This is a genomic window from Pseudomonas sp. EA_35y_Pfl2_R111 (assembly GCF_963970955.1).
GTDB lineage: Bacteria > Pseudomonadota > Gammaproteobacteria > Pseudomonadales > Pseudomonadaceae > Aquipseudomonas.
The window spans coordinates 164373-277780 of sequence record NZ_CAXAOM010000001.1; the positions used below are offsets into that span (position 1 = coordinate 164373).

Consider the following 113408-nt stretch of genomic DNA (forward strand, 5'->3'; position numbering starts at 1 on the left):
ACCACCGGACTGACTTCGATGCTGCTGGCTCCGTTCGGCAGCCACGGCATCCATATGGCGGCCATCAGCGCAGCGATCTGCGCCGGCCCGGAAGCTCATGAAGACCCGAAAAAACGCTACACCGCTGCCATCTGGTGCGGAGTGTTCTACGGCATCGCCGGCATCTTCGGCGCAACCCTGGCCGCGCTGTTTGCTGCTCTACCGAAAGCCCTGATCCTGTCCATCGCCGCGCTGGCGCTGTTCGCCTCAATCATCGGCGGCCTGACCCAAGCCATGAGCGAACCGAAAGAACGCGAAGCGGCGCTGATCACCTTTCTGGTAACCGCCTCGGGCATGACCCTGTTCTCGGTGGGCTCGGCGTTCTGGGGGATTGTTGCGGGGCTCTTGACCTTGGCGATTCTAAATTGGGGTAAGCAGGACGTTTGAGTGATGGGTATCGCTGCGCTCAACCCATCCTACGAACTGCGGGCTAGCTGGACAGCAGGCAATAAAAAATCGTCTGGAACGATTTTTAACCTCGCGAAGCGACGGCCCGAAGGGTGACCGCCATGGATGGCAGGTCATAAAAAACGGGCTTATGCATCACGCATAAGCCCGTTTTTTGTCACAGCTGGCGAAATCAGCCGCGCTGACGCTTAGGCAGCACATCCTTGAGCTTGGCGTGCATGCCGCGCAGGGTTTTCTCGGTGCTTTCCCAATCAATGCAGGCATCGGTGATCGACACGCCGTACTTGAGCTGGCTCAAGTCCTTGGGAATTGACTGCGCGCCCCAGCCCAGGTGGCTTTCCACCATCAGGCCGACGATCGACTGGTTGCCTTCCAGAATCTGGTTGGCGACGTTATCCATCACCAGCGGTTGCAGGGCCGGGTCCTTGTTGGAGTTGGCGTGGCTGCAATCGACCATGATGTTCGGGCGTATGCCAGCTTTGGTCAGTTCCTGCTCACAAACGGCAACACTCACCGAATCGTAGTTCGGCTTGCCGTTGCCACCGCGCAGCACCACGTGGCCGTAGGCATTGCCCTTGGTGGTAACGATGGACACGCCACCTTCCTGGTTGATACCGAGGAAACGGTGCGGGCTGGAGACCGACTGCAGGGCGTTGATCGCCACAGTCAGGCCGCCATCGGTGCCGTTCTTGAAGCCCACAGCCGAGGACAGGCCGGAAGCCATTTCACGGTGGGTTTGCGATTCGGTAGTGCGCGCGCCGATGGCCGACCAGCTGATCAGATCCTGCAGGTACTGCGGGGAAATCGGGTCGAGGGCTTCAGTGGCAGTCGGCAGGCCCATTTCAGCCAGGTCACGCAGCAACTGGCGACCGATATGCAGACCGTCCTGAATCTTGAACGAGTCATCCATAAACGGATCGTTGATCAGGCCTTTCCAGCCGACGGTGGTACGCGGCTTCTCGAAATACACGCGCATAACCAGATACAGACTGTCCGATACCTCGGCAGCCAGCGCCTTGAGACGCTCGGCATACTCGTGGGCGGCCTTGATATCGTGGATCGAGCACGGCCCGACCACCACGAACAGGCGATGATCCTTGCCATCGAGAATATTGCGGATCACCTCACGACCACTGGCAACCGTGCGCAAGGCAGCATCGGTCAGCGGAATTTCACGCTTGAGCTGGGCCGGGGTTATCAGGGTGTCGTTGGAAGCAACGTTCAGGTCATCAATCGGTAAATCAGCCATCGTGCTATTCATCAGTCAGAGTCATCAGGTCACGGGTGCCGGCCGCCAGCGATCCCCGTGTGGCGGAGCACAGCAATATGAGCACAGCGGGGAAGCCGAACCTTAGCGCGTATAGGCCTGGCTCGACAATGGGCTTGGCAGGTCGCCGAAAAACTACCTGCGTTGGCAATACTGCGTTAAAAACGGCCTCGGAATGCTCATTTACAACAGTAAACTCCGCTTCCTCGGCCGTTTTTGCCTTGTCTTGCCTGCCTCGCCTACGTTTTTCAACGACCTGCAGGCGGGGCAATCACTAATTCAGGCTGGCGCGGGAGAACTCGGCGGCATGCTGGCTGATCCACTCCTGTGCGACCACCTCGACCGGTAGGCTGCAGCCCAGCTCCTGCTCGCGTTGATGGCGATAATGTTCTATCTGGCAGACCTGCTCGACCATGCGCGCGCGAAACAGCGTGTCTTCATCGACAAAGGCGATACCCACCAGGTATTTGCCCTCTTGCTTGCGGCACCAAGCCACCAGACCTGGGTAACGCGCATGCTCGCCGAACAGCGGAATACGCAGTTCGATGGCGGTACCACGGCGAAAAGCGCGGTTGGAGTTGCAAGCCACACCGCCGAGGCTGATATTGTTGAGCCGCTCTTTGGGTACAAATGCCTGTTTGCGCAGCACTAATTCAACCGGCATATCACTGGGATGACGCAGAAAGTGACGCATCTATGACTACCTCGGATGCCATCAATTTGATACCACATTGGCCAGTATAGTGACTGAACTGGAACTGACCGATTTAGATGCAGATCGCCATCTACTCGACTTGCCTGGCATTTCACTGCTGATATTTACCAGCATAGGTTGTGCCAGTTGCCGTTGGGCGCGGCGTGAGCTGCCTAATTTGCCCCTGCCGATACAGCGCCTTGCCTGGGTAGATGCGGCCAACAGTGGCGGTTTAGTGACGCGTTATGAGGCATTTCATCTACCCGCGTTGTTCGTGGTTCAGGATGGCCAATTTTATGGCGCACTGCAGAGCAGCCTGCAGCCCGCCGCACTTAGTCAGGCGTTGGACACTGCCCTGTCGCGCCCCGCAGAGGAATTACCCTGATGAATGCAGCACCGCGTATCGGCATTATCGGCTCCGGCGCGATTGGCGGTTTTTATGGCCTGATGCTGGCCCGCGCCGGCTTTGATGTGCACTTTCTGCTGCGCAGCGAATTCGCCGCAGTCGCCAGCAAGGGCTTGCAGGTCAACAGTGCAGTGCACGGCAACCTGCACCTACAACCGGTGCAGGCGTACCAGTCAGTTGCCGATATGCCTCAGTGCGACTGGCTGCTGATCGGTGCCAAGACCACCAGCAACGCCGAACTGTCCCCACTGATCAGCCAGGCCGCCGCGCCCGGCGCCAAGGTGGTGTTGATGCAGAACGGCCTGGCGGTGGAAGACGAACTGCGCCCGCTACTGCCGGACTCGCTGCACCTGCTGGGTGGCCTTTGCTATATCTGCGCCCATCGCAGCGCTCCGGGAGTGGTCGAGCATCAGGCGCTGGGCAGCGTCAACCTGGGCTATCACTCAGGTCCGGCAAACGATGCCGAGAGCCGTCAGCAGATCCTCGAACAAGGCAGCGCGCTGTTCCAGGCTGCAGGGCTGGACTCCACCGCCATGGCCGAACTGAACCAGGCGCGCTGGCAGAAGCTGGTGTGGAACGTGCCCTATAACGGCCTGGCCGTGCTGCTGGACAGCGCCACCACGGCGCTGATGGGCAACGCCGATAGCCGTGCACTGATCGAAGCGATCATGCAGGAAGTGGTGGAAGCCGCCGGCGCCTGCGGCTATCAGTTGCCCGCAGGCTTTGCCGGCAAACTGCTGGCGGCCACCGATCGCATGCCGGATTACCTACCGAGCATGTACCACGACTTTGCCCTGCAGCGCCCACTGGAACTGCACGCCATCTATGCCGCACCACTGGCCGCTGCGGCCCAGGCCGGCTGTGCGATGCCGCGCACCGAGATGCTCTATCAGACCCTGCGGTTCCTCGAACAACGCGCGCAATAGGACACAGCCATGAGCAAGGGATTAGGCGACAAACTGGTGCTGGCGATCTCCTCGCGGGCGCTGTTCGACCTGCGCGACAGCCACCAGATCTATGAAAGCCAGGGCGTCGAGGCCTATCGCCAATACCAGATCGAGCATGAGGATGAGATCCTCCCCCCTGGCGATGCCTTCCCCTTGGTGGAAAAACTCCTGGCGCTGAACTCCGCCCTCAAGCAGCAGCGGGTCGAGGTTATTCTGGTCTCGCGCAACAGTGCCGACACCGGCCTGCGCGCGTTCAATTCGATTCAGCACTACGGCCTGGGCATCTCCCGCGCGGCCTTTGTCGGCGGGCGCAGTCCCGATCCTTATCTGGCCGCCTTCGGCTGCCACCTGTTTCTCTCCACCCATGCCGAAGATGTGCGCAGTGCGCTGCGGGCCGGCTTCGGTGCGGCGACCATTCTCTCCGGCGGCGCTCGGCGGGCGGCAAGCAATGAGCTGCGCATCGCCTTCGACGGTGATGCCGTGCTGTTCTCGGATGAGTCCGAGCGGGTCTATCAACAGGCCGGCCTGGAAGCCTTCCAGAGCCACGAGCGCCAGTCAGCCCGCGAGCTGCTCGGCGGCGGCCCGTTCAAGCCGTTCCTCGCCGCCCTGCACCGTCTGCAACAGGAATTTCCCGAAGAGCAGTGCCCGATTCGCACGGCGCTGGTTACCGCGCGCTCGGCCCCGGCCCATGAGCGGGTGATTCGCACGCTGCGCGAGTGGAACATCCGCCTGGATGAGTCGTTTTTCCTCGGCGGCCTGGAAAAGGCCGCGATTCTGGAGACCTTCGGCGCCGACGTATTCTTCGACGATCAGACCGGCCACTGCGAAAAAGCCAACAAGGTCGTGCCAACCGGTCATGTACCTCACGGCATCAGCAACGAGCCGCATATCTAACCCCCCCGCGCGAGGGTGTTCAAACGCCCTCGCCGCTCACATTTCGTCACCCGCGATATAGCCATTCGTCCTCAGAGTTTCGGCTTTCTTGACTTATCAATGGCGCTGCTAAGCTCAGATCAGGCCCGCCAGTCAGGCAGTCAAGGAGGCCGCATGATTCGCTCGATTCTCTATGCCACTGATCTTGGCCTGTACGCCCCCTACATCCTGCAACACGCCCTGGCGCTGACCCGTTCCTTCAATGCCAGCCTGTATGTGGTGCACGCGGTAGAGCCCATGGGCCTGTTTGCCGAGTCGGTATTGCAAACCTATCTAGATGAAGAGCGGCTCAAAGACCTGCGCACCAATGGCCTAAGTACGGTGATGGCGAGCATCGAGCAGCGGGTGCTGGAGGGCTTTCGCGATGAGATAGGCGAAGCCCTGCATGATCTGGAGCTGATCAAGGCGGTGCGCGTGGTACAGGGCGATCCGCCGCTGGTGATACTCGATGAAGCGCAGCAACTCGGCGTGGATTTGCTGGTCCTAGGTAGCCACAGCCACGGCACGGATATGGACATTCCGCTGGGGCGTACCGCGTCGCGCTTGGTGCAATTGTCCGAAGTGCCGGTGTACCTAGTGCCGATGCTGCAGCATCGCAGCCGCGGTGATCTTTAGAAGAAGCGCAGCACATTTCTATTTTTGGTCTAGATTTAATGCTTCAATCATCATTATGGTTATATAAAACGCCGGTAACCTGAACGGCTGTCTTTTTGCTTTGAGGGATTTTTATGAAGCTTCAGCAACTGCGCTACATCTGGGAAGTCGCGCATCACGACCTCAACGTTTCTGCCACGGCACAAAGCCTCTACACCTCGCAGCCCGGCATCAGCAAACAGATCCGCCTACTTGAAGACGAACTGGGGGTTGAAGTATTCGCCCGCAGCGGTAAACACCTGACCCGCATCACCCCAGCTGGCGAGCGCATCATCAACACCGCCGGGGAAATCCTGCGCAAGGTCGAAAGCATCAAGCAGATCGCCCAGGAATTCTCCAATGAGAAGAAAGGCACCCTGTCCATCGCCACCACCCACACCCAGGCGCGCTATGCCCTGCCGCCGGTTATCAGTGCGTTTATCAAGCAATACCCGGACGTGGCCCTGCATATGCACCAGGGAACACCGATGCAGATCGCCGAAATGGCTGCTGATGGCACCGTTGATTTCGCCATCGCCACCGAAGGTCTGGAGCTGTTCAACGACCTGATCATGATGCCCTGCTACCGCTGGAACCGCTGTGTAGTGGTGCCCCAGGGCCATCCGCTGACCAAGCTGCCAAAGCTAACCCTGGAAGCCCTGGCCGAATACTCCATCGTCACCTACGTGTTCGGCTTTACCGGTCGCTCCAAACTCGACGAGGCCTTCAGCCATCGCGGCCTGACGCCAAAAGTGGTGTTTACCGCCGCCGACGCTGACGTGATCAAGACTTACGTACGCCTGGGTCTGGGCGTGGGCATCGTGGCCAAGATGGCGGTTGATGCCAAACTAGATCCGGACCTGGTGGTGCTGGATGCCGGCGAGCTGTTCGAAGCCAGCGTGACCAAGATCGGCTTCCGTCGTGGCACCTTCCTGCGCGGTTTTATGTGCGACTTTATCGAGAAATTCGCCCCGCACCTGACCCGCGACATGATGGCCAAAGCCGTGCAGTGCCATAGCAAGATTGAACTGGAAGAGCTGTTCGAAGGCGTGGAACTGCCGCTGCACTGAGCCAACCAGCAGACATAAAAAAGCCCGTCCAAGTGACGGGCTTTTTTATGTCAGTCAGCTCCTACTCAGTGGCTTTCAATTCTTTGCCATGGGCAAAGTTGACCCACCAGCCAAAGGCCCCAGCGGTAAAAAACATGATGATGCTGTAGATCGCTGCCGGGATGGACATCGTAGCGTTGTTCAGCAGCATCGGGCTCAGCGCCAGGGCAATCGCCAGAGTGCCGTTATGAATGCCGATTTCCATACCGATGGCAATCGACTGACGCAGGCTCAACTTGCACAGACGCGGCACCCAATAGCCCACCGCCAGGCTGATCAGATTGAAGGCCAACGCCGCCCCGCCGACCAGGGGCGCGTAATCGACAAAGGTCTGCCAATCCTTGACCACCGCCAGAATGATGATAATCAGCAGAAACAGTGCGGAGATGATCTTCACCGGCTTTTCCATGCGTGCGGCAAAATCAGGGAAGCGGCTGCGTATCCAGATACCGATGGCCACCGGCCCAAGCACGATGACAAACACCTGCACCACCTTGGTGAACTGCAACGGCAGAGCCTGATCGCCTTCCATAAAGTAGGCCAACGACAGGTTGACGATCAGCGGCATGGTCAGCACCGCGATCACTGAATTCACCGCCGTCAGGGTGATATTCAGCGCCACGTCGCCATGGGCCAGATGGCTGTAGAGATTGGCTGTGGTGCCGCCCGGTGAAGCCGCCAATAGCATCAGGCCAACTGCCAGCGCGGGGGCCAGACCAAAGGCCTTGGCCAGAAAGAAACATACCAGCGGTAGCAGCAACAGCTGGCAAGCCAGGCCGATCAGTACCGGCTTGGGGAACTTCACTACCCGGGCAAAATCCGCCAGGGTCAGCGACAAGCCCAGGCCGAGCATGATGATGCCCAGAGCAATAGGTAGGAACAGAGTTAGTAACGGATCAGCTGTCACGGCTTTTACTCCTTGATCAAAGCGCTGAGCGATCTTGAACAGCGGCGAAGAACACTGCAGTGACTTTAGTGGCCAATCGTGTGAAAGAAATGGCGAGGTATAAAAAAAGCGCCCATCTGGGCGCTTTTTAATTGCCGAATGAAATCAGATGGCTGTAGCGCCGCCATCTACCGCCAGCGCCTGGCCGGTGGTGAAGGCCGCATTGTCGCAGCACAGGTAGAGTACGGCGGTGGCGATTTCCTCGACCTTGCCGATACGTCCGACCGGGTGCATAGCGGCGGCGAATTCGCCCTTCTTCGGATCGGCTTCATAGGCGCGGCGGAACATATCGGTGTCGATCACTGCCGGGCACACCGCGTTGACCCGTACCTTCTTCTTCGCATATTCGACCGCTGCCGATTTGGTCAGGCCGATCACCGCATGCTTGGACGCGGCATAGATGCTCATCTTCGGCGCGGCGCCAAGACCGGCAATCGAGGCTGTGTTGACGATCGCGCCGCCGCCCTGCGCCAGTAACAGCGGAATCTGGTGCTTCATGCACAGCCAAACGCCTTTGACGTTGACGCCCATGATGGCGTCGTACTCGGCCTCAGTACCTTCGGCCAGCTTGCCCTTCTCGATCTCGATGCCGGCATTATTGAAGGCGTAGTCCAGACGGCCATAGGCGCCCAGTGTGCGCTCCATCAGCACCTTGACCTCTGCATCGCGGGTTACGTCGCAGCGCACAAACAGCGCGTCACCACCGGCTTCACGTATCAGCGCGACAGTTGTTTCGCCGCCCGCCACATCAACGTCGGACACCACCACTTGCAGGCCTTCGTTGGCGAACGCCAGTGCCGTGGCACGACCAATACCCGCTGCACCACCGGTGACCAGGGCAACCCGGCCGGAAAAGCTCAAGCTCATCTGCGTGTCCTCGCAAGGATTAGAAACTGCGCTGAGTCTAATCAGCTCCCCAGTCCCAAGGCAGCACTATCAAACTGCTGGTGATGGCTTCATCCAAACGAGTGATTAACACCCCAGGTCAACGATCATCCGGATGGATTAGTCACCATTCGTCCCACGGGCAAATCTTGCTGATTACGCCACTAAGGGCTATCAACAGTCTTTCCGTTCAGTGAGTACCCGCCATGACTGCCCCACTCAATCGTCAGTTCCTGCTTGCCCAACGCCCGGTCGGCCTGCCCAGCCGTGAGACTTTCAGCTACGTAGAAACCAGCGTCGGCGAACCCGGCCCTGGGCAAATCCTGGTAAAGAACGCCTACCTGTCACTGGACCCGGCCATGCGCGGCTGGATGAACGATGCCAAATCCTATATCCCGCCGGTCGGCATTGGCGAAGTGATGCGTGCACTCGGCGTGGGTGACGTGGTGGCCTCTCAGCACCCGGACTTCGCCGTGGGTGACCATGTAAACGGCGCGCTCGGCGTGCAGGATTATTTCCTCGGCGAGCCCAAAGGCTTCTACAAGGTCGATCCCAAGCGCGCGCCGCTGCCGTTGTACCTGTCCGCCCTGGGCATGACCGGCATGACCGCCTACTTCGCCCTGCTTGATGTCGGCGCGCCGCAAGCCGGTGAAACCGTGGTGATTTCCGGTGCGGCCGGCGCAGTGGGCAGCATTGCCGGGCAGATCGCCAAGCTCAAGGGCTGCCGCGTGGTCGGCATCGCCGGCGGCGCAGACAAGTGCAAGTTCCTGATTGATGAGCTGGGCTTCGACGGTGCCATCGACTACAAGAGCGAGGACGTGATTGCCGGCCTCAAACGCGAATGCCCAAAAGGCGTAAACGTGTATTTCGACAACGTCGGTGGCGACATTCTCGATGCCGTACTGACCCGCCTGGCCTTCAAGGCACGGGTAATCATCTGCGGCGCGATCAGCCAGTACAACAACAAGCAGGCCGTCAAAGGTCCCGCCAACTACCTGAATCTGCTGGTCAACAGCGCGCGCATGGAAGGCATGGTGGTGATGACCTACGCCCCGCGCTTCGGCGAAGCCGCGGCGGAGATGGGCGGTTGGCTGGCCAGCGGCAAATTGAAATCCAAGGAAGATATCGTCAGCGGCCTGAACACCTTTCCGGAAACTCTGCTGAAACTGTTTAGCGGCGAGAACTTCGGCAAGCTAGTGCTGAAAGTCGAGTAACTGAGGCACGTAGGAGCGGGCCATGCCCGCGATTTTTTAGCCCGCGACTCAGCTATTTCGCGGGCATGGCCCGCTCCCACGAAAATCAGACTTTACGCTACCGCCATTGCCTCACTTTCCTGCTTTATCGGCCGCCAGCGGCGCAGCAGCATATACAGCGTCGGGATCACAAAGAGGGTGAAGAAGGTGCCGACCAACAGGCCGCCGACAATCACCATGCCGATCTGCTGACGGCTTTCCGCACCCGCGCCGGTGGCAATCGCCAATGGCAGTGAGCCCAGCACCATCGCCCCGGTGGTCATCAGAATCGGTCGCAGGCGCTGCACCGACGCCTCTATCACCGCACCACGCAGTTCATGGCCCTGACGCAACAGCACATTGGCGAACTCGACGATCAGGATGCCGTGCTTGGTAATCAGGCCGATCAGCGTCACCAGGCCGATTTGCGAGTAGATATTCAAGGTGCCGCCAAACAACGTCAGCGCCAGTAAGGCCCCAGCCATCGACAGCGGCACGCTGAACAGGATGATCAGCGGGTCGGTAAAGCTCTCGAACTGCGCCGCCAGCACCAGGAAGATAAACGCCAGGGCCAGGGCGAAGATCAGCGCAATGCCGGCGCTGGACTCCTTGAAGTCCCGCGAAGTGCCGGTGTAGTCGTACTGGGTCTCGGCCGGGAACACTGTGCGCGCCGTACTTTCCAGATGCGCCAGGGCTTCGCCCAGGGTGTAACCGGAGCCGACGTTGGCACTGACCGTGACCGCACGCAGCTGGTTGAAATGGTTGAGCTCGCGCGGCGCGACGGTCTCGCGCACCTCGATCAGGTTGGACAGCTGCACCATACTCTCATCGCGGCCACGCACATAGACGCGATCCAGGTCCTGCGGGTTGCTGCGGTCCACGCCCTGCAACTGCACGAGCACATCGTACTGCTCGCCGTTCTGCTTGAAGCGCGTCACCTGGCGGCTGCCAAACAGGCTCTCCAAACTACGGCCAATGGTTGCCACATCAGTACCCACCGCCACCGCCTGCTCGCGATTGACCGCGACTTTCAGCTGCGGCGCATTGAGTTTGAGGTCGCTGTCCAGGCTTTCCAGCCCCGGATAATCGCGCAACGCGTTGAGCAATTCGTCGACATAACCCTGCAGCTCGGCGTACTCCATGGACGAGCGAATCACGAAGTTCACCGGTTGGTTACGTGCGCTCTGCCCCAGCGGCGGCCGGTTGACCGGGAAGGCTCGAACTCCGGCGATATCCTGCAGTTTTGGCAGCAGTTCGTTGCGAATCTCGAACTGGCTGCGCGAACGGTCGGCCCAGTCCTCCAGCTTCATAAAGGAAATGCCCTGGGCCACCGTCGGGAAGCCAGCGATGACCATATAGCGGTTGGTCTCGGGGATGCTGGCGTAAGCGGCTTCGATCTCACGGGCATAACGCCCTGTGTAATTGATGGTGGCGCCATCCGGGCCGTTGAACACGCCGATAATGGTGCCGGTATCCTCGGTCGGTGCCAGCTCGGATTTCAATCCGGAGAACAGCAGCACACAAGCCACCACCGTGAGCAATAGCATGCCCACCACCAGCACCCAGGCACTCAGCGCCTTGGCCAGTAGGTGTTTGTAGCTGTAGGTCAGGCCGTTGAGAAAGTCCTCGATCAGGTTGTACACCCGGTTGTGCCGTTCGCCGGCCTGATGCGGCTTGAGCAGCAGCGCGCACATCATCGGCGTCAGGGTCAGGGCAACAAAACCGGACACCAGCACTGCGCCGGCCAGGGTCCAGGCGAACTCGGTAAACAGCTTGCCCGTGGTGCCCTGCATAAAACCGATGGGGGCGAATACTGCGGCCAGGGTCAGGGTCATGGCGATTACCGCAAAGGCGATCTCGCGGCTGCCCTTGAGCGCCGCTTGCAGCGGTTGCATGCCCTCCTCGATATGCCGATGGATGTTCTCCAGCATGACGATGGCGTCGTCCACCACCAGGCCGATGGCCAACACCATGGCCAGCAGCGTCAGGGTGTTGATGGTGAAGCCCATCAGCGACATGAGAGCAAATGCGCCGATCAGCGACACAGGAATGGTCACCAGCGGAATGAGGGTAGCGCGCAGCGAACGCAGGAAGATAAAGATGATCAGGATGACCAGCCCCACCGCTTCCCAGATGGTGATAAACACGTTGTCGATCGACTCGCGGATAAACAGCGAGTTGTCATTGGCCACCGCCATCTGCATGCCTTCGGGCAACAGCGCCCGCACATCGGGCAAAGCCGCCGCCAGGCCATCAGAGATGTCCAGCGGGTTGGCAGTGGCCTGTTTGATCATGCCCATCGACACGGCTGGCTGGCCCTTGTAACGGACGATACTGCGCTCATCCGCAGCGCCGATTTCGGCATAGCCAACATCGGCCAGACGCAACAGATAACCGCGTGAGTCATCGAGGATCAGCTGGTTGAACTGCTCCGGGGTGTTCATATCGGTTTCCGAGAGCACGGTAAATTCACGTTGCTGCGACTCGATACGTCCAGCCGGAATTTCCACGTTCTGCCGGCGCAGAGCATCTTCCACGTCCTGCACGGTAAGGTTATGCGCGGCGAGCTTCTCCGGGTCCAGCCAGATGCGCATGGCAAAGGTACGCGCGCCGCGAATCTGCACTTCGGAGACGCCGGGAATGGTTTGCAGGCGATCCTTGATCACCCGCTCCAGCACATCGGTGATCTCCATGGCGCTGTAGCGTTCGCTGTAGAAAGCCAGCCAGATCACCGGCTGGGCATCGGCCTCGACCTTCTGCACGATGGGTTCGCTGATTTCATCGGGCAGCAGGCCGCGCACTCGGCCCAGCCGGTCGCGCACATCGTTGGCGGCCTCATCGGAGTTGCTGCCCAGGCGGAACTGCGCGGTGATCTGGGTGTTTTCCGAACGGCTGATGGAGCTGACGAAATCCAGGCCTTCGATACCCGAGAGCACATCCTCGATCGGCTGGGCAACCTGGGACTCCATGATCTCCGGGCTGGCGCCCGGGTAGGTGACGTTGACCGTGACAATCGGCACGTCGATATTCGGATATTCGCGCACGGCCAGGCGGTCATAGGCCATCAAGCCAAGCAGCACCACAATCAGCGACAGAACAGTGGCAAACACCGGCCGACGGATGCAGATATCCGACAGGGTCATGGCGTTTGCTCCGCCACCTTGGTGCGTACCGATGCGCCGGCTCTGACCTTCTGCCAGCCGGCACTGATCAGGGTTTCATCACCTTGCAGGCCTTCAATTACCTCAACCTTGCCGGCCATGCGCTTACCCAGTTTGACCTCGCGCAACTCGACTTTGCCATCGACCACCAGATTGACCAGCAGCTGCTCGCCTACCGGCATGATGGCTTCCTCTGGAAGCACCAGGGCATTCGGCCGCTCCGCGAGAATGACCGACACCCGTACAAATTGCCCCGGGCTCAAACGGCCATCGCTGTTACTGATATGCGCGCGAATCGCCTGGCTGCGCCCTGCTTCGTCCAGGCGCGGGTTGATGGCGAAAATCTCGCCGGTGAAGCGCTCGCCGGGATAGGCATCCAGGCTGATCTCGATGACCTGCTTAAGACGGATCTGACTGACGGCTTTTTGCGGAATGCGGAAATCCACCTTGAGCGGATCCAGCACTTCCAGATTGACGATGTCTTGGCCTTCGCTGAGGTAATCGCCAGGGCTGACCTGACGCAGGCCGAGCACACCGTCGTAGGGGGCGAGAATGCGGGTCTTGTCCAAGCGCGCCTGGGACAAGGCCAGGCTGGCCCGCGAGGCCTGCTGCTGGGCACTGGCTTCATCCAGCGCCTGGGCATTGCTGGCGCCACGCTTGAACAGCATCTGCGCGCGCTGAAAGTTCTTTTCCGCCAGATTCAGGTTGGCCTGCGCCTGGGCAAATTCGGCACGAGCAATGGAATCATCCAGGCTAACCAGCAGCGCACCCGCTTCGACGCGCTGGCCTTCGCGAAAATGCAGCTGCGCCACCCGGCCGGCGATTTCTGGACGGATCATCACCGACTCGTCGGGGCGCAGCGAGCCGAAGGTCACCAGTTCGTCGCGCACCAAGCTCCGCTCAGCCTTAACCACCTCGACCAGCGGCCCTTCATTGGCGTGCGTTTGCACACTAACAAGCGAGCACAGCAGAAAGACCGTACCGACAAAAGCAGGTGCGCGGGCAAACATATACAACCCCTAATTCTTTGTAGAGGCCGAGTCTAACGGCCGAGCCGTACAAATCAGCCGTTAAAACTGTTTCCCGGTATTAGCACTGCTATTGGCGCATACCACGACCGCTTACCAGCAGGCGAATACACACGCCATACAGCACCGCGGTGGCAACCAGCATAAAACCGATGGCCACGCCGATGCGGATATCAGACACCCCGAGGATGCCGTAACGGAAGGCATTGACCATATGCAGCACCGGGTTGGCCAGCGACACCGTCTGCCAGAACTGCGGCAGCAGGCTGATCGAATAGAACACTCCGCCCAGGTAGGTCAAAGGCGTCAGCACAAAGGTCGGGATAATCGAAATATCATCGAAGTTGCGTGCGAACACCGCGTTGATAAAACCGCCCAGAGAGAAGATGGTCGCGGTCAGCAGCACCACCAGCACCGTGACACCGAGGTGGTGCACCTGCAGATGGGTGAAGAACAGCGACAGCAGGGTGACGATAAAACCCACCGCCAGCCCGCGCAGTACGCCGCCCACCACGTAGCCGGTGAGGATGATATGCGGCGACACCGGCGAGACCATCAGCTCCTCGATGGAGCGCTGGAACTTACTACCAAAGAAGCTCGACACTACGTTGCCGTAAGAGTTGGTGATCACCGACATCATGATCAATCCCGGCACGATGTACTCCATATAACTGAAGCCACCCATATCGCCGATCTGGCTGCCGATCAGGTTGCCGAAGATCACGAAGTACAAAACCATGGTGATCGCTGGCGGCAACAAGGTCTGCGGCCAGATACGGGTAAAGCGGCGGATCTCGCGGTAAACAATGGTGCGCAGCGCCACCATGTTGGCGGTGAATTCGGAGTTCAGATAAGCCGTGCTCATACCGCCACCTTCGCCAGGTTCTTCTCGACCAGGGAGACGAACAACTCCTCCAGGCGATTGGTCTTATTACGCAAGCTGAGCACCTCGATATTCTGCCGGGCTAACTGGTGGAAGAGTTCGGTGATGCCCTGGCTCTTGTCGACCTGCACCTCCAGGGTGTGATGGTCGAGCAGTTGCGCCGGGTAACCGATCAGCTGCGGCGGCACCAACAGGGACTCCTTGAGATCGAGCAGAAAGGTCTCCACATGCAGGGTCTTCAACAGCGTCTTCATACTGGTGTTTTCGACGATGCGGCCGTGGTCGATGATGCCGATATTGCGGCACAGCTGTTCGGCTTCTTCGAGGTAGTGAGTAGTCAGGATGATGGTGATGCCCTGCTGATTCAGCTCGGTGAGAAAGCTCCACATCGAGCGGCGCAGTTCGATATCAACCCCGGCAGTCGGCTCATCAAGAATCAACAAGCGCGGCTGATGCACCAGGGCGCGAGCGATCATCAGACGCCGCTTCATGCCGCCGGACAATTCGCGCGACGGCACATCATGCTTGCCCCACAGGCCGAGCTGATTGAGGTACTGCTCGGCGCGCTCCTTGGCGATTTTTGCCGGGATGCCGTAGTAACCGGCCTGGGTCACGACAATGTCGAAGGCCTTCTCGAACTGGTTAAAGTTGAATTCCTGCGGCACAACACCCAGACAGCGTTTAAGCGCCGACGGTTGTTTATCGAGGTCGTGCCCGAACACATTCACCGTGCCGCTGCTTTTGGTAACGAGAGTCGAGAGGATGCCGATGGTGGTGGACTTGCCGGCACCGTTGGGGCCGAGCAAGGCGAAGAAATCGCCTTCAGCCACATCCAGGTCGATGCCGTGCAGCGCCTGGAAGCCGTTGCCATAAGTCTTGGTCAACTGGCGAATGGACAGAGCAGTACTCATAAAAATGTGCACACCTGATCAGATAAAAAATTCGAGAGAGGCTGCGCCATGCAGCGCGATCTGGCCCAAGTCTAGCGTCTGGAACATCGCCACCACAGTCTCTTCGCGCAAAACTGCCGCCCCCACGGCTGGGCAGCAGCCTACCAGCGCCGAGCGCAGATTAAACCTGGCAGTATCCGATGGTGCTTATCAGCCCGGTCGATACATCAACCAGAGACGGCCTCAGCGGCGAAGTCGCCACTGATCGACAGCGCATCCTCGGCAAACAAATGAGGGTAACAGGCGGCCAAATGGTCGAAGAACAGCTGCTCGGGCACATCAGCAAACTGACCGTGATCGTGCAGGTACTCCATATAGCGCTCGCCCTGCTGATTGAACGGATGGAATACGCTGTCGCTCAGGCCATCAAACTCCAACGGCGCCACCTTGAATACCCGGCACAGCGCGAGGTTAAACGCCGGCGTGGCCTTGACCCAGCGACCATCAAGGAACAACTCGGTGTAGCCATGCATGGCGAATACTTCACTGCGCAGCATCTCAAGCAAGCGCGGCGTTGCCAGATGGTTACGAACATCGGCCAGGCCGATGCGTGCCGGTATACCGCAATGCCGGGCACAGGCGGCAAGCAAGGTGGCCTTGGGCACGCAGTAACTCTCGCCCGCCTGCAACGCGTGGCTGGCTTTCAGCGTTTCGGCGTCACGACTGAATACGTAGGGGTTGTAGCGAATTTCATCACGTACGGCATAGTACAGTTGGATGGCCTGTTCACGCGGGTCGCGGCTGGCCCCGCGAAACCTTTCTGCGAACTCAACCAGCGCTGGATGGTCACTATCGATGAAGCGGCCGGGCTCAAGGTATTCACGCATCAGGGTTTCTCCACGATTGAGAAACCAGTCTAACGACGGGAGTCCGGCCAATGTCACGACGATTCGGCCAAGCTCACCGCTCTTGTCGCCATCAATGGCGACTACGCTCATGATGGTGCTTACACACGCATTGTCATCATGGAGGATTCTGCATGCTCGCTCTCTGGTTACTCGCCCTGCTGTTTGGCACGGCCTTTCTTGCCCATCGGCGTACCGCTCCCCTGCCCGCCTTGGGCATAGTGGCTGGTTTTCTGATTCTGATGGGCGTGTTCAGTCACGCGCCTGACTGGCTCATGCTCGTGCTCTGGTTGTTACTGCTGGCCGTGGCCCTGCCACTGCTGCTGCCGCAACAACGCCGCAAACTGTTCACTGCGCCACTATTTACATGGTTCAAGCGGACATTGCCGCCAATGTCGGCCACCGAACGCGATGCCATCGAAGCCGGCACGGTGTGGTGGGATGGTGAGTTGTTTAGCGGCCGCCCCGACTGGGACACCCTGCTGGCCTACCCCAAGGCGCAACTGAGCGAGGAAGAACAGGCGTTTATCGACGGCCCCACCGAAGCACTCTGCGCCATGGTCAGTGACTGGCAGATCGGCCAGCAGATGGACCTGCCCGCCGAGGCCTGGGCACATATCAAGAGCCACGGTTTCTTCGCCCTGATCATCCCCAAGCAATACGGTGGCAAGGGCTTTTCCGCCTACGCCCACTCCCAGGTGGCGATGAAGCTGGCCACCCGCTCAGGCGACCTGGCCTCCACCGTGATGGTGCCCAATTCCTTGGGTCCTGCCGAACTGCTGCTGCACTACGGCACCGACGCCCAGCGCGACCACTACCTGCCGCGCCTGGCGCGCGGTGAAGACATCCCCTGCTTCGCCCTCACCGGCCCACTGGCGGGATCTGACGCCGGCGCCATGCCGGATACCGGAATCATCTGCAAGGGTCAGTGGCAAGGCGAGGAAGTCATCGGCCTGCGCCTGAACTGGGAAAAACGCTATATCACCCTTGGCCCAGTCGCTACCCTGCTCGGCCTGGCCTTCAAGGCCTACGACCCTGAACATCTTTTGGGCGAAGAGGAAGACCTTGGTATCAGCCTGGCCCTGGTGCCTACAGAAACGCCTGGCGTCGAGATCGGCCGTCGCCACCTGCCACTTGGCGCCGCCTTTATGAACGGTCCGAACTCCGGCAAGGATGTGTTTATCCCCCTGGAATATCTGATTGGCGGTCAGGAGATGCTCGGCAAGGGCTGGATGATGCTGATGAACTGCCTGTCCGTGGGCCGCTCCATCTCCCTACCAGCAGTCGGCACGGGCGCGGCCAAATTCACCAGCCTGACCACCGGCCAATACAGTCAGATCCGCGAGCAGTTTAATGTGCCGCTGTCCGCGTTCGAAGGCATTCAGGAAGCCCTGGCGCGCATCGGCGGCAACGCCTGGCTGATGGACAGCGCACGCATCCTCACTGCCAATGCGGTGGACCTGGGAGAGAAGCCCTCGGTGCTCTCGGCCATCCTTAAGTACCACCTGACCGAACGCGGCCGTGAGTGCATCAGCCACGCCATGGACGTGCACGGCGGCAAAGGCATCGTGATGGGCCCCAACAACTACCTGGCCCGCTCCTGGCAGGGCGCGCCGATCTTTATCACCGTGGAGGGGGCCAATATCCTCTCGCGCAACCTGATGATATTTGGCCAGGGCGCGATTCGCTGCCACCCCTATGTACTCAAGGAAATGGCCCTGGCGGCACGCGAAGACCACGACCAGGCGCTGCAGGAATTCGATGAACTGCTGCTGCAACATATCGGCTTTGCCGTCAGCAACGCCGCCAGCAGCCTGCTGCTCAGTCTCGGCTTTGGCGTTTTCGGTCAGGTGCCGGGCGACCGTATCAGCCGCCCCTACTTCCGCGCGCTCAACCGCCTGGCGGCGTCCTTTGCCCTGCTTGCTGATACCAGCATGATGCTGCTTGGCGGCGAATTGAAACGTCGCGAGCGTTTATCAGCGCGCCTGGGTGATGTACTCAGCCACCTTTACCTGGCCTCCGCTGCGCTCAAGCGCTACCACGACCTTGGCTACCCAGAACATTCGCAGCCCATGCTGTGCTGGGCCGTGGAAGAAAGCCTGGGCAAGGCCGAACAGGCGCTGGAAGAGCTGCTCGTTAACTTCCCCAACAAACTGCTCGGCTGCGCCCTGCGCCTGCTGGTATTGCCGCTGGGCCGCCGCCACAAAGGCCCAAGTGATGAGCTGGACGCCGAAGTGGCTGGCATTATCGGCCGCAACAGCGGCGACCCGGCGCTGGAGGAGTTGCTCGAAGGCTGCTATCGCCCGCACGCCGAACAGGACTCGGTGGGGGCACTGCAATATGCAATGAACCTGCTGCAAGACGTACAAGGCCCGCAGAAAAAACTGCACAAAGCCGTCAAAGCCGGTCAGGTACAGGAATTACCCGGGCAAAGCCTGATTGATTCCGCACTGGCCGCTGGTGTACTCAGTGCCGATGAAGCGCACAGCCTGCATCAGGCCGAAGCAGCGCGGCGCGTGGTGATCGATGTCGATGACTTTGCCAAGGAGGAGTTAACACTCAGCACCGGCAAGGTCCGCTAAGCAGGCAAACGGGACAGCGGGCGACGCGAGCCTTATACTTGCGCGCCCGTTTTACCTACAGGATTGCCCCATGGCCAACACTCACATCGAACATCACCTCGCACTGCTGCAGCACCTGCGCACCATTCTGGTCGCCCTGGGCGAAGCCGAGCAGATTCTCGATGACAGCCACGCCATGTACCTGGAGCGCTACGACGAATTGCTTAGCGACCTGCCGAGCGATCCGGAAGCCAGCCTCTACCTGGGCCAGGACCTGATCAGCCAGATATTTCAGCGCTACCCGCAAATCGCCCACCTAGTGCCGCGCGACGTGCTGTGGTTCTTCGGCGGCGACTGTCTGCACTTTATGCCCGACGAAGAAATCGAGATGTACCAGACCCTCGAAGAACGCCGCTTTTACGCTGAAGAGAACGACGAGCCCTTCGATTGGAACCAGGAAAAGCAGCTGCTGGCCATGCCTGCCCAAGGCGGCACGCATTAAGCAGCTGCCAGATGCACAAAAGCCCGCACGGCAGAACCGGCGGGCTTTTTTATGCAACTCGCTTAAGCGTTGCCGCTTAGTTTTAAGCGCGCAGCCTGGGTGAAGTCGAGCATGCGCTTGAGCGGTTTGATCGCTTTGGGGATCAATGCCGGGTCGACAAATATCTCATTACTACCCTCACGCAGGCACTCCAGAGTACGCTGCAAGGTATTCATCGCCATCCACGGGCAATGCGCACAACTACGACAAGCGGCGCCGTTGCCGGCCGTTGGCGCAGCGACAAATTCCTTGTCCGGGCACAGCTGCTGCATCTTGTAGAAGATGCCGGCGTCGGTGGCGACGATAAAGGTTTTGTTCGGCAGACGCTGCGCGGCAGCGATCAGCTGGCTGGTAGAGCCCACTGCATCGGCCAGATCGATCACGGCGGTCGGTGACTCGGGATGAACCAGCACGGCGGCATCTGGATACAGCGCCTTCATGTCTGCCAACTGCTTGGCCTTGAACTCCTCGTGGACGATGCAGGCACCGTCCCATAGCAGCATATCGGCGCCGGTTTTGTTCTGGATATAGCGCCCCAGATGCTGGTCCGGCGCCCAGATAATGCTCTCGCCGTTGTCCATCAAATGCTCGACGATCTCCACCGCACAACTGGAGGTCACCACCCAATCGGCGCGCGCCTTCACCGCTGCCGAGGTGTTGGCATATACCACCACCGTGCGCTGCGGGTGCTGATCGCAGAACGCCGCAAACTCGTCCACCGGACAACCCAGATCAAGCGAGCAGGTCGCTTCAAGTGTCGGCATCAGTACGCGCTTTTCCGGATTGAGGATTTTCGCCGTTTCGCCCATGAATTTAACGCCGGCCACCAGCACGGTCTGCGCTGGGTGCTGATTGCCGAAGCGGGCCATCTCCAGCGAGTCGGAAACGCAGCCGCCAGTTTCTTCGGCCAAGGCTTGCAGCACTGGGTCGCAGTAATAGTGCGCCACCAGTACGGCGTTCTGCTTTTTCAGCTCAGCAGCAATCTCAGCACGGTAAAAAGCCTCTTGCTCAGGCGTCAGCGGCTTGGGCTGCTTGGCATCGAGGTGAGCTTGCACCAGCAGGCGTTCGGAAATCTGGGTCATATCATCAGGCTCTGAATATGCTTTCAGTGCGGCGAGTATACCCGCCTGGAAAGCCCTGGAGCAGGCAGGTTGCACCTTGCACAGGCGGTAAAAATGACAGATACAAAAAAGCCCGAAAACTCCTTCAATGAGAATTTTCAGGCTTTTGACCTTCCGAGGAAGGAAATATGGTGGGTCGTGTGGGATTCGAACCTACGACCAATTGGTTAAAAGCCAACTGCTCTACCAACTGAGCTAACGACCCGACGCGAGGCGCATGATACTGATTTAATTCAGAAATTCAACACTTCGCGAAAACTTTTTAGAAATAACGGGTTGGATCAACCACACCCGCCGATGCAAAGCCCGCAGCACGCAGACGGCAGCTGTCACATTTTCCGCAGGCGCGGCCCTGGTCATCAGCCTGGTAGCAGGAGACGGTCAGCGCGTAGTCAACGCCCTGCTGAACCCCGGCCAGAACGATCTCGGCCTTGCTCATGGCCTGCAGTGGGGCCTGAATGCGAAAGCACTGCCCTTCTACACCGGCCTTGGTAGCAAGATTGGCCATACGCTCGAAAGCCTCAACAAACTCCGGACGGCAATCGGGGTAACCGGAATAATCCACCGCGTTTACACCGATAAAAATATCCCGAGCGCCCAACACCTCAGCCCAACCCAACGCAAGCGACAGGAACACGGTATTGCGCGCAGGCACGTAAGTTACCGGAATGCCTTCGGTCGGACTTTCCGGCACCTCGATACTGGAATCAGTCAGCGCCGAGCCACCCATGCCATTCAGGTTCAGGCCGATCACCTTGTGCTCAACTACCCCCAACTGACGCGCCACCTGCTCGGCCGCCTGCAACTCGGAGCGATGCCGCTGTCCGTAATCAAAGCTCATGGTGTAACAGCTGTAGCCATCGGCTTTGGCCAACGCCACCACGGTGGCCGAATCCAGGCCGCCAGATAGCAGGATTACCGCTTTCTTATCGCTCATATCAATGTCCCGGCTCATCATTCCAGAGAATCTTGTGCAACTGCATCTGCAGGCGTACCGGCAAGTTGTCGGCAATGATCCACTCGGCCAGCGAGCGCGCATCCAGCTCATGGTGACTCGGCGACATCAGCACTTCGCCAACGCGCTCAGCCAGGCGGTACTGGATCAGCTTGCTCACCGCCCAGTCATAGTCCTCACGGGAACAGATCACGAACTTGACCTGGTCATTGGGCGTCAACAGATCGATATTCTCGTAGCGGTTACGCGCCACTTCGGCCGAGCCCGGGGTTTTCAGGTCGAGGACCTTGCTTACCCGCGGATCGACAGCAGAGACATCCAACGCGCCACTGGTTTCCAGCGACACTTCGTAGCCGGCATCACACAGACGCTTGAGCAAAGGAATGCAATTGGGTTGCGCCAACGGCTCACCACCGGTCACGCAGATATAACGCGGCTTATAGCCGGCAACCTGTTCGATGATGGCGTCCAGCGACTGGATCTCGCCACCACTGAAGGCATAGGCGGTGTCGCAGTATTGGCAACGCAGAGGACAGCCGGTCAGGCGAACGAACACAGTCGGCAAGCCGGCGGTGCGCGTCTCGCCCTGCAGCGAGTAGAAAATCTCGGTAATGCGCAGGGTATCTTGCATATCAGCCACGGGCGTGACAGCTAAACAGGCTGTCCGCCTCCGTTGCGGGAAAAGGGGCGCGGATTGTATACGAAATAGATTCCGGGTGAAATTCCTAACATCCCGCGACGGCGACCCGATACTCACCACCAGGATTACTGGTCGTAAAAATATGGGAGAAATTTTAACGTTACGCGGCAAGGACCCAGCGGGGAAATACAGTAATGGCTGCCAATAAAAAACCCGCACAAAGTGCGGGTTTCTTGGTCAAGCATTCAGCGCTTAAGGTAAACGCTGCAAATCACGCTGTGCCAGCTGAGCAGCCGAGCTACCGGGGTACTGGGCAATGACCTGCTGCAGAATACCTTTGGCCTTGTCGCTATTACCTAGGCGCTGCTCGACATCAGCAAGCTTGAACAGCGAGTCAGGCACCTTGGCGTGACTTGGATAGGTCTGGCTAACCCGCGCAAAAGCCTGGCCAGCCCCCTGCAGATCACCCTGCGCCAAATTCACCTCACCCAGCCAATACTGTGCGTTGCCGGCGTACTGACTGTTCGGGTATTTACGCATGAAGGCGGCAAAGGCCTGACTGGCTTTGTCGAATTCCTTGGCCTTGATCAGGTCAAAGGCAGCTTCGTAAAACAGTTTTTCCTTTGCTGGATCGGCCGGTTCATTGCTGGCCGACGCTTGCGCCTGCTCCGCTGCTGGCGGAGTAGGTGTACCACTGGCATTGATCGCGCCAGCAGCTGAAGAATTATGGCCGGTCGCAGCACCTGCTGCACCACCACTCACACGCCGATCAAGATCCTGATAACGCTCCAGGCTTTCTTGTTTCAGACGCTGAATTTCATTCTGTTGCTCTTCCAGCGTACCGCGCAGTTGCGCGATTTCTTGTTGCATCTGCTGTAACTGGTTGAACAGCATGCCCTGCGCCGTGACAGGGGCCGCAGCCCCTGTCGCGACGGAGGTGCCGGACGTACCGTAACCAGCAGGCGGATAACTGCTGCCGTAACCGGCATTGTTATCTACCACGGGAACCTCAGCCCACGCCGAAAGCGGCAGGCTGAGCGCCAAAACGGTTAAAGCACGGCGGCACGTACGCATATCGAATTACTTACGCAGTTCGACGCGACGGTTTTGAGCCCACGAGGACTCGTCGTTACCAGTGGCGATTGCACGCTCTTCACCGTAGGAAACCAGTTCCAGTTGAGCCGGGGAAACGCCCTGCAGTACCAGGTAACGCTGCACAGCTTTGGCGCGACGCTCGCCCAGAGCCATGTTGTATTCACGAGTACCGCGCTCGTCAGCGTGGCCTTCCAGAACTACGCGAGCGCCATTGCCTTGCAGGTCTTTGGCGTGCACGTCCAGAGCGCGCATGGCCTCTGGCTTCAGGTCGGAGCTGTCGTATTCGAAGTAGAAGGTGGTGATAGCGCGCAGAGCAGCTTCTTCGCTCAGGCTGCCATCAACAGCGCCAGTGTTAGCACCGTAACCAGCGTTAGGATCGGTAGCGCCTTCGCCAGCAGCGTCGCCGCCTTTCGAGGAGCAACCAACTGCAACGGCCAGAGCCAGGCTCAGCGCGGCGAACTTACCAAATTTCAGCATTTCCATGATGTAACTCCTAATGAACCCCAGTGTGTTAAGCAGTGTTTCAAACAACAACGGTGTAGCGCCGCATCAGTTCAGGTAAGGGGACCATGAAGGCTCTCGAACTTCGCCTTGAGCGGTAGGAAGAGGGAGCCTCACACGTCCATTGGTGGACGCTAATACCAAGACTCCCCGACCCTGCTGGCGGGTGGCGTAGATTACCATGGTGCCGTTAGGCGCAACAGTAGGCGACTCATCCAAACTGGTGTCTGAAAGAATGCGCAAATTGCCGCGCTGCAGGTCTTGCGCCGCCACCTTGAACACGGTGTAACCATCCTGGCGGTGAATCATTACCAGGGTCTTTTCATCAGCAGAAAGTTTCGGGTTGGCGTTGTAGTTACCGATAAAGGTCACACGCTCTGCCGAGCCACCATTGATGTTGGTTTTGTATATCTGCGGTTTGCCGGAACGATCCGACGTGAAGTAAAGGGTCTGACCGTCTTTACCCCAAAATGGTTCGGTATCAATCGATGGTTGATTGGTCACCCGACGCAGCTGGCGAGTGCCCATATCCATTACATAGATTTCTGGATTGCCGTCACGCGACAGCACGAATGCCAGGCGATTGCCATCCGGCGACCAGGCTGGCGCGCCATTCAGGCCTTCAAAATTGGTGATCTGCTCGCGGCGCCCGGTGTCGATGTGCTGGACAAAGATGCGCGGACGCTTCTGCTCGAAAGAGACGTAGGCAATACGCTTGCCATCCGGGGCAAACGATGGCGACAGAATCGGCTCGCGCGATTGCAGCAGGGTCACGGCACGGGCGCCGTCATAGTCAGAGCGCTGCAGGGTGTAACGAGTGTTGTTGACTGCAAAACGCTCGGCAGTCACATACAGCATACGGGTGGAAAACGCGCCCTTCACACCAGTGAGCTTCTCAAACGACTGATCGGCGATATGGTGCGCCATGTCGCGCAGTTGATCGACGCCACCACCTACGCTGCCGGTCATGACTTGCTGCTGAGTGGCTACGTTAAACAAGGCGAACTGAACCTGCAAACGACCTGCGTTCGGCACAATGTTGCCGACCAATACGTACTGCGCACCAAGAGCCTGCCAATCGCGGTAGATCACTTCCGTCGCCTGGGTCGGCAGACTGATCATATTCTGCCGAGGGATCGGCTCGAACACCCCGGAGTTGCGCAGGTCATTGCCGATAATTTCAGCCATATCCTCGGGCAACACGTTGCCGCCTTGCCAGCCAAAAGGCACGACGGCGATGGGTGTAGCACGGTCGGTGCCACTGCTGATCACCAGCGGATCAGCGGCCTGAACGGTGCCGACCATCAGGGTCAGACCGAGCAGAACAATACGCATCAGGGTATTCACAGACCTAAATCCTCCGGTTTGAAGACAGCGCGGCGCTGCCGGTAAAGACGATCAAAAGTGGCGCGATCCAGCTGTTGCATTTCGGCGATGCGGCCAACGTTACGCACCGCTTGCACAGCAGAGTTATCAAATGGCGAGTCGCCACTGGAGCGCGTCACACTGGCATTGGTAATGGTGCCATCAGGCAGCATTTCGATCAGTACTTCTACGCTCATGCCATTACGCGCCGATGGCGGACGTCGCCACTGCTGACTCACCAGCATAACAATCAGGTCATCCAGGCTGCCGGCTACTTCATCGCCGACGGTATCGGCAATTGCCTGCTGGCGACCAACATCGTCGGATAATAATTCCGCCAATGCGGCAGCCTTCTTGTCTTCTACCGCTTTACGCTGGGCCGCTTCTGCCGCTTTCTTTTTCGCGTCATCGGCCTTTTTCTTCTTCGCAGCCTCAGCAGCGGCTTTCTTCTTCGCCTCTTCTGCCGCTTTTTTCTTGGCGTCTTCAGCGGCCTTTTTCTTGGCCGCCTCATCCGCTGCTTTCTTTTTGGCTACATCGGCGAGCTTCTTCTGCTCAGCGGCTTTCTTATCGGCGTCAGCCTTTTTGGCAGCCTCCGCTTTCTGAGCCTCTTGGGCTTTCTTTTGTTCCGCTGCCTTGGCCGCTACTTTTTCCTGCTCGGCCTTTTTCTGCTCCAGCTGTTCAGTTTCGTACACCGGAGCCGTGGTTTTCTTGGTTTCACCCGCGATTTTCTGGTTGGTCTGGGTGGTGGCTTGGCTCTGCGATTGCAGCTTATACAGCGTGGCCTGTACTACCGGCTTGGCCGGCGGCAGGTCCGGGGCAAAGGCGAAGCTGACGAACAACATGGCAAACATGATGACGTGCAGGCCCACAGCCCAGACCAGGGGCCAGAACAAACTCTCCGAAGGCGAACGTTCGCGCTGGTAGTGCATCAGGGGGCCTCGGTAATCAGCCCGACGTTACCCACGTCAGCCTGCTGCAAACCACCCATGGCCGCCATGATGGTGCCGTAGTCAACGGTCTTGTCGCCGCGCACGAACACCTGCACCTGCTTACCGGTTGCCCGGCTTTGGCTGATGATCGCAGTCACTGCGCGGGTCATTTCTTCCAGGGTCAGCGCCTGATCCTGCACGGTATCGACATCAACCTCAGTGCCCATATTCCAGAAATAGGTCTTGTCGGCCTTGATCGAGATGGTCAGCACCTGAGCGTTGTTGTCCTGCGGCAAGACCTCACTGCTGACTTGCGGCAGATCGACCTTAACCCCTTGGTTGAGCATGGGCGCGGTCACCATAAAGATCACCAGCAGCACCAACATCACGTCGATGTAGGGCACCACGTTCATCTCGGCGACGGGCTTGCGTCTGTTGCGAATTCTGGCCATGGCTTGAAAAACCTGTATTGAGAGTGCCTAAGGCTTAGTCGTCGCTGGTGTGGACTTTGCGGTGCAGAATCGCCTGGAACTCATCGGCGAAGGTGTAGTAACGACCGATCAGCATTTCGCCGCGGGCGGCAAAGCGGTTGTAGGCAATGACCGCAGGAATCGCGGCGAACAGACCGATCGCGGTGGCGATCAGTGCCTCGGCAATACCCGGAGCCACAGTGGCCAGGGTCGCTTGCTGCACCTGTGCCAGGCCGCGGAAGGAGTTCATGATGCCCCACACAGTACCGAACAGACCGATATATGGACTGGTCGAACCGACGGTGGCGAGGAACGGCAGGCTCTGCTCGAGCTTCTCTTCTTCACGTGAGATGGCCACACGCATGGCACGCGCCACGGCATCCATCACCGCATCCGGATCAACACCGGACTGTTGGCGCAAACGCGAGAATTCCTTGAAGCCAGCGCGAAAAATCTGCTCCAGACCGGAATCCGGGTCCGGATTGCTGCCCGCCTGGCGATAAAGCTTGGACAGATCGATACCCGACCAGAAGCGCTCCTCGAAATTATCCAGGGCACGCTTGGCCGCACGCAGCAGTGCGGTGCGCTGAAAAATCATGACCCACGAAGTGACCGAAGCGGCCACTAGCGTCAGCATTACCAGTTGCACTACCAGGCTGGCGTTGCTGATCAGACTCCACATCGACATGTGGTCAACGGCGTTGGCTTCCACGCTTACTCTCCTGCTCTAGATGTACCCGCGCCGCCCTGCCCGGCAAAGGCCGTGTGCAGAGTTTGGGGAATGGCCCGGGGTTTTAAATTGTCGGCGCGCACACAGGCCACCATAAACTGCCCTTCACAAAGCAGCGCATCATCCGTTGCCCGCCTGACCTGTTGACGAAAGCGCAGGCTGGCACGGTTTAATTCAATTACTTCAGCGCTTACCAGCAACTCGTCGTCGAGTTTGGCGGGCGCGTGGTAACGCGCTTCAGCCGAGTGCACAACGAACAACAGGCCCTCCTCGGCCAACGTCGACTGGAGAAAACCCAGATCACGCAGACACTCGGTGCGAGCCCGTTCCATAAATTTGAGGTAATTGACGTAGTAGACGATGCCGCCGGCATCGGTGTCTTCGAAATAAACCCGACAGCGATGGGTGAATGGCGTAACTCCGTTTTGCGCGCGCATACTCTAGTGCCAGCTCCTGTTCTTGCCAATCGTCTTCGACAAGTATTTTTTCTCAATCATCATCGCGCCCAAACAAGTCAGCGGTGGGCAATTCGCCCATGCGCTTGGGCACATTCAGGCCAAAGTGCAGATAGGCATGCCGGGTGACCACACGGCCCCGCGGGGTGCGCATGATATAGCCCTGCTGAATCAGGTAGGGTTCAAGCACATCCTCGATGGTGTGGCGCTCCTCACTGATGGCAGCAGCCAGGTTATCGATGCCCACCGGGCCACCGTCGAACTTCTCGATCATGGTCAGCAATAGACGTCGATCCTGGTGATCGAAGCCACGCTCATCGACATCCAGCAGGTTTAGCGCTAGGTCGGCAATCGGCCGGGTAATATCGCCCTGCCCGCGCACCTCGGCAAAATCGCGCACGCGGCGCAACAGACGGTTGGCTATCCGTGGTGTACCGCGCGCGCGGCGGGCAATCTCGAAGGCGCCATGGGCTTCGATGGACAGGCCGAGAATTCCCGCCGAACGCATGACGATAGTCGCCAGGTCTTCGGTGTTGTAAAACTCCAGACGCTGAACAATGCCAAAACGGTCGCGCAACGGGTTGGTCAGCATGCCCGCCCGCGTGGTCGCACCGACCAGGGTAAACGGCGGCAGATCGAGCTTGATCGAGCGCGCGGCTGGGCCTTCGCCGATCATGATGTCGAGCTGGAAGTCCTCCATTGCCGGGTACAGCACTTCCTCGACAATCGGCGAAAGGCGATGAATCTCATCGATAAACAGCACATCGCCCGGCTCAAGATTGGTCAGCAGCGCCGCCAGATCACCCGGCCGCTCCAGCACGGGGCCTGAGGTGCTCTTGATCGAAACGTTCATTTCCTGAGCGATGATATTGGCCAGAGTGGTCTTGCCCAGACCAGGCGGGCCGAAGATCAGGGTGTGATCGAGCGCCTCGCTGCGGCCACGAGCGGCCTGAATAAACAGCTCCATCTGCTCGCGCACGCTCGGCTGGCCGATGTATTCGGCCAGTTTCAGCGGGCGAATGGCGCGGTCAACCTGCTCGTCACGGTCACGCGGGGCTGCGGTAATCAGGCGATCAGCTTCTAGCACTAGACCATTCCCTTCAGGGCTCGACGAATCATATCTTCACTGCTTAAACCGTCTTCCTTAATCGCTGAGACGGCACGACTGGCTTCCTGGGGTTTGTAGCCGAGCGAAATAAGTGCACTGACCGCATCATTCTCCGCGCTTGAGACTGCACTGCCGCCGCGAGGTTCCACCACCAGGTGCGACATTCCGGGCACGGTTTCCCAGGCTTTGAAGCGGTCTTTCAGCTCAACGAGCAGGCGTTCAGCGGTTTTTTTACCGACACCCGGAATCTTCACCAGCACCGAGGTGTCTTGCGCTTGCACACAGCGCACCAACTCATCGACCTCCAACCCGGACATCAAGGCCAGGGCCAGTTTCGGGCCGACGCCATTGAGGCGAATCAACTCGCGAAACAGCTCACGCTCGCGCTTCTCGAAAAAACCATAAAGCAGATGCGCATCCTCACGCACCACCAGATGGGTGTGCAGGGTCAGCGGCTCACCCACCGAGGGCAAACGGTACAGGGTGGTCATGGGCACTTCCAGCTCATAACCCAAACCATTTATGTCCACAATCACATGGGGCGGCTGCTTTTCCGCCAGGGTGCCGCGCAAACGTCCTATCACCGCTGCTTTCCTTAAAAGTTACGTTACAAACGAAGACGACCCGCGCGCCGCTTGGCTCCGGCCAAGCCATGGGGAATCAGACTCTGCCGATGGTGGGCATGGCACAGGGCAATGGCCAGGGCGTCGGAGGCATCGATCTGCGGTTTCTGCACCAGTTTGAGCAGGTGCATGACCATCATCTGCACCTGCTCCTTATCCGCCCCGCCCGTGCCGGCTATCGCCTGCTTGACCTGGGTGGCGGTGTATTCGGCGATATCCAACCCCGCCTCTATTCCTGCGACGATGGCCACACCACGCGCCTGGCCGAGCTTGAGCGCAGAATCCGGGTTGCGCGCCATAAACACCTGCTCGATACCCATGGTCACCGGCTCATAGGTTTCAATGACCTCACGCACGCCGCGAAACACCACCTGCAGACGCTCTGGCATCGAACCGTTGCCCGTACGAATGCAGCCCGAGGCGACATATTCGCAATTGCGCCCGGTATCACGCACCACACCGTAACCAGTGATGCGCGAACCAGGGTCGATGCCGAGAATCAAGGTCATGCCCCACCGCTCACTCAAGGCGCCTGCCAACTCGGCGGGCACACTGTCTATTTATCCAGTTGGCGAGTATAGGGCCCGCCCACGTCGGCGTCACCCAGGCAACAGCTATAAAAAATCGTCGGGAACGATTTTTGGCGTCGCCCCGCGACGGGCTCGAAGGGTTGGCCGCCATGGATGCCACGACACAAAAAAGCCGGAAGTACTCAGGAATTACCTGAAGACCTCCGGCTTACTGATACAGCGCACTCAGCCAAGCTGTTCCATTATTTCGTCAGGAATCTCAGCGTTGTGATAGACCTCCTGCACATCATCAAGGTCTTCCAGCATGTCGATCAGCTTGATGACTTTTTGCGCAGTATCCAGCTCTGTAACTGGCGCACTGATCGAGGGGATCATGGCAATTTCCGCCTCGACAGCCTTGAAGCCAGCAGCACTGAGTGCCTCGTTGACGCCATGGAAGTCAGCAAAACTGGTGGACACTAGCGCCGAGCCGTCCTCAGCCATTTCCACATCGTCAGCACCGGCCTCTAGAGCGGCTTCCATCAAGGCATCTTCGCTCACACCTGTAGCGAAGCTGATCTGCCCCTTGCGGTCGAACATATAGGCGACCGAGCCATCAGTACCCAGGTTGCCACCGCACTTGCTGAAAGCATGCCGCACTTCAGCGGCCGTGCGATTGCGGTTGTCGGTCATGGCCTCGACGATAATCGCCACGCCGCCCAGCGCATAACCCTCGTAACTCAGTTCGACGACGTTGTCGGCTTCGTTGTTGCCAGCACCACGGGCAATGGCACGGTCGATCACATCACGCGACATGTTGTTGGTAAGCGCCTTGTCCACTGCCAGACGCAGACGCGGGTTATCCGCAGGAATCGGCCCGCCATGCTTGGAGGCAACCGTCAGCTCACGAATCAGTTTGGTGAAGATCTTGCCGCGTTTGGCGTCCTGACGCCCTTTGCGGTGCTTGATATTGGCCCACTTGGAATGACCAGCCATAACTCACTCCGTTTGTCTCAGTTCAATTCACTGTAGGAGCGGGCCATGCCCGCGAAAGAAAGATCGCCGCCATGGGCCGCTCCTACGGGATACCTATAAAGAAGAAGCCTGGTAAACCAGGCTTCTTTTAACGCTTTATTCCGCTTTCGGCTGCTCGCGCAGGCGAATATGCAGCTCGCGCAACGACTTGTTATCCACCTCACCCGGCGCCTGGGTCATCACACAAGCCGCGCTCTGGGTTTTCGGGAAGGCAATCACTTCACGGATCGACTGCGCGCCGGTCATCAGCATCACCAGGCGGTCCAGACCAAAGGCCAGGCCACCATGGGGCGGTGCACCGAACTTCAGGGCGTCGAGGAGGAAGCCGAACTTCTCCTGCTGCTCGTCTTCGCTGATACCGAGTACGCGGAACACGGTCTGTTGCATCGACTTGTCGTGGATACGGATCGAACCGCCGCCCAGCTCGGTGCCGTTCAGGACCATGTCGTAAGCACGGGACAGAGCGGCAGCCGGGTTAGCCTCCAGCTCAGCCGGACTGCAACTTGGCGCGGTGAACGGGTGGTGCATGGCGGTCAGGCTGCCGTCGTCATTCTCTTCGAACATCGGGAAGTCGACCACCCATAGCGGCGCCCACTCGCAGGTCAGCAAGTTGAGGTCGTGACCCAGCTTGATCCGCAGCGCGCCCAAGGCCTCGCTAACGATCTTGGATTTGTCGGCGCCGAAGAACACGATGTCGCCATCGACGGCACCAACACGATCAAGGATCACATTGATGTTATCCAGTGGGATGTTCTTGACGATCGGTGACTGCAGCCCTTCCACGCCGTTGGCGCGCTCGTTGACCTTGATGTAGGCCAGACCTTTGGCGCCATAGATGCCAACGAACTTGGTGTAATCGTCGATCTGCTTGCGCGGCATGCTCGCCCCGCCCGGAACGCGCAGCGCAGTGACGCGGCACTTCGGATCATTGGCCGGGCCAGCGAAGACTTTGAAATCGACGTCTTTGAGCTGGTCAGCTACATCCACCAGCTCCAGCGGGTTACGCAGATCGGGCTTGTCCGAACCATAGCGACGCATGGCTTCGGCCAGGGTCATGTGCGGCAGCTCACCGAACTCAACGTTCAGTACTTCCTTAAACAGCTGGCGAATCATCTTCTCGGTGATCGCCATGATGTCGGCTTCATCGAGGAAGCTGGTTTCGATGTCGATCTGGGTGAATTCCGGCTGGCGGTCGGCACGCAGGTCTTCGTCACGGAAGCACTTGGCGATCTGGTAGTAACGATCGAAGCCAGCCACCATCAGCAGTTGCTTGAACAGCTGCGGCGATTGCGGCAAAGCGAAGAAGCTGCCGGCGTGGGTGCGGCTTGGCACCAAATAATCACGCGCGCCTTCAGGGGTGGCACGGGTGAGGATCGGCGTTTCCACATCAAGGAAGCCGTTTTCATCCAGGTAACGACGGATGCTGCTGGTGATGCTCGAACGCAGCTTCAGCTTGGCCGCCATTTCCGGGCGACGCAGGTCGATAAAGCGGTAGCGCAGACGGGTTTCTTCGCCCACATCGGTGTATTCGTTGAGCGGGAACGGCGGGGTTTCCGCTTCGTTCAACACTTCCAGCTCATAGCCCAGCACTTCGATAGCACCGGAGGCCATGTTGGCGTTGCCGGCACCGGCCGGACGCAGACGCACCTTACCGGTGATCTTGACGACGTATTCGCTGCGCACCTTGTCGGCAGTGGCGAAGGTCGCCGCGCGATCCGGGTCGAATACCACTTGAGCCAGACCTTCACGGTCACGAATGTCGAGGAAAATCACCCCGCCATGGTCACGACGGCGATGTACCCAACCGCAAAGGGTGACTTCCTGGCCGTCCAGGCTCTCGTTCAGTTGGCCGCAATAATGGCTGCGCATCATGGTGGTAGTCGCTTCTCTTGAGTCTTGAATTCGTTGGGCCGCAGTAACTGCGACGCTCGTTGGCCGGATAACCGGCTGGCGCAGGCGCCATTTTCCGCAATTGTGCTGCCTTTAAGGGGCGTGAAACGATCAGCGGCGCATACGCAGCCGACGGTTCGCCCGATAAAACGCGGCAAAGGGCGGGATTATATATGGTTAAGCCACCACTTGCAGCCGCCGCCCCGCGCGCTTTTGCCAACGCTTTCTATACTCAGGCATGCAGCACTCTGATCGTCGAATAGCGGAGAGGCTTATGGTCACGCCTAACCTGGCTGAAATTCCCAGCGATTTGCTGGCAGACTTTCGCCTGGAATCCAGCGAACAATTCCAGCGTTGCGAGCAATTACTGATCGAGCTTGAACACGCCCCCGATGACCGCGAGCGCCTACGCGAGCTGTTTCGCCTGGTGCATACGCTCAAGGGCAACCTGGGTTATATCGGCCTGGATACTCTGATGAGCGTGCCGCAAGCCATGGAGGACGTACTATCCTGCTTGCGCGAGGGCCAGTTGCATTTTGACAGCCTGCTCGGCGATATCCTTCTATTAACCCTCGACCACCTCAAAGAACTGATCCAGCACGCGCTTGGCGGCCCGCCGGCGCAACTCAGCGCAGCTCAAAGCAAAGCGCTTAGCCAGGCCCTCAGCGCTCTGGCACTGGCCCCAGCAGCGCAACAAACCGGTATTCGCAGTGCACTGCTGCAACAACTCGACCCCAGCTCGCGGCCGCCAGCAGCCATAGTTGCTGATGAACCCGCAGCTGCCGACTTGCTCAGACGCTATGGCATCGAGCCTGACGCCGACCTGCTGTTTTTCGTCGATCTGATGCAGGCCAGCGAACGCCGCTCGCACTTCTGGCAAGGCCGTGGCCTGCGCCAACTCGACCTGGCCCTGGCGATCAATCAGCTGGGCGGTAACCCGGAGCCGCCCGAACAACTAGCTGCAGCCATCTGCCTGCACGATCTGGGCATGGCGTTTCTGCCACTGGAGATGCTGCACAAGGAAGCACATTTCAATCGGGAAGAGCGCCGGCAGATGCAATCCCACCCGCGCTTAGCGTATGACCTACTCAAGCGCATGCCGCGCTGGGATGCGGCCGCAGAAATAACCCTGCAACACCAAGAGCACGCCGACGGCAGCGGCTACCCCAAAGGCCTGAAAGAGCTCGAAACCAGCCCCGGGGCCCTGATTATCAATATCGTCGACACCTTCGACGCCCGCACTCACGAACGCGCCCACCAAACCTTGAATAAACGCCCTCTGCTGCGCGCTATTCTGGAAATAAACAACCTCGCCGGAAGGCAGTTCAGCGCGCACTGGGTCGAGCTGTTTAATCAGACGCTGCAGCAACATCCAGAGCTGGCGCATCGTTAAGCCCTAGGAAACGGAACCCAAACCAAGCAATAGCCTCCAACCATCACTTTCATTGATATAAACCACGATAAAGCTCGGCAAAACCCATGGTAGGCTCTGCCCATCACGCGGGCAGCCAAGCCCCGAGCCACCTGAGAGGAGAAATGGTATGGAAATCAATATCGGAATTGCCGAGCAGGATCGCGCCGCAATCGCTGAAGGCCTGTCGCGCTTGCTTGCTGACACCTACACCCTGTACCTGAAAACCCACAATTTTCACTGGAACGTCACCGGCCCGATGTTCAACACCTTGCACCTGATGTTTGAAGGTCAGTACACCGAGCTGTCACTGGCCGTCGATCAGATTGCCGAGCGCATTCGCGCCTTAGGCTTCCCGGCCCCTGGCACCTATGCCGCCTACGCCCGCCTTTCTTCTATAAAGGAAGAGGAAGGCGTGCCGAACGCTCAGGACATGATCAAACAACTTGTTCAAGGCCAGGAAGCCGTCGTACGCACCGCTCGCGGCATCTTCCCGCTGCTGGATAAAGTCAGCGACGAGCCCACTGCAGATCTGCTGACCCAGCGCATGCAAGTGCATGAGAAAACCGCCTGGATGCTGCGCAGCCTGCTGGCAGCCTAGCTAGCCGGATAAATAGGTAAATCACGTAAAAGGCCCGTCTTCACGGGCCTTTTACTAGGCGCTTGCCCAGCAGCTGTTCTATGCTTTGGTCAATTGCAACTTGGCCACAGTGACGTGCATGAACAAACCCGCCAAAGCCCCCAGCATCCTAGAGCTGTACCCCGAGGAGACCCGCGACGCTGCGGCGCTTCTAAAGAAGGCGGTACCGCTGATGATGCGCCACGATATACCGCCTAACCCGGTGCATTACGCCCTCTGGTATACCTACAGCAAAGGCCTGGAGCCCGAGCTCAATCGCCGCCTCGACAAAACCGTCACAGACTTTGACAGCTTCCCTCCGGAAACTGCGGCCAAGCTGTTTCGCGACTACATCATCCATGGCGAGCTCGAAGAGGCCCGCGCCGGTCAGCAGCAGGTGATCGAACTAGTTGATGATATCGAAGGCAACGTCTCACGCAGCCTGATTGGTAGCCGCAACTATCAGGCTAGCTTGGAGCACGGTCTAGCCGCGCTGCAGGAGCCGATCATTGATGACCTTCCGAATGTCTTGAACGAGCTGCAGCAAAGCACGCAACTGATGCAGGATCAGCAGGACAAATTCCTATACCGACTAAATGCCGCCCAGCAAGAAATCAAGAACCTGCGCAGCCAGCTAGAACGCGCGCACATCGCCGCAACGCTGGACAGCCTGACCCAGGTATTCAACCGCAATGCTTTCAGCAGACTGCTAGAGCAGACGCTGAGCAGCGAGCATGACGGCGTCGCCCTAGTGATGCTGGATATCGACCACTTCAAACAATTCAACGATCAATATGGCCACCCTCTGGGTGATCGTGTATTGCAGCACGTTGGCCAATTGCTGCGCGACCTCTTGCCTCCACGCGCCATGGCTGCACGTTATGGCGGTGAAGAGTTCTGCATCATCCTGCGCGATTGCTTTGACAACGCAACGGCCTATTCTTTTGCCGAACAGCTACGCCTAAAGATCCAGTCACTACGCATCAAAGTACGCCGCACCGACGAAGTACTCGACAGCATCACCGCCTCCTTCGGCTTCGCCCTTGCAGAACAAGGCGATACCCTGGAAACCCTGCTCACCCGCGCCGATGACGCGCTTTATCAAGCCAAGCGCGATGGTCGCAATCAAGTAAGCCCCAGCCCAAGCGAAACAGCACTCAGTGCTTGATTGAGAACCCCACCTCTTTGCTGTTAAATACGCCCCGTGCTGCTGAACCATATCCATGGTTCAGCACATAGGCTGGCATCACGCGCATCTATTCCTCCCGTGCAATGCCCAATACGCGCAACCAGCCCTTCCTGTTGACTCTTTAATTAAGCGAGCTCATCGAACATGTTGAAAATTGTCCACCTTCTGACGGGCGCTCTCGCCCTGCTACTTTCTTTTGCCCCATCCTTTGGCAGCACCCCACAGTCTTTTTTAGAGCAACCCAGCGCACTGTGCCTTGCCCTGTTCGGCCTACTGAACCTGCTACTTGCCCCCCAACTGCCCATCTGGCACGCAGGCTTGCGCCATCAAGCGCAGAACCTGGTTTCCGCCCTATTGGTACTCGGCACCCTACTACAAGCCTTGATTCTGCTCGCCCCGCTACCGGTAATCGCCAACCAACCGGCTAGCCTGTTTAGCCTGCTGATCATCGCTGCGGCCATCGCCGTACACCTGGCGGCCAACCTGCGCCTTCAGTCGCGCAACACATCAAGCTCGCAGGACCTAGGCGACCGCGAGACAGGTACCGTTAAGTGGTTCAATACTTCGAAGGGTTTCGGCTTTATTTCCCGCGACTCAGGGGACGATATTTTCGTGCACTTTCGCGCCATTCGCGGTGAAGGCCACCGCGTACTGGTCGAAGGCCAGCGGGTCGAATTCGCCGTAATGCAACGCGACAAAGGCCTGCAAGCCGAAGACGTCATCGCGGCGCTTCCCGCACGACGTTAATCGCATAAACGCAAAAGGCCCGCACGCTGCGGGCCTTTTGCGTTTTACAACCGATCAATAATGGGGCGGCGGCGCCTCATCCTCAGCTATACCGAACTGCGAACTCACTTCATCCTGACGCTTGATTAACGCTGCCACCTGCAGCTGCAAGCGCTCCAGAAGCCGCTGCTGCGCCACCAGCGCATCGTTAAGGGCCTGAATAGTGTCGTCCTGAAACGCCAGTCGGCTTTGCAAATCGTTGATGCGCTCTTCTATTTCCACCAGGTCAACTCTCAGCAAAACAAAATTCCCCGGTCAAAACCAGGCGTAAGCGGGCTTTCAGCGAGGCCAATTGCTCAGGCGTATACGCCTCCGCCGGATGCTTGCCCCAAACGGGCGCAGGCCAAGCCGCATCTTCGCGCCGCCTTACGATGACATGCATATGCAGCTGGCTGACCATATTGCCCAAGGTCGCGACATTCATCTTATCTGCTGCAAAACAGTCCTTAAGCACCTCAGCAAGGCTGCTGGTTTCCCGCCAGAGCTGTAGCTGATCGGCAGCTTCCAACTGAAACAACTCGCTGACATCGTCACGACGCGGCACCAAGATAAACCAGGGGTACTGCGCATCATTCATCAACAGCAAACTGCATAGCGGGTAATCACCCAACCAAACAGTGTCCTGCTGCAAACGCGAATCCAGAACAAACATAACCATTACCTTTATAAGACAAAACCACTAACTCAGAGCTATCGATCAGGCCAAAAAACAACACCTGAAGTCAGATCAACCAACTGGCCGCCAGTCAAACCAACACCAATAAACTCGTTGCGTAGGATACGCCGAAGCTGAAGCACGACTCTCACGAACAAACCTAATTACCATGCACCAATAGACAGCACCCGGCAAAACCATCCCAAGCTCACGCACCAAAACTGTTCCCTTCGGTAATGCCCAGCCAAGGTCAAAAACTGCGCAAGCACCAGATGACAGCAAGCGGCTGAAAATAGAGTAGAAAACGACAGCGAAAAGGCCTTTTTCCTTCAAAAAAATAGAAAAAACCTCTAAAAAATAGACCGCAAACCAATGTAAACACCGAAAAGCTTGTTTACACAGGTCAATTGACGATAAAAATTAGCTTTCCGCATTTTTGTGCACGACTATTGCTATGCAATCCATGACGAATCCGCACTGCACCGTTTGGCCGCTGAAGGCAGCCTGCGGGCAAGCGCAAAAATCCGTTAGCGGTGGCTTCCTAGCACGCAGCTGCTTCTACAAAAATGCGACATGATTCATTAGCTTTTGCGACACAGCCGTGAAGAAATCGTAAGGAATAGATTGCAACTATCGCCAACATTGGCAGCGTGCTATAAGTTACCGCCGACACAAAAAGAAAGAGCCGTCCATATAACAACCAGCCGGACGGCGCAACTTTTCTAAACCAAAGGAGCAATCACGATGCAAGTGATGAAGTGGAGCGTAATCGCCCTCGCAGTAGCAGCGGGCACCAGTCAAATGGCCGTGGCGTCCAGCCAGTCCGAATCCAAGGGTATTGTTGAAGACAGCAGCTTCAATATCTTCAACCGCGTCCTATATCAGAACCGTGATTTCCGTAATGGTCCAAACTCCGCCAGCAACTCGGCAAACCCGGCCGGCTACCGTGAAGAGACAGGCCTGGGCATTCGCCTGCTGCTTGAATCCGGCTTCACTCAAGGCACCGTCGGCGTTGGCTTTGACGCTCATTCCCTGAGTAGCATCAAGCTGGACAGTGGCCGTGGCCGCGTAGGTACTGGCCAATTCGGCAAAACCGATGACGGCCGTGGTGATGACACCCAAACTGAAGTCGGCGGCGCAATTAAGTTCCGTATCTCCGACACAGTACTGAAACATGGCAACATGTTCACAGGCAGCCCAGTATTTTCCACTGACGACAGCCGCATCCTGCCTGAAGTCGCCACTGGCACCCTGCTTACCAGCAACGAAATCGAAGGCCTTGAGCTGACCGCTGGTCGCTTCACCGCCCTGAGCAGCCAGACAGGCAGCAGCCGCGATGACATTAACGGTAAAGGTGAAGCCGGTCTCACTTCTGCAGATATTATCGGCGCTTCTTATGCCGTGAGCGACAACCTGAGCGTTGCAGCACACGCCTCTGACGTCGAAGATTACTGGAACAAGTATTACGGCAATGTTAACTACAACATGCCGCTCACTGAAGATCAGGCGCTGAACTTCGACTTCAACATCTATAAAACCGAATACGACAAGCAGTACACCAACACCTCCAGCGACCAAGACAACACCATCTGGAGCTTTGCGACCAAATACAGCATGGGCGCACACGGCGTGACCGTCGCCTACCAGCGCTCCAGCGGCGACCGCGGCTACGATTACGGTGTTGACGGTGGCGGCACCATCTGGCTGTCAAACTCGGTTCAATACTCCGACTTCAACGCCGAAGACGAGACCTCCTGGCAGGTTCGTTACGACCTCAACATGGCCGAGTACGGCGTACCAGGCCTTAGCTTCATGACTCGTTACATTGCTGGTGACAACATTGTCACTGATACCAAGTCGGACGTTGAAGAGCGCGAACTTGACATCGAAGCCAAGTACGTCATTCAAGAAGGCGCTGCCAAGGACCTGTCCTTCCGCATCCGTAATGCCTTCTACCGTGCAGACAAAGCTTATAGCGGTGACATCAACGATTTCCGCCTGATCGTTGAATACCCACTGAGCGTTCTGTAATTCAGAGCGTTTAGTTGGTAAAGAAAGCCCGACCTAGGTCGGGCTTTTTCTTATCTGCTGAAAACTTATAGTGGCAACGCATAAGTCCCAGTTACATGCGCCACCAACTCCTCTTCGTTGCCCTGCGAATACACAGACACTTCGCAAACAGCCTGCCTGCGACTCAACCTCAATATCCGCGCCTCGGCTAATAGATCAACCGGCTTGGGTTTAACTAGAAAGTTAATATTCAAATTAGACGTCACGGCCATTTCCACCCGACCGAGACTGCCTAGCACCACTGCATACATCGCCGCGTCTGCCAACGCCATAATGGTTGGCCCGGACAAGGTGCCGCCTGGTCGAATCAATTTGCTGTGAAATGGCACACGCGCCAGTGCGCCAACGGCGTCCAGCCGGTCGATATACAAGTTGATGTCCTCTGCCATAGGCAGCCCTGCCCGAATCAACGCCTGCACCTGTTCCGCCGTCAATATCGACATACTCCCCTCCTTTTATAAGCACACGCCAGCATCCTGTACGCATCTGTACAGGCACCGTACAATGCGGGCCATTCAAAATCTCTTGCAACCGACAGAACAGCCAAATATGCGTACCAGCCAGTTCCTGCTCTCGACTCTGAAAGAAACCCCATCCGACGCTGTGGTCATCAGCCATCAGCTGATGCTGCGTGCCGGCATGATCCGCAAGCTCGCTTCCGGCCTGTATACCTGGCTGCCCATGGGCCTGCGCGTGCTGCGCAAAGTGGAGAAAGTCGTCCGCGAGGAAATGAATGCCGCTGGCGCCCTGGAAGTGCTGATGCCCGGCATTCAGCCTGCAGAGCTGTGGCAGGAATCCGGTCGCTGGGAACAATACGGCCCGGAATTGCTGCGCATGAAGGATCGTCACGGCCGCGATTTCTGCGCCGGCCCGACCCATGAAGAAGTGATCACCGATCTGGCGCGCAATGAGCTGAACAGCTACAAGCAGCTGCCGATCAACCTGTATCAGATCCAGACCAAGTTCCGAGACGAAATCCGTCCGCGTTTCGGCCTGATGCGCGGCCGCGAGTTCATCATGAAGGACTCTTACTCGTTCCACGTCGACCAGGCTTCGCTGCAAGAAACCTATGACCGCATGCACCAAGCCTATTGCAACGTGTTCACCCGCCTGGGCCTGAACTTCCGCCCCGTGCAGGCTGATACCGGTTCCATCGGCGGCACTGGCTCCCACGAATTCCACGTATTGGCCGACTCGGGCGAAGACGATATTGCCTTCAGCGACAGCTCCGATTACGCCGCCAATATCGAAAAAGCAGAAGCAGTACCACGCAAAAGCAGCCGTGGCGCCGCGACTGAAAGCATGCGCATGGTTGAAACTCCAGACACCAAGACTATCGATGCACTGGTACAGGGCTTTGGCCTGGCCATCGAAAAAACCATCAAGACATTGATGGTGCACGGCGCGAAGAAAGGCACCTTGGTGGCTCTAATCGTACGTGGCGATCACGAACTCAATGAAATCAAAGCTGCCAATCTGGAGCTGGTTGCCAGCCCGTTGGTATTCGCCAATGAAGCCGAGATTCGCGCAGCCATCGGCGCAGGCCCAGGCTCTCTGGGCCCGGTCAATCTGCCGATACCGTGCATCATCGACCGCTCGGTAGCGTTGATGAGCGACTTCGCCTCCGGTGCCAATATCGACGACAAGCACTATTTCGGCGTCAACTGGGAGCGCGACCTGCCGCTGCCGGAAGTAGCGGACCTGCGCAATGTGCTGGCCGGCGACCCGAGCCCAGACGGCAAAGGTACTCTGGAAATCAAACGCGGCATCGAAGTTGGGCATATCTTCCAGCTGGGCACCAAGTACAGCGAAGCGCTGAACTGCCAGGTGCTGGGTGAGAACGGTAAACCCGTGACCCTGACCATGGGCTGCTATGGCATCGGCGTTTCCCGCGTGGTGGCGGCTGCCATCGAGCAGAACAATGATGACCGCGGCATTCTCTGGAATGACGCTCTGGCACCTTTCCATATCGCCCTGATACCGCTGCGTTACGAAACCGATGCCGTGCGCGAAGCCACCGACAAGCTGTATGCCGAGCTTACCGCTGCCGGTTTCGAAGTACTGCTCGATGACCGTGACAAAAAGACCAGCCCGGGCATCAAATTCGCGGATATGGAACTGATCGGTATCCCGCATCGCATCGTGGTCAGCGATCGTGGCCTGGCCGAAGGCAACTTGGAGTACAAGAGCCGCAAGGAAACCGACGCCCAGGCCGTGCCTGTCGCCGACATCCTGAGCTTTATCCAGGCCCGTATCAGCCACTGATCTCAGCCCCTTTAGCAAGAGTCGTCATGTTCAAGCGAAACACCCTCAGCCTCATCGCCACCCTTGTGGGTGGCAGCCTGCTACTAAACGGTTGCGCCAACCAGTTGCCGCAACGCAGCGAGCACGAGGAGCGCGTCGAGCGCAAATTGCTCGATCACAGCCTGCAGATCGATGTCGGTGAGCCACGCGTGCTGGAGTTGCCGCAACGCCGCGTGCGCGTGCATGAACAGAAGACTTTCGAGGTCACGGCGTTTGACGTGACGCGCCGCTATGACCGCTACACCCCTTACCAGCCTTGGCGCGAGCTGTACGAAGTGCCGCTGGGAGCACTGGCGGTGGTCGGCGGTATCGGCGCTAACGTGTTGAACGTGGTGTTGCTCGGCAGCCTGCCAGACAGCGCAACCAAGGACTGGATCAGCTACGGCTTTGCCGGACTCAATCCGGCGATGAATGTCGAGTCCAACGGCCGCTCGCAGCAGAATCTCGCCAGCCTTGAGGAAAGTCGTCAGGATGCCCGCATGGAATACTCCAGCCTGCCGTGGGCCGAACGCCCGGTGCGGGTTAAAGCCGGCGAGCAGAACCACGAGCTGCTGACCGACCGTAACGGCATCCTACGTCTGAATCTGCTCGACAGCCCGTTTGCCGAAGAAGACGTCACCCTTATCAGCACTCTGCTGCTGACGGTTGAAGATGATCAGGGCTCGGCGCGCGCCGATGCCTCTCTGTTGGTCAGCCGCACCTTGCGCGGCAAGCTGCAGGAAGCCCACGAGCTGATTTACAATGACCTTGAAGGTGATGACGTTGCCCAATGGGTGCATCGGGTCAAACGCCTGTCGGAGCTGGGCCTCGAAGAGGAAGCCAGCGAGCTGGAACAGGGCCTGATCGAACTGACGCGCAATGATCCGGAACTGCAGAAAATCTTCCTCCAGGCCTTGACCAAAGACGCCGGCCGCCTGGTCGCCGATCCTGGCAACGACTGACACCCCCATGCGGCAGCGCCTGACCTGCGCCCTACTCGGCCTGCTGCTCTGCGGCGCTGCTTATGCCGGAGTGCGTCAGGCGCCAGAGCCGGAACTGCGCACACTGCTGCAACAGACCGTAGCCCAGGCCGACAGCTTTCAGGATCGCTTCGAGGCCGAAGTCTGGCTGCTGGATATGTCCACGCGCATGCGCCGCTATATTCCGAACGCCGAAGAACGCCTGAGTCTGCTGCGCCTGGTGCACCGCGAAGCCAGCAAAGCCGGCTTGCGCCCTGATCTGGTAATTGCACTGATTCATGCCGAAAGCCACTTCGACCGCTTCGCCATCTCCTCAGTCGGCGCCCAAGGCATGATGCAGGTGATGCCGTTCTGGAAAGCGGAACTGGGCCGCCCGCAAGACAACCTCACAGATAACGCCACCAACCTGCGTTATGGCTGCACCATCCTCAGCTTCTATCTGCGCAAGGAAAACGGCGACCTTAACCGCGCCCTGGCGCGCTATAACGGCAGCCTGGGCAAGCACACCTACTCAGCAAAGGTGGTCGGTTTCTGGCACGACTTCTGGTATGTCAAACCATAATTGGTAGCAGAACCTATATTACGATCTCGCGAGCTAGAGACCTGCAAGGCAAAAACAAGCGAGGAAGCGGAGTGTACTGTTGTACATGAGCATTCCGACTGGGCTCGCATCCGAGCCTGTTTTTAACGCAGCAGGGCCGACGCGCAGCAGATCGTAAACAGGTTCTCAGCGCCGCACGATAAATCCGGCAACACCCTGCTGCGCCTGCTCTTGTAGCTCCAGCGCGGTCACTTCGGCAGCCTGCGGTCCGCGCTGCAACCAACTAGCCAATTCAGCCACTGCAGCTTCGTCACCTTCGAACAGCACCTCGACCCGGCCGTCGGCCAGATTGCGCACCCAACCATCGAGACCCAGACGCTCAGCTTGCTCTGCGGTCGTCTGACGAAAACGTACGCCCTGAACGCGGCCACTCACATAACCATGTTTGCAGATACGCGCCACGGCTTAGCCCTCCGCCTTGAGCGCGGCCAGGCGAGCCGTTAAACCGGCCGCCGTCTGTTCACCCAACAAGCGCTCACGCATGCGTCCCTGATCGTCGACGATATAGGTCACTGGCAGCACCTCAGCACGCGGCAACTGATAGCGCTCGGCCGGGTCCTGCGCCAACACAGTAAAACTAATGCCCATGTCGTGCGCCGCCTGACTCAACTTCTCGCCCTGCAGCGCATCGAAATTCACCCCAAGCACCTGTACGGACTGTTCCTTGAGTTGTTTTTCCAAGGCATTGAGTTCAGGAATCTCGGTGCGGCAAGGCGCACACCACTGCGCCCAGTAATTAATCACTAACCACTGGCCTTCCAGACGCTCAACCGCTACCTTTCGTCCATATTGATCGACGCCTATGTCTTCAGCGCAACCGGCCAGAATCAGACCTATGCCTACGCCCGCAACAGCACGAATGATCGCCTGGAAACGCATTCCCATGCATTCGCTCCCTGATTCCATAAGGTTGATATGACTTTAGATGCCTTGCGCCTGGAAGTGCCAGACATCCTCGAAACCGAGGTCGCGCCACTGGCTGACCTCAACGAGCAACTGGCCCAGGCCCGTCTGCAAGCGCCGGAACTGGCCTTGCAACAGGCGCTCAGCCTGCTTTTCAAGCTGAACCGCAGCGCCATGACCTTACTCGAAAGGCAGCGCGCACTGCAAAGCTTCAGCGACCAGTACCGCCACTACAGCAAGGCCTATCAAAGCGAAAGTCCGCCCACCGCCCTGTTCGTGCACCTGTGCAGTGAACTGGCTATCGGCTTCAAGCGTCTGCTGCTGCAAATCCTCCAAGGCCGCCAGCCCTCACGTCCGCACCTGGCCTGGTGCCTGTATATGGCTCAGCACTTTCTCGCCCAGAGCCTGCTGCGTCACTATCAGCTGTATCAGGAGCCGCCGCCCAGCCTGTGGCGGGACAGTCACCTGCTGTACTGGATCGGTGAACACCAAGACTGCCTGGACGAGCCAGTGGCTGCGGCGTTTACCCCACAACCGGCAAACACCATGCGCGGCATCTACCAGCAGATGCTGCTGTTGGCGCTGAGCGACCCCTTCCATCTTGCCGATGGCGAATGTTCACTGCTGTTCGGTGCACTCTCACCCCTGGCCGGGTTGGCGCGATTACTGCCCTGGGATGAGGATGAGGAGATCGAAGGGCCGACCATCGACCTGACCGAAGCACAACCCTGCCTAAGTTATGCCCAGACGCCAGAAGGCAGTGCCGACTATTTACGCCGCTTCGAGCTGGGCGCTCTGCTGGTGGCCCTGCATGAGCCCGCGCCACTGCAGAGCAAGGCGGAACGCCAGTTGCTGGAGCGCGTGCAACAACACTGGCTGGGGCGCCAACAGCGTCGCCATACCCGCGCCGACCATAGCTCGGAGTGCAATCTGGTAGTCGGTCTACCCACTATTCATGCCCAGTTACTGGAACAGCGACCGCCGCGCACCAGCGCGCAGATGCTCGACGCCAGCGCAGGCGGCGCACGCTTGCTGTGTAATGCTGATCAGGCCGTACAGCTGTCAGTTGGCCAGCTTGTGCTATTGGTCACCGGCAGCGATACGCCAACCCTGGCCCTGGTACGCTGGCGACATCTGAACAGTGAAGGCCTGCACTTGGGTCTGCGCTACCTGAAAGGCCTGCCGCGCCCGGTCTGGCTGCGCCGCGCGCCAAGCGCCCAGACTCACCCAGGCGTTCTGCAAAGCACCCCAGCGCCTGGTAACGGCTGGCACCACGGCTTATGGCTGCCTAATGGGCAGTTTGTTGAAGGGGAAAATGTCTGGCTGCAACTGGCCAGCGCGCACAACCAAGCGATCCTGCCACTGCCGACCGCCAACCTGATCACCACCTCCGTCACCCGCTACCCGATGCAGCTGGCTTAGGTGCTGTTACCGATACGCTAAAACTGCGAGAAAGGTCACGCCGAACGTCGGCCGAGTGCACAGTTTCATCGGCCGAGCCAAGCTTATAATCATCGCACTCACGCTCGATGCGATCCGTTATTAGCCTGGAATACCACCATGACCCAAGCCCTCGATAAGTTGGTCGGCCCTGTGCCATCTGCCATCGTCAATCTCGCCCGCTTACAGGTCACCCCTTACGAAGGGCGCGTCGCTGAGTTCAACGTAGCCGCCTGGTTGCATTTGCCTGGCCTGGCCAATCTGCCTGTGTCCCTGTTGATCAGCTATCGTGACGGCACCGCTCGCCGTGAAGTAATGGTCGACCACGGCAAGGTTAATCAACACAGTAAAATCCTGCTTTCCAGCATTGCCCGCCTGCCGGTAAAACAGAAGATCGAAGAAATGCAGGTACGCCTACGTTCTGCCGTACCCGCAACCAGCCTGGTGGTCGAAGAGTTGTTTGTGCAAGCGGTCGAATTGCCACAAACCGATAGCCGCCAAGCTCTCGCCTGATCAAGACCCAGCGACATACAAACCCCGCGCATCGACGCGGGGTTTTGCGTTTAACCCGAAACCATTCCTGCAGGGCCGCACTTGGCACCAGAATCAGGCGGCGCAATGGTTGCAGATGAGTCAGAAATGCCTGACTGCTCAGACGGTCTGGAATTGACCAAGGACTGTGGCCAGCTGCTGAAGCGCAGGCCAGTGATCCGATTGAGCCTCTCAAGGGCCTCTTGCGGGTCACGCTGGTACAGATGAATTACTTTGCCTTTAGTGGCTGTCATAACGCCTTCACACTCCGCCAATCCCTGCCTGCTGGCCTGATCGCTATCTGCAGGACAGATAGCCAGAAGCGTGCCAGCTTCCCTTTAACCGTGTTTGGCGACCTTCATGGTCGCGCGTGCCATCATGCGCCATCAGCACAACGCCGCAAACTGACGTTTTACGTCACTTTCCCGGTTCGGCCTCTGGCTGCAACCACTTCGCCAGGTTTTCACCAAATAGCGCCGCCTGCTCTTCCTGCAATTGCACCAAGCCATTGCGCAGCGCCGGATACCAGGCCTCATCGAGTTGCTCAGGAAGATTCTCCGCCCTAGGCAAGGGCCAGGGACTGTGGCTAAGCAGTTGCTGCAGCGAATAATGACCAAGGTCTCGACTCAACACCCAAGTGCCCGAGCCGGTCGGGGCGATCAGTTTCTGCTGCTCAAGAAACACCAGAATCTCTTCCCATTCATGCTCAGCAAGCGACCAGCCCTGGCGCTGCACATCCAGCAAGCGCACTTTCAAACCCGACTGCTGACGCTCGTAGAATACCCGCAACACACCGAGCGCCATCAGCAGTCGGGGCATCGCACGCTTACGCCATTGCTGGGAAAACCCCAGGTTGCAGACCAGCTCAGCACCAAACAGCACAATCAGCCATGACACGTAGATCCACAACAGAAACAGCGGCACCGTGGCAAATGCGCCATAAATCAGCTGATAACCGGGAAACAGGCGCACATACAGGCCGAACAGCATCTTCGCCACTTCGAACAGAATCGCTGTAAATAAACCGCCCAGAAGCGCATGCCGCACCGGTACCTGAGCATTCGGCACCGTGGCATACAGCAGAGTGAACGCCGCCACGCTAAACAACAGCGGCATAAATTTCAGCAGAACCTGGGCCCCGAGCAGCGCATCTGGCCCGGAAATCAGCGACAGCGACGTGAAGTAGGTGCTGATGGCAAAGCCACCGCCAAGCAGCAACGGCCCCAGGCTGAGAATCGCCCAGTACAGCAAAAAGCTCGACACGCCCCGGCGCGGCTGACGCACGCGCCAGATGGTGTTGAAGGTCTTCTCGATGGTCACCAGCATCCAGAACGCCGTCGCGGCCAATACCGCCACACCAATCCAGGTCAGTTGACGCGCCTGACTCGTGAAATCGCGCAGGTACTGCTGCAATGTTTCGCCAGCAGAGGGCACGAAGTTGCGGAAGATAAAGCTCTGGATCTGCTCGCCGGTATCCTGAAATGCCGGAATGGCCGAGAGCATGGAGAAGGTCACCGTCATCATCGGCACCACCGCAAACAGGGTGGTGTAGGTCAAGGCCGCAGCATTACTGGTGCCTCGGTCGGCGATAAAGCGCTGCAACAAAAACCGCCAGAACTCCAACAGATTGTTAACACGCTGCCGCATGCCCTCTCCTTAGCATTTATCTACCGCCACCCGCCTGAGAGGCAGGCGTAGCTAGTGTTAGCGGTTAGAATAGCCGCCATCGAAGGTAACCGGCGACCCGAACATGACCGCTATGACGCTCTACCATAACCCGCGCTGCTCAAAATCGCGCAGTGCATTGCAATTACTGGAAGATCGCGGGCTCAGCCCAACCATCGTGCGCTACTTGGAAACACCGCTGAACGCCGAGCAGCTGCAAGAGTTGCTTGGCAAGCTCGGCATCCCCGCGCGGCAACTGCTGCGCACCGGCGAAGATGAATACAAGTCACTGGGCTTGAATGACCCGAGAATGACTGACGCACAACTGATCGACGCCATGGCCGGCCAGCCAAAATTGATTGAGCGCCCTATTCTGGTCGTCGGTGACAAGGCCATCATTGGACGCCCACCTGAAAATGTTCTGGAGATTCTGCCGTGAGCGCCCCCTATATCCTGGTGCTGTATTACAGCCGTCATGGCGCCACTGCGGAAATGGCCCGACAGATCGCCCGTGGTGTCGAGATGGGTGGCCTGGAAGCGCGCCTGCGCACAGTGCCGGCAGTCTCCAGCGAGTGCGAAGCAGTGGCCGCGGATATTCCTGCTGAAGGCGCGCTATACGCCAGCCTGGATGATCTGAAGAACTGCGCGGGCCTGGCGCTCGGTAGCCCGACGCGCTTCGGCAATATGGCCGCGCCACTCAAGTACTTCCTCGATGGCACCAGCGGCCTGTGGCTGACCGGCGGCCTGGTTGGCAAACCGGCGGGCGTATTTACCTCCACCGCCAGCCTGCACGGCGGCCAGGAAACCACCCTGCTGTCGATGCTGCTGCCTCTGCTGCACCACGGCATGCTGATCACCGGCCTGCCCTATAGCGAAGCCGCGTTACTGGAAACCCGTGGCGGCGGTACGCCCTATGGCGCCAGCCATCACGCTGGCGCCGATGGCAAACGCACCCTCGATGAACATGAAATTGCCCTGTGCCGCGCACTCGGCCAGCGCCTGGCGCAAACCGCGGCAAAGCTGGAGAGTGCCCGTGGCTAAAACCGCTAAACCGCTGCCGTCCCTAGAATGGTTGCAACCACGCCTGAACATCAGCCGCGCGGTCAGCCTGCTGAGCTTTTTTAGCCTCGCAGCATTGTTACTGGCGTGGAACCTGTGGTTCGCCAACGTGCCCAGCAAACTGCTCTGGGTGATACTCGGCGTACAACTCGCACCCCTACTATTGCTGGCACCAGGCCTGATCCTCGGCAACGCCCGAGCCCACGCCTGGGCCTGCTTTGTGGTGAATTTGTACTTTATCCAAGGCGTACTCGCGGCCTTTGACCCAAGCAAGGCCGTGTACGGTTTGCTACTGACAGGGCTGAGCTTCAGCCTGTTCTGCGCAGCCCTGATGTTTACCCGTTGGCGTTTTCAGTATGAGCGCAAGTTGGCGGGAGAAGCCTGATGCGTTTGGTGTTGTTGCCAGGCCTCAACGGCAGCAGCACTCTGTTCGGGCCTTTACTGGCCCACCTGCATCCAGCGCTGAAAGTGCAAGCGCTAGAACTGTCTACTGAAGGCAGCCAAGTCTATAAAGATTTGGCCGATCGATTGTTAGGTAGGCTCGGCAATACACCCTACGTGCTGCTTGGCGAATCGTATTCCGGTCCACTGGCCTACCAGCTGGCCCTACACAGGCCACCCGGCTTGCGGGGCGTGATCTTCGCCGCCTCATTCTTGAGTCGGCCGCATCCACTACTGCCGCTTCTCCAGCACCTACCTCTGCCGCGTTGGCTACTTGGGCAAAATACCTTGTTAAACCTGTTCTGCCTGAATGGCCAAACCAGCGCCGAACTGACGCTGATACTGCGCAAAGAAATCCAGAGGCTACCCACGCTCTTACTGCGAGCACGCCTGCACAGCCTTAGCCAATTACAAAAACCCGCATTGCAGCTCGAGTTGCCGGCACTGCACCTACTGGCCAAGCAGGACAGGCTGGTAACCCGTAAGGCTCAGGCCAGCCTGCAGACATGCTGCACACAGCTAACCGAGATCGCACTGGATGGCCCACATTTCCTTCTGCAGAGCCAGCCACAGGCTTGTGCAGATGCTATAGAGCGCTTTATTACTGGACTGCCGGCTGACTAGACAGGCCGCTACCAGCCGAGGATTTCTTTAAGAAAGGGAATTGTCAGCTTGCGCTGAGCCTGCAGTGACGCCTGATCCAAGCGCTCAAGTAAATCGAACAAAGCGCTCATGCTGCGCTCGCCGCGAGTCAGGATAAACCGCCCTACTTCATCACTCAGGTGCAGCCCCCGACGAGACGCACGCAGCTGCAGGGCGCGCAACTTGTCCTCATCGGACAGCGACTGCAGCTGAAACACCAGCGCCAGAGTCAGGCGCGATTGCAAGTCAGCCAGCTGCACCGGCAACTCGCGCGGCGACGTGCTGGCGGCCAGCAACAGGCGCCGGCCGCTGTCGCGTAAACGGTTGAACAGGTGAAACAGCGCTTCTTCCCAGTCGCTGCGCCCGGCAACTGCATCCAGATCATCCAGACAAACCAGCTCACACTGCTCCAGATTATCGAGCAGCGCTGGGCCGTACTCGACCACCTCAGCCAACGGCAGGTATACAGCCGGCTCGCCACGCTGCTCAAAGCGCAAACAGGCCGCCTGCAACAAGTGACTTCGCCCTACGCCCTCACCGCCCCACAAATAGATCAGGCTTTCCGTCCAGCCGGCATCGGCTTCGCACAGACGCTCGACATAACCCAACGCCGCAGCGTTAGCTCCGGGGTAGTAATTGGCAAAGGTGGCATCATCGCGCAGACGCACACCTAGAGGCAGTTGTATGGGTGTCATGCTGGGTTAGGCGGCTCGTCGGAACCGCTGGCTGGCTCACCGTAAAGATCGGAAAGTTTATAGAAATCATGCAGATGACGCACTAACACCATAATCACTGCAGCCACTGGCAAGGCCAGTAGAACGCCAGTGAAGCCGAAAAGTTGGCCGCCGGCCATGATCGCGAAAATCACTGCTACTGGGTGCAGACCGATGCGGTCGCCTACCAGCAGAGGCGTCAGTAGCATGCCTTCGAGCATTTGCCCGACGATAAAGACTGCAGCGATACCCATCAGCGGGTAGAAATCCGGGCCGAACTGGAACAGGCCGGCTGTCAGGGCAGCGCCAATGCCTACAAACACGCCCAAGTACGGCACGATGCTGGCCAAGCCAGCCAGCACACCAATCAGCAACCCAAGTTCGAGGCCGATTGCCATCAGCCCGGTGGCATACATAACCCCCAGCGCCAGCATTACCAGTAGCTGGCCGCGTAGGAAGGCCCCGAGCACTTCATGGCACTCGCCGAACAACTGCACAACCAACCCTTCACGGCCACGCGGCAGCAAACTGCGCAGCTTGGCAACCATCAGGTCCCAGTCGCGCATCAGGTAGAAGCTCACCACTGGAATCAGCACCAAGTTAGCCAACCAGGCCAGCAGCGCCATACCTGAAGCAGTTGCCGTGGACAGCAGCATGCCGACGATATCGGTAGTCTTGTCGATCTGCCCACTAAAGGCGGCCTTCAGCTGGTCGAAACGCCAGAAGCCATCGCTCAATCCCAGCTTGAGCTGAATCCATGGCAGAGCCTGGTTCTGCACCCAATCGAGCATTTGCGGAGCCAGTTCGTACAGCCGCACCAGCTGCTTGCCCAGCATGGGCACCAGCACCAGCAGCAAAATGACCAACACCAAAGTGAACAGTGCAAAAACCACCACCACACCCCAGGTCCGCGACAACTTCCAGCGCTCCAGGCGATCAACCAACGGATCACCCAGATAGGCCAGCAGAATACCGATCAGAAATGGCGAGAGAATCGGCGCCAGCAAATACAACAACCCGCCCAGCAACAGCGCCCCGACTATCCAGATCCAACGATGCGAATCGATCATGCCCAGTGCTCCATACACCAACGTTTATCCAAAACTCCTTAACCCCACAGCCCGCTATATAAGAAAACCGCAGCTCTAAGCTGCGGTTTTCAAGTCAGGACACGGGGCAATCAGCGCAGTCTACCAGCGAAACCTCAGTACATTGTCACGCAACGCGGCCTGTCCCTCTGGATCAGCAGCAGTGGCAGGCGGCATCAGCGCCTGATCGGCATCAAGCACCGGTGCCCCTGCCGGTACTTCCTGCAAACGCGCCAGGCCCAGTTGCGCACGCAACTGCTCGGCATTGGCATTGATGGCAAAGGTCAGCGTGTCGCCCTGCACCTTGAGCAGTTGCGCGCCGAACGGCTCAAGAATGCGCTGCAACTCGGCATAGCGCGTCAGGTCGACGCCCTGCACTTCCACAGTCAAGCCAGTAGCGGCACCGGCAGCCACGATAAACCGTGGCGCCAGGCGCTGGTTGACTGCCAGCAGGATGGTATCGGCCAGAGCGGCCTGATCGGCGCCCTGCGCAGTGCCCTGCTCACGCTCGTCGCCCAGCCACAGGCGCCACTCAGCCTGCCACTGACCATTTGCTTCGCGCGCCACAACGGCCAGCAAGGCGTCAGCGGCGTAACGCTCGGAGGCTTCACGCAGGGCGACTGGATCATTCGCCGTGAGGTTTTCCGGCACCGCCACCAGTTGCTCGGCCAAGTCAGCCAATGGCAGACGCAGCGGCAGACCACGGTGCTGCGCTGCCTGATTGAGTGGTGCCGCAGCGGCTTGACCGTCGCCTAGCAGACGGCTGCCATCGCTGGCATCACTCAGCCACCACAGCAGAATGCTTGGACGATTCGCGCCCCACAGCGCCAACCCCGCCTGACGCAGGCTGCGCTCGGTGCTCTGTGGGTCAAAGTCGACCAGCAATTGTTCACCCTCATAGCCGTATTGAAGGACGATCTGTTGCGGATCCTTGCGCAGCGCCGCCAATGCCGGGGTCTGCGCCGCATCGACCTTACCGGTCAGGCGCAACACCAGGGTATCCAGCGCACGGCTCAGGGCGGCAGCGCGCTCTTCCGGCTGCTGGCTGCTGACCGGCTCGCGGACTTGGTACAGATCACTCACCGGCGCGGCCAGAGCAGACAGGCAGGACAGCGACAAACAGACTAGAAGCAGGCGAGCGGTTAAACGCATGGATGGATTCTCGACGGACGGAAACGGCGCACGGGCCAGGTTTAACAACAGTTGCGGCCAAGCCACGCCACATAATGCAGGCCGCGGCGGTTCAAGCGTGCGAGTTTAGGTGCTGTTAGGGCGCATTCCAAAGCCCTTTTCAGCCGCAGACTGCCAACGACAGCCAGATTTCGAGCTTAAACAGCCGTCCCAACAGCCGCAACCTTAGCGGGTGGCCGCTGCCGGGTAAGCCTGATAAAATCGCGCGCCTTCGCAGACCGCCGCCACACGCGCCGGTGCCAATCCGAATTTCCCCTAAAGGCCTGGATCTATGAGCAAGCAACCCTCCATCAGCTACAAGGACGCAGGTGTAGATATCGACGCGGGCGAAGCCCTGGTCGAGCGCATCAAAGGCGTGGCCAAGCGCACCGCGCGTCCGGAAGTCATGGGTGGGCTGGGCGGCTTCGGCGCGCTGTGCGAGATCCCTGCTGGCTACAAGCAACCGGTGTTGGTCTCCGGCACCGATGGCGTGGGCACCAAGCTGCGCCTGGCGCTGAACCTGAACAAACACGACAGCATCGGCCAGGATCTGGTCGCCATGTGCGTTAACGACCTGGTGGTCTGTGGTGCCGAGCCGCTGTTCTTCCTCGATTATTACGCCACAGGCAAGCTCAATGTCGACGTGGCTGCCACAGTGGTGACCGGCATCGGCGCCGGCTGCGAACTGGCTGGCTGCTCCCTGGTTGGCGGTGAAACCGCAGAAATGCCAGGTATGTACGAAGGCGAAGATTACGATCTGGCCGGCTTCTGCGTCGGCGTGGTGGAAAAAGCCGAAATCATCGACGGCTCGAAAGTCGCCGCGGGTGACGCGCTGATCGCCCTGCCGTCCTCCGGCCCGCACTCCAACGGCTACTCGCTGATCCGCAAGATCATCGAAGTGTCCGGTACTGAAATCGAAACCACCCAGGTCGACGGCAAGCCGCTGACCGACCTGCTGATGGCACCAACCCGTATCTACGTCAAACCGCTGCTCAAGCTGATCAAGGACACTGGCGCAGTCAAAGCCATGGCCCACATCACCGGTGGCGGCCTGCTCGACAACATCCCACGCGTGCTGCCAAAAGGCGCACAGGCCGTAGTCGACGTGGCCAGCTGGACTCGCCCAGTGGTATTCGACTGGCTGCAGGAAAAAGGCAACGTCGATGAGCACGAGATGCACCGCGTACTCAACTGCGGCGTCGGCATGGTCATCTGCGTAGCTCAGGATCAGGTCGAGATCACTCTGCAAACCCTGAGCGCCGCTGGCGAACAGCCCTGGGTGATCGGTCAGATCGGTGAAGCGGCTGAAGGTGCAGCCCAGGTCGTGCTGAACAACCTGAAACAGCACTAATGCCTGCGCAGTGCAATGTGGTGGTGCTGATCTCCGGCTCCGGCAGCAACCTGCAGGCGCTGATTGACAGCATCGCCAATGACGGCAATCCGGCACGCATCGCCGCGGTGATTTCCAACCGCGCCGATGCCTATGGTCTGGAGCGCGCGCAACAGGCTGGCATCGCTACCGCCGTGCTTAACCATAAGCAGTTCGACGGCCGCGAGGCCTTCGACGCCGCGCTGATCACAGCCATCGATGCGTTTGATCCGCAGCTTGTGGTGCTCGCTGGTTTTATGCGCATCCTCACGCCGGGCTTCGTTAGCCACTACGCCGGCCGCCTGCTGAATATCCACCCGTCCTTGCTGCCGAAATACAAAGGCCTGCACACCCACCAGCGGGCGCTGGACGCCGGTGACAGAGAGCATGGCTGCAGCGTGCACTTCGTCAGCGAGGAACTCGATGGCGGACCACTGGTCGTACAGGCAGTAGTACCGGTACAGTCGGATGACTCGCCGACCAGTCTGGCGCAGCGCGTACACGAGCAGGAACATGTGATTTACCCGCTGGCTGTGCGCTGGTTTGCCGAAGGCCGTTTGCAGCTGACAACGCACGGGGCCATGTTGGACGAGCAATTGTTACCAAGTACTGGACACCTTATTCGAACTTAGGAGACACCATGGGTCGCGCCTTACTGTTCGCACTAACGCTTCTGAGCCTGCCGGCATTGGCCGTCGAGCTGAAGCCCTTCTCTGCCAGTTACACCGCCGACTGGAAACAACTGCCCGTCAGCGGTAGCGCCGAGCGCAGCCTTGAAGCCCTGGATAACGGCCTATGGCAGCTGAATTTCGAAGCCTCCATGTTGGTTGCCAGCCTGACCGAACAAAGCACCCTGCGCGTCGATAATGAAGCATTTCTACCGCAGACCTACCTGTACGAGCGCAGCGGGCTGGGCAAAGGTAAGAAGATTGAGCACGACTTCGACTGGGATGCCAAACAGGTAATCGGCAGCGACCGCGACACTCCAGTGCGCCTACCGCTGAACCGCGGCCTGCTGGACAAGTCAACTTACCAGCTGGCGCTGCAGTACGACGTAGCCGCCGGCACTAAGACCATGAGCTACCAGGTGGTCGATGGTGATGAAGTGGAAACCTACGATTTCCGCGTACTCGGCGAGGAAGCCGTGCGCACCCAGGCCGGCCTGATTGATGCAGTTAAGGTCGAGCGCGTACGCGACCCGACGCAAAGCAGCCGCAAGACCATCCTCTGGTTCGCCAAGGATTGGGAATTCCTGCTGGTGCGCCTGCATCAGGTCGAAAAAGACGGCAAGGAATACCAGATCATGCTCAAGGAAGGCACAGTCGATGGCAAGACTGTCGCAGGCCGTCAGGACTGAGGCGATTGCCACAAAAAAAGCCGAGCTACTAGCTCGGCTTTTTTTGTGGCGCGGATTTCTCCAGGCGCGGCCTAGGCCATTACCACATCAAGTCATCCGGCACCTGATAAGCCGCGTAGGGATCATCCGCATCCGGCGCTTCAGTCGGTGTATTGAGCAGCACCACGCGCCGGGCGTCGCGCTCCTGAATCTTCAGCGCGGCCTCACGCGGAATTACTTCGTAGCCGCCGCCGTGACGGACGATGGCCAGCGAGCCACTGCTGAGCTTATTGCGAACCAGGGCGTTGACCGACAGGCGCTTAACCTTCTTGTCGTCGACAAAGTTGTAGTAATCCTCAGTGGTCAGCTTGGGCAAGCGCGACACCTCAATCAACTGCTTGATCTGCGCGGCACGGGCCTTCTGCTCGATCTTTTCCTGCTGCTGACGGTTCAGCTCTTGGTCACGGGCGGCCTTCTCGGCCATGGCCTGCTGAGCGGCGAGCTTTTGCGACTCGTCCTTCTCGATATGACCTTTCTGCTCCAGACGCTGCTGCCTCTGTTTTTCCTTACCGGCCTGCTTGGCCTGCTTTTCGTTGACCAGCCCGGCTTTAAGCAACTGATCGCGTAGTGAGAGAGCCATAACCTACCTTTCCAACCATCAATTTAAAGCGGGCGTACCCACCACCAACAGGCAGACCGCCCTGCACATTCAACAACTCGGGGTCTGCTTTTCCAGCTTCTTGGCTTCGCCCCAGAGCGCGTCCAATTCATCTAGGTGGCAATCTTCCATGTTGCGCCCCGCTTCGCGCAATGCCTGCTCGATAAAACGAAAGCGCCGCTCGAACTTGGCGTTAGCCGCACGCAGGGCGGTTTCCGGATCGACCTTGAGATGTCGCGCCAGGTTGCTGACTACAAACAGCAAGTCGCCAATTTCATCGCTGATCGCCTCGGGGTCGTTTTCACTCATGGCCTCGAGCACTTCATCCAGCTCTTCGCGCACCTTGTCGACCACCGGCAAGGCGTCGGGCCAGTCGAAACCTACCTGGGCAGCGCGCTTCTGCAGCTTGATCGCTCGGCTTAGCGACGGCAGCGCTGCGGGCACATCGTCGAGCAGCGAGAGCTGTTCAGGAGCGGCGGCCTTCTCGGCGCGCTCTTCGGCCTTGATCTCTTCCCAGCGCTGTTTGACTGCAGCCTCCTCCAGCTTGGCCACGTCCACTGCGCCGTACAGATCGCCATCGGGGAACACATGAGGATGGCGACGAATCAGCTTGGTCGTGATGTCATCGACCACCTGGGCAAACTCAAAACGCCCTTCTTCCCGGGCCAGCTGGCTGTAATACACCACCTGAAACAGCAAGTCGCCCAGCTCACCCGGCAGATGATCGAAGTCGCCGCGCTCGATGGCATCGGCCACCTCGTAGGCTTCCTCGATGGTATGCGGCACGATGCTCGCGTAGTTCTGCTTGAGGTCCCATGGGCAGCCATGTTGCGGGTCGCGCAGGCGAGCCATAAGGTGCAGTAGGTCATCGAGTTGGTACATAACAATCCCGGTAATACACATCCGTAGGATGGGGTAGCGGCGCAGAAGAAGGATTGCGCGGCGCTGACAAACTCGCGCGCCGTGTAACCCATCGAGCCAATGGTGGATACAGCATGGGTATCGCGAAGCTCAACCCACCCTATGAAACCCGATGGCGACGCGCCTCAATAATGTTGGGCAACTGGGAAATGCGCCCAAGCAGTCGGCCCAGTGCATCCAAACCGGGAATCTCCACAGTGATCGATATAGACGCCGTATTGTCATCCTTGTTCGAGCGGGTGTTCACCGCCAACATGTTGAGCTTCTCGTTGAGCAGCACCTGGGTCACATCGCGCAATAGACCAGAACGGTCATAGGCCCGAATAATGACATCCACCGGGTAGGTCTGTACCGGTACCGGCCCCCAACTGACCTGAATGATCCGTTCTGGCTCACGTCCAGCTAATTGCAGCACCGAAGCGCAGTCCTGACGGTGAATGCTGACGCCTCGGCCTTGGGTGATGTAACCCACAATCGGATCGCCCGGCAACGGCTGGCAGCAACCGGCCATCTGCGTCAACAGGTTGCCCACCCCCTGAATCTGGATATCGCCGCGCTTGCCCGGCTTGAAGCCCAGCGCTTTACGCGGGATCAGCTCCAGCTGTTCGTTGGCCCTATCCGGCTCAACCAGCTGCTGTGCCAGGTTGACCAGCTGCGCCAGGCGCAAATCGCCGGCGCCCAACGAAGCAAACATGTCCTCGCTGGTTTTCATATTGGCCTTCTCGGCCAGCTTTTCGAAGTCCACATGAGGCAGCGCCAGGCGCTGCAACTCACGTTCAAGCTGGGTTTTACCCGCGGCAACGTTTTGATCGCGGTCCTGCAATTTGAACCAGTGAACGATTTTCGCCCGCGCCCGCGAAGTGGTGACGTAGCCCAGGTTGGTATTTAACCAGTCACGGCTCGGGGTGCCGTGCTTGCTGGTGATGATCTCCACCTGCTCGCCGGTCTGCAGGCTGTAAGTGAGCGGGACAATACGCCCGTTGATCTTGGCGCCACGGCAGTTGTGGCCGATTTCGGTGTGCACACGGTAGGCAAAATCCAGCGGTGTCGATCCCTTGGGCAAATCGATGGCGTGGCCGTCCGGGGTGAACACATAAACCCGGTCCGGCTCGATGTCCACGCGCAGCTGCTCGGCCAGACCGCCAATATCGCCCAGTTCTTCGTGCCATTCGAGTACCTGGCGCAGCCAGGAAATTTTCTCTTCGTAATGATTGGAGCTGGCTTTGACGTCGGTGCCTTTGTAGCGCCAGTGCGCGCACACGCCTAGCTCGGCCTCCTCGTGCATTGACTGGGTGCGAATCTGCACCTCCAGCACCTTGCCTTCCGGGCCAAGTACCGCGGTATGCAGCGAGCGGTAGCCGTTTTCCTTAGGGTTGGCGATGTAATCGTCAAACTCCTTGGGAATGTGCCGCCACAAGGTGTGCACGATACCGAGGGCGGTGTAGCAATCACGCACCTGCGGCACCAGCACGCGCACCGCGCGCACGTCATAGATCTGGCTGAACTGCAGGCCCTTACGCTGCATTTTTCGCCAGATCGAATAGATGTGTTTGGCCCGACCGCTGATATCAGCCTTGATCCCGGTGGCCTCCAGCTCCTCGCGCAGCTGGCCCATCACTTCATTGATGTAGTGTTCGCGGTCGAGACGACGCTCATGCAGCAGCTTGGCAATTTGCTTGTATTGTTCGGGTTCCAAGTAGCGAAAGGACAGGTCTTCCAGTTCCCACTTGATATGGCCGATGCCCAAACGGTGGGCCAACGGTGCGTAGATGTCGAACACCTCGCGCGCCACGCGCTGACGCTTCTCATCGTCGGCTTCCTTCACCGCACGGATCGCGCAAGTGCGCTCGGCCAGTTTGATCAGCGCCACACGTACGTCATCGACCATGGCCACGAGCATTTTGCGCAGGTTCTCCACCTGCGCCTGGGAGCCGAGCACCAGGGAATCACGCGGATTCAAGGAGGCGCTGATCGCCGCCATACGCAGCACGCCTTCCACCAGCTTGGCCACCACCGGGCCGAAGCGCTGATGGACCAGCGCCAACGGCACCTTGCCTTCGCGCACGCAGCGGTAGATCACGGCGGCGACCAGGGAGTCCTGATCGAGCTTGAGGTCGGCGAGAATTTCGGCGATCTCAAGACCGGAGCGGAAGCTCGACGCGCCCTCGGTCCATAGATTCTTAGCGGCATTGGCTTGCTGCTCGGCCTCGCGGGCGAACTCGCAAGCCTCGCGCAGGGCTTCGCGATCCAGCGCCGGATCAACACTCAGTACATGCTCGAGCCAGGCCTCGAGGTTGATGCTGCCGTCATCGTTGATCGGCTGATGCGCTCTAACCTGAACCATCTTGCTTACCTTCCCTACGGTGCGCGGTATACACACCGAACAGTCGCCGCCTTCTATGAGCCGGTCGGTTTAACCACTTAAGGCGTACTCCCTGTGCGCCCCTGCAGCGCTGAGATAAGGGCCGCGCCGGATAAACCAAGCATTTGCCCCTTGTACCCCAACGCTTCTATCTACTGCCTGACAAACAGCGCCATCGCTTCGACGTGCGCGGTTTGCGGAAACATATCGAGGATACCGGCACGTTCTAACCGGTAGCCCTGCGCCTGTAACTCGGCGCTGTCGCGGGCCAGGGTCGTCGGGTTGCACGACACATACAGCACCCGTTTGACGCCCAGCGCCGTCATTTGCTTGATCACCTGAAACGCGCCATCACGCGGCGGGTCCAACAGCACCGCGGCGAAACCGCCCTGAGCCCAGCCCGCATCGACCAGCGGGTTGGACAGGTCGGCCTGGAAAAAGTGCGCATTGCCCAGGCCGTTGCTCGCGGCATTCTCAGCGGCGCGCTCGACCATGGTCTGCACGCCCTCCACCGCCACCAGTTCCCGCACCCGCTGGGCCAGCGGTAAGGCGAAATTGCCCAGGCCGCAGAACAGATCCAGCACCCGCTCGTCGGCCTGCGGCGCCAGCCAGTCCAGTGCCTGCGCAACCATGGCGTCATTCACCGGCTGGTTGACCTGCACAAAATCACCGGGCCGGTAAGCCAGATCGAGATCAAACGCATCCAGGCGATAACTCAGCTGCTGCGCCGGCTCAAACGGCTGCGGCTCGGCAGTGCCGTGCAACCACAGCTGCGCATTCTGCTCAGTACAGAACGCCTGCAAACGAGCCAGGTCCGCTTCACTCAATGCAGCGGTATGTCTTATCAGCACAGCACTGGAGCTGCCGCTGAACAACTCGACATGACCAATGGCCTGGGGTTTATCCAACTCGCGCAGAACCTGGGGTAACGCGCGCAAGATCGGCTGCAAGGGTTGTACCAGCACCGGGCAATCGCTGATGGCGATGATGTCCTGGCTCGCCGCCGCGCGAAAACCAACATCCAGGCGCTTGGCCTTGTTGTCCCAGCGCACGGCGATGCGCGCGCGGCGGCGATAGCCCATCTCCGGGCCGACCAGCGGTGCGGCCCATTCCTTCGGTTCAAGGTTAGCGAGGCGGCTGAGCTGCTCGGCGAGCATGCGCTGTTTCAGGGCAAGCTGATCGGCATGGGGCATATGCTGCAGGCTGCAGCCGCCACAGACTTTGGCATGTGCGCAGGCTTCGCTACGGCGTTCGGCGCTGGCGGTGAGAATGCGCTCGACCCGCGCCTCGATCACCTTGCCGTGGGCACCCAGCACTCGCGCTTCGATCTGCTCGCCGGCCAGTGCACCGCTGACGAACCAGGTACGCCCTTCGCTGAAAGCGATGCCCCGGCCATCGTTGGCCAGGCGCTCGATGGTGAGCTTCTGCTTCTTGCCCACCGGCACCTGGGTTGCACGGGAACCACCGCTGGGTTGAAAGCGCAGACCGCCGTCTTTCTTGGCCATCAGTTGCTCGGGGCGTCGTAAACGCCGCTGGACAGGTAACGGTCGCCACGGTCGCAGATGATCGCCACCATCACCGCGTTCTCGACCTCCTGGGACAGGCGCAGCATCGCCGCCACCGAACCACCGGAGGACACGCCGCAGAAGATGCCTTCTTCACGCGCCAGACGACGCATGACGTCTTCGGCTTCCTGCTGACCCATGTCGATGATGCGATCAACCCGCTCGGCCTGATAAATCTTCGGCAGGTACTCCTGCGGCCAGCGGCGAATACCAGGAATCGCCGCGCCTTCCATCGGCTGCAGACCGACGATTTGCACGTCCGGCTTCTGCTCTTTCAGGAAGCGTGACACGCCCATGATGGTCCCGGTGGTGCCCATGGAACTGATGAAATGGGTGATCTGCCCGCCCGTCTGCTGCCAGATTTCCGGGCCGGTGCTGGTGTAATGGGCAATCGGGTTGTCGCCGTTGGCGAACTGATCGAGCACCTTGCCTTTGCCATCAGCCTGCATCTGCAGGGCCAGGTCACGCGCCTCTTCCATGCCGCCGACCAGAATCAGCTGCGCGCCGTAAGCGGTCATTGCCGCCTTGCGTTCGGCGGTGGAGTTGTCCGGCATGATCAGCACCATCCGGTAACCCTTGATCGCCGCTGCCATGGCTAGGGCGATGCCGGTATTGCCGCTGGTGGCCTCGATCAACACATCACCGGGCTGGATGTCGCCGCGCTGCTCGGCGCGAGTGATCATCGACAGCGCAGGGCGGTCCTTAACCGAACCGGCCGGGTTATTGCCTTCCAGCTTCAGCAGCAAGGTGTTGCTGGTGTTACCCGGCAGGCGCTGCAGACGCACCAGCGGGGTGTTGCCGATGCAATCGGCGATGGTTGGGTAATGCGGGCTCATGGCGAACGAGATGATCCAAAAGCAAAGAAGGTCGCCATGATAACGGCAAACCGGTGGCAGCCATAACTGCCGTGCTGGCCCCGAACTACAGGACCACAGCTGGAAAAATGCGAAGGCCTCGGCAATGCCATGCAGCCATGCGAATGTTTAGCGTGGCGCCCGGTTACCATAACGGCCAAAACAACGTGCAGGGCTGCTTCGTTATGATCCGTAAATCCATTCGTCTCTGGGCCTGGCTGCTGATTCTAAGCGGCCTTTATCTGGGCTATAGCGGCTTTAGCGAAATCAGTAGCACCTTAGGCTCCTGGCTATTCGAGGAGAGCGTCGAGGGTAAGGTCGTCGGTCACTCCAGTAGCCGGGTAGGTAACAGCCTGAGGAGCAAAACCCTGATCGCGCCCGTCGTGCAGTTCACCACCGAACAGGGCCAGACCCTGACCTTCACCGATCGGGTTCAGCATACCGGCGGCGGCCACAACGTCGGCGAACGGGTCAAGGTGCACTATGATCCCGATCACCCCGAGCAGGCAGCCATTGCCACCTCAACACTGTGGACTGGTACCGCCGGGATCCTCGGCATCCTGTTTGCTGTCGTACTGAACATAGTGGGGCTGCTTATATTGCTGGCGGCAAAGCTGCCCTGGCAGCTCGATAAATCGAGCTGATACGAGCCACAGCCCGCCCCCAAAGCGCGGGCCCAGCGCTGCCGCACTGGGCGTCTGAACCACTTGACTACAGATTCTGCGTGGCCGAGTCGCTACACTGCGCCAACGTCAACACAGGAGGTAACGAGTGTTAAAGGATCTAGGCATCAAAGGCCGTGTGCTTATGCTCACCCTGTTGCCCACCAGCCTGTTGGCGCTGGTGTTGGGCGGTTATTTCACCTGGGTACAGTTGTCCGGTTTACAGGGGCAACTGCTGCAGCGCGGGCAGATGATCATCGAGCAGCTGGCACCGCTGGCCGCACCCGCCCTGCATGCCGGTGATAGTGAGGTGTTGCAGCGTATTGCCAGTCAGGCACTCGAACAGCCGGATGTGCGCGCCGTGAGTTTTCTCGCCGCCGAGCGCGACACCTTGGCGCACGCGGGTCCGAGCATGCTCAACCCTTCGCCCGTGGCAGGCGAGCCGCAGCCCGCACAGAACAGCAACCAGAACGCCACACGCTTTCTGTTGCCGGTGTATCAGCAGCACCTGAGCCTGACCGGCAAGGCTACTGACGAGCCAGACACGCGGCTGCTGGGCTGGATCGAACTGGAGCTGTCGCACCACAGCACCTTGCTCAGCGGTTACCGCAGCCTGCTGGCCAGCCTGCTGCTAATCGCCACCGGGCTGATGGTCACCGCCCTGCTCGCCGTGCGCATGAGCCGCACCATCAACGACCCGCTTCGGCAGATCAAACATGGCGTAGCGCAGCTCAAGGACGGCCATCTGGAAACCCGTCTGCCGCCACTCGGCAGCCACGAGCTGGATGAGCTGGCCTCGGGTATCAACCGCATGGCCGAATCGCTGCAGAACGCCCAGGAAGAACTGCAACACAGCGTTGATCAAGCCACCGAAGACGTACGGCAGAACCTGGAAACCATCGAAATTCAGAACATCGAGCTGGACCTGGCGCGTAAGGAGGCCCTAGAGGCCAGCCGGATCAAATCCGAATTCCTCGCCAATATGAGCCACGAGATCCGCACCCCGCTCAACGGCATTCTCGGTTTCACCAATCTGCTGCAGAAAAGCGAACTGACCCCGCGCCAGCAGGATTACCTGGGCACCATCGAAAAATCCGCCGATAGCCTGCTGGCGATCATCAACGAGATTCTCGATTTCTCGAAGATCGAAGCCGGCAAACTGGTCCTGGAAAATATTCCGTTCAACCTGCGCGATTTGCTGCAGGACACCCTGACCATCCTTGCCCCCGCCGCCCACGCCAAACAGCTGGAGTTGCTCAGCCTGGTTTACCGTGACACGCCGCTGTCGCTGATCGGCGACCCGCTGCGGCTCAAGCAGGTGCTGACTAACCTCGTGAGCAACGCGATCAAGTTCACCCGTGCCGGCTCCATCGTGATTCGCGCCATGCTCGAGGACGAAAGCGTCGACCGCGCACAGCTGCGCATCAGTGTGCAGGACACCGGCATTGGCCTGTCCGATGAAGACCTGCGCGAGTTGTTCCAGGCCTTCAGCCAGGCCGACAATTCGCTCAGCCGCCAGGCCGGCGGTACCGGCCTGGGCCTGGTGATTTCCAAGCGTCTGATTGAGCAGATGGGTGGCGAAATCGGCGTCGACAGCACGCCCGAAGAAGGCTCGGAGTTCTGGATTACCTTGAGCCTGCCCAAAGCCCGCGACGATGCCGAAGATCTGCCGCGCCCACCGCTTCTCGGCCGCCGCGCGGCCGCCCTGGAACACCACGACCTGGCCCGCCAGGCGCTGCAGCATCAGTTAGAAGACTGCGGCCTGCAGGTCAGCGGCTTTGACGATCTCGATAGCCTGCTCAGCGCCGTGGCCGAAGCGCGGCGCAGCGCACAGCCTTTTGAGCTGGCGGTGCTGGGCGTAAGCACCCAGACCCTGCCGCCGGAACGCCTCGACCAGCGCATTTGGGAACTCGAACGCCTGGACTGTAAAACCCTGCTGTTGTGCCCCACCACAGAACAGTCGCTGTACCACAGCCTGTTGCCGGATGCGTACAGCCAGTTGCAGGCCAAGCCCGCCTGCACGCGCAAGCTGCAACGGGGCCTGGCTGAGCTGGTCAACCCTCGGCAAAATCGCGTGGAGAGTCCGCAAAGCGCCCCCAGCCGCCCGCCGCTAATCCTCTGCGTCGACGACAATCCGGCCAACCTGCTGCTGGTGCAAACCCTGTTGGGCGATATGGGCGCGCTGGTGACCATCGCCAACAGCGGCTATGAGGCCGTGGAAAAAGCCGCCGAGCAGAGCTTCGATCTGATTTTTATGGACGTACAGATGCCTGGCATGGATGGCCGCCAGGCCACAGAGGCAATTCGCCAACAGGAAAATGGGCGCAACCAGGGCCCAGTGCCGATTGTTGCGCTGACCGCTCACGCCCTCGCCAACGAAAAACGCGCGCTGTTGCAAAGCGGCCTAGACGACTACCTGACCAAGCCGATCAGCGAGCGTCAGTTGGCCCAGGTGGTACTTAAATGGACCGGTCTAGCCCTACGTAACCAAAGTAGCGAACACAGCGGCATCAGCGCCACGCATAACAACCTCAGCGTGCTGGATGCCGATGAAGGCCTGCGCCTGGCTGCCGGCAAGGCCGACCTGGCAGCCGATATGCTGAGCATGCTGTTGGCCGGACTGCCCGGCGACCGCCAGGCCATCCGCCAGGCGCGGGACAGCGGCGAGCGTAACAGCCTGATCGAACGGGTGCACCGCCTGCATGGGGCCACTCGCTATTGCGGCGTACCGCAGCTGCGCGCCGCCTGCCAGCGCAGCGAAACCCTGCTGAAACAGAACGACCCCGCCGCCCAACAGGCCCTTGATGAGTTGGATGCCGCCATCGACCGATTGGCCCAGCACGCCCAGGTCAGCGCCTGAGTTAGGCGCACGAGGAGCCCCATGCGCATCATTCTGTTCAGCAGCAAGCCTTACGACCAGCAGAGTTTTCGCGCTGCTGGGTTCCCGGATAACTGGCAGCTGAACTTTCAGGAAGCCCATCTGCGCCAGGATAGCGCCGGCCTAGCCGCCGGTTGCGAGGTGGTTTGCGCCTTTATCAATGACGACCTCAGCGCCCCAGTGCTGCAGCAACTGGCCACTGGCGGTACTCGGCTGGTTGCCCTGCGCTCGGCCGGCTACAACCATGTCGACCTGCACGCCGCGCAAGCCCTCGGCCTGACGGTGGTACGAGTACCGGCTTATTCACCGCACGCCGTCGCCGAACATGCCCTGGCGCTGATCATGACCCTCAACCGGCGCACCCACCGCGCCTTCAACCGTACCCGCGAAGGCGACTTTTCGCTACACGGGCTGATTGGCTTCGACCTGCACGCCAAACAGGTCGGCATTATCGGCGCCGGACAGATCGGTCTGACCTTTGCGCGGATCATGGCCGGTTTCGGCTGCCAGCTGCTGATCCATGACCCGGCGCCCATCGCCGAGCTACCCGCCGGCGCGCAGCAGGTGACACTGGATCAGCTAATTGAAGACAGCAACATCATCAGCCTGCACTGCCCGCTCAACGCCGCCACTCATCACCTGATCAACGCCGCGCGATTGCAGCAGATGCAGCGCGGCGCAATGCTGATTAATACCGGGCGTGGCGCCTTGATTGATACCCCGGCGCTGATCGGCGCACTAAAAAGCGGGCAACTGGGCTATCTGGGTCTGGATGTTTATGAAGAAGAGGCCGAGCTGTTCTTCGAGGACTGCTCCGAACAGCCGTTGCAGGATGATGTGCTGGCGCGCCTGCTGAGCTTCCCCAATGTGCTGATTACCGCGCACCAGGGCTTTCTGACCCACGAAGCATTGGCTGCGATTGCCAGCACCACCCGCGACAACATCGCCGCCTGGCTGGCAAATGCGCCGATCAATCAGCTGCTTCCTAGCCCGTGATAGCATTCGCGCCTACTTGGAGGACTCATGGCCGAACACGACTTTCGCTACAACCTGCTCAACCCCGAGCACACCCTGATCGAATGCCGCGCACTGGCACCGGGTCGTTACCAGGTCACCGGCAATGGCGGCTCGATCCAGAGCGGCGACACCCTGTTGGTGACCCTCAAGGGCAGCCGTGAGCTGTCCATGCGCCTGCTGGCCGACAAGGTTCGCCACCTGATCAACCCGCGCGGTCAGTGGGTTGCTGTGGCTACCGGCCCGGCGTTCAAGGAACTGGCGATTTTCAATTGGCAGGCCAACTGCGACAGCTGCAATGCGCAGCTGGACTTTGAGTTCGCCGTCGACGCCGCCCTCGGCAAAAAGGCCCAGGCGCCGGCCGCAGAGGCGCGAATCAAGGAACTGGGCTGGCAGTCGAAAAACGCCAAGCACCTATGCCCGAAATGCATCAACAAGGAGGCTATATGAAACGCGCACTGACTATCAGCCTGCTGGCGGCCGGCCTCGTGGGCTGCGCCACACCCGCACCGCAGCTGGAAACCGAGCATACCTATCAGGTGGAATGGATCGGTGAACGCCCGCTGGTTGATCGCAGCCATCTGACCATCACCCTCGGTGACGACGGCCGCGCCTATGGCAATGCAGGCTGCAACCACTGGTTTGCCGGTTACACCCTGGAGGGTGACAAGCTCAGTTTCAGCGCCGCCGGCAGCACCCGCAAGATGTGCGCACCGGCGCTGATGGAGCAGGAAGCGCACTTTCTCGAGAGCCTGAGCAAGGTAGAACGCTGGGACTTCTCGGCCACCGAGCAGCTGCAGCTCTGGCCCGCCGAAGGCAAGCCATTGCGCCTATGGCCTGAAAGCAAATAAGAGCCCCTCTCGGATCTGCTGCGCGCCGGCCAAACTGCGTTGAAACGGCGTCGGCAAGCCGCGGTTGGCTAACGCGCTTTAGCGCGGCCCGGACGGCGAGTGCAACGAGTAGCGCTCACTTACAACCAGTACGCTCCGCTTCCTCAGCCGCTTGACCAGCCGAAGGCTGTTACTAACGTAGCGCCTTGTTTTGCTCTAGCTCACGAGATCCGAAACAGACTTTAAGCGCACAAACCATACGCAAATAAAAAGGGAGCCCGAAGGCTCCCTTTTTATTTGCGGCCGAAACTCAGTGGATGATCTGGCTGAGGAACAGCTTGGTGCGTTCGTTCTGCGGGTTGGTGAAGAAGGCGTTGGGCTCGTTCTGTTCAACGATCTCGCCCTTGTCCATAAAGATCACTCGGTTCGCCACGGTGCGGGCAAAGCCCATTTCGTGGGTTACACAGAGCATGGTCATACCGTCTTCAGCCAGGCCGATCATGGTATCCAGCACTTCCTTGACCATTTCCGGATCGAGGGCCGAGGTCGGCTCGTCGAACAGCATGATCTTCGGCTTCATGCACAGTGCACGGGCAATCGCCACACGCTGCTGCTGGCCACCAGAGAGCTGACCAGGAAACTTGTTGGCCTGCTCCGGAATACGCACACGTTCAAGAAAGTGCATGGCAATCTCTTCAGCCTGACGCTTGGGCATCTTGCGCACCCACATCGGCGCCAAGGTGCAGTTCTGCAGCACGGTCAGGTGCGGGAACAGGTTGAAGTGCTGGAACACCATGCCGACTTCGCGACGCACCGCTTCGATGTGCTTGAGGTCGTGGGTCAGCTCGGTGCCATCGACCACGATGCGCCCCTGCTGGTGCTCTTCCAGACGATTGAGGCAGCGGATGGTGGTCGACTTGCCCGAGCCGGACGGCCCGCACAACACGATACGCTCACCGGCCTGCACATTCAGGTTGATGTCTTTGAGCACATGAAACTGACCGTACCATTTGTGCACGCCTTGCATCTGGATCATGCCTTCAGCGTTAGCAGGTGCTGGCTGTTTAATTGCTTCACTCATGGGTTAGCTCCTAACGCTTATGGCCGGTGTCCAGCTTGCGCTCCAGATGTTGGGAGTAGCGGGACATACCAAAACAGAAAATCCAGAAAATCAGCGCGGCGAACACGTAGCCTTCAGTGGCCATGCCCAGCCAAGCCGGATCGGTGGTGGCTTGCTTGATGCTGTTGAGCAGGTCGAACAGGCCGATGATGATCACCAGGCTGGTGTCCTTGAACAGCGCAATAAAGGTGTTGACGATGCCGGGAATAACCAGCTTCAGGGCTTGCGGCAGAATCACCAGGCCCATCATCCGCCAGTAGCCCAGGCCCATGGCCGCAGCGGCTTCGTACTGACCCTTGGGAATCGCCTGCAGACCACCGCGCACCACTTCGGCGATATAGGCCGACTGGAACAGGATCACCCCGATCAGCGCACGCATCAGCTTGTCGAAGCTCAAGCCCTCGGGCAGGAACAGCGGTAGCATCACCGAGGACATAAACAGCACGGTGATCAACGGCACCCCGCGCCAGAACTCGATAAAGGTCACGCAGATCACGCGGATCGCCGGCATGTCCGAACGCCGTCCCAGCGCCAGTAGAATGCCTAGTGGCAAGGCACCGGCAATACCGACGGCAGCGATTACCAGGGTCAGCATCAGGCCGCCCCACTGGCTAGTCGAGACGGTCGAGAGCCCGAAGAAGCCACCGTGCAGCAACCAATACGCCAACAGCGGATAAACCACTAGGAAGCCCAGGCCATACATAGCCTTGCGCGGCATTTGCGGCACAAACAGCGGTGCAGCACCGATGATTGCCAGCCACAAGGTCAGGTCAACGCGCCAGCGCAGCTCACTCGGGTAGAAACCGTACATAAACTGGCCGAAACGCTGCTGCACAAACACCCAGCAGGCCCCGCCACTGGTGCAGTCAGCCCGGGTGGTGCCGGTCCAGTCCGCATCGATCAATGCCCACTGAATCAGCGGCGGCACAATCAGCCACACCAGGTACGCGGCGAACAGCGTCAGCAGGGTGTTGAACCAGCTGGAGAAAAGGTTGGCGCGCAGCCAACCAAGCACACCGACGCTGAGCGCGGGTGGCGGTAGATCAGGTTTGAAGGTATGAGTTTGCATGGCTGCTCCTTACCGCTCGATCAGCGCAATGCGCTTGTTGTACCAGTTCATCAGCATGGAAATGCTGATACTGATCGCCAGGTACACACTCATGGTGATGGCAATCACCTCGATCGCTTGCCCAGTCTGGTTGAGTACCGTACCGGCGAACAGCGAGACCATGTCTGGATAACCGATACCGGCAGCCAGCGAGGAGTTCTTCGCCAGGTTCAGGTATTGGCTGGTCAGCGGCGGAATGATTACCCGCAGCGCTTGCGGAATAATCACCAGACGCAGGGTCTTGCCAGCCGGCAGGCCCAAAGAACGCGCCGCTTCGGTCTGCCCGTGGCTGACGGCCATGATCCCGGAACGCACGTTTTCGGCGATAAAGGCCGCTGTGTAGATGGTCAGCGCCAGGGTCAGTGCCATCAGCTCGGGGATCAGCACCCAGCCGCCACGGAAGTTGAAACCAGATAGCTCCGGCACACTCCACTGCAGCGGATTACCGCCCAGCAGAATCGCCAGCCCCGGCAGGCCAATCAACAGCGGAATTGCTCCCAGGGACACAGGGAAATATTTACCAGTGGCCTCAAAACGCGCCTTGGACCAGCGCGTTAGCAGCACCACGCCGATGATCGCAACGACCACCGCACCGGCGAACAGACTGAAGTTGTCCCCTGGACTTGGCGCCGGCATATACAGGCCGCGACTGTTGAGAAAGAACGTCTCGCCCACGCCCATGCTCTGCCGCGGTCCTGGCAGGGAGAGCATCACAGCGAAGTACCAGAAGAAAATCTGCAGCAGCGGCGGGATATTACGGAACGTCTCGATGTAAACCGTGGCCAGCTTGCTGACCAACCAATTCGGCGACAGACGCGCCACCCCCAGGAGGAAACCCAACAGCGTCGCCAGGACGATACCAATCACCGACACCAACAAGGTGTTGAGCAAACCCACCACGAAAACACGCCCATAGGAGTTGCTTTCGTCGTAGTCGATCAGGTGCTGGGCAATGCCGAAACCGGCGCTGTTATTGAGGAAGGAAAACCCGGAAGTGATCCCGCGTTTTTCCAGGTTGGTCTGGGTGTTGTCAAATAGAAACCAGCCGAGCGCCACAACGGCGATAACAGCAAGAATTTGAAATAGCCAGGCACGCACCTTGGGGTCGGTCCAAACCGATCCACCAGGGCGCGGGACATTTGCAGTGGTTTGCATATAAGCCCTCTTGGAACCCTCATGCCCGCATAAGCGGGCATGAGGTTCACATCAATCAGAACAATGCCAGCCGCTCAGGACGAGCGGCTGGCAACGGACGGTCAGCGCACTGGCGGTGCGTACTGCAGACCACCCTTGTTCCATAGGGCGTTGAGGCCACGTTCGATCTTCAGCTCACTGCCGGTACCGACGTTGCGCTCGAAGCTTTCGCCGTAGTTACCCACTTGCTTGACGATCTGTACGGCCCAGTCTTTCGGCAGTTTCAGATCTTTACCGAACTCACCTTCAGCACCGAGCAGACGTGCTACGTCGGGGTTTTTGGTGGATTTGGCTTGCTCTTCAACGTTGGCCGAAGTCACACCCAGCTCTTCAGCGTTAACCATCGCATACAGCGACCAGCGCACGATGTCGAACCACTCTTCGTCACCCTGGCGTACGACCGGGCCCAGTGGCTCTTTCGAGATCACTTCCGGCAGTACCACATAGGATTCCGGGTCGGCCAGCTTGATGCGCTGTGCGTAAAGCTGCGACTGGTCGGAGGTCAGCACGTCGCAACGGCCAGCTTCAACCGATTTGGCGCTTTCGTCGGAGGTGTCGTAGGTGATCGGGGTGTACTTCAGGCTGTTGGCGCGGAAGTAGTCGGAGAGGTTCAGCTCGGTGGTGGTACCTGCCTGGATGCAGACAGTCGCGCCGTCGAGTTCTTTAGCGCTGGAAACGCCGAGTTTCTTGTTAACCAGGAAGCCTTGACCGTCGTAATAGTTAACGCCGGCAAAGTTCAGACCCAGGCCCGAATCGCGCGAGCTGGTCCAGGTGGTGTTACGCGAGAGGATGTCGACTTCGCCAGACTGCAGCGCGGTGAAGCGCTCTTTGGCGGTCAGCGGGCTGTACTTGACCTTGGTAGCGTCACCGAATACTGCAGCAGCTACTGCGCGGCATACGTCAACGTCGAGACCCAGGTAGTTACCCTTCTCATCGGCGTAGGAGAAGCCAGGCAGACCATCGCTGATACCGCACTGCACGAAACCTTTCTTCTGGATCGCGTCCAGAGTAGCGCCTGCTTGAGCAAAACTGCTGACACCGAGAACAGCGGCGGTGGTCAGTACTGCCAATGTGGATTTCACCATCTTCATTAAAACCTCCAGTTGCTTTTGTTGTGTTTGGAGTCTCGGTTCTACCACCGTACCCTTATGGGGCTCGTTGACTGTGTCGGCAGCAACACACTCAACCGGGGATCAAACCTTAGCGCGAGTTTAGTTGCCGATTGCTCCAGCGGCCATAAACTCTCACCCGCCCATTATTTGAATGGGCTAGAGACAGATAGCAAGTGACTTGTCGCACAGCATGCAGCGCCTGGCGAACCTGTGAAACGCCGGCAAAGGCATTTCAGTCTGCTCCGTGCCCGATTTGGTGGCAGTGTTACCACGACCCGGCAACGTCATCAGTCCCTAGGGTGTATAGCAAGGCCCGTACCAGCGCCGCGCTTTGAGCACCATACGGACAGGTCAAGAGCAAAACTTGCACCCTGGCGACAACTTCTTTCTAGAATCGCCACCCCCTAAATTTTCCCGCGCACTAAATCAGCGCGCACGCACCACAGCGGAGCCTCAGATGAGTGAACCCTTGATCCTTCAGCCCACACTTGCCGCCGACGCGTGCGTCATTTGGTTGCACGGCCTGGGGGCCGACCGTTACGACTTTATGCCGGTGGCTGAGATGCTCCAGCAACGCCTGCACAGCACCCGCTTCGTTCTGCCACAAGCGCCGACCCAGGCGGTGACGATCAATGGCGGCTACGCCATGCCCAGCTGGTACGACATATTGGCCATGAGCCCGGCCCGGGCGATCAACCGTGAGCAGCTGGAAGCCTCGGCGCAGCAGGTGATCGCGCTGATCGAAGCGCAACGTGCCAGCGGTATTGATCCGTCGCGCATTGTGCTCGCCGGTTTTTCCCAAGGCGGTGCAGTCGTATTGCATACAGCCTTCCTACGCTGGCAGTTCGCCCTCGGCGGAGTCATCGCTCTGTCGACCTATGCGCCGACCTTCAGCGACGAGATCCAGCTGGCAGATACAAAAAAACAACTGCCGGTCCTGTGTTTGCATGGCACATTCGACGACATCGTTCTGCCGGCCATGGGCCGCGCAGCCCATGACTACTTGAGCGCCTCCGGCGTCAGCGTGCAGTGGCGTGATTACCCAATGGGCCATGAAGTGGTGAATGAGGAAATCCGCGACATCGCCGACTGGCTGGAGCAACGGTTCACCAGTTGACTGTCTGCGAGTGAAAAACATGCCTGCCATCCCTGCGATCAAGACCCTGCGCGATATTCAGCTGATCGAGCAAACCCCACTGGCCGAGCGCGACCTGCCGGCCAGCACCTACGAGCTGATCCGCCGCAGCGCCGCGCGGCAACCCGATGCCCCGGCACTCTCCTTTATCCTCCAGGGTACGGCAGATGAGGCGGCTTACCGCCTCAGCTATGGGCAGCTGCTAGGCAAGATCACCCAGACCGCCAACGCCTTCCACCGCCTGGGCCTGCGCCCCGGCAAGGCGGTATCGTTTCTGTTGCCCAACCTGCCGCACACCCACTTCACCATCTGGGGCGGCGAAGCGGCCGGGATCGTCAATGCGATCAACCCGCTGCTCGACCCGGAACATATCGCCGAGCTGATCCAGGCATCGGACTCGGAGCTGCTGGTCACCCTGGCGCCCTTCCCCGGCACCGACCTGTGGGCCAAGGTCGAAGGCCTGCGCGAACAACTGCCAGCGCTCAAGGCGATTATCTGTGTGGACATGGCCAACCTGCTGCCGGAGCCACAGCGCGCCGCCATAAAGGCGCAGCGCGGGCCATTGCCGGACGGCGTACTGGACTTCGACGAGCTGATCGCAGCCTGCCCAGACGACCATCTGGAAAGCGGGCGCGTGATCGCGCCGGACGACATTGCCAGCTACTTCCATACCGGCGGCACCACCGGCACGCCGAAGCTCGCGCCGCACAGCCACGGCAACGAAGTAGCCATGGCCTACAGCATGAACCTGGTTACCGGCTTTGCGCCGGGCGATGTCACCCTCTGCGGCTTGCCGCTGTTTCACGTCAATGGCGTGATTGTTACCGGCCTCACCGCTTTTATCGGCGGAGCCGAAGTGCTGCTGGCCACCCCGCAGGGTTATCGCAACACCAACCTGATCGGCAACTTCTGGAAAATCATCGAACGCCACAAGGTCAGTTTCTTCAGCGGCGTACCGACCATCTACGCCGGCCTGCTGCAGGTGCCGAGCGAAGGCCATGACCTCAGCTCGCTGAAATACGCCCTGTGTGGCGCCGCGCCGATGCCGGTGGAGCTAATCCGCCAGTTCGAAAGCAAAACCGGACTGACCCTGATCGAAGGCTACGGCCTTACCGAGGGCACCTGCGGCAGCTGCGCCAACCCGCCTGCTGGTGAGCGCCGCCCCGGCTCTATCGGCTTGCCGATGCCCTATTGCGAGGTGAGCATCAAGATGCTCGACGAACAGGGCAGCTATCTCAGAGAGGCCAATCGCAATGAAATCGGCAACTTGTGCATCCGTGGCGCAACGGTGTTCAAGGGTTACCTGCAGAGCAGCAAGAATGCCGGCATCTGGGTCGACGGCGACTGGTTCAATACCGGCGACTTAGGCCGCGTAGATGCCGACGGCTATATCTGGCTGACCGGGCGCAGCAAGGACCTGATCATCCGTGGCGGCCACAATATCGACCCGCAGATGATCGAAGAAGCGTTGCACAAGCACCCCGCCGTGGCCATGGCCGCCGCTGTCGGCAAACCCGATGAAAAAGCCGGCGAGCTGCCGGTGGTGTATGTGCAACTCAAACCCGGCGCTGAAGTCAGTGAAACCGAACTGCTGGCCCATGCTGCCGAACACATCCCCGAGCGTGCGGCGATCCCCAAGGAAGCCTGGATCATCGACGCCATCCCGCTAACCGCCGTGGGTAAAACCTTCAAACCGGCACTGCGCTTCGATGCCATTGCGCGCGTCTACCAGGCCGCACTGGCAGAGCTGGATTCACGCCTGCGCGTGGAAGTGCTCAGCGATGACAAGCGCGGCCAGGTCGCCCACATCTACTTGCCCGCTGACCAGGCAGCGCTGGCTGACGCCGTGAGCGAGCGCCTGGCTGGTTTTGCCGTGGCGATAGAACTGCACCCCGCAGCGTAAGCAAGTGCCGGCGCAAGGATCGCGCCAGATTTGTGACCAATCATTCAACTTCAATACCACTGGTCGCCCATGCGTCAGACAACGGTTGTCAGGCCACAGGCAGCGGAATATGTTCAGGCATGGTATTCGCCCTTAATGCAGGGAGCGTTAGCGATGACCAACATTTCCAACTCACTGTCACACCTGCCGATCCCATGAAAAACGCCAAATGGCAGGCTGACCTGCAGCAACTTCGCCACCTGCGACTGTTCAACAACGTCGCCGCCAGCAGCATCAGCCAGCTGCTCAAGGAATTCCGTGCCTGCGATCTGGAAGCAGGCGAAGTGCTGTTATCGCCCTTCAACCGCAATCAGTACCTCTACCTGTTGCTTAAGGGCCAGCTCAAGGTCTACCTCGGCTCACTCGACAGCCAGGCCGTCAGCACCCTGAAGGTCGGCGATTGCGCCGGCGAAATCAGCTTTATCGACAATGAACACCCTTCCGCCTACGTGGTGGCGACTGAGCCCTGCTGCGTGCTGCGCCTGCACCGCGAATCGCTGTTCAATCTGTTCCAGCAATCGCCAGAACTGATGCAGAACATGCTCGAACTGCTCTGCGATCGCGTGCGCAAAGGCAACCGGATCATTCTAGACAGCGAACAGACCGCCAATATTGACGCCCTTACCGGCGCCTATAATCGCCGCTGGCTGGAACATATCTTCGAACGCGAAAGCACCCGCAGCGCCTTCAATGGCAAGCCACTGTGCATGCTGATGCTCGATGTCGACCACTTCAAAGCCTACAACGACCAGCACGGCCACCTCGCCGGCGACTATGCCCTGTGCCTGGTGGCGAATACCCTGCGCAACCAACTACGTCCCAAGGACAGCCTGACCCGCTACGGCGGCGAAGAGTTCGTCATTCTGCTGCCGGAAATCGGCGTCGATGAAGCTCGCGGTATTGGCGAACGACTGCGCCTAGCACTGCGTGATGTCAGCTCATTCCACTCACCAATTGGCGTATTGCCCGGGGTGACCGTATCCATTGGTCTGGCGCAAATGCAGCCCAAGGACAGCCTGCAAGGCGTGATCGCCCGCGCGGACAGTGCGCTGTATCAGGCTAAGCTGCAAGGCCGCGACTGTCTCTGCGGTTAATCCTCACGATCTGCTGCGCGTCGGCCCTGCTGCGTTAAAAACAGACTCGGAATGCTCATGTACAACAGTACACTCGCGTGCGAGTCCAATCCGCTTCCTCGCCGCTTTGACCAGCCGAAGGCTGTTACTAACGTAGCGCCTTGCAGAACTCTAGCTCGCGAGATCGCAAACAAACGTTAAAAGCACCCGTACTGCAGTCCACTCAATCACATTTCTTACTCACTCTTGCTAGAGTGCTGCGCATAACAACAACGCCCGGATGGCACCTTATATATGCGCAAAATTCTGATCACCCTGCTGATAATCCTGTTGATCGCTGCGGGCAGTGTGTTTGCCCTGCCCTCCTTGCTTGACCGCAAGATGAACAGCGTCGAATCCCCCGCGCCTTACCCCGCCAGTGAATCGGCCAATCAGCTGCATCAACAGCTGTTTATCGCCGACCTGCATGACGACGTGCTGCTGTGGGAGCGCGATCTGCTCAAGCGCTACGACTTTGGCCACTCCGACCTGCCGCGCATGCTCGAAGGCCGCATTGGCCTGCAGGTGTTCTCCACCGTGACCAAGACGCCGCGCGGCATCAACTATGAAAGCAATAGCGGAGAGACCGACAACATCACCCTGCTGGCCATGGCTCAACGCTGGCCCAAGGAAACCTGGGACAGCCTGCTGCAACGCGCCCTATACAAGGCGCACAAACTCAATCAGGCCAGCGCCAACAGCGACGGCCGCCTGGTCATGATCAAGAACCGCAGCGACCTGGCCAGCTTTGTCAGCGCCTGGCAGAAAGACCCGCAGCGTGTAGCGGCAATTCTCGCCACCGAGGGCCTACAACCGATCGAAAATAAGCTGGAGAATGTCGACGCACTGTATGACGCCGGCTTTCGCATCACCGGCCTCACCCACTTCTTTGATAACGAAATCGGCGGCTCGGCCCACGGCCTGGAAAAAGGCGGCCTCACGCCGCTGGGCCGGCAAGTGATCAAGCGCCTGGAAGAAAAAGCCATGCTGATTGACCTGGCCCACGCCTCGCGCCCACTGATCGATGACGTGCTGGCCATCAGCACCCGCCCGGTATTGGTCTCCCACACAGGCGTGGAAGGCACCTGCAAAGGCACGCGCAACCTCAGCGACAAACACCTGCAAGCCATCGCCGCCACCGGTGGGGTCATCGGTATCGGTTACTGGGATGCTGCCGTTTGCGCTACCTCGGTCGAGGCCATCGTCAAGGCAATCCGCTATACCGCCGGCTTGATTGGCGTGCAGCACGTGGCGCTGGGCTCGGACTTCAACGGCACCATCCATGCACCGTTTGACGTAACGGGCCTGCCGCAACTGACCGAAGGCTTGCTCAAGGCGGGTTTCAGCCACGACGAAATTGCCGCGATCATGGGCGGTAACGTGCAGCGCTTGCTGCTTGCCAGCCTTCCCGAAAATTGAGTAAAAACCAGCCAATCACCGCCATCTGGCGCGGCACTTCGCCGCGCCGGCTTCTTGCTTTACACTGGCGGCCGTTCACTCCTTAACCAATTGATGAGATGACCGTGCTCAAAGCACTCAAGAAAATATTCGGCAAAGCCGAGGGCGAGCAGCCCAGCCCAGCAACTCCGTCACCTGTAACGCCCAGCGCACCGCGCGTCCAGCCTGACGCCAACGCTGAAAAACCCAGCCGCAGCGCCTCACCGCGCCCCACTGAAGCCGCTGAAAAACCGTTACAGAGCAAGGAAAAACCGGCGAAACCGCGCCGCGAACGCCCTGCCAAACCAGTCGACACCTGGAAACTGGAAGACTTCGCCGTAGCACCGGCCGAGGGCAAAACCCGTTTTCATGATTTCAAGCTCTCCCCCGAGCTGATGCATGCCATCCATGATCTGGGCTTCCCCTACTGCACGCCGATCCAGGCACAGGTACTGGGTTACACCCTTAGTGGCCGCGACGCCATCGGCCGCGCCCAGACCGGTACAGGCAAAACCGCCGCCTTCCTGATCTCGATCATCACCCAGTTGCTGCAGACCCCACCGCCGAAAGAGCGCTACATGGGCGAGCCGCGCGCGCTGATCATTGCGCCAACCCGCGAGCTGGTGGTGCAGATCGCCAAGGACGCAGCCGACCTGACCAAATACACCGGCCTCAACGTGATGAGCTTCGTCGGTGGCATGGACTTCGACAAACAGCTCAAGCTGCTGGAATCGCGCTTCTGCGACATTCTGGTTGCCACCCCAGGGCGTTTGCTCGACTTCAACCAGCGCGGCGAAGTGCACCTGGATATGGTCGAAGTGATGGTGCTCGACGAAGCCGACCGCATGCTCGACATGGGCTTCATCCCCCAGGTGCGCCAGATCATCCGCCAGACCCCGATGAAGGGCGAACGCCAGACTCTGCTGTTCTCCGCGACCTTCACCGAAGACGTGATGAACCTGGCCAAGCAATGGACTACGGAGCCAGCGATCGTCGAGATCGAGCCGGAAAACGTCGCCAGCGATACGGTCGAACAGCACGTCTATGCCGTAGCCGGCAGCGACAAATACAAGCTGCTGTACAACCTGATCACCCAGAACGACTGGATTCGTGTGATGGTCTTCGCCAACCGCAAGGATGAAGTGAGGCGCATCGAAGAACGCCTGACGCGCGATGGCATCAGCGCCGTGCAGATGTCCGGCGACGTACCGCAGCACAAACGCATCCGCGCCCTTGAAGGCTTTCGTGAAGGCAAGATTCGCGTGATGGTCGCCACCGACGTGGCCGGCCGCGGTATCCACGTTGATGCAATCAGCCACGTGATCAATTTCACCCTGCCGGAAACTCCGGACGACTATGTGCACCGCATCGGTCGCACCGGTCGCGCGGGCACCAGCGGCACCTCGATCAGTTTTGCTGGCGAAGACGACGCCTACGCCCTGCCGGCCATCGAGGCCCTGCTGGGCCGCAAGATCGCCTGCGAAATGCCGCCTGACGAACTGCTCAAGCCGGTACCGCGCAAGCACTGATCCATGCGCAACCAAAAAAGGCGAAGCCCTGCGGCTTCGCCTTTTCTGTTTCAGCGCCCTGCACACCCGCTGTCAGGGTGCAAACAACTCCAACTGCTCGTGCGTGCCGCGCAAGTCATGCAGGCGCACACCTACACCAAGCAAGCGCACGGCCTTGTTGCCACGGGCGAAGGCGGCGCTCATCAGCCGCGTATAGCTCTCCAGATCACGCCGCGCCCCGCCCTGCTCCAGGGTGGTCTGACTGAAGTCGTGAAACTTGATTTTGACGAAAGGCTTGTCCGGCCGATAACTCGCATCCAGCCGTTCCATCCTCGTAGCCAGTTGCTCCAATAGCGCGGGCAACTGCTCCAGGCAGGCGGCCAAGTCCGGCAAGTCCTTATCAAAGGTATTCTCTACGCTGACCGACTGACGCCGACTGTCGTTATGCACGACTCGCTCATCAATCCCCCGCGCCAGCCCCCACAAGCGCTCACCGAAACTGCCGAACTCCTTGACCAACGCCAGCTTATTCCATTCGCGCAAGTCGCTGCAGGTACGAATGCCCAAGCGCCCAAGCTTGTCGGCCGTGACCTTGCCCACGCCATGCAGCTTGCTCACCGGCAAGACGGCAACAAAATCCTCAACCTGATCCGGGGTAATCACAAACAGGCCGTTAGGCTTTTTCCAATCGCTGGCGATCTTGGCCAGGAACTTGTTCGGCGCCACGCCCGCCGAGACGGTGATGTGCAGCTCCTGCGAGACCCGCCGGCGAATATCCTGAGCGATACGCGTGGCGCTGCCAGCAAAGTGCGGGCTGTCAGTTACATCCAGGTAGGCCTCATCCAGCGACAAGGGTTCGATCAGCTCGGTGTAATCGCGAAAGATCGCCTGAATCTCTCGCGAAACGGCCTTATAAGCCTCTATCCGCGGCTTAACGATCACCAGATCTGGACACAATTTAAGCGCCTGCCCAGAAGCCATGGCTGAGCGCACGCCGTAACTGCGCGCTTCGTAATTGCAGGTGGCGATTACCCCACGCCGATCCGCCGAACCGCCGACCGCCAAGGGTTTGCTGGCCAGGCTCGGATCATCACGCATCTCGATTGCCGCGTAGAAGCAGTCGCAATCGACGTGGATGATCTTGCGGCTGCTCATCGCCAAGCCCACCAATCCCGCTGCTATTGCGCGACTGAGCTTACAGGTGCCGCGGGCTTGGCTTCGCTCGCAGCATCCTCAGGCTTGTTCATATAAGACTGGATAATCAGGATGACGATCAGCATAAACGCAGCCAATGGCACCAACTTGGTCTTCGCCGCCACGGCAGCACCACAACCCGGACAGGTCTTGGCATCGGCCGGTACCTGAGCACCACAGGCTTTGCATTCAACGCTCATAACTTTCCTCCATTTAATGGGCACGGACTCTAGCCCAACACCCCGGTTGCGGGCTATGCCGAAAGCAAACCTGTCCACCCAATCAGGCTCCAGCACAGGGGTCTGCAGCGCAAAACTCGCCAGCGCACGGCTAAGCACCTGAATAAAAACAACTTCTAGCCACCTTTAGGTTGACAAGCAGCATTTAGACGCTAGAATTGGCGCCGCGGGATGGAGCAGTCTGGTAGCTCGTCGGGCTCATAACCCGAAGGTCGTCGGTTCAAATCCGGCTCCCGCAACCAGATACTCAAAAAGGCCACTCAATCGAGTGGCCTTTTTGCATTTCCGCCCAAACGATTTAAGTTATTGATTAAAAACCACTAATCAATTGACAAAGCACCGTTCCTGTATAGAATGGCCGGCGCGGGATGGAGCAGTCTGGTAGCTCGTCGGGCTCATAACCCGAAGGTCGTCGGTTCAAATCCGGCTCCCGCAACCAGATACTCAAAAAAGGCCACTCAATCGAGTGGCCTTTTTTGTTTCTGTCACCCGCACAACCTAAGCATTTGATTGAAAACACTATTTTGTTGACAGCACGCGATTTCTATATAGAATGGCCGGCGCGGGATGGAGCAGTCTGGTAGCTCGTCGGGCTCATAACCCGAAGGTCGTCGGTTCAAATCCGGCTCCCGCAACCAGATACTCAAAAAGGCCACTCAATCGAGTGGCCTTTTTGTTTGTGCGTGATTTAAGTGATCCGGCTCAGCAAGGCTTAAGGTTTGCCTATCTAGACTGGAGCAGAACTTCACTTACAGCCTCGGAGCCCACACCACCATGCCCTGGAAAAATACCCAATCGCGCTACGGCAGCCTGTCCATCACCCTGCATTGGCTGATGCTGATTCTAATTGCCGGCGTCTACGCCTGCATCGAACTCAAAGGCAATTTCCCCAAGGGCAGCGACACTCGCGAGCTGCTCAAGCAGTGGCACTTTATGCTCGGCCTGAGTGTGTTCGCCCTAGTCTGGTTGCGCCTGCTAGCCCGCGCCATTGCACCGACACCGGCAATCCACCCCATCCTACCCGCCTGGCAAGCCGTCCCGGCCAAGTTGATGCATCTGGCACTCTACGGCCTGATGATCGGCGCACCGTTGGCCGGCTGGTTGATCCTCAGCGCAGCAGGCAAACCCATCCCCTTCTTTGGGCTGGAGTTGCCGCCACTGGTCGGCAAGAACCCGGATCTGGCCGGCACTATAAAGGAATGGCATGAACTGGCCGGCAGCGCTGGATACTGGCTGATCGGCCTGCACGCCGTCGCCGGACTGCTCCACCATTTCGTCGTGCGCGACAACACCCTGACGCGCATCCTGCCAAGCAAGCAGTCCTGACCTCATCAGGCAATCAGCCCCACTCCATCAAGGCGACGCTCAGTGCTGGTCAATTGCCAGCGTCGCCGCTAGAATTGCGCACTTTTTGATCAGAGGCGCGCCAAGCGCCCAGCATCCATCCGTACACGCCTGAGGTTAACGCCATGTCCACCCCCGCCACGCCAAAAGTCGGCTTCGTATCACTCGGTTGCCCCAAGGCGCTGGTGGACTCCGAACGCATCCTGACCCAGCTGCGCATGGAAGGTTATGAAGTGGTGTCCACCTACCAAGACGCCGATGTGGTGGTGGTTAACACCTGTGGCTTTATCGACAGTGCCAAAGCCGAGTCGCTGGAAGTGATTGGCGAAGCGATCAAGGAAAACGGCAAGGTGATCGTCACCGGCTGCATGGGTGTGGAAGAAGGCAGCATCCGCGACGCACACCCGAGCGTGCTGTCGGTCACAGGGCCGCAACAGTACGAGCAGGTGGTCAACGCTGTACATGAAGTCGTTCCGCCGCGTCAGGACCACAACCCACTGATCGATCTAGTGCCGCCACAAGGTATCAAACTCACCCCACGCCACTACGCCTACCTGAAGATTTCCGAAGGCTGCAACCACAGCTGCAGCTTCTGCATCATCCCCTCGATGCGCGGCAAGCTGGTCAGCCGCCCAGTGGGCGAAGTGCTTAGCGAAGCCGAACGCCTGGTCAAATCCGGCGTTAAGGAGTTGCTGGTGATCAGCCAGGACACCAGCGCCTACGGCGTCGACGTGAAGTACAAAACCGACTTCTGGAACGGTCAGCCGGTAAAAACTCGCATGACCGAAATGTGCGAAGCGCTCTCCAGCATGGGCGTATGGGTCCGCCTGCACTACGTCTACCCCTACCCGCACGTCGACGAGCTGATTCCGCTGATGGCCGCTGGCAAGATCCTGCCGTACCTGGATATCCCCTTCCAGCACGCCAGCCCGAAAGTGCTCAAGCTGATGAAGCGCCCAGCCTTCGAAGACAAGACCCTGGCGCGTATCAAGAACTGGCGCGAGATCTGTCCGGAACTGACCATCCGCTCGACCTTTATCGTCGGCTTCCCCGGCGAGACCGAAGAAGACTTTCAGTACCTGCTCAACTGGCTGACCGAAGCCCAACTCGACCGCGTTGGATGCTTCCAGTATTCGCCGGTAGAAGGCGCCCCGGCCAACCTGCTCGACAACGCCGTGCCGGATGACATCAAACAGGACCGCTGGGACCGCTTTATGGCCCACCAGCAAGCCATCAGCACCGCACGCCTGCAACTGAAGGTCGGCAAGGAAATGGACGTACTGATCGATGAAGTCGACGACCAAGGCGCAGTCGCTCGGTGCTACGCCGACGCGCCGGAAATCGACGGCAGCGTGTTTATCGCCAGCACCAACGTCACTCCAGGCGAAAAAGTCCGCGTGCGCATCGTCGATGCCGATGAATATGACATGTGGGCCGAGTTGATCTAAAGCCCTCACCGTATCGCCCAATAAACAGCCCTGCCAATGCAGGGCTTTTTACGCGCGATCCAATGGACTCAACACAGCAAGCCCACCACGATTCAGGACATGGGTGTAAATCATCGTCGTTTTCACATCCGCATGGCCAAGTAACTCCTGCACAGTACGGATGTCCTGGCCACTCTCCAGAAGATGGGTGGCAAAGGAATGCCTTAGTGTATGGGGTGTAGCCAACTTCACAATGCCCGTACGCTTAATAGCCGCCTTGAACGCACGCTGCACGCGCTTCTCGTCCAAATGATGACGACGTGTCCTGCCGCTACGCGGATCGACCGACAAGCCAGCAGCGGGAAACACATACTGCCAAGCCCAATTCCACGGGCCATTTGGGTACTTGCGCTCAAGTGCGAATGGCAAGTAAACATCACCTCTGCCCGCCTTCAACTCAGCGTTATGACGAGCCCTGACCAAAGTAAGGTGCTGCTTGAGGGGCTCGATCAGACAACGGGGCAGAACTGTTACGCGATCCTTCATACCTTTGCCATCACGAATTAGAATCTCCCCTCGCATAAAATCAACATCCTTAACCCTCAGTCGCAGCACTTCCATTAAACGCATACCAGAGCCATACAACAGATTCGCTGCCAAAGCGACCTCACCATCCAGTTGCGCCAAAATCTGCTGCACCTCTGCCAGGCTCAACACAACAGGCAAACGACTTGGCTTTTTGGCCCGCACAACTTCGCCCAACCAAGGCAAATCCAATTTCAGAACCTGCTTGTACAGAAAAAGCAGCGCAGCAAGCGCCTGATTCTGTGTTGAAGCCGAAACATTCTTGCGTACTGCCAAATCTGAAAGAAATGCCTCGACCTCAGCAGCCCCCATCTCCTCCGGGTGCCGATAACTATGAAAACGGATAAACCGCTTTACCCACTCGCAATAGACGTGTTCAGTGCGAATCGAGTAGTGTTTGAAGCGAATTTGCTCGCGAACCTGATCCAGTAACCGAGGCTTTCCGTCCATGGTGCATAACTCCCTGTCCTGCCAATTCATACCGGCGAACCTCAGCCTAGACGGCGCACCGCAACTGGACAAGAATGTTATCCACCAAGCCCGCAAAGCGTTACGGCACCAAGTGGTGTCTATTTATAGTTAGCCAATCGCTTTCAGCTTGTTTGGTTTTTAATCGTGTACATCAGCACTATCGCTCCACTGCTTCAGGCTTCACAAGTGTTCGAAATTTGTATTTACTGAGCCACCGTCGCCACTATCGCGGCACAGGCAAAACCGCATTTATTCAGTGAAATCGTAAACATTAAATTTATAGCGTTTCGCCAGGTTCACCGCGTAGCGCGTTACAAGCAGGGAAGGCGGTGCTTCAAATTATGCGTACATCCGAGCGTCTAACAGTTGGTTCAAATCGCTCGCTGCGCTCGCTGGGACGGGCTAAAGCCCGCCCCTTAACCAAACGTTATAGGTAATCCTATGGATCATAGTGACGCGCAAGTTAAAGGCATTCCAAGATATTTGCCAGACAATCTAAGCACGAGTCTCCTATTATCATCTGTCGGAATACCATCAGGCCTATACATATCCGCCCCAGAGTCCGTTTTAAGTTTACTGCCCAGCCAGTAAGCCACCAGTGCGCCACTTGTGCTGCTAGGCTTTTGTCTTGGGTTATCAGCGCTAATTCTATTATTTCTATCAGTACACTTGATGATGGTAATAAATCACGCAAAGCATGGAGAAATCCGGCATTACACGACCCACCCTGAAGATATGGATATTAAAAACTTAGTAAAGAAGCTATCTACCATTCACTATATATGTCTTTTAATAATATTTTCCACTGGGGTATTGGTTGGCCATTACCTATAACAACTGGTTCAAGTCGTTCGCTTCGCTCACTCGGGACCGGCTAAAGCCGGCCCCTTAACCAAACGTTAGGTGCTTCTCTTGGATCGTGCAGAAATTCTCAGAATCGCTGAAAAATGGATCAGCTATTACAGAGAGTATGAATTAACAGGGAAGCTACTGGCAGGCGGAGACGAGCTAAATGAACTTGTGTACTCAGCCCCAAAGGAAGCCTTAGAAATAGTTTTTGAAATTCTATCTAAAATAAATCAACAGCCAGAGAACTCATTATTTCAGCAATTGGCTGCAGGCCCGATGGAGATGCTGCTCGTTTATCAAGGCGACACAATCATTGAATTGGTAGAACACGAAGCAGCCCGTAGTGCAGAATTTAGGCTGTTACTAGGTGGCGTCTGGCAAAGCACCACACACGAGAACATATGGCAGCGAGTACTGCAAAGCAGGAGCCAGGCGTGGTGAAGCACCTAACTAGTGGTTCAAATCGTTCGCTTCGCTCACTGGGACGGGCTAAAGCCCGCCCCTTAACCAAACGTTAGGTTGCTCATGAGAATCAGCGCGCTAGAACTCAATAACGCCCTCACGGAATATATTCAAACCTTCCCTAGCGAGAGCCGCTTAAACGGCTACTTGGCAGAAAAATATAGCGCGCAGTACAAAGTAGAGATTCATTCCACTCTTTCATCTGCTGTAAAAACCACAGAGGAGTTTCTCTGGGCTCAACCAGGCGGAGTACATTGGTCCAGCGAGTTTGAAAAAGAACTTTTCAACCACATAGTCTCTAAGCATCCTTGGCTAGAGCTGTCGGGGTTTAGCAGCCTTCTGAGCTTTTCAAAATGGTTGTGCTGGCATGATGGATTAAATGCGTAAGCGCAACCTAACAAATGGTTCAAATCGTTCGCTTCGCTCACTGGGACGGGCTAAAGCCCGCCCCTTAACCAAACGTTAGGCAACCAAGGAAAAACATGACCCACCTTGAGTTAGCAGCCGCCCTTAAAGCACTCCCAAATGAAGATTTGGCGCTAGTGCTTGGAATGGTGCTCCCTGAGCGCAATCCTTTTTCTAAAGAACCAGAAGTAGTTAGCTCTAAAATGTTTCTTGGTATATACACAACGTATACCGATGAAAGCTCAATTAGCATCGTGGCCTATCCTAAGCATGATGAGCGCGGGCCTTATTGGGGCTTCTGCCAATCTACTGAGTCGCCGATCCCAGGCATAAATTTCGTTTCATGTCAGAAGCAAGCCATATCGCCTCTGGATGACACAACAATACATCTTACATAGCCTAACAATGCGTTCAAATCGTTCGCTACGCTCACTGGGACGGGCTAAAGCCCGCCCCTTAACTTAACGTTAGGCACTCTCTGGAATTCTTTACGGTTGGTTTACCCTCAACACCCCGTCGAGAGTAAGCCGCCATAGTTATTGTCATTGCCAATAAGGATTTAATTTATGACGGACCACGCAACAAATAAATCACTTATACACCTTCTGTCCTCGCGGCGTAGCCGTTTTTGCCTTACGGCTATTGGGCAGGCAGGTCAGGCCTAACAACTGGCTAGAATCTTTCGCTACGCTCAATGAAACGACTAAACTGCACCTTAATCAAACGTTAGAGAGTACTAATAGCATGAAATCCGGAATAATCACGTTACTTATATTTACGCTTATTGGCCCTGCTGTAGGGTTTCTTATTATGTCATCTAGGGCTGAAAATGAACTAACCGGCTCTCTTGGAATTGTCGTGGCTTATGTTTTTGGAGGGCCACTAGCGTTTTTAGCCGGAGTAGTATTTATTTCTATCTTGGGCACTGTTGCCAACGTTCTTAATCTGTCACGTGTTAGGTATGGCTATGGGGCACTAATTGGAGCTGGTTCCGGGCTGCTCGCAGCGATAATCTCTCAATTTCTTCCTTTGCATACTGATGAGTACCTCGTTTGCGGTATAGTCGCAGCCGTTTGCGGAGCAATTCGCTGTATGTATCCAATCAAAGTGGAAAGACCCGCACGTAACAACTCCCCCGAGTATTGATTTAAGTCTCAACGACTGTATTTAAAAACTTCGTAGCCGAACATTCTAACTCGCAATACTGCCTAACAATCGGTTCAAATCGTTCGCTTCGCTCACTGGGACGGGCTAAAGCCCGCCCCTTAACCAAACGTTAGGGTTGCAAGATGGATCTTCGCCATACAACAAGAACTGTTTGCATATTAATTTGTACATATGCCTTGCCAATACTCCTTGGCTGGCATCTTCATAATGAAAACCCTCAGGGCATGCTTTTGTACACTCCGGCGCCTGGTGAAGCGAATCCTCAATATTCACCAGCTTTCCCAGTCGGTGCTTTTGTCGGCCTATTAGTCACATCCATAATTTCTTCGCTACTAGTTTTGTTTGGCTTGTTAACGTCACGCTTTAGTCGGAGTATCCGTCTGGAAAACCAAGCAAAATCTTTAGTAAAAGTGGGCGCAATAGCGCTCGCCGCATCTTTGGCCGGAGTTGCTGCATGTGCAATGCAACCCTAACAAGTGGTTCAAATCGTTCGCTTCGCTCACTGGGACGGGCTAAAGCCCGCCCCTTAACCAAACGTTAGAGGACGCACATGAAATACACTGAACTCCTGAGCATCCCAATCCGGGTTCTTGGAATTTATATTTTCTACTCGACTTTTCTTGCAGTAATACGTCAGTATTTTTTATTGACCCAGGTAGCAGCAACAAATTCTGGCGAGTATAAAACTTATGCAGCAATTGCAATATTTGAAATAAGCTTCATGTTAATCGCAGCATTAGCACTAACAAAGCTTCCACTGACAATCTCCAAGTTTCTTACGCCAGTAAATTCTGAAAGTACGCTCAACACAAATATTACCGCCGAGCAACTACAATCAGTAGCGCTATGCATATTGGGTATTTACATCATCACCAAAAACATATCCGACCTAATATTTAATGCTGCCTGGCTTATTAGCTACATTGGACAACCGCCAGAATATCCCGGCAGGATCGGTGAACTCGCAATAAACGAACTCATTACAATCGTTGAAATATTCATCGGAATAATACTTTGCATAAAATCCGACGGAATCAATCTGTTAATAAAACGCATGAGAACAGCTGGAATATCGGCACCACCCTCTAACTAGTGGTTCAAACCGTTCGCTGCGCTCACTGGGACGGGCTAAAGCCCGCCCCTTAACCAAACGTTAGGTGCCTTTTTCATTGCGCTCCGCAGCTAGCATTGATACTGACTAGAAAAATAGGAAATTAAATATGTATGTATCAATAATTTTTGCAGTAATTACCATTTGGTTTGTTGGTGGCGTTCTCTATCGCGAGAGCACGTTTTCAAAAGCCGCCTCAAATCGAGCCGCACGCTACAATGACCTAATAAAGGCAATGGAAACTGAGTTTGGCGAATATCAAGTAGTAAATGCCGCCCGAAAGCATGATCTTCCTCTCTATTGCGAACCAACAATTCAAAAAGGAAAATGGGGCTCACTCTTAGGCTGGTAACTTAAGTCGCTACCACTTACATATACAAATATTCATGCACCTAAAAATCAAAGCGGACGAGCTACCGGCGCACCTTATTTCCAACGTCAGATTTCATTCATTTCTCGGGAAATAAATATATGATCGAAACATTGCTCCTCATAATCCTCGGCTTTCTCGTATTTGCCTGCCTTGTTGGTCTTCGAATTCTATCCAAACTCTCACAGATGAACTCAGGAATTGCCTTGCTTAATCAAGCTACCGCGACCTTTGGCGACCTCAAAGCCAACAATGACCGAGAGACATTCGAAGAAATCAAAAGCTACTTCGAAAAAATATGTGAAAACTCCAAGGTCATCGAACAAAATACATCGGAAATCAAATTTGTCACCGACGTTATTTACAAGTATAAATTGCCAAACGCATCCGAACAGGCACTGCTTGATCGAATAGAAATCGACAACGAGGTTTCGAATGGCATTCAACGTAAGAGATAATTATGACTATAACCATGCCATACCGCGCCTACACCTAACTAGCGGTTCAAACCGTTCGCTGCGCTCACTGGGACGGGCTAAAGCCCGCCCCTTAACCAAACGTTAGCCAATCGCTTTCAGCTTGTTTGGTTTTTAATCGCGTACATCAGTAATATCGTCCCACTGCTTCAGGCTTCACAAGTGTTCAAAATTTATGTTTACTGAGCTACCGCCGCCACTATCGGGGCACAGGCAAAACCGCATTTATTCAGTAAAATCGTAAACATTAAATTTATTGAGTTTCGCCAGGTTCACCGCGTAACGCGTTACAAGCAGGGAAGGCGGTGCTTTTAATTATGCGTACATCCGAGCGTCTAACAGTTGGTTCAAATCGCTCGCTGCGCTCACTGGGACGGGCTAAAGCCCGCCCCTTAACCAAACGTTAGAGGTTGCACGGATGCATGCGTTAAAACTCATAAAATGGGTACTCATTTCTACAGGAGCCACTTTCCTAGTACTTTCATCTTTATTGGTATTTTCTTATTGGCATGCAAGCTATGGAGTTTTCAGCTCTGAATCTTTTGAAAATACAAAATGGCACGCTGCAATATCCGACGAACAATCTGCCACTTGCTACCGTGGAGGAATGGCTAGCGACATACAAGGCTTGTTATCAAACAAAATGACTGAAAATGATGTAGCTGTTTTACTTGGAGAGCCAAGTGAAAAGTTTATTAAACAGGAATATCAATATTCACTTGGCATGTGCAGCGGTTTGGGAATCGATTACGACTATTTGCATATCTACTTCGATGAGCATGGCCATTTCTCTCACACAAAGATTACTCAACATTGAGCAAGCAACCTCTAACAAATGGTTCAAATCGTTCGCTTCGCTCACTGGGACGGGCTAAAGCCCGCCCCTTAGCCAAACGTTAGCTTACTTAAGGAAGAGTAATGCATCCACCAGCATATCCACACGATCAAATACAGAGTTTATACCCTGGCGTATTTTTGCTGCACGGCAGTATTAAGATGGGGCCCTGCATGACAATGAACAGAAACATGGTCATTCTGCAAAGCGGCCCAGAAATAATATTAATTAATCCCGTTCGCATGAGCGAGGAAGGCCTAGCCGCTTTAGATCTACTTGGTAAGGTGAGCATAATAATTAGACTGGGCGACTTTCACGGCCTTGACGATGAATTTTATATAGACAGATATAAATGTGAGTTCTGGGCTCAGCAAGGCCAGGAAACATACAAATCACCGAAACCAACAAAAATCATCACTTCAAGTACTACGGAACCCATCAAAAATTCCGAATTTTTCGTTTTTGAATCTGCCATTTTCCCAGAGGCAGCGCTTCTCATTAAAGAGCATAAGCTATTAATAACCACCGACAGCATCCAATATCATTCTGACTGGAGCTATTTCTCATGGTTTACAAAACTCGCTTTTAAGTTGCTAGGTTTCAAAACAGGTCTAAACATCGGGGTGCCTTGGCTGAAGCGCGTAACGCCAAAAGGTGAAACGCTCAAAAAAGATTTCGAGGCTCTTTTGACCCTCGACTTTGAAGCCATTATTTCAGCACATGGCGCACTCATTAAAAAAGACTCCAAAGAACTACTCAAAACCGAAATGAGTAACGTGTTCACGTAAGCTAACAACTGGCTCACCGTTCGCTTCGTTCTCTGCGACCGACTAAAGCCCGCTCCTTAGCTTAATCGTTAGAGGTTGCAACCAGTTATGGCATGGACTCGAACAGAAAAAGTGACAGCTGCGGTTATATTTCTCGCATCTGGTTCAGTTTTTTCCCTATCGCAAGCTGAATACGCTGAAAACAACCTTGAACGCTGGAAAGAGAGCGAGCACGCCATGAGTGTGAAATTCTCTCAGCTACTGAAGGAGGCCGAGCAGGAACCTAGTCCGGGTGGAAAAGAAGCTCTTAAAAATCTGAAAGAAGCAAAAGTGCGCTGGGAAGAATTCAGGCGAACATTCTGTCTTTCTATGAGCGAAACATATGGCGGCCAGTGGAAAAGTGCAAACGAGTCTGACTGTCGAGAACGGCTCACTAGATCCTTCACGGCCGATATGGATCGTTATGGTTATTGAGTTCAAAGCCGCTATAGCGACTGCTTCAAATCATTCACTTCGTTCACTGACGTGAACTAGGACTCCTCGCTTATTTGTAAGGTAGCAAGGCAAAATCGAGGAGCGGAATACCGGCCAACTGCGCTGCAGGACTCACCTATCCCGGCAGTGCTGCTCATCACAGCCACGAATAACCATCACGCCTTCCTGGCAGCGGCGGATACCTTAGCCACCAATAATCTTCATCACAGTTGCACCTCCGGAGAATGCCACGTCCTGCTTGTCCCCCAGCGACTTGACCAGCAAGCCCTGTAATGCAGGTAACGCCTGGTGACGTGGTTTGTCGAGCAGATCGCCGATGTAGTGGCGGTTGCTCGAGGACAGGCAGCCATGCAGCCAGCCAGTCGAGGATAGGCGCAGCCGCGAGCAGGTGCGGCAGAACGGCACGCTTTCATTGGCGATTACGCCGAAGTGGCCCACTTCCGGAATGGCGAAACGCAGCGCGGTGGCATCCAGCGGGGCGTGGGCCTGAATATAGTCGTAGCGGCTGCCGATCAGCTCCAGCAGCTCGGGCATGCCGACAAACTGGCGCTGGAAGCCGTTGCCATCGCGGGCCAGATGGCCCATGCGCATCAGCTCGATAAAGCGCAGCTCGAAGCCATTGGCCAGGCAGTAGTCGAGCAGCGGCAACACCTGATCGAGGTTCTGCCCGCGCAACGGCACCATATTGACCTTGATCTGTATCCCCGCCGCCCGCGCCTGCTGCAAGCCATCGAGCACTGTCGCCAGATCGCCGCCACGGGCAATGGTGCGGAATGCCGCAGCGTCGAGGGTGTCCAGGGAAATATTCAAGCGACGAATGCCGCATTCCAGCAGCAGCGGTAGCTTGCGCGCCAGCAGCTGGCCATTGCTGGTCAGGCTGATATCGGCCAAACCAAGCTGGCTGACGCCGCGCAAAAAAGCGTCGAGCTTGGGACTGACCAGCGGCTCGCCACCGGTGATGCGCAACCGCTCGATACCGGCGGCTTCGATCAGATAGGCCACGCCACGCAGCATGGCCTCGGCTGAGAGCTCGTCCTGCGCTGCTACCAACCGCTTACCATCGGGTACGCAGTAGGTGCAGGCATAGTTGCAGGCGGCGGTCAGGCTGATCCGCAGATTGCGAAAGCGTCTGCCCTGGCGGTCAACGATCATGCATGACTCCAGCAAAGGTAAGCGCCGAGTATAGGGGCGCCGCCAGCGCAGTAGATTCGTTATCCACCCGCTGAATACCTCAGCTAGCCGGGGTGTCACCCTCACGCTTACGCTTGTTGCCCATGCGCACGCCGATATCCATGAGGAACTGGAAGAAACCTTCCTGATCTTCCAACACGTTGCTCCAGAACGGCGAGTGGTACAGCGCCACAGCGCCGTGCACCAGCGCCCAGGCGGCGCAGTAATGGAAGTATGGCGGCACGTCTTCCAGCTTGCCTTCGGCGATGCGGCCCTTGATCAGCTGGGTCAGACGCTCGAAGTTAGAGGCACGGATCTTGTGCAGCTGCTCGACCATCTCCGGCACTTGATTGCCCTTGACCACCTTCTCTTCCAGGCGGTCAAACAGACGATAGCGCTGCGGGTCACGCATGCGGAACTCGAAGTAGGCGCGCGACAGGGATTCCTTGTCGCGGTCGATATCGGCCGAGTGCAACAGCTCGTTGAGATCGCGCTCATAGTCGAGCATCAGGCGCAGGTAGATCTCCGCCTTGGATTTGAAATGTTTGTAGATGGTGCCTTTGCCGATACCAACCGTGTCGGCAATCATCTCCACAGTCACGCTGTCTTCACCCTGGTCGAGGAAGAGTTTCAGGGCTGTGTCGAGAATTTCCTGTTCGCGGCGGCGAAACTCACGGACCTTGCGGGGTTCTTTATGCATAAAAGGACTACGGGGTCAAAAAAACGAAGGCGCGTATTATGCCTAACTAACGGCAAATTGCACGGATCATCCGACCATGTACGACGTTCATGACGAGTTTCCGCAACTTCCCGGTCTGCGCTACCTGAACCACGCAGCCGTTTCCCCTTGGCCACAACGGGCTGTCGATGCGGTCAGCCGCTTTGCCATCGAGAATGCGCAAACCGGCGCGCGCGACTACCCAGCCTGGCTGCAGGTCGAACGCCGCCTGCGCGAGCGCTTACAGCGCTTGCTCAACGCGCCCTCCCGCAGCGATATCGCGTTGGTGAAAAACACCTCAGAGGCGTTGTCCTTCGTCGCCTTCGGTCTGGATTGGCGACCAGGCGACCAAGTGGTGATCAGCGACGAAGAATTCCCCTCCAACCGGATTGTCTGGGAAGCGCTAGCGCCGCTGGGTGTTGAGGTCGTGCAGGTCAATCTGCATCAGGGTGACGCGGAAGCAACCCTACTCGCCGCCTGCGGGCCGCGTACCCGGCTAATGGCGATCAGTGCGGTGCAGTACGCTAGCGGCCTGCGTTTGGACCTTCCACGTTTAGGCCAGGGCTGCGAGGCGCGCGGCGTGCTGCTGTGCATCGATGCCATTCAGCAGCTCGGCGCCCTGCCCTTCGACGTGCAGGCCAGCCAATGCGCCTTTGCTATGGCCGACGGGCACAAGTGGTTGCTCGGCCCGGAAGGCCTTGGGGTGTTCTATTGCCGCAGCGACCTGCGCGCGCAGCTCAAGCTGCATGAATATGGCTGGCATATGCTCGAACATGCCGGCGACTACCAGCGCAGCAGCTGGGAGCCCGCACGCAGCGCCCGGCGCTTTGAGTGCGGCAGCCCGAACATGCTCGGCGCGATGGCCTTGGAAGCCAGCCTGTCGCTGCTGGAAGAGGTTGGCATGGCGCAGGTAGAGAACGCTCTACAGGAGCGTATGCAATGGTTAATTGATGGGCTACATAAGGTACCCGGAGCGCGTGTGCACAGCGCCGCCGCACGCCAGCAACGTGCAGGAATTCTGACCTTCAGCCTGGATGGCTGGCAGCACCAGGCCTTGTTTGAACGCCTCAAGGACCGGCAGGTGATCTGCGCACAGCGCGGTGCAGGTATCCGCCTGTCGCCACACTTCTACAGCGAACCCAGGGTTATTGAAGAGACACTGGCGCTGCTGCAGCAGCTAGCGTCTGCTTGAGGACTCAGCAGCGCGATCTGTATTCCAAATCCGTTTAAGAATGCCGGCAAACGGCCTGGACGATCGCCAATATTCACCAATACTGATGAGTACTGGTGTGCGGCGTATCCCCCAAGCGCCCCGCCAGGCAAGGTACCGTGGACCGCGTACCTTGATTTACTCCTAATGGTCTTAACCCGGTCTCATCCCCCAGAGCCCGGGTTTTTTTTATGCCCGCCATCCATGGCGGCCTCCCCTCGGGCCGCCGCTACGCGACGTTAAAAATTGCTCCATTTATTGCGCTGAATCTGCGGAGCTCACTTCACCCGAGCCAGCGGGAATAGACGCTTGAAATTGGCGGTGGTCTGCTCAGCCAATTGCTCGAAGCTCACGCCACGCAGCACCGCCAGGTACTCGGCCACATCACGCACATACTCCGGCAGGTTCGGCTTGCCGCGATGCGGGATGGGCGCCAGGTAAGGCGAGTCGGTCTCTACCAACAAACGATCAGCGGGCACCTGGCGCGCCACCTCACGCAGCGCGTCGGCATTGCGGAAGGTGACGATGCCGGACAGGGAAATATAGAAGCCAATATCCAGCGCGGACTTGGCCATTTCCCAGTCTTCGGTAAAGCAATGCAGCACGCCGGCCTGCGGCAGCGCCGCTTCACGCAGTAACGCTAGAGTGTCAGCACGCGCCTCGCGGGTATGCACGATCACCGGTTTGCCGGTAATCCGTGCCGCATCCAGGTGCAAACGAAAGGACGCTTGCTGCAGCGCTGCGGACTCCGGCTCGTAGTGATAATCCAGGCCGGTTTCGCCGATGGCTACCACTTGCGGGTGATTCAGCTCACCGAGCAGCCAATCCAGCGCTGGCGCCGCGCCGGGCTCAAGGTCCAGCGGGTGCACGCCGACTGAACAGTCGACATCGCTATAACGCTCTGCCAGGTCTTTGACAGTGGCGGCATTATCGGCGCTGACGCCGATACACAGGAAATGACCAACGCCGCGCGCGCGCGCAGCATCCAGCGCCGCGTCGAGCGAACCGCCATGGGCGGCCAGATCAAGGCGGTCAAGGTGACAGTGGGAATCAACCAGCATGGGGAGCAATCACTTGAAAATCGGTGCCACAGAGCGAGCACCGTGATACGGAGGAAAAAACACTTACATGGTGTGCGTCGGGCGATCCGAGGTCAGCGCACCGGCCAGGTAGGTTTCGATCTTGTTGCGCGCGGTGTTGTCGCCATCGTTGAACTGCACACCCACACCGGCGGCGCGGTTGCCCTGGGCACCCTTGGGGGTGATCCAGACCACCTTGCCAGCGACCGGAATCTTTTCCGGCTCGTCCATCAGGTTGAGCAGCATGAACACTTCATCGCCGAGCTTGTAGCTCTTGTTGGTTGGAATAAACAGGCCGCCATTCTTGATAAAGGGCATGTAAGCGGCATAAAGCACGGATTTGTCCTTGATTGTCAGCGACAAAATTCCGTTACGCGGGCCCAAGTTAGGAGGCAGACTCATGCGGCATTCCTGATTTTATTCACTTAATGGCCGATTCTAGCCCGGTCCGGGCAAGCTTGCCCACTGCACCAGCAAGGCTTCGAGAAGCAAGACACGGTTAAGGTTAGCCTTGCCGAGGACTTTCTGACGCTGCGCCAGCAACCAATCCTGCATATTCAGCACTTTCGGCTGCGAGGCTTTCTCCGCCAGGTACTGCACCACCTTGCGCATATCAGCTTGCCCCAGCCCATCTTCATCGCGGGTCAGCTGGTAGCGCAGCATCAGCTGCGACCACTGGCAGAACCAGTCGAACAGCAACTGCAGGGAGACCGCATTCCAGCTTTCAGCCAGCTGGCTGGGGGCAATCTGCTGCTTGAGCAGCTTCTTCACCCCCTCTACCACCTGTGCACGCTGGGCGATAACGCCCTGCTCATGCATCTTTACCGCCGCCAGCGGCGAGCCGGCGGCAAGGAACAGCAACTCGCGATGCTCTTCGGCGCTACAGCCCGGCAACGCCTGCTGCAACCACGCCAGGCTCATCGCCTCGCTTGGTAACGGACAGGCCTGCTGCACGCAGCGGCTTTTCACCGTCGGCAATAGGCGGCTGGGTTGATGGCTGATCAACAACAACACGGTATTGCCGGATGGCTCTTCCAGGCTTTTCAGCAAGGCGTTGGCGGCGTTGACGTTCATTGACTCGGTCGGCTCGACCAGCACCACCTTGCGCCCGGCCAGTTGCGCGGTCTGCACGACGAAGCTGACCAGCTCACGCACCTGATCGACCTTGATCGCCTTGTCGGCCTCATCCGGCTCCAGGATGTAGTTATCCGGATGGGTGCCGGCTGCCAGCAGATGGCAGGACTTGCACTGGCCACAGGCATCTAGGCCAGCGGGCTGCTGACACAACAGGCGCGCCATTAGCCGCTCAGCCAGCGCGCGCTTGCCGATGCCGGCCGGCCCGTGTAGCAAATAGGCATGGGCATGCTGCGCGCGACCCGCCAGTTGCTGCCAAAGTGAATCCTGCCAGGGGTAAGCGTCAGCCACGCTGCAGCTCCAGCAGTTGCGGCAGCAACTCATCCAGTGCGCACTGAACCTGACTCAAAGACTGTGCGGCATCAACGATGCGGTAGCGCTGCGGCTGCTCGGCCGCGCGGCGCAGGTAGGTCTGGCGCACAGCATCGAAGAACTGCCGGCCTTCCTGTTCGAAGCGATCCAACCGACCGCGCGCCGCAGCGCGGGCCAAGCCCACTTCGATCGGCAGATCGAACACCAGCGTCAGGTCTGGGCGTAGCGAGTCCTGAACGAACTCCTCCAGCAAGGCGATACGCACCTCGGAGAGCCCCCGGCCACCGCCCTGATAGGCGTAGGTCGCATCGGTAAACCGATCACAGAGCACCACAGCGCCACGCGCCAGTGCCGGACGGATCACCTGCGCCAGATGCTGAGCACGCGCGGCAAACACCAGCAGCAGCTCGGTGTCTGCCGCCATCGGCTCATCACTGGGCGCCAGCAGCAGCTCACGCACCCGCTCAGCCAGCGGCGTGCCACCCGGCTCACGGGTCAGCAGCACATCGATACCCTGCTCGCGCAATAACTCGGCCAGGTAGTCACGATTGGTGCTCTTGCCTGCGCCCTCCGGGCCTTCCAGGGTGATAAACAAACCGCTCACAGGCTGTCCTTACTGATTATTGGGCACTACTGGGGCCGGGCTCGAACGGTAATCCGCGCGGCGCTTGAGCTGATACTCGCGCACGGCCCGGTTGTGCTGCTCCAGGGTGCTGGAAAATACATGGCTGCCATCGCCCCGGGCAACGAAATACAGGCTGCTGCCGGCCACCGGATTCAGCGCCGCATGGATCGCCTCGCGACCCACCAGGGCGATCGGCGTCGGCGGCATACCGTCGATGGTATAGGTGTTGTAGGCCGTTGGCTGACGCAGGTCATTACGAGTGATGCGGCCGTTGTAGCGCTCGCCCATACCGTAAATCACCGTTGGGTCAGTCTGCAGGCGCATGCCGATGCGCAGACGCCGCACAAACACCCCGGCAATTTCGCCACGCTCTTGCGGCACGCCGGTTTCCTTCTCGATCATCGAGGCCATGATCAGCGCGTCATAAGGTTCTTTGTAAGGCAGGTCCTTGGCGCGCTGCGCCCACTCCTCGGCCAGCACCTGCTCCAGTCGCGCATGCGCCTGTTTGAGCAGCTCAAGATCGCTCATACCGCGCACAAAGCTGTAGGTATCGGGGAAAAAACGCCCTTCCGGATTCTGGCCTGGCAGGCCGAGCTTCTTCATCAGCTCGGCATCGCTCAGCTCACTCAGGGTCAGCTCGAGACGGGTTTCGCGCGCCAGTGCCGCACGTACCTGGCGAAAATTCCAGCCTTCAACCAGCGTCAAGCTGTATTGCAGCACTTCACCGCGCCGCCACTGGCCGAGCATATCCAGCGCTGTAGCGCCAGGCGTCAGCCGATATTCGCCACTGTGCAGGGGTTGATTGCGCAGATTGAAGCGCCAGTAAAGGCGCAGCCAGAAGGCCTGATCGAGAATGCCATCAGCCTCAAGGCGATTGAGCACGCCACCCGGAGTCGCGCCTGCAGGCACATCCACCAGGTATTCTTCAGTCAGATTCAGCGGCTGATGCAGCGCCGTGTGCTGTTGCCAGGCGGCAAACGCAACCAGCAAGCCAGCCAACAACACGCCGCCTTCCAGCAGCAGCAAAATTTTGCGTATCACGAATCAGCAGTCCAGTAGATCGCGGGCAATGGCCTGCAGTTTACGGGTGAGCGGGCCTACGGGCCAGTCGTGTGCAAGCAAAGCGCGAACTGGCCACACGCCGTAGACGCTGTTGCACAGCATGACCTCGTCAGCTGCCAGCAACTCGGCGTAGCTGATATCGCGCACCTGACACTCGATCCCAAGCGTGGCCGCCTGAGCCAGCAGCTCGGCGCGCATCACACCAGCAACCCCACAACGAGACAGGTCAGCAGTAATCAGCATGTCGGCACTGACCAGCAACAGGTTGCTGTAAACGCCCTCGATCACCCGGCCGCTGGTGTCCAGCATCAGACCCTCGGCATGCTCGGCGTCCTGCCACTCACTGCGCGCCAGCACCTGCTCCAGTCGATTGAGATGCTTCAGGCCCGCCAGCAACGGCTGCTCGGCCAAACGCGTAGCGCAGGCAAACAGGCGCACGCCCTGTTCGGCATCGGCTGCGGGATAAACCGGTTTAGCGGCCCCCTGCAGGATCAATCGAGGTTGGGCAGGTTGCGGCGGCGTATAACCACGCAGCCCGTCACCCCGAGTAAGGATCAGCTTGGCCACGCCATCCCCCAGCTGCTGACTGAAGGCCAGCAGCTGGGCACGCACGACGGATAGATCGAGAGGAATCTTCAGCCGCACACAACCTTCGGCCAAACGCGCCAGGTGACGGTCCAACAGCACCGGTTGCCCGGCATTTACCGCGATGGTCTCAAACAACCCATCACCGTAAGCCAAGCCGCGATCCTTGACGGATAGCAGCTCGGCCGGCTGGCCATCGACCCAGCTCAGCATCAACCGGCGAACCGGCGGAACACCAGCGAGCCGTTGGTACCGCCAAAACCGAAGGAGTTGGACAGCACGACATCCAGCGCCATGGCCTTGGCCTGGTGCGCAACGAAGTCCAGATCACAGCCTTCGTCCGGGTTATCCAGGTTGATGGTGGGTGGCGCCACCTGATCGCGCAGCGCGAGAATACTGAAGATAGCCTCCACCGCACCGGCAGCGCCGAGCAGGTGGCCGGTCATGGATTTGGTCGAGCTGACGGCCAGCTTGTAAGCATGCTCGCCGAACACCGACTTCACCGCCGCAACTTCAGCCTTGTCGCCGGCCGAGGTCGAGGTGCCATGCGCGTTGATGTACTGCACCTGATCAGGATTCACGCCGGCATCGCGCAAGGCATTGGTCATGCAGCGCGCCGCACCTGCGCCATCTTCCGGTGGCGAGGTCATGTGATAAGCGTCGCCGCTCATGCCAAAGCCGATCAGCTCGGCATGGATGGTCGCGCCACGCGCCTTGGCGTGCTCCAACTCTTCCAGCACCAGCGCGCCAGCACCGTCGGATAACACAAAACCGTCACGGTCTTTGTCCCACGGACGGCTGGCCTTGGCCGGTTCGTCATTGCGCGTCGACAGCGCACGAGCAGCACCAAAGCCACCCATACCCAGTCCGCAAGCGGCCATCTCGGCGCCGCCAGCAACCATCACATCGGCCTCGCCGTACATGATGTTGCGCGCAGCCATGCCGATGCAGTGCGTACCGGTGGTACAGGCCGTGGCAATGGCGTAGTTAGGCCCCTGCAGCCCCAGATGAATCGACAGGAAGCCAGAAATCATATTGATGATCGAGCCAGGCACGAAGAACGGCGAAATGCGCCGCGGCCCTTGCTCATGCAATGACTTGCAGTTGTTCTCGATATTGGTCAGGCCGCCGATACCGGAGCCCATGGCCACGCCGATGCGCTCACGGTTGGCATCGGTGACTTCCAGACCGGAGTTGCGCACTGCCTGAAAACTGGCAGCGAGGCCGTACTGGATAAACAGATCGAGCTTGCGCGCCTCTTTGGCGGACAAGTATTCCTCAACGTTAAAGCCCTTTACCGCACCACCAAAACGTGTGGAAAAAGCGGAAAGATCCATATGCTCAAGCAGGCCAATGCCACTGCGGCCAGCCAAAATGCCCTGCCAGCTACTCGGCACATCGTTACCCAATGGCGACAGCATGCCCATACCGGTAACCACGACGCGTCTACGCGACACAGCAATCTCCTTTTCTAGTTATCAACGCCTGGAAAGCGCTTAAAGAAAAGCCGCACGCCTGATGAAGGGAGTGCGGCTTTTCCGAGTCGGGATCCGACGATTACGTTTTACGCGTGAGCAGTAACGTAGTCGATCGCTTCCTGAACGGTGGTGATCTTCTCGGCTTGCTCGTCCGGGATCTCGGTCTCGAATTCTTCCTCGAGAGCCATCACCAGCTCAACGGTGTCAAGAGAGTCGGCACCCAGGTCTTCAACGAAGGAAGCGCTGTTGGTTACTTCCTCTTCTTTGACGCCCAGTTGCTCGGCAACGATTTTCTTGACGCGTTCTTCGATGGTGCTCATACGTTGTTCTCACTCCTAATGGGACAAATCTTGGCCACTGTGCTGCGGCCAAGTGTATAGAAAGGGTTTTTAGCATTTCAAGCTGAATGCCGGGGTGCCCCACAAACACTTCAACGACCTGCCTACAAACCTGTTGCAGCTTTATAACGGATTTTAGACAGCATCTATGACAGTTTTCTGAAGCCATCCGTCACATTCAGCTCATGTACATCCCGCCGTTCACAGGGATAGTAGCGCCTGTAACGTAAGCCGCGCCATCAGAAGCGAGGAAAGCGACCACTTTTGCGATCTCTTCGGCCTGCCCCAAACGCCCCAACGGAATCTGTGTCAGCAGCGCATCACGCTGTGCTTCCGGCAGTTCACGGGTCATATCTGTGTCGATAAAGCCCGGTGCCACGGCGTTCACGGTAATCGCCCGCGAACCCACTTCACGCGCCAGCGCACGGCCAAAACCTTCAAGACCAGCCTTGGCAGCTGCATAGTTAACCTGCCCACCGTTGCCCATGGCACCCACCACCGAACCGATGTTGATGATGCGCCCGTAGCGCGCCTTGGTCATACCGCGCAGTACAGCCTTGGTCAGCCGGTACAGGCTGCTCAGGTTAGTGTTGATGACATCAAACCACTCGTCATCTTTCATGCGCAGCATCAGGTTATCGCGGGTGATGCCGGCGTTATTGACCAGAATCAACGGCTGACCAAGATGTTGCTGGATATGTTCGAGGGTGCTGGCGACCGATTCGCTGTCACTGACATCGAGAACCAGACCCGCCCCCTCAATGCCATTGGCTTTCAGGGTTTCCGCAATACGTTCAGCACCCGAAGCGGTGGTAGCGGTACCGATAACCACGGCGCCCTGACGCCCCAACTCCAGGGCAATCGCCTGGCCAATGCCACGGCTCGCGCCAGTGACCAGTGCAACTTTACCTTGCAGGCTCATAACGTTTCTCCTTAATCAGACCAGGGCCGCGTTCGCAGCAGCGAAGGCGTCCGGGGTGTCCAGGTTATGGGTATTGATGCCTTTGACGCAGCGCTTGTTCAAACCAGACAACACCTTGCCCGGACCGCACTCAACCAGATCAGTCACACCTTGCGCAGACAGGCAGACGATCGACTCAACCCAACGCACCGGGCTGTAAAGTTGAGCCAACAGGTCGCGCTTGAGCCCTTCCAGATCCATCACTGCCGCAGCGCTGACGTTCTGCACCAGGGCAATGTTCGGAGCCTGCCAGTCAATTGCCGCTACTGCTCCGGCAAAGCGCTCAGCCGCAGGCCGCATCAGCGCGCAATGCGACGGCACGCTAACCGGCAATTGCATCGCGCGCTTGGCACCACGTGCCTTGCAGGCCTCAATGGCGCGCTCAACGGCAGCAGCGCCGCCGGCGATAACCACCTGTCCTGGCGCATTGAAATTCACTGCACTGACCACTTCACCCTGCGCAGCTTCGGCGCAAGCAGCCAGTACATCAGCATCTTCCAGACCGAGAATCGCCGCCATGCCGCCCTGCCCGGCAGGAACCGCCTGCTGCATCAGCTGACCGCGATGCTCAACTAACTTGACCGCAGCAGCCAGCGACAAGCTACCCGCTGCGACCAGCGCCGAGTATTCACCCAGGCTGTGGCCAGCGACAAAAGCCGGACGCGCGGCGCTCTCGGCAAGCCAGGCACGCCACAGCGCGACAGAGGCGGTGAGAATCGCAGGCTGAGTCTTGTCGGTTTGATTGAGTTGTTCTTCAGGACCTTGCTGGGTCAACGCCCAGAGGTCATAACCAAGGGCTTCGGAAGCCTCGGCGAAGGTTTCGAGGATCAGCGGTCGCTGTGCACCATGCTCGGCGAGCATGCTCAACGACTGGGAACCCTGACCCGGAAAGACGAATGCGAGAGATGCAGACATGGAAACCTGTTCCTAATGATCGTGATCGTCGGTAATACGCGCTCAGCTTAGCCAAGCGCAAGAAACTGACAGTTGGATGACAGGCTGTCCGCTGCGGTCACATTCTAAAGCAGGTGCTCGCCCAGGCGACCATGCAAACGCTGCGGCAAATCCTCTTCAATCTCCCGCAAAGCTCGGCGAATAGCGCTTTTAAAGTCGTCAGGTCCGGCCGCACCATGGCTTTTCACCACAATGCCCTGCAGCCCGACAAAACTCGCCCCATTGTGCTGCGCCGGGGCCAGTTCACCCTGCAAGCGCCGCAACAGCGGTAACGCCAAGACTCCCACCATGCGCGCAGCCAGGCTGGATTTGAACAGTGCTTCAATCCGCCCGGCAATCATTGCCGCCAGGCCTTCGCTGGACTTGAGCAGGATATTGCCAACAAAACCGTCGCACACCACGACATCGGCCTCACCGCGATACAGCCCATCGCCTTCGACAAAGCCGATGTAGTTCAGGCCTTCCGCTTGCTGCAGCAGACTGGCCGCCAGTTTGACCTGCTGGTTGCCCTTGATGTCTTCAGTGCCGACGTTCAGCAACGCTACGCGCGGACGCACTGCACCCAGCGCCTCGGCAGTAACCGAGCCCATCACGGCAAACTGGTAGAGGTGCTCGGCGCTGCAATCGACATTGGCGCCCAGATCGAGCAGATGGCAGAAGCCCGCCTGCGTCGGAATGGCGGTGACCATGGCCGGACGATCAATGCCGGGCAGGGTTTTCAGCACATAGCGCGACAACGCCATAAGCGCACCGGTATTACCGGCACTGACGCAAGCCTGCGCCGCACCACTGCGCAGTAACTCAAGACTGATACGCATCGACGAATCCGGCTTGCCACGCAGCGCCTGGGCCGGCCGCTCGTCCATGGCGATAATTTCGCCCGCATGCTCAACGCGCAGACGTGCACGATCGACGCCGGGATAGCGGGCAATCAGAGATTCAAGCAGAGAAGATTGGCCGACGAGGACCAGGTGCAACGAGGGATTTTCAGCCAGACAGGAGATGCAGGCTGGAACAATGCAGTGGGGACCGAAGTCCCCACCCATTGCATCAATCGCGATGATCGGAGCGGACAAGATTTACTCGTCAGCGCCCTTGTCGATCACTTTACGACCACGGTAAACGCCTTCTGGCGATACGTGGTGACGCAGGTGGATTTCACCGGTGGTTTTCTCGACCGACAGAGTGCTGGCCTCGAGGGCATCGTGCGAACGACGCATGTCACGGGCGGAACGGGATTTTTTGTTCTGCTGAACAGCCATAACTAATTAACTCCTAAACGTTTGGGTCACGCTTTAACTGCGCCAATACACTGAACGGGTTGGACCGCGTTACCTCGTCCTCGCTCGACTCGGGCTCTTCGAGGCCGGTCGGCTGCTGGCAATCTTTAGGGTCATGAGCCGGGACAATGGGCAAGGCAAGCAGAAGCTCCTCCTCAACCAGCGCCAGCAGATCCAATGGGTCTTCACCCAACTCAATCACGTCATAGCCTTGCGGCACTGACTGGGTATTCGCACCCTCTTTCACCACAGCGTAATCACACGCGCTATGGATCGGCAAAGTGACCAGCTCCAGACAACGCTGGCAAACCATCTTGACTTCAACCTCAAGCTCGCTGTGAAAAACTACAGCATTGCGCTCGTCGCGCTCGAAGAAGAACTTCGTGCGCACCATGCCTTGGTTATCGGCAAGCGGGCCGCAGAGTCGCTGCAAATCTGACAGTTGCAGCTCACCTTCGAGGGTGGCGCTGCGATCGGCTAATTTGCGCGGATCAACGTGAGGTGGAATCGGGCCATTTGACATAGGCGGCGCATTTTAGGGATGCAACCCGCCGCTGTCAAAGGAAATTCGGCCTGTCCAGCATATGGACCGACAGCTAGAATCGCCCACCCTCTACCAACTCTTAAATAGAAGGAAATCGCCGTGCTGCCTCTGGTGCTCGCCTCCAGCTCACCCTACCGACGTGAACTGCTCACCCGCCTGCGCTTGCCCTTCACCTGGAGCGCTCCGCACATCGACGAATTAAGGCGACCCGATGAAGACGCAGAAGCCCTGGTGCGCCGACTATCGCTGGAAAAGGCCCAAGCACTGAGCGCTACCCACCCGCAGCACCTGATCATCGGCTCAGATCAGGTGGCAGTACTCGGCTCGCAAATCATCGGCAAACCACACACCCTGGAGCGCGCTCGCGAGCAGCTAATGGCAGCCAGCGGCAACAGCGTGACCTTTCTGACCGGCCTCACGCTGTTTAACAGTGCCACCGGCCAGCAGCAAACCGACTGCACCCCCTTCACCGTGCATTTCCGCGCCCTCAGCGAAGCACAGATCATGCGCTACCTGACAGCCGAACAACCCTTCGACTGTGCCGGCAGCTTCAAGGCCGAAGGCCTGGGCATCAGCCTGTTTCGCAGCACAGAAGGTAGCGACAGCAACAGCCTGATCGGCCTCCCCCTAATCCGCCTGGTGGACATGCTGCTGGCCAGCGGCATCGATATCCCCTAAAAACAACAAGCCCGATCAATGACCGGGCTTGTTTAAAACAGCTCCAGACCTTAGCGCAACGCCGGCCCCTGGAACCCCATCCAAAGTGCAATGCGCTCAGCCAAGCTGGCACCTAAAGTCTTGGCAAACTTATCGAAAGGTGACTCTTGCACCGTGAAGTCGACGATTTCCTTCTCGCCAATCACTTCCCGCGCCACATAGCTGGTATTACCTAAGGCATCGACCAAGCCCAACTGCAAGGCTTGCTCTCCCGACCAAACCAGGCCCGAGAACAGCTCAGGGTGCTCGGCATCTTTCAAACGCTCACCACGCCCCTGCTTAACGCTGGCAATAAACTGACGATGGGTGGTTTCCAGTACGCCCTGCCAAAACTCGGTCTCTTCAGCCTTTTGCGGCTGGAACGGATCGAGAAACGCCTTGTGCTCGCCGGAGGTATACACACGACGATCCACACCCAGCTTCTCCATAGCCCCAACAAAACCAAAGGTTGCGGCCGTGACACCAATAGAGCCGACCAGGCTAGCCTTGTCGGCATAGATCTCATCGGCCGCACTGGCGATGTAATAGGCACCCGACGCACCCAAATCGGTGATCACTGCATACACTTTGATCGTCGGGTATTCGGCGCGCAGGCGGCGAATCTCGTCATAGATGTAGCCCGACTGCACCGGGCTGCCACCCGGGCTATTGATGCGCAGGATCACGCCCTTGGTGTTGGCGTCCTCAAACGCCGCACGCAGGCTGCTGACAATATTATCGGCACTGGCCGATTCCTGATCGGCAATCATCCCGCGCACCTCGATCACCGCAGTATGACTGCCGGTGGTCGCACCTTTTTTCATCGCCAGCATGGGCGAGAACAATGCCAGCGCACCGAAGATATAAATAAAGGTCAGCAGCTTGAAGAAAACCCCCCAACGCCGCGCGCGGCGCTGCTCCTGCACCCCGGCCAGAAGAGTCTTCTCCAGCAGCTGCCAGCTCTTACCGTCGCCATCAGCCGCCGACGCCTTCCATTCATCTGCCATGCAAAACCACCCCAACTGACTGATTTGACGCGCACCGGCCTAGCCAGGCGCGCAACTCGGTAAAACACTCTATTGCCAGCGTAGGCCGGCACTCACGCAGCGCCTGCAACGACTGCGCACCATAACCCACGGCCACACAATCCATGCCGGCACGCTGCGCCATCAACAGGTCGAAGGTCGAGTCACCCACCATCAGCGCCCGACTGGCAGCAATACCGCTTTGCGCAAGAATCTCATGCAACATCAGTGGATCCGGCTTGCTTGCCGTTTCGTCGGCGCAGCGGCTGTAGTCGAAATAATCCAGCCAACCCCGATCCGCCAGCACGCGCTGCAAACCGTGCCGCCCTTTGCCAGTCGCTACTGCCAGACGATAACCCTCGACACGAAACGCCTCTAAACCCTCAGCCACACCATGGAACAGCGCCGAAGGCTCGGACTCAAGGGCCAAGTAATTTTCGCTATAGCTTTGCCGCAGTCGCTGAGCACGAACCGCATCCTGCATATCCGGATACAGGCAACGAATCGCCTCAGGCAAGCCCAGACCGATAATGCCGCGCACTTGTTCATCCGTGCAGCGTGGCAAGTCGCAAGCATCGGCAGCCAGATGCATCGCCGCAACGATCCGACCGATGGAATCGACCAACGTGCCATCCCAATCAAAGATCAGCAGCTGGTAGCCACGCTCCTGACAGCCACGCATCTGAGAATCAGGCACCGAGACGCACCATAGTCCGCACCCACATTTCATCGACCGGCGCTTCAAGCTTGAGTTGACCACCTTCAGGCAGCGGCACAACCAACTCATAGGCATGCAGAAACAGGCGCTTGCCGCCTAGATCGCGAATTTCCTTGGTGAAATCGTCATCGCCGTACTTGCTGTCACCAGCAATGCAGTGCCCGGCATGCTGCGCATGCACACGGATCTGATGGGTACGTCCGGTAACCGGCTTGGCCTCGACTAGGGTAGCGAACTCACCAAAGCGGCGCAGCACACGGAAGATAGTCAACGCCTCCTTACCTTCAGGATTGACCTCAACCATGCGCTCACCGGAACGCAGATTACTCTTAAGCAGTGGCGCATTGACCTGCTTCTTGGCCGTCGCCCAGTTGCCACGCACCAGCGCCATATAACGCTTATCCACGCCATCGCCACGCAATGCTTCGTGCAGATGGCGCAACATGCTGCGCTTCTTGGCAATCATCAACAGACCCGAAGTATCACGATCCAGGCGGTGCACCAACTCCAGATCTTTGGCATCCGGACGCAACTGACGAAAGGCTTCGATAACCCCGTAATTCAGCCCACTACCGCCATGCACAGCGATGCCGGCCGGCTTGTTCAGCACGATCAGCGCCTTATCTTCATAGACAATTGCAGCTTCAAGCCGCTGCAAGAGCCCCTGGGCCAACGGCTCGGGCTCATCGCGCTCAGCCAGGCGCAGCGGCGGCACGCGAATGATGTCGCCGGCTTGCAACTTGTACTCAGGCTTAATCCGACCTTTATTCACGCGCACTTCGCCTTTACGCAAAATACGGTAAATCAACGTCTTGGGCACGCCTTTGAGCTGGGTGCGAAGAAAGTTATCAATGCGTTGGCCGGCAAGCTCCGGCGCAACCTCGAGCAGCTGGACGCCGGAGGTTGGAGGGGAAGGATTTGTCATCGCGCAATCATAACAATTTTTTATGGAATTGAAGCACTTAATCATTGCTGCTATAGTCGGGGACGCCGCCAAAAGCGGCCTGGTTTGCGGATGATCGCCAAAACTGCCATCCCCAACCAACGCAACCCATTCGGGACGTGAGGCCGTCCGACGGGTTATTCAACGAAAGAAAAGCCTCCAAGGCTGTGAATAACTCGGAAATAAAGCCTTTAAGCCATGATGCGCAACCTGCCCCTCTGGACGGTTGCGGTAATAGTTAACCCGCTGCGGATTTTCGCGAGCGGCACCCGAGTTTCAGCGATACGTGTAGGGTGGAGATGTACAACTGTTGGTCCGCGTAGCAGCTCGCTTTACCAAGACGCTTCATCTCGTCCGCTACCAACAGCTGATTCCTCCTCCTGACTTAGTGCTTTCTGTTATCACAGCGAGCAGGAGACGTCCGTCGCGGCCCAGCACAATTGGCTGACCGCCGCTAGACACTGGAACGCTTTACGACCGTTCCTGACGCACCTGACACCGACCCTGAAGTCGTGTGTGCCGAACGCCGCTTCCGCCAGCACCGGAAACCGACGGTATTACATGAAAAGAATGCTGATTAACGCAACTCAACCTGAAGAGCTGCGTGTCGCCCTGGTAGATGGGCAAAAACTCTACGACCTGGACATCGAGTCCGGCGCCCGTGAGCAGAAAAAATCTAACATCTATAAGGGTAAAATCACCCGCGTAGAACCCAGCCTCGAAGCTGCTTTCGTTGACTTCGGCTCTGAACGTCACGGTTTTCTCCCGCTCAAAGAAATCTCCCGCGAATATTTCAGCAAGGCCCCAGAAGGCCGCGTCAATATCAAAGACGTGCTCAAGGAAGGCCAGGAAGTCATCGTTCAGGTCGAGAAGGAAGAACGTGGCAACAAGGGTGCAGCCCTGACCACCTTTATCAGCCTCGCCGGTCGTTACTTGGTACTGATGCCAAATAACCCGCGCGCTGGCGGCATCTCGCGTCGCATCGAAGGCGAAGAGCGTAATGAGCTGCGTGAAGCACTGAACGGCCTGGTCGCCCCTAGCGACATGGGCCTGATCGTGCGCACCGCAGGCCTGGGCCGCTCCAGCGAAGAAATGCAGTGGGACCTCGATTACCTGCTGCAACTCTGGACCGCCATCAAAGAAGCCTCGCTCGACCGCGCTGCGCCCTTCCTGATCTATCAGGAAAGCAACGTGATCATTCGCGCCATCCGCGACTACCTGCGCCAGGACATCGGCGAAGTGCTGGTCGATAGCATCGAAGCGCAGCAGGAAGCTCTGAGCTTTATCAATCAGGTGATGCCGCAGTACGCCAGCAAGATCAAGCTGTACGAAGACAGCGTGCCGCTGTTCAACCGCTTCCAGATCGAAAGCCAGATTGAAACCGCTTTCCAGCGCGAAGTGAAGCTGCCGTCCGGTGGTTCCATCGTCATCGACCCGACCGAAGCCCTGGTGTCCATCGACATCAACTCGGCCCGTGCGACCAAAGGCAGTGACATCGAAGAAACTGCCCTGCAGACCAACCTGGAAGCGGCTGAAGAAATCGCCCGCCAGCTGCGCCTGCGTGACATCGGCGGCCTGATCGTTATCGACTTTATCGACATGACCCCGGCGAAGAACCAACGCGCCGTGGAAGAAAAAGTCCGTGAAAGCCTGGAAGCCGACCGTGCCCGCGTACAAGTGGGCCGCATCTCGCGCTTCGGCCTGCTGGAAATGTCGCGTCAGCGCCTGCGTCCGTCCCTGGGCGAAAGCAGCGGCATCGTCTGCCCACGCTGCAATGGCCAAGGCATCATCCGCGACGTTGAATCGCTGTCGCTGGCGATTCTGCGCCTGATCGAAGAAGAAGCCCTGAAAGACCGCACCGCCGAAGTTCGCGCACAAGTGCCAATTCCAGTTGCCGCCTTCCTGCTCAACGAAAAACGCAACTCGATCACCAAGACCGAACTGCGTACCCGTGCGCGCATCGTTATCGTGCCGAACGATCACCTGGAAACCCCGCACTTCGAAGTCACCCGCATTCGTGACGACAGCCCGGAAGCTCAGTCCACTCAATCCAGCTATGAAATGGCGACCATTGAAGTGGAAGAAGAGAAGCAGGCCGCCGCAACGCGCACTCTGGTTCGCCAGGAAGCCGCGATCAAGACCGCGCCGCAGCGCACTGCGCCAACCCCGGTTGAAGCAGTAGCCGCACAGCCGGTAGCTGCTGCCGAGCCAAGCCTGTTCAAGGGTCTGGTCAAGTCGCTGGTCAGCCTGTTCGCCGGCAAGGAAGAAGAAAAGCCCGCCATCGTTGAGAAGAAAACCAGCGAACGCCCACAGCGCAGTGATGAACGTCGCAACGGTCGCCAGCAGAACCGCAACCGTGGTGGCCGCAACAATGAAGATCGAAAGCCGCGCGAGGACCGTGGGCCACGTGAAGAGCGTGCTCCGCGTGAAGAGCGTCAGCCTCGCGCAGCCCGTGAAGAACGTGCTCCACGTGAGGAACGCGCACCGCGTGAAGAGCGTGCGCCACGCGAAGAACGCAGCCCGCGTGACGTCGTAGAAGTTCGCGAGCCGCAAGAAGTGCGTCAATCGCGCCCACCACGTGAAGAGCGTCAGCCACGCGACCGCAAACCACGTGAAGAGCGCCAGCCGCGCGAACTGCGTGAGCCACTAGATGCCGCACCTGGTGATAGCGCAACCGTTAGCGAAGAAGCCCGCGCCGAACGTCCGCAACGCGAACCGCGCCAGCCGCGCGCACCGCGTGAAGAGCGCCAGCCGCGTGCCGAACAGGCTGCAGCTGTCAGTGACGAAGAAGCACTGAATGCTGAAGAAGCACTGCAGGACGATGAGCAGGAAGGCAGCGAAGGTGGTGATCGCCCACGTCGCCGCTCCCGCGGCCAGCGTCGTCGCAGCAATCGTCGCGAGCGCCAGAACGATGCCAACGGCAACCCAATCGAAGGCAGCGAAGAAACCGCAGAAGCACCAGCCGACGCCGACAACGCAGTAGTCGCTACAGCAGTGACCGCCGCCGTCATCACTGGCGCGGACGAAGCAACCCAAGCGACCACTGAAGCCGCACCGGCAGCTGTCGAGCAGGAGCAGCCACGTGAAGTCGCTGCAGCTGAAGCGCCACAAGCCGTTGTTGAAACCGCTGTTGTAGAAGCAGTAAGCAACCCGGTTGTCGAGGCCAGCGGAGCACCTGCACAGGCCGAAGTCAGCGAAGCTGCACCAGCACCTGCTGTTGTAGAAGCGTCCGCACCGGTCGCAGAAGTTATTGAAGCGCCAGCTGTGGTTGCCGTTGCCGAGCCGGTTGCCGAAGTCGCAGTGACTGAAGTTGTGGCAGCTGAAGCCGCACCTGCGGTCGCTGTCAGCAGCAACGGTCGCGCACCGAACGATCCGCGCGAAGTGCGTCGTCGTCAGCGTGAAGCCGAGCGCCTGGCCCGCGAAGCCGCCGAAGCCCCAACTGCCGCCGTGCAGGTTGAAGCGGCTGCGCCGATCGCTGCGGAGCCGGTTGCAGACGTAGTTGCCGAAGCCGTAGTGGAAACCGCAGCCGAAGCGCCTGCGCACAGCGAAACAGTCGGGCCCAAAGCTGAAGCCACAGAAGCAGAAGTAAGCCCGAAGCCGCAAAGCTCGCTGTTTACTGAAGCAGAAGCTGACGAGCAGGATAAAGAAGCGGTCAAACCGCAGGTCTGATCCGCTAGGCAATAAAAAAGGGGATGCTTCGGCATCCCCTTTTGCGTTCTAGCTTTTATTACAGTGCGATCAATCGCTGTTCGCTACCTTCCGCCCAAACGCCTTACAACACGTTTGGCTCGATCTCCAAGTCGACCGCAAAACGCTGGGCGATATCCGCCTGGATACGCTGCGCCAGTGCCAACAGCTGCGCACCAGTGGCGGCGCCGTAATTCACCAGCACCAACGCCTGCAGACGATGCACACCCGCATCCCCCTCACGAAAGCCCTTCCAGCCCGCCCGCTCGATCAGCCAGCCCGCGGCCAGCTTAACCTGCCCGTCCGCCTGGCCATTCACCACCTGAGGATAGGCCACCAGATCGGCATGCTCAGCGCGCAAACGCTGCGCCAGCTCACTCGATACCAGCGGGTTCTTGAAGAAGCTGCCGGCATTGCCTAGGTGAGCAGGGTCAGGCAATTTTTCGCTGCGAATGGCGCAGATCGCATGGCTGATATCCAGCGCCGTCGGGGCATTGATTCCCTGCTCTTCCAGACGCTGACGCACTGGACCGTAATCCAGATGCAGCGCAGCAGCACGACTCAAGGCAAAACGCACCCGCAGGATGACCCAACGCCCGCTTTCCCGCTTGAACAGGCTATCTCGGTAGGCAAAGGCGCAATCGTCCAAAGAAAATTCGCGCAGCTCGCCACTGCGGCGATCCAGGGCGGTCAAACCGGCAAACAGATCCTTCAGTTCAACGCCGTAGGCGCCAATATTCTGCACCGGTGCGGCACCGACGGTGCCGGGAATCAGGCTGAGGTTTTCCAAGCCGGCAAAGCCGCGGGCCAGGGTCCACTGCACAAAGGGATGCCAGGGCTCGCCCGCCTCCGCTTCGATTAGCACCCGCTCGCCATCATCCTCAAGCACGCGAATACCGCGACTGGCCATACGCAGCACCAGCACCTCGACATCGGTTGTGAGCAGCAGATTACTGCCACCACCGAGTAACAGCAGCGGAAGCTGCTGCGTTTGCGCATAGCTCAGCGCTTCGCGCACCTGCTGATCGTTTGCAGCTTCGGCAAAATGACTGGCCTGGGCCTCGACGGCAAAGCTGTTATAAGGCTTCAGTGATACCTGAGTGCGCACCTGAAGGCTCATAAGCGCCCCTTGAGTTCTATTACCAGCGCATCACAGGCCTGCTCGATCAAATCCAGTACCTGGGTAAAACCGGCTTCACCACCGTAATAAGGATCCGGCACTTCATCCAGTTCCAGCTGATAACGGCGTAGAAACAGGTCAAGCTCGGCCGCATGATTGCCCGGACGCAGCTGCTGCAGGTCGTGCAGGTTGCTGTTATCCATCGCCAGAATCAGGTCAAAGGCGTGAAAATCCGCCGCTTTGACCTGCCGACCGCGCAGCGCAGAGAGGTCATAGCCATGCTGCTGCGCAGCCTGACGAGTGCGCAGATCCGCA

The 113408-nt window shown here is 58.4% G+C and carries 115 protein-coding genes, 4 tRNA genes and 2 pseudogenes (2 of these 121 cut by a window edge); 54 read left to right on the forward strand and 67 right to left on the reverse strand.

Annotated elements, in window-relative coordinates; translation table 11 throughout:
- Positions 1 to 426, forward strand: the 3' end of a protein-coding gene (locus AACY25_RS00945) for a benzoate/H(+) symporter BenE family transporter (RefSeq protein ID WP_339521970.1). It extends 771 nt beyond the left edge of the window; the window shows 426 of its 1197 coding nt (coding positions 772-1197); the start codon falls outside the window, past its left edge; the stop codon is at positions 424 to 426.
- Between the two features lie 193 nt (positions 427 to 619).
- Here the strand turns inward: AACY25_RS00945 and AACY25_RS00950 are convergent, their stop codons facing one another.
- Together AACY25_RS00950 and AACY25_RS00955 are read right to left on the reverse strand one after the other, a co-directional pair.
- A complete protein-coding gene (locus AACY25_RS00950; RefSeq protein ID WP_339521971.1) occupies positions 620 to 1696 on the reverse strand; it encodes a 3-deoxy-7-phosphoheptulonate synthase in 1077 nt (358 codons plus the stop codon).
- Between the two features lie 292 nt (positions 1697 to 1988).
- Positions 1989 to 2408, reverse strand: coding sequence for a PilZ domain-containing protein (locus AACY25_RS00955; RefSeq protein WP_275961496.1), 420 nt, complete (start codon positions 2406 to 2408; stop codon positions 1989 to 1991).
- A gap of 49 nt (positions 2409 to 2457) precedes the next feature.
- On the opposite strand from AACY25_RS00955, the gene AACY25_RS00960 reads away from it, so the two are divergent.
- The 5 genes from AACY25_RS00960 (at position 2458) to cysB (ending at position 6397) form a co-directional block, all read left to right on the forward strand.
- Positions 2458 to 2793 (forward strand): thioredoxin, encoded by a 336-nt coding sequence (locus AACY25_RS00960; protein ID WP_339521973.1) that lies wholly within the window; start codon positions 2458 to 2460, stop codon positions 2791 to 2793.
- A complete protein-coding gene (locus tag AACY25_RS00965; protein WP_339521974.1) occupies positions 2793 to 3740 on the forward strand; it encodes a putative 2-dehydropantoate 2-reductase in 948 nt (315 codons plus the stop codon). The genes AACY25_RS00960 and AACY25_RS00965 overlap by 1 nt, the downstream gene beginning before the upstream one ends.
- Before the next feature lie 9 nt (positions 3741 to 3749).
- On the forward strand, positions 3750 to 4655 hold the full coding sequence (locus AACY25_RS00970) for a 5'-nucleotidase (RefSeq protein ID WP_339521975.1): 906 nt from the start codon (positions 3750 to 3752) through the stop codon (positions 4653 to 4655).
- Between the two features lie 153 nt (positions 4656 to 4808).
- Positions 4809 to 5309 (forward strand): universal stress protein, encoded by a 501-nt coding sequence (locus AACY25_RS00975; protein ID WP_305591754.1) that lies wholly within the window; start codon positions 4809 to 4811, stop codon positions 5307 to 5309.
- 113 nt (positions 5310 to 5422) lie between these two features.
- On the forward strand, positions 5423 to 6397 hold the full coding sequence (cysB, locus tag AACY25_RS00980; protein WP_339521979.1) for an HTH-type transcriptional regulator CysB: 975 nt from the start codon (positions 5423 to 5425) through the stop codon (positions 6395 to 6397).
- 61 nt (positions 6398 to 6458) lie between these two features.
- Here cysB and AACY25_RS00985 read toward each other — a convergent pair whose 3' ends face one another.
- A complete protein-coding gene (locus tag AACY25_RS00985) occupies positions 6459 to 7343 on the reverse strand; it encodes a bile acid:sodium symporter family protein (protein ID WP_339521981.1) in 885 nt (294 codons plus the stop codon).
- 144 nt (positions 7344 to 7487) lie between these two features.
- Entirely contained in the window at positions 7488 to 8249 is a 762-nt protein-coding gene (locus AACY25_RS00990) for an SDR family oxidoreductase (protein WP_339521983.1), read from the reverse strand.
- A gap of 224 nt (positions 8250 to 8473) precedes the next feature.
- Between AACY25_RS00990 and AACY25_RS00995 the strand changes: the two genes are divergently transcribed.
- A complete protein-coding gene (locus tag AACY25_RS00995; RefSeq protein ID WP_339521984.1) occupies positions 8474 to 9481 on the forward strand; it encodes an NADP-dependent oxidoreductase in 1008 nt (335 codons plus the stop codon).
- A 92-nt stretch (positions 9482 to 9573) separates the two neighbouring features.
- On the opposite strand, the gene AACY25_RS01000 is transcribed toward AACY25_RS00995, so the two are convergent.
- The 5 genes from AACY25_RS01000 to AACY25_RS01020 form a co-directional block, all read right to left on the reverse strand.
- Positions 9574 to 12642 (reverse strand): efflux RND transporter permease subunit, encoded by a 3069-nt coding sequence (locus AACY25_RS01000; protein ID WP_339521985.1) that lies wholly within the window; start codon positions 12640 to 12642, stop codon positions 9574 to 9576.
- The gene (locus AACY25_RS01005) at positions 12639 to 13670 is read right to left on the reverse strand and encodes an efflux RND transporter periplasmic adaptor subunit (protein ID WP_339521986.1); all 1032 of its coding nucleotides are present in this window, start codon (positions 13668 to 13670) and stop codon (positions 12639 to 12641) included. The genes AACY25_RS01000 and AACY25_RS01005 overlap by 4 nt, the downstream gene beginning before the upstream one ends.
- 88 nt (positions 13671 to 13758) lie before the next feature.
- Positions 13759 to 14538, reverse strand: coding sequence for an ABC transporter permease (locus AACY25_RS01010; RefSeq protein WP_339523778.1), 780 nt, complete (start codon positions 14536 to 14538; stop codon positions 13759 to 13761).
- Between the two features lie 11 nt (positions 14539 to 14549).
- Positions 14550 to 15482 carry an ABC transporter ATP-binding protein gene (locus AACY25_RS01015; protein WP_339521987.1) on the reverse strand — a complete coding sequence of 311 codons (933 nt, stop codon included), beginning with the start codon at positions 15480 to 15482 and terminating at the stop codon, positions 14550 to 14552.
- 206 nt (positions 15483 to 15688) lie between these two features.
- Positions 15689 to 16348 (reverse strand): transglutaminase-like domain-containing protein, encoded by a 660-nt coding sequence (locus tag AACY25_RS01020; protein WP_339523779.1) that lies wholly within the window; start codon positions 16346 to 16348, stop codon positions 15689 to 15691.
- Between the two features lie 152 nt (positions 16349 to 16500).
- Here AACY25_RS01020 and AACY25_RS01025 point away from each other — a divergent pair, with 152 nt between their 5' ends.
- Entirely contained in the window at positions 16501 to 18948 is a 2448-nt protein-coding gene (locus AACY25_RS01025; RefSeq protein ID WP_339521989.1) for an acyl-CoA dehydrogenase, read from the forward strand.
- A gap of 70 nt (positions 18949 to 19018) precedes the next feature.
- Entirely contained in the window at positions 19019 to 19429 is a 411-nt protein-coding gene (locus AACY25_RS01030) for a PA2817 family protein (RefSeq protein ID WP_339521991.1), read from the forward strand.
- A 62-nt stretch (positions 19430 to 19491) separates the two neighbouring features.
- Here the strand turns inward: AACY25_RS01030 and nadA are convergent, their stop codons facing one another.
- The 16 genes and pseudogenes from nadA to aspS all read right to left on the reverse strand — a co-directional run bounded on the left by nadA (position 19492) and on the right by aspS (position 32876).
- Positions 19492 to 20550 (reverse strand): quinolinate synthase NadA, encoded by a 1059-nt coding sequence (nadA, locus tag AACY25_RS01035; RefSeq protein WP_339413693.1) that lies wholly within the window; start codon positions 20548 to 20550, stop codon positions 19492 to 19494.
- A gap of 168 nt (positions 20551 to 20718) precedes the next feature.
- Positions 20719 to 20794, reverse strand: a tRNA-Lys gene (locus tag AACY25_RS01040).
- Positions 20795 to 20851: 57 nt separating this feature from the next.
- Positions 20852 to 21526 carry a 7-cyano-7-deazaguanine synthase QueC gene (gene queC / locus AACY25_RS01045; RefSeq protein ID WP_339521992.1) on the reverse strand — a complete coding sequence of 225 codons (675 nt, stop codon included), beginning with the start codon at positions 21524 to 21526 and terminating at the stop codon, positions 20852 to 20854.
- 1 nt (position 21527) lies between these two features.
- Positions 21528 to 22175, reverse strand: coding sequence for a 7-carboxy-7-deazaguanine synthase QueE (gene queE, locus AACY25_RS01050; protein WP_339521993.1), 648 nt, complete (start codon positions 22173 to 22175; stop codon positions 21528 to 21530).
- Between the two features lie 261 nt (positions 22176 to 22436).
- The gene (ybgF, locus tag AACY25_RS01055; RefSeq protein ID WP_339521994.1) at positions 22437 to 23258 is read right to left on the reverse strand and encodes a tol-pal system protein YbgF; all 822 of its coding nucleotides are present in this window, start codon (positions 23256 to 23258) and stop codon (positions 22437 to 22439) included.
- 6 nt (positions 23259 to 23264) lie between these two features.
- A complete protein-coding gene (gene pal / locus AACY25_RS01060; protein WP_090252626.1) occupies positions 23265 to 23762 on the reverse strand; it encodes a peptidoglycan-associated lipoprotein Pal in 498 nt (165 codons plus the stop codon).
- Between the two features lie 66 nt (positions 23763 to 23828).
- Entirely contained in the window at positions 23829 to 25127 is a 1299-nt protein-coding gene (tolB, locus tag AACY25_RS01065; RefSeq protein WP_339521995.1) for a Tol-Pal system beta propeller repeat protein TolB, read from the reverse strand.
- On the reverse strand, positions 25124 to 26074 hold the full coding sequence (gene tolA, locus AACY25_RS01070; protein ID WP_339521996.1) for a cell envelope integrity protein TolA: 951 nt from the start codon (positions 26072 to 26074) through the stop codon (positions 25124 to 25126). The genes tolB and tolA overlap by 4 nt, the downstream gene beginning before the upstream one ends.
- Complete coding sequence (gene tolR, locus AACY25_RS01075; RefSeq protein ID WP_311091431.1) at positions 26074 to 26526, reverse strand: protein TolR; 453 nt, start codon at positions 26524 to 26526, stop codon at positions 26074 to 26076. Before tolR ends, tolA begins: the two co-directional genes overlap by 1 nt.
- 34 nt (positions 26527 to 26560) lie before the next feature.
- On the reverse strand, positions 26561 to 27256 hold the full coding sequence (tolQ, locus tag AACY25_RS01080; RefSeq protein WP_304870633.1) for a protein TolQ: 696 nt from the start codon (positions 27254 to 27256) through the stop codon (positions 26561 to 26563).
- Positions 27237 to 27711, reverse strand: a pseudogene (gene ybgC, locus AACY25_RS01085) (tol-pal system-associated acyl-CoA thioesterase). The gene tolQ and the pseudogene ybgC overlap by 20 nt, the downstream one beginning before the upstream one ends.
- Positions 27712 to 27763: 52 nt before the next feature.
- The gene (gene ruvB / locus AACY25_RS01090; RefSeq protein WP_339522001.1) at positions 27764 to 28816 is read right to left on the reverse strand and encodes a Holliday junction branch migration DNA helicase RuvB; all 1053 of its coding nucleotides are present in this window, start codon (positions 28814 to 28816) and stop codon (positions 27764 to 27766) included.
- A complete protein-coding gene (gene ruvA / locus AACY25_RS01095; protein ID WP_305589321.1) occupies positions 28816 to 29421 on the reverse strand; it encodes a Holliday junction branch migration protein RuvA in 606 nt (201 codons plus the stop codon). The genes ruvB and ruvA overlap by 1 nt, the downstream gene beginning before the upstream one ends.
- A gap of 23 nt (positions 29422 to 29444) precedes the next feature.
- Positions 29445 to 29969: a crossover junction endodeoxyribonuclease RuvC gene (gene ruvC / locus AACY25_RS01100; RefSeq protein ID WP_339522007.1), complete on the reverse strand. Its 525-nt coding sequence runs from the start codon at positions 29967 to 29969 to the stop codon at positions 29445 to 29447.
- A gap of 246 nt (positions 29970 to 30215) precedes the next feature.
- Positions 30216 to 30965 (reverse strand): YebC/PmpR family DNA-binding transcriptional regulator, encoded by a 750-nt coding sequence (locus AACY25_RS01105; protein ID WP_339522009.1) that lies wholly within the window; start codon positions 30963 to 30965, stop codon positions 30216 to 30218.
- Positions 30966 to 31100: 135 nt separating this feature from the next.
- A complete protein-coding gene (aspS, locus tag AACY25_RS01110) occupies positions 31101 to 32876 on the reverse strand; it encodes an aspartate--tRNA ligase (RefSeq protein WP_339522010.1) in 1776 nt (591 codons plus the stop codon).
- A 292-nt stretch (positions 32877 to 33168) separates the two neighbouring features.
- Here aspS and AACY25_RS01115 point away from each other — a divergent pair, with 292 nt between their 5' ends.
- The 5 genes and pseudogenes from AACY25_RS01115 (at position 33169) to AACY25_RS01135 (ending at position 36860) form a co-directional block, all read left to right on the forward strand.
- Entirely contained in the window at positions 33169 to 34287 is a 1119-nt protein-coding gene (locus tag AACY25_RS01115; RefSeq protein WP_339522012.1) for an HD domain-containing phosphohydrolase, read from the forward strand.
- 148 nt (positions 34288 to 34435) lie between these two features.
- Positions 34436 to 34906 (forward strand): Dps family protein, encoded by a 471-nt coding sequence (locus AACY25_RS01120; RefSeq protein ID WP_167144942.1) that lies wholly within the window; start codon positions 34436 to 34438, stop codon positions 34904 to 34906.
- Positions 34907 to 35024: 118 nt separating this feature from the next.
- Positions 35025 to 36092 (forward strand): GGDEF domain-containing protein, encoded by a 1068-nt coding sequence (locus AACY25_RS01125; protein WP_339522013.1) that lies wholly within the window; start codon positions 35025 to 35027, stop codon positions 36090 to 36092.
- Between the two features lie 165 nt (positions 36093 to 36257).
- Positions 36258 to 36530: pseudogene (locus tag AACY25_RS01130) on the forward strand (cold shock domain-containing protein membrane protein); the annotation flags it as partial.
- A gap of 66 nt (positions 36531 to 36596) precedes the next feature.
- Positions 36597 to 36860 carry a cold-shock protein gene (locus AACY25_RS01135; protein ID WP_339523781.1) on the forward strand — a complete coding sequence of 88 codons (264 nt, stop codon included), beginning with the start codon at positions 36597 to 36599 and terminating at the stop codon, positions 36858 to 36860.
- 54 nt (positions 36861 to 36914) lie between these two features.
- Here the strand turns inward: AACY25_RS01135 and AACY25_RS01140 are convergent, their stop codons facing one another.
- Together AACY25_RS01140 and AACY25_RS01145 are read right to left on the reverse strand one after the other, a co-directional pair.
- The gene (locus tag AACY25_RS01140; protein ID WP_090385221.1) at positions 36915 to 37121 is read right to left on the reverse strand and encodes a SlyX family protein; all 207 of its coding nucleotides are present in this window, start codon (positions 37119 to 37121) and stop codon (positions 36915 to 36917) included.
- Positions 37122 to 37125: 4 nt separating this feature from the next.
- Positions 37126 to 37551, reverse strand: coding sequence for an HIT family protein (locus tag AACY25_RS01145; RefSeq protein ID WP_339522015.1), 426 nt, complete (start codon positions 37549 to 37551; stop codon positions 37126 to 37128).
- A gap of 747 nt (positions 37552 to 38298) precedes the next feature.
- On the opposite strand from AACY25_RS01145, the gene AACY25_RS01150 reads away from it, so the two are divergent.
- Positions 38299 to 39585, forward strand: a complete 1287-nt coding sequence (locus tag AACY25_RS01150; protein ID WP_339522016.1) for an OprD family porin — start codon at positions 38299 to 38301, stop codon at positions 39583 to 39585.
- Between the two features lie 65 nt (positions 39586 to 39650).
- Here AACY25_RS01150 and AACY25_RS01155 read toward each other — a convergent pair whose 3' ends face one another.
- Positions 39651 to 40058 carry a PaaI family thioesterase gene (locus AACY25_RS01155; protein WP_339523783.1) on the reverse strand — a complete coding sequence of 136 codons (408 nt, stop codon included), beginning with the start codon at positions 40056 to 40058 and terminating at the stop codon, positions 39651 to 39653.
- A gap of 115 nt (positions 40059 to 40173) precedes the next feature.
- Here AACY25_RS01155 and AACY25_RS01160 point away from each other — a divergent pair, with 115 nt between their 5' ends.
- Genes AACY25_RS01160 through AACY25_RS01170 form a run of 3 tightly spaced genes read left to right on the forward strand, consistent with a single transcriptional unit; the run spans position 40174 to position 43449 of the window.
- A complete protein-coding gene (locus AACY25_RS01160; protein WP_339522018.1) occupies positions 40174 to 41889 on the forward strand; it encodes a proline--tRNA ligase in 1716 nt (571 codons plus the stop codon).
- A gap of 26 nt (positions 41890 to 41915) precedes the next feature.
- Positions 41916 to 42869, forward strand: a complete 954-nt coding sequence (locus AACY25_RS01165) for a hypothetical protein (protein WP_339522020.1) — start codon at positions 41916 to 41918, stop codon at positions 42867 to 42869.
- A 7-nt stretch (positions 42870 to 42876) separates the two neighbouring features.
- Positions 42877 to 43449: a transglycosylase SLT domain-containing protein gene (locus tag AACY25_RS01170; protein ID WP_339522022.1), complete on the forward strand. Its 573-nt coding sequence runs from the start codon at positions 42877 to 42879 to the stop codon at positions 43447 to 43449.
- A 165-nt stretch (positions 43450 to 43614) separates the two neighbouring features.
- Here AACY25_RS01170 and AACY25_RS01175 read toward each other — a convergent pair whose 3' ends face one another.
- Both AACY25_RS01175 and AACY25_RS01180 read right to left on the reverse strand, forming a co-directional pair.
- Entirely contained in the window at positions 43615 to 43890 is a 276-nt protein-coding gene (locus AACY25_RS01175; protein ID WP_339522023.1) for an acylphosphatase, read from the reverse strand.
- Positions 43891 to 43893: 3 nt separating this feature from the next.
- Positions 43894 to 44373 (reverse strand): TlpA disulfide reductase family protein, encoded by a 480-nt coding sequence (locus AACY25_RS01180; protein WP_339522024.1) that lies wholly within the window; start codon positions 44371 to 44373, stop codon positions 43894 to 43896.
- Between the two features lie 30 nt (positions 44374 to 44403).
- On the opposite strand from AACY25_RS01180, the gene AACY25_RS01185 reads away from it, so the two are divergent.
- Together AACY25_RS01185 and AACY25_RS01190 are read left to right on the forward strand one after the other, a co-directional pair.
- Positions 44404 to 45813, forward strand: coding sequence for a PilZ domain-containing protein (locus AACY25_RS01185; protein ID WP_339522026.1), 1410 nt, complete (start codon positions 44404 to 44406; stop codon positions 45811 to 45813).
- Between the two features lie 138 nt (positions 45814 to 45951).
- A complete protein-coding gene (locus AACY25_RS01190) occupies positions 45952 to 46344 on the forward strand; it encodes a hypothetical protein (protein ID WP_339522028.1) in 393 nt (130 codons plus the stop codon).
- 50 nt (positions 46345 to 46394) lie between these two features.
- Here AACY25_RS01190 and AACY25_RS01195 read toward each other — a convergent pair whose 3' ends face one another.
- Together AACY25_RS01195 and AACY25_RS01200 are read right to left on the reverse strand one after the other, a co-directional pair.
- Positions 46395 to 46616, reverse strand: a complete 222-nt coding sequence (locus tag AACY25_RS01195; protein WP_339522030.1) for a hypothetical protein — start codon at positions 46614 to 46616, stop codon at positions 46395 to 46397.
- A gap of 163 nt (positions 46617 to 46779) precedes the next feature.
- Complete coding sequence (locus tag AACY25_RS01200; RefSeq protein ID WP_339522031.1) at positions 46780 to 48009, reverse strand: virulence factor BrkB family protein; 1230 nt, start codon at positions 48007 to 48009, stop codon at positions 46780 to 46782.
- Between the two features lie 103 nt (positions 48010 to 48112).
- On the opposite strand from AACY25_RS01200, the gene arsC reads away from it, so the two are divergent.
- From arsC to AACY25_RS01220, 4 genes are read left to right on the forward strand one after another with little or no spacing between them, the layout of a single operon-like run.
- The gene (gene arsC, locus AACY25_RS01205) at positions 48113 to 48466 is read left to right on the forward strand and encodes an arsenate reductase (glutaredoxin) (RefSeq protein ID WP_339522032.1); all 354 of its coding nucleotides are present in this window, start codon (positions 48113 to 48115) and stop codon (positions 48464 to 48466) included.
- Positions 48463 to 49068 carry an NAD(P)H:quinone oxidoreductase gene (wrbA, locus tag AACY25_RS01210; protein WP_339522034.1) on the forward strand — a complete coding sequence of 202 codons (606 nt, stop codon included), beginning with the start codon at positions 48463 to 48465 and terminating at the stop codon, positions 49066 to 49068. The genes arsC and wrbA overlap by 4 nt, the downstream gene beginning before the upstream one ends.
- Positions 49061 to 49471, forward strand: a complete 411-nt coding sequence (locus tag AACY25_RS01215; RefSeq protein ID WP_339522036.1) for a DUF2069 domain-containing protein — start codon at positions 49061 to 49063, stop codon at positions 49469 to 49471. Before wrbA ends, AACY25_RS01215 begins: the two co-directional genes overlap by 8 nt.
- Positions 49471 to 50151, forward strand: coding sequence for an alpha/beta fold hydrolase (locus AACY25_RS01220; RefSeq protein WP_339522038.1), 681 nt, complete (start codon positions 49471 to 49473; stop codon positions 50149 to 50151). The genes AACY25_RS01215 and AACY25_RS01220 overlap by 1 nt, the downstream gene beginning before the upstream one ends.
- Positions 50152 to 50159: 8 nt before the next feature.
- Here AACY25_RS01220 and hda read toward each other — a convergent pair whose 3' ends face one another.
- From hda to AACY25_RS01235, 3 genes are all read right to left on the reverse strand, one after another.
- Positions 50160 to 50864 carry a DnaA regulatory inactivator Hda gene (gene hda / locus AACY25_RS01225; protein WP_339522039.1) on the reverse strand — a complete coding sequence of 235 codons (705 nt, stop codon included), beginning with the start codon at positions 50862 to 50864 and terminating at the stop codon, positions 50160 to 50162.
- Positions 50861 to 51952, reverse strand: a complete 1092-nt coding sequence (locus AACY25_RS01230; RefSeq protein WP_339522041.1) for an AI-2E family transporter — start codon at positions 51950 to 51952, stop codon at positions 50861 to 50863. The genes hda and AACY25_RS01230 overlap by 4 nt, the downstream gene beginning before the upstream one ends.
- Positions 51953 to 52072: 120 nt before the next feature.
- Positions 52073 to 53122 (reverse strand): DUF2066 domain-containing protein, encoded by a 1050-nt coding sequence (locus AACY25_RS01235; RefSeq protein ID WP_339522042.1) that lies wholly within the window; start codon positions 53120 to 53122, stop codon positions 52073 to 52075.
- A gap of 310 nt (positions 53123 to 53432) precedes the next feature.
- Here AACY25_RS01235 and purM point away from each other — a divergent pair, with 310 nt between their 5' ends.
- Genes purM through AACY25_RS01250 form a run of 3 tightly spaced genes read left to right on the forward strand, consistent with a single transcriptional unit; the run spans position 53433 to position 55866 of the window.
- The gene (gene purM, locus AACY25_RS01240; RefSeq protein ID WP_339522043.1) at positions 53433 to 54491 is read left to right on the forward strand and encodes a phosphoribosylformylglycinamidine cyclo-ligase; all 1059 of its coding nucleotides are present in this window, start codon (positions 53433 to 53435) and stop codon (positions 54489 to 54491) included.
- Complete coding sequence (purN, locus tag AACY25_RS01245) at positions 54491 to 55141, forward strand: phosphoribosylglycinamide formyltransferase (protein WP_339522045.1); 651 nt, start codon at positions 54491 to 54493, stop codon at positions 55139 to 55141. Before purM ends, purN begins: the two co-directional genes overlap by 1 nt.
- Before the next feature lie 8 nt (positions 55142 to 55149).
- Positions 55150 to 55866 carry a DUF3108 domain-containing protein gene (locus tag AACY25_RS01250; protein WP_339522047.1) on the forward strand — a complete coding sequence of 239 codons (717 nt, stop codon included), beginning with the start codon at positions 55150 to 55152 and terminating at the stop codon, positions 55864 to 55866.
- A 79-nt stretch (positions 55867 to 55945) separates the two neighbouring features.
- On the opposite strand, the gene AACY25_RS01255 is transcribed toward AACY25_RS01250, so the two are convergent.
- The 5 genes from AACY25_RS01255 to cysM all read right to left on the reverse strand — a co-directional run bounded on the left by AACY25_RS01255 (position 55946) and on the right by cysM (position 62187).
- Positions 55946 to 56485, reverse strand: coding sequence for a DUF2058 domain-containing protein (locus AACY25_RS01255; protein WP_339522048.1), 540 nt, complete (start codon positions 56483 to 56485; stop codon positions 55946 to 55948).
- A 69-nt stretch (positions 56486 to 56554) separates the two neighbouring features.
- On the reverse strand, positions 56555 to 57385 hold the full coding sequence (gene mazG / locus AACY25_RS01260) for a nucleoside triphosphate pyrophosphohydrolase (RefSeq protein ID WP_339522050.1): 831 nt from the start codon (positions 57383 to 57385) through the stop codon (positions 56555 to 56557).
- A gap of 139 nt (positions 57386 to 57524) precedes the next feature.
- Positions 57525 to 59768, reverse strand: coding sequence for a GTP diphosphokinase (gene relA / locus AACY25_RS01265; RefSeq protein WP_339522052.1), 2244 nt, complete (start codon positions 59766 to 59768; stop codon positions 57525 to 57527).
- 170 nt (positions 59769 to 59938) lie between these two features.
- Entirely contained in the window at positions 59939 to 61291 is a 1353-nt protein-coding gene (gene rlmD, locus AACY25_RS01270) for a 23S rRNA (uracil(1939)-C(5))-methyltransferase RlmD (RefSeq protein WP_339522054.1), read from the reverse strand.
- Complete coding sequence (cysM, locus tag AACY25_RS01275; RefSeq protein ID WP_339522056.1) at positions 61291 to 62187, reverse strand: cysteine synthase CysM; 897 nt, start codon at positions 62185 to 62187, stop codon at positions 61291 to 61293. Before cysM ends, rlmD begins: the two co-directional genes overlap by 1 nt.
- Before the next feature lie 203 nt (positions 62188 to 62390).
- Between cysM and AACY25_RS01280 the strand changes: the two genes are divergently transcribed.
- The 5 genes from AACY25_RS01280 (at position 62391) to AACY25_RS01300 (ending at position 67610) form a co-directional block, all read left to right on the forward strand.
- On the forward strand, positions 62391 to 62849 hold the full coding sequence (locus tag AACY25_RS01280) for a DUF3592 domain-containing protein (RefSeq protein ID WP_339522057.1): 459 nt from the start codon (positions 62391 to 62393) through the stop codon (positions 62847 to 62849).
- A 127-nt stretch (positions 62850 to 62976) separates the two neighbouring features.
- The gene (locus AACY25_RS01285; RefSeq protein WP_339522058.1) at positions 62977 to 65727 is read left to right on the forward strand and encodes an ATP-binding protein; all 2751 of its coding nucleotides are present in this window, start codon (positions 62977 to 62979) and stop codon (positions 65725 to 65727) included.
- A gap of 21 nt (positions 65728 to 65748) precedes the next feature.
- Positions 65749 to 66741 (forward strand): 2-hydroxyacid dehydrogenase, encoded by a 993-nt coding sequence (locus tag AACY25_RS01290; protein ID WP_339522060.1) that lies wholly within the window; start codon positions 65749 to 65751, stop codon positions 66739 to 66741.
- A 27-nt stretch (positions 66742 to 66768) separates the two neighbouring features.
- Complete coding sequence (locus AACY25_RS01295) at positions 66769 to 67209, forward strand: hypothetical protein (protein ID WP_339522062.1); 441 nt, start codon at positions 66769 to 66771, stop codon at positions 67207 to 67209.
- Positions 67206 to 67610, forward strand: coding sequence for an META domain-containing protein (locus AACY25_RS01300; protein ID WP_339522063.1), 405 nt, complete (start codon positions 67206 to 67208; stop codon positions 67608 to 67610). Before AACY25_RS01295 ends, AACY25_RS01300 begins: the two co-directional genes overlap by 4 nt.
- 289 nt (positions 67611 to 67899) lie before the next feature.
- On the opposite strand, the gene AACY25_RS01305 is transcribed toward AACY25_RS01300, so the two are convergent.
- The 4 genes from AACY25_RS01305 to AACY25_RS01320 all read right to left on the reverse strand — a co-directional run bounded on the left by AACY25_RS01305 (position 67900) and on the right by AACY25_RS01320 (position 72102).
- A complete protein-coding gene (locus AACY25_RS01305; protein WP_339522065.1) occupies positions 67900 to 68670 on the reverse strand; it encodes an amino acid ABC transporter ATP-binding protein in 771 nt (256 codons plus the stop codon).
- Positions 68671 to 68680: 10 nt separating this feature from the next.
- Positions 68681 to 69778 (reverse strand): amino acid ABC transporter permease, encoded by a 1098-nt coding sequence (locus AACY25_RS01310; RefSeq protein WP_339522066.1) that lies wholly within the window; start codon positions 69776 to 69778, stop codon positions 68681 to 68683.
- Between the two features lie 9 nt (positions 69779 to 69787).
- On the reverse strand, positions 69788 to 70972 hold the full coding sequence (locus AACY25_RS01315) for an amino acid ABC transporter permease (protein ID WP_339522067.1): 1185 nt from the start codon (positions 70970 to 70972) through the stop codon (positions 69788 to 69790).
- Positions 70973 to 71073: 101 nt separating this feature from the next.
- Positions 71074 to 72102, reverse strand: a complete 1029-nt coding sequence (locus AACY25_RS01320) for an amino acid ABC transporter substrate-binding protein (protein WP_305593782.1) — start codon at positions 72100 to 72102, stop codon at positions 71074 to 71076.
- Between the two features lie 478 nt (positions 72103 to 72580).
- Between AACY25_RS01320 and AACY25_RS01325 the strand changes: the two genes are divergently transcribed.
- The 5 genes from AACY25_RS01325 to rhlB all read left to right on the forward strand — a co-directional run bounded on the left by AACY25_RS01325 (position 72581) and on the right by rhlB (position 79278).
- Complete coding sequence (locus tag AACY25_RS01325) at positions 72581 to 73240, forward strand: alpha/beta hydrolase (RefSeq protein ID WP_339522068.1); 660 nt, start codon at positions 72581 to 72583, stop codon at positions 73238 to 73240.
- Between the two features lie 19 nt (positions 73241 to 73259).
- Positions 73260 to 75161 (forward strand): acyl-CoA synthetase, encoded by a 1902-nt coding sequence (locus AACY25_RS01330; RefSeq protein ID WP_339522069.1) that lies wholly within the window; start codon positions 73260 to 73262, stop codon positions 75159 to 75161.
- A gap of 194 nt (positions 75162 to 75355) precedes the next feature.
- Complete coding sequence (locus tag AACY25_RS01335) at positions 75356 to 76294, forward strand: GGDEF domain-containing protein (protein WP_339522070.1); 939 nt, start codon at positions 75356 to 75358, stop codon at positions 76292 to 76294.
- A gap of 273 nt (positions 76295 to 76567) precedes the next feature.
- Positions 76568 to 77731: a dipeptidase gene (locus tag AACY25_RS01340; protein ID WP_339522071.1), complete on the forward strand. Its 1164-nt coding sequence runs from the start codon at positions 76568 to 76570 to the stop codon at positions 77729 to 77731.
- A 104-nt stretch (positions 77732 to 77835) separates the two neighbouring features.
- Positions 77836 to 79278, forward strand: a complete 1443-nt coding sequence (gene rhlB / locus AACY25_RS01345) for an ATP-dependent RNA helicase RhlB (protein WP_339522072.1) — start codon at positions 77836 to 77838, stop codon at positions 79276 to 79278.
- 72 nt (positions 79279 to 79350) lie between these two features.
- On the opposite strand, the gene dinB is transcribed toward rhlB, so the two are convergent.
- On the reverse strand, positions 79351 to 80412 hold the full coding sequence (gene dinB, locus AACY25_RS01350) for a DNA polymerase IV (RefSeq protein ID WP_339522073.1): 1062 nt from the start codon (positions 80410 to 80412) through the stop codon (positions 79351 to 79353).
- 23 nt (positions 80413 to 80435) lie between these two features.
- A complete protein-coding gene (locus tag AACY25_RS01355) occupies positions 80436 to 80651 on the reverse strand; it encodes a zinc ribbon domain-containing protein (protein ID WP_339522075.1) in 216 nt (71 codons plus the stop codon).
- A gap of 204 nt (positions 80652 to 80855) precedes the next feature.
- On the opposite strand from AACY25_RS01355, the gene AACY25_RS01360 reads away from it, so the two are divergent.
- The 5 genes from AACY25_RS01360 (at position 80856) to rimO (ending at position 83482) form a co-directional block, all read left to right on the forward strand.
- Positions 80856 to 80932: transfer RNA gene (locus tag AACY25_RS01360), tRNA-Met, on the forward strand.
- A gap of 120 nt (positions 80933 to 81052) precedes the next feature.
- A tRNA-Met gene (locus AACY25_RS01365) sits at positions 81053 to 81129 on the forward strand.
- 122 nt (positions 81130 to 81251) lie between these two features.
- Positions 81252 to 81328: transfer RNA gene (locus AACY25_RS01370), tRNA-Met, on the forward strand.
- 136 nt (positions 81329 to 81464) lie between these two features.
- Positions 81465 to 82016, forward strand: coding sequence for a cytochrome b (locus AACY25_RS01375; RefSeq protein WP_339522077.1), 552 nt, complete (start codon positions 81465 to 81467; stop codon positions 82014 to 82016).
- Between the two features lie 143 nt (positions 82017 to 82159).
- On the forward strand, positions 82160 to 83482 hold the full coding sequence (gene rimO / locus AACY25_RS01380) for a 30S ribosomal protein S12 methylthiotransferase RimO (protein WP_339522079.1): 1323 nt from the start codon (positions 82160 to 82162) through the stop codon (positions 83480 to 83482).
- Between the two features lie 48 nt (positions 83483 to 83530).
- On the opposite strand, the gene AACY25_RS01385 is transcribed toward rimO, so the two are convergent.
- Positions 83531 to 84496: an integron integrase gene (locus AACY25_RS01385; protein ID WP_339523784.1), complete on the reverse strand. Its 966-nt coding sequence runs from the start codon at positions 84494 to 84496 to the stop codon at positions 83531 to 83533.
- 933 nt (positions 84497 to 85429) lie between these two features.
- Here AACY25_RS01385 and AACY25_RS01390 point away from each other — a divergent pair.
- From AACY25_RS01390 to AACY25_RS01430, 9 genes are all read left to right on the forward strand, one after another.
- Positions 85430 to 85807 (forward strand): DUF6869 domain-containing protein, encoded by a 378-nt coding sequence (locus tag AACY25_RS01390; RefSeq protein ID WP_339522081.1) that lies wholly within the window; start codon positions 85430 to 85432, stop codon positions 85805 to 85807.
- A gap of 84 nt (positions 85808 to 85891) precedes the next feature.
- On the forward strand, positions 85892 to 86215 hold the full coding sequence (locus AACY25_RS01395) for a hypothetical protein (protein ID WP_339522083.1): 324 nt from the start codon (positions 85892 to 85894) through the stop codon (positions 86213 to 86215).
- A gap of 95 nt (positions 86216 to 86310) precedes the next feature.
- Positions 86311 to 86631 (forward strand): hypothetical protein, encoded by a 321-nt coding sequence (locus AACY25_RS01400; RefSeq protein WP_339522085.1) that lies wholly within the window; start codon positions 86311 to 86313, stop codon positions 86629 to 86631.
- Between the two features lie 1319 nt (positions 86632 to 87950).
- Positions 87951 to 88493 (forward strand): hypothetical protein, encoded by a 543-nt coding sequence (locus AACY25_RS01405; RefSeq protein WP_339522086.1) that lies wholly within the window; start codon positions 87951 to 87953, stop codon positions 88491 to 88493.
- Positions 88494 to 88620: 127 nt separating this feature from the next.
- Entirely contained in the window at positions 88621 to 88863 is a 243-nt protein-coding gene (locus AACY25_RS01410; RefSeq protein WP_339522087.1) for a hypothetical protein, read from the forward strand.
- 119 nt (positions 88864 to 88982) lie between these two features.
- On the forward strand, positions 88983 to 89339 hold the full coding sequence (locus AACY25_RS01415) for a hypothetical protein (protein WP_339522088.1): 357 nt from the start codon (positions 88983 to 88985) through the stop codon (positions 89337 to 89339).
- Between the two features lie 436 nt (positions 89340 to 89775).
- Positions 89776 to 90174, forward strand: a complete 399-nt coding sequence (locus tag AACY25_RS01420; protein ID WP_339522089.1) for a hypothetical protein — start codon at positions 89776 to 89778, stop codon at positions 90172 to 90174.
- A 209-nt stretch (positions 90175 to 90383) separates the two neighbouring features.
- Entirely contained in the window at positions 90384 to 90980 is a 597-nt protein-coding gene (locus AACY25_RS01425) for a hypothetical protein (protein ID WP_339522090.1), read from the forward strand.
- A gap of 87 nt (positions 90981 to 91067) precedes the next feature.
- Positions 91068 to 91433, forward strand: coding sequence for a lysozyme inhibitor LprI family protein (locus tag AACY25_RS01430; protein WP_339522091.1), 366 nt, complete (start codon positions 91068 to 91070; stop codon positions 91431 to 91433).
- Positions 91434 to 91637: 204 nt separating this feature from the next.
- Here the strand turns inward: AACY25_RS01430 and AACY25_RS01435 are convergent, their stop codons facing one another.
- Complete coding sequence (locus AACY25_RS01435) at positions 91638 to 92606, reverse strand: GTP 3',8-cyclase MoaA (protein WP_339522092.1); 969 nt, start codon at positions 92604 to 92606, stop codon at positions 91638 to 91640.
- A gap of 79 nt (positions 92607 to 92685) precedes the next feature.
- The gene (locus tag AACY25_RS01440; protein ID WP_339522094.1) at positions 92686 to 93324 is read right to left on the reverse strand and encodes a TetR/AcrR family transcriptional regulator; all 639 of its coding nucleotides are present in this window, start codon (positions 93322 to 93324) and stop codon (positions 92686 to 92688) included.
- A gap of 76 nt (positions 93325 to 93400) precedes the next feature.
- On the opposite strand from AACY25_RS01440, the gene AACY25_RS01445 reads away from it, so the two are divergent.
- Positions 93401 to 94534 carry an aminotransferase class V-fold PLP-dependent enzyme gene (locus AACY25_RS01445; protein WP_339522096.1) on the forward strand — a complete coding sequence of 378 codons (1134 nt, stop codon included), beginning with the start codon at positions 93401 to 93403 and terminating at the stop codon, positions 94532 to 94534.
- Between the two features lie 296 nt (positions 94535 to 94830).
- Here the strand turns inward: AACY25_RS01445 and AACY25_RS01450 are convergent, their stop codons facing one another.
- From AACY25_RS01450 to AACY25_RS01510, 13 genes are all read right to left on the reverse strand, one after another.
- Entirely contained in the window at positions 94831 to 95613 is a 783-nt protein-coding gene (locus AACY25_RS01450; RefSeq protein WP_339522098.1) for a TatD family hydrolase, read from the reverse strand.
- A gap of 63 nt (positions 95614 to 95676) precedes the next feature.
- The gene (locus tag AACY25_RS01455) at positions 95677 to 96033 is read right to left on the reverse strand and encodes a PilZ domain-containing protein (RefSeq protein ID WP_090238100.1); all 357 of its coding nucleotides are present in this window, start codon (positions 96031 to 96033) and stop codon (positions 95677 to 95679) included.
- Between the two features lie 36 nt (positions 96034 to 96069).
- On the reverse strand, positions 96070 to 97056 hold the full coding sequence (locus tag AACY25_RS01460) for a DNA polymerase III subunit delta' (RefSeq protein WP_339522100.1): 987 nt from the start codon (positions 97054 to 97056) through the stop codon (positions 96070 to 96072).
- Entirely contained in the window at positions 97049 to 97681 is a 633-nt protein-coding gene (tmk, locus tag AACY25_RS01465) for a dTMP kinase (protein WP_339522102.1), read from the reverse strand. Before tmk ends, AACY25_RS01460 begins: the two co-directional genes overlap by 8 nt.
- A 9-nt stretch (positions 97682 to 97690) precedes the next feature.
- Positions 97691 to 98743, reverse strand: a complete 1053-nt coding sequence (mltG, locus tag AACY25_RS01470) for an endolytic transglycosylase MltG (protein ID WP_339522103.1) — start codon at positions 98741 to 98743, stop codon at positions 97691 to 97693.
- A 3-nt stretch (positions 98744 to 98746) separates the two neighbouring features.
- A complete protein-coding gene (gene pabC, locus AACY25_RS01475) occupies positions 98747 to 99562 on the reverse strand; it encodes an aminodeoxychorismate lyase (RefSeq protein ID WP_339522104.1) in 816 nt (271 codons plus the stop codon).
- Entirely contained in the window at positions 99562 to 100806 is a 1245-nt protein-coding gene (gene fabF / locus AACY25_RS01480; RefSeq protein WP_305589404.1) for a beta-ketoacyl-ACP synthase II, read from the reverse strand. Before fabF ends, pabC begins: the two co-directional genes overlap by 1 nt.
- Before the next feature lie 107 nt (positions 100807 to 100913).
- A complete protein-coding gene (acpP, locus tag AACY25_RS01485; protein WP_058066290.1) occupies positions 100914 to 101147 on the reverse strand; it encodes an acyl carrier protein in 234 nt (77 codons plus the stop codon).
- Positions 101148 to 101343: 196 nt separating this feature from the next.
- Complete coding sequence (gene fabG / locus AACY25_RS01490; protein ID WP_167141161.1) at positions 101344 to 102087, reverse strand: 3-oxoacyl-ACP reductase FabG; 744 nt, start codon at positions 102085 to 102087, stop codon at positions 101344 to 101346.
- A 15-nt stretch (positions 102088 to 102102) separates the two neighbouring features.
- A complete protein-coding gene (fabD, locus tag AACY25_RS01495) occupies positions 102103 to 103041 on the reverse strand; it encodes an ACP S-malonyltransferase (protein ID WP_339522105.1) in 939 nt (312 codons plus the stop codon).
- 104 nt (positions 103042 to 103145) lie between these two features.
- Positions 103146 to 104156: a phosphate acyltransferase PlsX gene (plsX, locus tag AACY25_RS01500; RefSeq protein WP_339522106.1), complete on the reverse strand. Its 1011-nt coding sequence runs from the start codon at positions 104154 to 104156 to the stop codon at positions 103146 to 103148.
- A gap of 3 nt (positions 104157 to 104159) precedes the next feature.
- Entirely contained in the window at positions 104160 to 104342 is a 183-nt protein-coding gene (gene rpmF / locus AACY25_RS01505) for a 50S ribosomal protein L32 (protein WP_002552688.1), read from the reverse strand.
- Positions 104343 to 104355: 13 nt separating this feature from the next.
- Complete coding sequence (locus tag AACY25_RS01510; RefSeq protein ID WP_170049017.1) at positions 104356 to 104883, reverse strand: YceD family protein; 528 nt, start codon at positions 104881 to 104883, stop codon at positions 104356 to 104358.
- A gap of 120 nt (positions 104884 to 105003) precedes the next feature.
- Here AACY25_RS01510 and AACY25_RS01515 point away from each other — a divergent pair, with 120 nt between their 5' ends.
- Complete coding sequence (locus tag AACY25_RS01515; protein WP_339522108.1) at positions 105004 to 105582, forward strand: Maf family protein; 579 nt, start codon at positions 105004 to 105006, stop codon at positions 105580 to 105582.
- Between the two features lie 50 nt (positions 105583 to 105632).
- Here the strand turns inward: AACY25_RS01515 and sppA are convergent, their stop codons facing one another.
- Genes sppA through rluC form a run of 3 tightly spaced genes read right to left on the reverse strand, consistent with a single transcriptional unit; the run spans position 105633 to position 108268 of the window.
- Positions 105633 to 106607 (reverse strand): signal peptide peptidase SppA, encoded by a 975-nt coding sequence (sppA, locus tag AACY25_RS01520; RefSeq protein ID WP_339522109.1) that lies wholly within the window; start codon positions 106605 to 106607, stop codon positions 105633 to 105635.
- Complete coding sequence (locus AACY25_RS01525; protein ID WP_339523785.1) at positions 106597 to 107307, reverse strand: HAD-IA family hydrolase; 711 nt, start codon at positions 107305 to 107307, stop codon at positions 106597 to 106599. The genes sppA and AACY25_RS01525 overlap by 11 nt, the downstream gene beginning before the upstream one ends.
- Positions 107308 to 107314: 7 nt before the next feature.
- A complete protein-coding gene (rluC, locus tag AACY25_RS01530; protein WP_339522110.1) occupies positions 107315 to 108268 on the reverse strand; it encodes a 23S rRNA pseudouridine(955/2504/2580) synthase RluC in 954 nt (317 codons plus the stop codon).
- 579 nt (positions 108269 to 108847) lie between these two features.
- Between rluC and rne the strand changes: the two genes are divergently transcribed.
- Positions 108848 to 111955: a ribonuclease E gene (gene rne / locus AACY25_RS01535; protein WP_339522111.1), complete on the forward strand. Its 3108-nt coding sequence runs from the start codon at positions 108848 to 108850 to the stop codon at positions 111953 to 111955.
- A 103-nt stretch (positions 111956 to 112058) separates the two neighbouring features.
- On the opposite strand, the gene murB is transcribed toward rne, so the two are convergent.
- Together murB and AACY25_RS01545 are read right to left on the reverse strand one after the other, a co-directional pair.
- Positions 112059 to 113093 (reverse strand): UDP-N-acetylmuramate dehydrogenase, encoded by a 1035-nt coding sequence (gene murB / locus AACY25_RS01540; RefSeq protein ID WP_339522112.1) that lies wholly within the window; start codon positions 113091 to 113093, stop codon positions 112059 to 112061.
- On the reverse strand, positions 113090 to 113408 hold the 3' portion of the coding sequence (locus tag AACY25_RS01545; RefSeq protein WP_339522113.1) for a low molecular weight protein-tyrosine-phosphatase. The gene runs 146 nt beyond the window's last position; 319 of the gene's 465 nt are visible here — the last part of the coding sequence; its start codon lies beyond the right edge, outside the window — the gene reads right to left on this strand; its stop codon occupies positions 113090 to 113092. The genes murB and AACY25_RS01545 overlap by 4 nt, the downstream gene beginning before the upstream one ends.

Bases quoted from the DNA above. Each gene is read 5' to 3' on its own strand.
- AACY25_RS00950 (WP_339521971.1), bottom strand. From the start codon at position 1,696: ATGGCTGATTTACCGATTGATGACCTGAACGTTGCTTCCAACGACACC.
- AACY25_RS00955 (WP_275961496.1), bottom strand. From the start codon at position 2,408: ATGCGTCACTTTCTGCGTCATCCCAGTGATATGCCGGTTGAATTAGTG.
- AACY25_RS00965 (WP_339521974.1), top strand. From the start codon at position 2,793: ATGAATGCAGCACCGCGTATCGGCATTATCGGCTCCGGCGCGATTGGC.
- AACY25_RS00970 (WP_339521975.1), top strand. From the start codon at position 3,750: ATGAGCAAGGGATTAGGCGACAAACTGGTGCTGGCGATCTCCTCGCGG.
- AACY25_RS00975 (WP_305591754.1), top strand. From the start codon at position 4,809: ATGATTCGCTCGATTCTCTATGCCACTGATCTTGGCCTGTACGCCCCC.
- cysB (WP_339521979.1), top strand. From the start codon at position 5,423: ATGAAGCTTCAGCAACTGCGCTACATCTGGGAAGTCGCGCATCACGAC.
- AACY25_RS00990 (WP_339521983.1), bottom strand. From the start codon at position 8,249: ATGAGCTTGAGCTTTTCCGGCCGGGTTGCCCTGGTCACCGGTGGTGCA.
- AACY25_RS00995 (WP_339521984.1), top strand. From the start codon at position 8,474: ATGACTGCCCCACTCAATCGTCAGTTCCTGCTTGCCCAACGCCCGGTC.
- AACY25_RS01000 (WP_339521985.1), bottom strand. From the start codon at position 12,642: ATGACCCTGTCGGATATCTGCATCCGTCGGCCGGTGTTTGCCACTGTT.
- AACY25_RS01005 (WP_339521986.1), bottom strand. From the start codon at position 13,670: ATGTTTGCCCGCGCACCTGCTTTTGTCGGTACGGTCTTTCTGCTGTGC.
- AACY25_RS01015 (WP_339521987.1), bottom strand. From the start codon at position 15,482: ATGAGTACTGCTCTGTCCATTCGCCAGTTGACCAAGACTTATGGCAAC.
- AACY25_RS01020 (WP_339523779.1), bottom strand. From the start codon at position 16,348: ATGCGTGAATACCTTGAGCCCGGCCGCTTCATCGATAGTGACCATCCA.
- AACY25_RS01025 (WP_339521989.1), top strand. From the start codon at position 16,501: ATGCTCGCTCTCTGGTTACTCGCCCTGCTGTTTGGCACGGCCTTTCTT.
- AACY25_RS01030 (WP_339521991.1), top strand. From the start codon at position 19,019: ATGGCCAACACTCACATCGAACATCACCTCGCACTGCTGCAGCACCTG.
- nadA (WP_339413693.1), bottom strand. From the start codon at position 20,550: ATGACCCAGATTTCCGAACGCCTGCTGGTGCAAGCTCACCTCGATGCC.
- queC (WP_339521992.1), bottom strand. From the start codon at position 21,526: ATGAGCGATAAGAAAGCGGTAATCCTGCTATCTGGCGGCCTGGATTCG.
- queE (WP_339521993.1), bottom strand. From the start codon at position 22,175: ATGCAAGATACCCTGCGCATTACCGAGATTTTCTACTCGCTGCAGGGC.
- ybgF (WP_339521994.1), bottom strand. From the start codon at position 23,258: ATGCGTACGTGCCGCCGTGCTTTAACCGTTTTGGCGCTCAGCCTGCCG.
- pal (WP_090252626.1), bottom strand. From the start codon at position 23,762: ATGGAAATGCTGAAATTTGGTAAGTTCGCCGCGCTGAGCCTGGCTCTG.
- tolA (WP_339521996.1), bottom strand. From the start codon at position 26,074: ATGCACTACCAGCGCGAACGTTCGCCTTCGGAGAGTTTGTTCTGGCCC.
- tolR (WP_311091431.1), bottom strand. From the start codon at position 26,526: ATGGCCAGAATTCGCAACAGACGCAAGCCCGTCGCCGAGATGAACGTG.
- ruvC (WP_339522007.1), bottom strand. From the start codon at position 29,969: ATGACCTTGATTCTCGGCATCGACCCTGGTTCGCGCATCACTGGTTAC.
- AACY25_RS01105 (WP_339522009.1), bottom strand. From the start codon at position 30,965: ATGGCTGGTCATTCCAAGTGGGCCAATATCAAGCACCGCAAAGGGCGT.
- aspS (WP_339522010.1), bottom strand. From the start codon at position 32,876: ATGATGCGCAGCCATTATTGCGGCCAACTGAACGAGAGCCTGGACGGC.
- AACY25_RS01115 (WP_339522012.1), top strand. From the start codon at position 33,169: ATGGTCACGCCTAACCTGGCTGAAATTCCCAGCGATTTGCTGGCAGAC.
- AACY25_RS01120 (WP_167144942.1), top strand. From the start codon at position 34,436: ATGGAAATCAATATCGGAATTGCCGAGCAGGATCGCGCCGCAATCGCT.
- AACY25_RS01125 (WP_339522013.1), top strand. From the start codon at position 35,025: ATGAACAAACCCGCCAAAGCCCCCAGCATCCTAGAGCTGTACCCCGAG.
- AACY25_RS01145 (WP_339522015.1), bottom strand. From the start codon at position 37,551: ATGTTTGTTCTGGATTCGCGTTTGCAGCAGGACACTGTTTGGTTGGGT.
- AACY25_RS01150 (WP_339522016.1), top strand. From the start codon at position 38,299: ATGCAAGTGATGAAGTGGAGCGTAATCGCCCTCGCAGTAGCAGCGGGC.
- AACY25_RS01160 (WP_339522018.1), top strand. From the start codon at position 40,174: ATGCGTACCAGCCAGTTCCTGCTCTCGACTCTGAAAGAAACCCCATCC.
- AACY25_RS01165 (WP_339522020.1), top strand. From the start codon at position 41,916: ATGTTCAAGCGAAACACCCTCAGCCTCATCGCCACCCTTGTGGGTGGC.
- AACY25_RS01170 (WP_339522022.1), top strand. From the start codon at position 42,877: ATGCGGCAGCGCCTGACCTGCGCCCTACTCGGCCTGCTGCTCTGCGGC.
- AACY25_RS01180 (WP_339522024.1), bottom strand. From the start codon at position 44,373: ATGGGAATGCGTTTCCAGGCGATCATTCGTGCTGTTGCGGGCGTAGGC.
- AACY25_RS01185 (WP_339522026.1), top strand. From the start codon at position 44,404: ATGACTTTAGATGCCTTGCGCCTGGAAGTGCCAGACATCCTCGAAACC.
- AACY25_RS01190 (WP_339522028.1), top strand. From the start codon at position 45,952: ATGACCCAAGCCCTCGATAAGTTGGTCGGCCCTGTGCCATCTGCCATC.
- AACY25_RS01195 (WP_339522030.1), bottom strand. From the start codon at position 46,616: ATGACAGCCACTAAAGGCAAAGTAATTCATCTGTACCAGCGTGACCCG.
- AACY25_RS01200 (WP_339522031.1), bottom strand. From the start codon at position 48,009: ATGCGGCAGCGTGTTAACAATCTGTTGGAGTTCTGGCGGTTTTTGTTG.
- arsC (WP_339522032.1), top strand. From the start codon at position 48,113: ATGACCGCTATGACGCTCTACCATAACCCGCGCTGCTCAAAATCGCGC.
- AACY25_RS01220 (WP_339522038.1), top strand. From the start codon at position 49,471: ATGCGTTTGGTGTTGTTGCCAGGCCTCAACGGCAGCAGCACTCTGTTC.
- hda (WP_339522039.1), bottom strand. From the start codon at position 50,864: ATGACACCCATACAACTGCCTCTAGGTGTGCGTCTGCGCGATGATGCC.
- AACY25_RS01230 (WP_339522041.1), bottom strand. From the start codon at position 51,952: ATGATCGATTCGCATCGTTGGATCTGGATAGTCGGGGCGCTGTTGCTG.
- AACY25_RS01235 (WP_339522042.1), bottom strand. From the start codon at position 53,122: ATGCGTTTAACCGCTCGCCTGCTTCTAGTCTGTTTGTCGCTGTCCTGC.
- purM (WP_339522043.1), top strand. From the start codon at position 53,433: ATGAGCAAGCAACCCTCCATCAGCTACAAGGACGCAGGTGTAGATATC.
- purN (WP_339522045.1), top strand. From the start codon at position 54,491: ATGCCTGCGCAGTGCAATGTGGTGGTGCTGATCTCCGGCTCCGGCAGC.
- AACY25_RS01250 (WP_339522047.1), top strand. From the start codon at position 55,150: ATGGGTCGCGCCTTACTGTTCGCACTAACGCTTCTGAGCCTGCCGGCA.
- AACY25_RS01255 (WP_339522048.1), bottom strand. From the start codon at position 56,485: ATGGCTCTCTCACTACGCGATCAGTTGCTTAAAGCCGGGCTGGTCAAC.
- mazG (WP_339522050.1), bottom strand. From the start codon at position 57,385: ATGTACCAACTCGATGACCTACTGCACCTTATGGCTCGCCTGCGCGAC.
- relA (WP_339522052.1), bottom strand. From the start codon at position 59,768: ATGGTTCAGGTTAGAGCGCATCAGCCGATCAACGATGACGGCAGCATC.
- rlmD (WP_339522054.1), bottom strand. From the start codon at position 61,291: ATGGCCAAGAAAGACGGCGGTCTGCGCTTTCAACCCAGCGGTGGTTCC.
- cysM (WP_339522056.1), bottom strand. From the start codon at position 62,187: ATGAGCCCGCATTACCCAACCATCGCCGATTGCATCGGCAACACCCCG.
- AACY25_RS01280 (WP_339522057.1), top strand. From the start codon at position 62,391: ATGATCCGTAAATCCATTCGTCTCTGGGCCTGGCTGCTGATTCTAAGC.
- AACY25_RS01290 (WP_339522060.1), top strand. From the start codon at position 65,749: ATGCGCATCATTCTGTTCAGCAGCAAGCCTTACGACCAGCAGAGTTTT.
- AACY25_RS01295 (WP_339522062.1), top strand. From the start codon at position 66,769: ATGGCCGAACACGACTTTCGCTACAACCTGCTCAACCCCGAGCACACC.
- AACY25_RS01300 (WP_339522063.1), top strand. From the start codon at position 67,206: ATGAAACGCGCACTGACTATCAGCCTGCTGGCGGCCGGCCTCGTGGGC.
- AACY25_RS01305 (WP_339522065.1), bottom strand. From the start codon at position 68,670: ATGAGTGAAGCAATTAAACAGCCAGCACCTGCTAACGCTGAAGGCATG.
- AACY25_RS01310 (WP_339522066.1), bottom strand. From the start codon at position 69,778: ATGCAAACTCATACCTTCAAACCTGATCTACCGCCACCCGCGCTCAGC.
- AACY25_RS01315 (WP_339522067.1), bottom strand. From the start codon at position 70,972: ATGCAAACCACTGCAAATGTCCCGCGCCCTGGTGGATCGGTTTGGACC.
- AACY25_RS01320 (WP_305593782.1), bottom strand. From the start codon at position 72,102: ATGAAGATGGTGAAATCCACATTGGCAGTACTGACCACCGCCGCTGTT.
- AACY25_RS01325 (WP_339522068.1), top strand. From the start codon at position 72,581: ATGAGTGAACCCTTGATCCTTCAGCCCACACTTGCCGCCGACGCGTGC.
- AACY25_RS01330 (WP_339522069.1), top strand. From the start codon at position 73,260: ATGCCTGCCATCCCTGCGATCAAGACCCTGCGCGATATTCAGCTGATC.
- AACY25_RS01335 (WP_339522070.1), top strand. From the start codon at position 75,356: ATGAAAAACGCCAAATGGCAGGCTGACCTGCAGCAACTTCGCCACCTG.
- AACY25_RS01340 (WP_339522071.1), top strand. From the start codon at position 76,568: ATGCGCAAAATTCTGATCACCCTGCTGATAATCCTGTTGATCGCTGCG.
- dinB (WP_339522073.1), bottom strand. From the start codon at position 80,412: ATGAGCAGCCGCAAGATCATCCACGTCGATTGCGACTGCTTCTACGCG.
- AACY25_RS01355 (WP_339522075.1), bottom strand. From the start codon at position 80,651: ATGAGCGTTGAATGCAAAGCCTGTGGTGCTCAGGTACCGGCCGATGCC.
- AACY25_RS01375 (WP_339522077.1), top strand. From the start codon at position 81,465: ATGCCCTGGAAAAATACCCAATCGCGCTACGGCAGCCTGTCCATCACC.
- rimO (WP_339522079.1), top strand. From the start codon at position 82,160: ATGTCCACCCCCGCCACGCCAAAAGTCGGCTTCGTATCACTCGGTTGC.
- AACY25_RS01385 (WP_339523784.1), bottom strand. From the start codon at position 84,496: ATGGACGGAAAGCCTCGGTTACTGGATCAGGTTCGCGAGCAAATTCGC.
- AACY25_RS01395 (WP_339522083.1), top strand. From the start codon at position 85,892: ATGAGAATCAGCGCGCTAGAACTCAATAACGCCCTCACGGAATATATT.
- AACY25_RS01400 (WP_339522085.1), top strand. From the start codon at position 86,311: ATGACCCACCTTGAGTTAGCAGCCGCCCTTAAAGCACTCCCAAATGAA.
- AACY25_RS01405 (WP_339522086.1), top strand. From the start codon at position 87,951: ATGAAATACACTGAACTCCTGAGCATCCCAATCCGGGTTCTTGGAATT.
- AACY25_RS01410 (WP_339522087.1), top strand. From the start codon at position 88,621: ATGTATGTATCAATAATTTTTGCAGTAATTACCATTTGGTTTGTTGGT.
- AACY25_RS01415 (WP_339522088.1), top strand. From the start codon at position 88,983: ATGATCGAAACATTGCTCCTCATAATCCTCGGCTTTCTCGTATTTGCC.
- AACY25_RS01420 (WP_339522089.1), top strand. From the start codon at position 89,776: ATGCATGCGTTAAAACTCATAAAATGGGTACTCATTTCTACAGGAGCC.
- AACY25_RS01425 (WP_339522090.1), top strand. From the start codon at position 90,384: ATGGTCATTCTGCAAAGCGGCCCAGAAATAATATTAATTAATCCCGTT.
- AACY25_RS01430 (WP_339522091.1), top strand. From the start codon at position 91,068: ATGGCATGGACTCGAACAGAAAAAGTGACAGCTGCGGTTATATTTCTC.
- AACY25_RS01435 (WP_339522092.1), bottom strand. From the start codon at position 92,606: ATGATCGTTGACCGCCAGGGCAGACGCTTTCGCAATCTGCGGATCAGC.
- AACY25_RS01440 (WP_339522094.1), bottom strand. From the start codon at position 93,324: ATGCATAAAGAACCCCGCAAGGTCCGTGAGTTTCGCCGCCGCGAACAG.
- AACY25_RS01445 (WP_339522096.1), top strand. From the start codon at position 93,401: ATGTACGACGTTCATGACGAGTTTCCGCAACTTCCCGGTCTGCGCTAC.
- AACY25_RS01450 (WP_339522098.1), bottom strand. From the start codon at position 95,613: ATGCTGGTTGATTCCCACTGTCACCTTGACCGCCTTGATCTGGCCGCC.
- AACY25_RS01455 (WP_090238100.1), bottom strand. From the start codon at position 96,033: ATGAGTCTGCCTCCTAACTTGGGCCCGCGTAACGGAATTTTGTCGCTG.
- pabC (WP_339522104.1), bottom strand. From the start codon at position 99,562: ATGCTGAGCTGGGTCGATGGCCAGCCGGCCGAGCTGCTATCCGTCAAG.
- acpP (WP_058066290.1), bottom strand. From the start codon at position 101,147: ATGAGCACCATCGAAGAACGCGTCAAGAAAATCGTTGCCGAGCAACTG.
- fabG (WP_167141161.1), bottom strand. From the start codon at position 102,087: ATGAGCCTGCAAGGTAAAGTTGCACTGGTCACTGGCGCGAGCCGTGGC.
- fabD (WP_339522105.1), bottom strand. From the start codon at position 103,041: ATGTCTGCATCTCTCGCATTCGTCTTTCCGGGTCAGGGTTCCCAGTCG.
- rpmF (WP_002552688.1), bottom strand. From the start codon at position 104,342: ATGGCTGTTCAGCAGAACAAAAAATCCCGTTCCGCCCGTGACATGCGT.
- AACY25_RS01510 (WP_170049017.1), bottom strand. From the start codon at position 104,883: ATGTCAAATGGCCCGATTCCACCTCACGTTGATCCGCGCAAATTAGCC.
- sppA (WP_339522109.1), bottom strand. From the start codon at position 106,607: ATGGCAGATGAATGGAAGGCGTCGGCGGCTGATGGCGACGGTAAGAGC.
- AACY25_RS01525 (WP_339523785.1), bottom strand. From the start codon at position 107,307: ATGCGTGGCTGTCAGGAGCGTGGCTACCAGCTGCTGATCTTTGATTGG.
- rluC (WP_339522110.1), bottom strand. From the start codon at position 108,268: ATGACAAATCCTTCCCCTCCAACCTCCGGCGTCCAGCTGCTCGAGGTT.
- rne (WP_339522111.1), top strand. From the start codon at position 108,848: ATGAAAAGAATGCTGATTAACGCAACTCAACCTGAAGAGCTGCGTGTC.
- murB (WP_339522112.1), bottom strand. From the start codon at position 113,093: ATGAGCCTTCAGGTGCGCACTCAGGTATCACTGAAGCCTTATAACAGC.